This is a genomic window from Mesobaculum littorinae, from assembly GCF_004011175.1.
GTDB lineage: Bacteria > Pseudomonadota > Alphaproteobacteria > Rhodobacterales > Rhodobacteraceae > Tranquillimonas > Tranquillimonas littorinae.
Genome location: NZ_RQXX01000001.1, coordinates 676,776 through 786,133 on the forward strand (window position 1 = coordinate 676,776; position 109,358 = coordinate 786,133).

General features: G+C 67.1%; 116 protein-coding genes and 4 tRNA genes (2 of these 120 cut by a window edge). 38 read left to right on the forward strand and 82 right to left on the reverse strand.

Annotated elements, in window-relative coordinates:
* The 3 genes from EKE94_RS03050 to EKE94_RS03060 form a co-directional block, all read right to left on the reverse strand.
* Positions 1–200: the start of a transglutaminase-like domain-containing protein gene (locus tag EKE94_RS03050; protein ID WP_127905117.1), read on the reverse strand. 526 nt of this gene lie to the left of the window's left edge; only the first 200 of its 726 coding nucleotides appear in the window; it begins with the start codon at positions 198–200; the stop codon falls past the left edge of the window.
* Between the two features lie 543 nt (positions 201–743).
* Entirely contained in the window at positions 744–1,394 is a 651-nt protein-coding gene (locus tag EKE94_RS03055) for a TetR/AcrR family transcriptional regulator (protein ID WP_164870804.1), read from the reverse strand.
* 8 nt (positions 1,395–1,402) lie between these two features.
* Positions 1,403–2,587, reverse strand: a complete 1,185-nt coding sequence (locus tag EKE94_RS03060; RefSeq protein ID WP_127905119.1) for an FAD-dependent monooxygenase — start codon at positions 2,585–2,587, stop codon at positions 1,403–1,405.
* 216 nt (positions 2,588–2,803) lie between these two features.
* Between EKE94_RS03060 and EKE94_RS03065 the strand changes: the two genes are divergently transcribed.
* Positions 2,804–3,964 (forward strand): alpha/beta hydrolase, encoded by a 1,161-nt coding sequence (locus tag EKE94_RS03065; protein WP_127905120.1) that lies wholly within the window; start codon positions 2,804–2,806, stop codon positions 3,962–3,964.
* Positions 3,965–4,229: 265 nt separating this feature from the next.
* On the opposite strand, the gene EKE94_RS03070 is transcribed toward EKE94_RS03065, so the two are convergent.
* From EKE94_RS03070 to EKE94_RS03090, 5 genes are all read right to left on the reverse strand, one after another.
* Positions 4,230–4,574 carry a hypothetical protein gene (locus EKE94_RS03070; protein WP_127905121.1) on the reverse strand — a complete coding sequence of 115 codons (345 nt, stop codon included), beginning with the start codon at positions 4,572–4,574 and terminating at the stop codon, positions 4,230–4,232.
* Positions 4,575–4,659: 85 nt separating this feature from the next.
* Complete coding sequence (locus EKE94_RS03075) at positions 4,660–4,938, reverse strand: hypothetical protein (protein WP_127905122.1); 279 nt, start codon at positions 4,936–4,938, stop codon at positions 4,660–4,662.
* On the reverse strand, positions 4,931–5,116 hold the full coding sequence (locus tag EKE94_RS03080) for a hypothetical protein (protein WP_127905123.1): 186 nt from the start codon (positions 5,114–5,116) through the stop codon (positions 4,931–4,933). Before EKE94_RS03080 ends, EKE94_RS03075 begins: the two co-directional genes overlap by 8 nt.
* A complete protein-coding gene (locus tag EKE94_RS03085) occupies positions 5,109–6,527 on the reverse strand; it encodes a minor capsid protein (RefSeq protein ID WP_206615001.1) in 1,419 nt (472 codons plus the stop codon). The genes EKE94_RS03080 and EKE94_RS03085 overlap by 8 nt, the downstream gene beginning before the upstream one ends.
* 1,068 nt (positions 6,528–7,595) lie before the next feature.
* The gene (locus EKE94_RS03090; protein ID WP_127905124.1) at positions 7,596–7,967 is read right to left on the reverse strand and encodes a hypothetical protein; all 372 of its coding nucleotides are present in this window, start codon (positions 7,965–7,967) and stop codon (positions 7,596–7,598) included.
* A 595-nt stretch (positions 7,968–8,562) separates the two neighbouring features.
* Here EKE94_RS03090 and EKE94_RS03095 point away from each other — a divergent pair.
* The 5 genes from EKE94_RS03095 to EKE94_RS03115 all read left to right on the forward strand — a co-directional run bounded on the left by EKE94_RS03095 (position 8,563) and on the right by EKE94_RS03115 (position 16,409).
* A complete protein-coding gene (locus EKE94_RS03095; RefSeq protein WP_127905125.1) occupies positions 8,563–9,018 on the forward strand; it encodes a tyrosine-type recombinase/integrase in 456 nt (151 codons plus the stop codon).
* A 703-nt stretch (positions 9,019–9,721) separates the two neighbouring features.
* Positions 9,722–11,488: a site-specific DNA-methyltransferase gene (locus EKE94_RS03100; protein ID WP_127905126.1), complete on the forward strand. Its 1,767-nt coding sequence runs from the start codon at positions 9,722–9,724 to the stop codon at positions 11,486–11,488.
* Complete coding sequence (locus EKE94_RS03105) at positions 11,485–14,013, forward strand: DEAD/DEAH box helicase (protein ID WP_127905127.1); 2,529 nt, start codon at positions 11,485–11,487, stop codon at positions 14,011–14,013. The genes EKE94_RS03100 and EKE94_RS03105 overlap by 4 nt, the downstream gene beginning before the upstream one ends.
* A 571-nt stretch (positions 14,014–14,584) precedes the next feature.
* Positions 14,585–15,931 (forward strand): AAA family ATPase, encoded by a 1,347-nt coding sequence (locus tag EKE94_RS03110; RefSeq protein ID WP_127905128.1) that lies wholly within the window; start codon positions 14,585–14,587, stop codon positions 15,929–15,931.
* Positions 15,924–16,409, forward strand: a complete 486-nt coding sequence (locus tag EKE94_RS03115; protein WP_127905129.1) for a type II toxin-antitoxin system VapC family toxin — start codon at positions 15,924–15,926, stop codon at positions 16,407–16,409. Before EKE94_RS03110 ends, EKE94_RS03115 begins: the two co-directional genes overlap by 8 nt.
* Before the next feature lie 439 nt (positions 16,410–16,848).
* Here EKE94_RS03115 and EKE94_RS03120 read toward each other — a convergent pair whose 3' ends face one another.
* From EKE94_RS03120 to EKE94_RS18565, 12 genes are all read right to left on the reverse strand, one after another.
* Positions 16,849–17,661 carry a DNA adenine methylase gene (locus EKE94_RS03120; RefSeq protein ID WP_127905453.1) on the reverse strand — a complete coding sequence of 271 codons (813 nt, stop codon included), beginning with the start codon at positions 17,659–17,661 and terminating at the stop codon, positions 16,849–16,851.
* Positions 17,662–17,882: 221 nt separating this feature from the next.
* Complete coding sequence (locus EKE94_RS03125) at positions 17,883–18,089, reverse strand: hypothetical protein (protein WP_127905130.1); 207 nt, start codon at positions 18,087–18,089, stop codon at positions 17,883–17,885.
* 83 nt (positions 18,090–18,172) lie between these two features.
* Positions 18,173–18,718 (reverse strand): N-acetylmuramoyl-L-alanine amidase, encoded by a 546-nt coding sequence (locus EKE94_RS03130; RefSeq protein WP_127905131.1) that lies wholly within the window; start codon positions 18,716–18,718, stop codon positions 18,173–18,175.
* A gap of 93 nt (positions 18,719–18,811) precedes the next feature.
* Complete coding sequence (locus EKE94_RS03135; protein ID WP_127905132.1) at positions 18,812–19,276, reverse strand: hypothetical protein; 465 nt, start codon at positions 19,274–19,276, stop codon at positions 18,812–18,814.
* Positions 19,273–19,569, reverse strand: coding sequence for a hypothetical protein (locus tag EKE94_RS03140; RefSeq protein ID WP_127905133.1), 297 nt, complete (start codon positions 19,567–19,569; stop codon positions 19,273–19,275). Before EKE94_RS03140 ends, EKE94_RS03135 begins: the two co-directional genes overlap by 4 nt.
* Positions 19,566–19,925: a DUF1353 domain-containing protein gene (locus EKE94_RS03145; RefSeq protein ID WP_127905134.1), complete on the reverse strand. Its 360-nt coding sequence runs from the start codon at positions 19,923–19,925 to the stop codon at positions 19,566–19,568. The genes EKE94_RS03140 and EKE94_RS03145 overlap by 4 nt, the downstream gene beginning before the upstream one ends.
* The gene (locus tag EKE94_RS03150) at positions 19,922–20,389 is read right to left on the reverse strand and encodes a DUF4376 domain-containing protein (protein ID WP_127905135.1); all 468 of its coding nucleotides are present in this window, start codon (positions 20,387–20,389) and stop codon (positions 19,922–19,924) included. Before EKE94_RS03150 ends, EKE94_RS03145 begins: the two co-directional genes overlap by 4 nt.
* Positions 20,386–20,718: a hypothetical protein gene (locus EKE94_RS03155; protein WP_127905136.1), complete on the reverse strand. Its 333-nt coding sequence runs from the start codon at positions 20,716–20,718 to the stop codon at positions 20,386–20,388. Before EKE94_RS03155 ends, EKE94_RS03150 begins: the two co-directional genes overlap by 4 nt.
* Before the next feature lie 11 nt (positions 20,719–20,729).
* On the reverse strand, positions 20,730–21,536 hold the full coding sequence (locus tag EKE94_RS03160) for a hypothetical protein (RefSeq protein ID WP_127905137.1): 807 nt from the start codon (positions 21,534–21,536) through the stop codon (positions 20,730–20,732).
* On the reverse strand, positions 21,536–22,453 hold the full coding sequence (locus EKE94_RS03165; RefSeq protein ID WP_127905138.1) for a hypothetical protein: 918 nt from the start codon (positions 22,451–22,453) through the stop codon (positions 21,536–21,538). Before EKE94_RS03165 ends, EKE94_RS03160 begins: the two co-directional genes overlap by 1 nt.
* A complete protein-coding gene (locus tag EKE94_RS03170) occupies positions 22,450–24,339 on the reverse strand; it encodes a hypothetical protein (RefSeq protein ID WP_127905139.1) in 1,890 nt (629 codons plus the stop codon). The genes EKE94_RS03165 and EKE94_RS03170 overlap by 4 nt, the downstream gene beginning before the upstream one ends.
* Positions 24,340–24,416: 77 nt before the next feature.
* Positions 24,417–27,362, reverse strand: a complete 2,946-nt coding sequence (locus tag EKE94_RS18565) for a hypothetical protein (protein ID WP_164870805.1) — start codon at positions 27,360–27,362, stop codon at positions 24,417–24,419.
* Positions 27,363–27,586: 224 nt separating this feature from the next.
* On the opposite strand from EKE94_RS18565, the gene EKE94_RS03180 reads away from it, so the two are divergent.
* Both EKE94_RS03180 and EKE94_RS03185 read left to right on the forward strand, forming a co-directional pair.
* A complete protein-coding gene (locus tag EKE94_RS03180; RefSeq protein WP_127905140.1) occupies positions 27,587–27,835 on the forward strand; it encodes a BrnT family toxin in 249 nt (82 codons plus the stop codon).
* Positions 27,832–28,122, forward strand: a complete 291-nt coding sequence (locus tag EKE94_RS03185) for a BrnA antitoxin family protein (RefSeq protein ID WP_127905141.1) — start codon at positions 27,832–27,834, stop codon at positions 28,120–28,122. The genes EKE94_RS03180 and EKE94_RS03185 overlap by 4 nt, the downstream gene beginning before the upstream one ends.
* 28 nt (positions 28,123–28,150) lie before the next feature.
* Here EKE94_RS03185 and EKE94_RS03190 read toward each other — a convergent pair whose 3' ends face one another.
* The 24 genes from EKE94_RS03190 to EKE94_RS03305 form a co-directional block, all read right to left on the reverse strand.
* Entirely contained in the window at positions 28,151–28,417 is a 267-nt protein-coding gene (locus EKE94_RS03190) for a hypothetical protein (protein ID WP_127905142.1), read from the reverse strand.
* 59 nt (positions 28,418–28,476) lie between these two features.
* Positions 28,477–28,857, reverse strand: a complete 381-nt coding sequence (locus tag EKE94_RS03195; RefSeq protein WP_127905143.1) for a hypothetical protein — start codon at positions 28,855–28,857, stop codon at positions 28,477–28,479.
* 65 nt (positions 28,858–28,922) lie between these two features.
* On the reverse strand, positions 28,923–29,366 hold the full coding sequence (locus tag EKE94_RS03200; protein ID WP_127905144.1) for a phage tail protein: 444 nt from the start codon (positions 29,364–29,366) through the stop codon (positions 28,923–28,925).
* Positions 29,367–29,381: 15 nt separating this feature from the next.
* Positions 29,382–29,768: a DUF3168 domain-containing protein gene (locus tag EKE94_RS03205; protein WP_127905145.1), complete on the reverse strand. Its 387-nt coding sequence runs from the start codon at positions 29,766–29,768 to the stop codon at positions 29,382–29,384.
* A 1-nt stretch (position 29,769) separates the two neighbouring features.
* Complete coding sequence (locus EKE94_RS03210; RefSeq protein ID WP_127905146.1) at positions 29,770–29,952, reverse strand: hypothetical protein; 183 nt, start codon at positions 29,950–29,952, stop codon at positions 29,770–29,772.
* A gap of 2 nt (positions 29,953–29,954) precedes the next feature.
* Positions 29,955–30,494 carry an HK97-gp10 family putative phage morphogenesis protein gene (locus tag EKE94_RS03215; RefSeq protein ID WP_127905147.1) on the reverse strand — a complete coding sequence of 180 codons (540 nt, stop codon included), beginning with the start codon at positions 30,492–30,494 and terminating at the stop codon, positions 29,955–29,957.
* Positions 30,484–30,837 (reverse strand): phage head closure protein, encoded by a 354-nt coding sequence (locus EKE94_RS03220; protein WP_127905148.1) that lies wholly within the window; start codon positions 30,835–30,837, stop codon positions 30,484–30,486. Before EKE94_RS03220 ends, EKE94_RS03215 begins: the two co-directional genes overlap by 11 nt.
* Entirely contained in the window at positions 30,837–31,061 is a 225-nt protein-coding gene (locus tag EKE94_RS03225; protein ID WP_127905149.1) for a hypothetical protein, read from the reverse strand. The genes EKE94_RS03220 and EKE94_RS03225 overlap by 1 nt, the downstream gene beginning before the upstream one ends.
* 20 nt (positions 31,062–31,081) lie before the next feature.
* On the reverse strand, positions 31,082–31,651 hold the full coding sequence (locus EKE94_RS03230) for a head-tail connector protein (RefSeq protein WP_127905150.1): 570 nt from the start codon (positions 31,649–31,651) through the stop codon (positions 31,082–31,084).
* A 12-nt stretch (positions 31,652–31,663) separates the two neighbouring features.
* Positions 31,664–32,119 carry a hypothetical protein gene (locus tag EKE94_RS03235; protein ID WP_127905151.1) on the reverse strand — a complete coding sequence of 152 codons (456 nt, stop codon included), beginning with the start codon at positions 32,117–32,119 and terminating at the stop codon, positions 31,664–31,666.
* A 60-nt stretch (positions 32,120–32,179) separates the two neighbouring features.
* Positions 32,180–33,487, reverse strand: a complete 1,308-nt coding sequence (locus EKE94_RS03240; protein ID WP_127905152.1) for a phage major capsid protein — start codon at positions 33,485–33,487, stop codon at positions 32,180–32,182.
* 100 nt (positions 33,488–33,587) lie between these two features.
* Positions 33,588–34,484 (reverse strand): S49 family peptidase, encoded by an 897-nt coding sequence (locus tag EKE94_RS03245; protein ID WP_127905153.1) that lies wholly within the window; start codon positions 34,482–34,484, stop codon positions 33,588–33,590.
* Positions 34,481–35,806, reverse strand: coding sequence for a phage portal protein (locus EKE94_RS03250; RefSeq protein ID WP_127905154.1), 1,326 nt, complete (start codon positions 35,804–35,806; stop codon positions 34,481–34,483). The genes EKE94_RS03245 and EKE94_RS03250 overlap by 4 nt, the downstream gene beginning before the upstream one ends.
* The gene (locus tag EKE94_RS03255; RefSeq protein WP_127905155.1) at positions 35,803–37,461 is read right to left on the reverse strand and encodes a terminase large subunit; all 1,659 of its coding nucleotides are present in this window, start codon (positions 37,459–37,461) and stop codon (positions 35,803–35,805) included. Before EKE94_RS03255 ends, EKE94_RS03250 begins: the two co-directional genes overlap by 4 nt.
* A complete protein-coding gene (locus EKE94_RS03260) occupies positions 37,448–37,885 on the reverse strand; it encodes a P27 family phage terminase small subunit (RefSeq protein WP_127905156.1) in 438 nt (145 codons plus the stop codon). The genes EKE94_RS03255 and EKE94_RS03260 overlap by 14 nt, the downstream gene beginning before the upstream one ends.
* Before the next feature lie 114 nt (positions 37,886–37,999).
* Entirely contained in the window at positions 38,000–38,380 is a 381-nt protein-coding gene (locus EKE94_RS03265; protein ID WP_127905157.1) for an HNH endonuclease signature motif containing protein, read from the reverse strand.
* Positions 38,381–38,496: 116 nt separating this feature from the next.
* Positions 38,497–39,291, reverse strand: a complete 795-nt coding sequence (locus tag EKE94_RS03270) for a hypothetical protein (protein WP_235855875.1) — start codon at positions 39,289–39,291, stop codon at positions 38,497–38,499.
* The gene (locus EKE94_RS03275; RefSeq protein WP_127905158.1) at positions 39,288–39,875 is read right to left on the reverse strand and encodes a hypothetical protein; all 588 of its coding nucleotides are present in this window, start codon (positions 39,873–39,875) and stop codon (positions 39,288–39,290) included. The genes EKE94_RS03270 and EKE94_RS03275 overlap by 4 nt, the downstream gene beginning before the upstream one ends.
* Before the next feature lie 239 nt (positions 39,876–40,114).
* Entirely contained in the window at positions 40,115–40,756 is a 642-nt protein-coding gene (locus tag EKE94_RS03280) for a hypothetical protein (protein ID WP_235855876.1), read from the reverse strand.
* The gene (locus tag EKE94_RS03285; protein ID WP_127905457.1) at positions 40,756–41,031 is read right to left on the reverse strand and encodes a DUF2312 domain-containing protein; all 276 of its coding nucleotides are present in this window, start codon (positions 41,029–41,031) and stop codon (positions 40,756–40,758) included. Before EKE94_RS03285 ends, EKE94_RS03280 begins: the two co-directional genes overlap by 1 nt.
* A 41-nt stretch (positions 41,032–41,072) precedes the next feature.
* Positions 41,073–41,600, reverse strand: coding sequence for a DUF1937 family protein (locus EKE94_RS03290; RefSeq protein WP_127905159.1), 528 nt, complete (start codon positions 41,598–41,600; stop codon positions 41,073–41,075).
* Positions 41,597–41,878, reverse strand: coding sequence for a hypothetical protein (locus tag EKE94_RS03295; RefSeq protein WP_127905160.1), 282 nt, complete (start codon positions 41,876–41,878; stop codon positions 41,597–41,599). Before EKE94_RS03295 ends, EKE94_RS03290 begins: the two co-directional genes overlap by 4 nt.
* A complete protein-coding gene (locus EKE94_RS03300; RefSeq protein ID WP_127905161.1) occupies positions 41,875–42,366 on the reverse strand; it encodes a DUF1937 family protein in 492 nt (163 codons plus the stop codon). The genes EKE94_RS03295 and EKE94_RS03300 overlap by 4 nt, the downstream gene beginning before the upstream one ends.
* 469 nt (positions 42,367–42,835) lie before the next feature.
* Positions 42,836–43,267, reverse strand: coding sequence for a hypothetical protein (locus EKE94_RS03305; RefSeq protein ID WP_127905162.1), 432 nt, complete (start codon positions 43,265–43,267; stop codon positions 42,836–42,838).
* 493 nt (positions 43,268–43,760) lie between these two features.
* On the opposite strand from EKE94_RS03305, the gene EKE94_RS03310 reads away from it, so the two are divergent.
* The 5 genes from EKE94_RS03310 (at position 43,761) to EKE94_RS03330 (ending at position 46,413) form a co-directional block, all read left to right on the forward strand.
* Positions 43,761–44,021, forward strand: a complete 261-nt coding sequence (locus EKE94_RS03310; RefSeq protein ID WP_235855877.1) for a helix-turn-helix transcriptional regulator — start codon at positions 43,761–43,763, stop codon at positions 44,019–44,021.
* Positions 44,022–44,525: 504 nt separating this feature from the next.
* Entirely contained in the window at positions 44,526–44,726 is a 201-nt protein-coding gene (locus EKE94_RS03315; protein ID WP_127905164.1) for a hypothetical protein, read from the forward strand.
* Positions 44,727–44,783: 57 nt separating this feature from the next.
* Positions 44,784–45,167: a helix-turn-helix domain-containing protein gene (locus tag EKE94_RS03320; protein ID WP_127905165.1), complete on the forward strand. Its 384-nt coding sequence runs from the start codon at positions 44,784–44,786 to the stop codon at positions 45,165–45,167.
* Positions 45,168–45,169: 2 nt separating this feature from the next.
* Positions 45,170–45,376 (forward strand): helix-turn-helix transcriptional regulator, encoded by a 207-nt coding sequence (locus tag EKE94_RS03325; RefSeq protein WP_127905166.1) that lies wholly within the window; start codon positions 45,170–45,172, stop codon positions 45,374–45,376.
* The gene (locus tag EKE94_RS03330) at positions 45,373–46,413 is read left to right on the forward strand and encodes a tyrosine-type recombinase/integrase (protein ID WP_127905167.1); all 1,041 of its coding nucleotides are present in this window, start codon (positions 45,373–45,375) and stop codon (positions 46,411–46,413) included. Before EKE94_RS03325 ends, EKE94_RS03330 begins: the two co-directional genes overlap by 4 nt.
* 113 nt (positions 46,414–46,526) lie before the next feature.
* On the opposite strand, the gene EKE94_RS03335 is transcribed toward EKE94_RS03330, so the two are convergent.
* A tRNA-Leu gene (locus tag EKE94_RS03335) sits at positions 46,527–46,610 on the reverse strand.
* Between the two features lie 197 nt (positions 46,611–46,807).
* Here EKE94_RS03335 and EKE94_RS03340 point away from each other — a divergent pair.
* Both EKE94_RS03340 and EKE94_RS03345 read left to right on the forward strand, forming a co-directional pair.
* Positions 46,808–47,296: a disulfide bond formation protein B gene (locus EKE94_RS03340; RefSeq protein ID WP_127905168.1), complete on the forward strand. Its 489-nt coding sequence runs from the start codon at positions 46,808–46,810 to the stop codon at positions 47,294–47,296.
* Between the two features lie 525 nt (positions 47,297–47,821).
* The gene (locus tag EKE94_RS03345; protein WP_127905169.1) at positions 47,822–48,517 is read left to right on the forward strand and encodes an invasion associated locus B family protein; all 696 of its coding nucleotides are present in this window, start codon (positions 47,822–47,824) and stop codon (positions 48,515–48,517) included.
* Positions 48,518–48,639: 122 nt separating this feature from the next.
* Here the strand turns inward: EKE94_RS03345 and EKE94_RS03350 are convergent, their stop codons facing one another.
* The 4 genes from EKE94_RS03350 to EKE94_RS03365 are packed head-to-tail and all read right to left on the reverse strand — an operon-like array spanning position 48,640 to position 52,877.
* Positions 48,640–49,848 carry a beta-ketoacyl-[acyl-carrier-protein] synthase family protein gene (locus EKE94_RS03350; protein WP_127905170.1) on the reverse strand — a complete coding sequence of 403 codons (1,209 nt, stop codon included), beginning with the start codon at positions 49,846–49,848 and terminating at the stop codon, positions 48,640–48,642.
* Entirely contained in the window at positions 49,845–50,111 is a 267-nt protein-coding gene (locus EKE94_RS03355) for an acyl carrier protein (RefSeq protein ID WP_127905171.1), read from the reverse strand. The genes EKE94_RS03350 and EKE94_RS03355 overlap by 4 nt, the downstream gene beginning before the upstream one ends.
* 25 nt (positions 50,112–50,136) lie before the next feature.
* Entirely contained in the window at positions 50,137–51,225 is a 1,089-nt protein-coding gene (gene lpxD / locus EKE94_RS03360) for a UDP-3-O-(3-hydroxymyristoyl)glucosamine N-acyltransferase (RefSeq protein WP_127905172.1), read from the reverse strand.
* Positions 51,226–51,257: 32 nt separating this feature from the next.
* On the reverse strand, positions 51,258–52,877 hold the full coding sequence (locus EKE94_RS03365) for a L,D-transpeptidase family protein (RefSeq protein ID WP_206615003.1): 1,620 nt from the start codon (positions 52,875–52,877) through the stop codon (positions 51,258–51,260).
* A 453-nt stretch (positions 52,878–53,330) separates the two neighbouring features.
* Between EKE94_RS03365 and EKE94_RS03370 the strand changes: the two genes are divergently transcribed.
* The gene (locus tag EKE94_RS03370; RefSeq protein WP_127905459.1) at positions 53,331–53,834 is read left to right on the forward strand and encodes a YcbK family protein; all 504 of its coding nucleotides are present in this window, start codon (positions 53,331–53,333) and stop codon (positions 53,832–53,834) included.
* Positions 53,835–54,025: 191 nt separating this feature from the next.
* Positions 54,026–54,102 (forward strand) — tRNA-Arg (locus EKE94_RS03375).
* Between the two features lie 48 nt (positions 54,103–54,150).
* On the opposite strand, the gene EKE94_RS03380 is transcribed toward EKE94_RS03375, so the two are convergent.
* The 3 genes from EKE94_RS03380 to EKE94_RS18570 form a co-directional block, all read right to left on the reverse strand.
* Positions 54,151–55,251: an NAD(P)-dependent alcohol dehydrogenase gene (locus tag EKE94_RS03380; protein ID WP_127905173.1), complete on the reverse strand. Its 1,101-nt coding sequence runs from the start codon at positions 55,249–55,251 to the stop codon at positions 54,151–54,153.
* A gap of 111 nt (positions 55,252–55,362) precedes the next feature.
* The gene (locus EKE94_RS03385; protein ID WP_127905174.1) at positions 55,363–55,983 is read right to left on the reverse strand and encodes a thiamine phosphate synthase; all 621 of its coding nucleotides are present in this window, start codon (positions 55,981–55,983) and stop codon (positions 55,363–55,365) included.
* Positions 55,984–56,039: 56 nt separating this feature from the next.
* A complete protein-coding gene (locus tag EKE94_RS18570; RefSeq protein WP_164870806.1) occupies positions 56,040–56,366 on the reverse strand; it encodes a TfoX/Sxy family protein in 327 nt (108 codons plus the stop codon).
* Between the two features lie 157 nt (positions 56,367–56,523).
* Here EKE94_RS18570 and EKE94_RS03395 point away from each other — a divergent pair, with 157 nt between their 5' ends.
* The 3 genes from EKE94_RS03395 to EKE94_RS03405 are packed head-to-tail and all read left to right on the forward strand — an operon-like array spanning position 56,524 to position 59,917.
* Positions 56,524–57,294 carry an RNA methyltransferase gene (locus tag EKE94_RS03395; protein WP_127905176.1) on the forward strand — a complete coding sequence of 257 codons (771 nt, stop codon included), beginning with the start codon at positions 56,524–56,526 and terminating at the stop codon, positions 57,292–57,294.
* Positions 57,295–57,296: 2 nt separating this feature from the next.
* On the forward strand, positions 57,297–58,442 hold the full coding sequence (ctaA, locus tag EKE94_RS03400) for a heme A synthase (RefSeq protein ID WP_127905177.1): 1,146 nt from the start codon (positions 57,297–57,299) through the stop codon (positions 58,440–58,442).
* Positions 58,439–59,917, forward strand: a complete 1,479-nt coding sequence (locus tag EKE94_RS03405) for a carboxypeptidase M32 (protein ID WP_127905178.1) — start codon at positions 58,439–58,441, stop codon at positions 59,915–59,917. The genes ctaA and EKE94_RS03405 overlap by 4 nt, the downstream gene beginning before the upstream one ends.
* 187 nt (positions 59,918–60,104) lie before the next feature.
* Here EKE94_RS03405 and EKE94_RS03410 read toward each other — a convergent pair whose 3' ends face one another.
* From EKE94_RS03410 to EKE94_RS03425, 4 genes are all read right to left on the reverse strand, one after another.
* Positions 60,105–61,385, reverse strand: a complete 1,281-nt coding sequence (locus tag EKE94_RS03410) for an HlyC/CorC family transporter (protein WP_127905179.1) — start codon at positions 61,383–61,385, stop codon at positions 60,105–60,107.
* A 57-nt stretch (positions 61,386–61,442) separates the two neighbouring features.
* Positions 61,443–62,300, reverse strand: coding sequence for a lysophospholipid acyltransferase family protein (locus tag EKE94_RS03415; RefSeq protein ID WP_127905180.1), 858 nt, complete (start codon positions 62,298–62,300; stop codon positions 61,443–61,445).
* Positions 62,301–62,313: 13 nt separating this feature from the next.
* Positions 62,314–63,090: a GNAT family N-acetyltransferase gene (locus EKE94_RS03420; RefSeq protein WP_127905460.1), complete on the reverse strand. Its 777-nt coding sequence runs from the start codon at positions 63,088–63,090 to the stop codon at positions 62,314–62,316.
* Positions 63,091–63,261: 171 nt separating this feature from the next.
* Positions 63,262–63,444 (reverse strand): DUF3553 domain-containing protein, encoded by a 183-nt coding sequence (locus EKE94_RS03425; protein WP_127905181.1) that lies wholly within the window; start codon positions 63,442–63,444, stop codon positions 63,262–63,264.
* 128 nt (positions 63,445–63,572) lie between these two features.
* Between EKE94_RS03425 and EKE94_RS03430 the strand changes: the two genes are divergently transcribed.
* Positions 63,573–64,079, forward strand: a complete 507-nt coding sequence (locus tag EKE94_RS03430) for a histidine phosphotransferase family protein (RefSeq protein WP_235855880.1) — start codon at positions 63,573–63,575, stop codon at positions 64,077–64,079.
* On the opposite strand, the gene EKE94_RS03435 is transcribed toward EKE94_RS03430, so the two are convergent.
* The 9 genes from EKE94_RS03435 to EKE94_RS03475 form a co-directional block, all read right to left on the reverse strand.
* On the reverse strand, positions 64,069–65,334 hold the full coding sequence (locus tag EKE94_RS03435; protein ID WP_127905183.1) for a glutamate-5-semialdehyde dehydrogenase: 1,266 nt from the start codon (positions 65,332–65,334) through the stop codon (positions 64,069–64,071). The genes EKE94_RS03430 and EKE94_RS03435 overlap by 11 nt on opposite strands.
* A gap of 65 nt (positions 65,335–65,399) precedes the next feature.
* Positions 65,400–66,533, reverse strand: coding sequence for a glutamate 5-kinase (gene proB, locus EKE94_RS03440; protein WP_127905184.1), 1,134 nt, complete (start codon positions 66,531–66,533; stop codon positions 65,400–65,402).
* Complete coding sequence (gene obgE / locus EKE94_RS03445; RefSeq protein ID WP_127905185.1) at positions 66,521–67,573, reverse strand: GTPase ObgE; 1,053 nt, start codon at positions 67,571–67,573, stop codon at positions 66,521–66,523. The genes proB and obgE overlap by 13 nt, the downstream gene beginning before the upstream one ends.
* Positions 67,570–68,613, reverse strand: a complete 1,044-nt coding sequence (locus EKE94_RS03450; protein WP_164870807.1) for a GNAT family N-acetyltransferase — start codon at positions 68,611–68,613, stop codon at positions 67,570–67,572. Before EKE94_RS03450 ends, obgE begins: the two co-directional genes overlap by 4 nt.
* 4 nt (positions 68,614–68,617) lie before the next feature.
* On the reverse strand, positions 68,618–69,157 hold the full coding sequence (locus EKE94_RS03455) for a GNAT family N-acetyltransferase (protein WP_127905187.1): 540 nt from the start codon (positions 69,155–69,157) through the stop codon (positions 68,618–68,620).
* A gap of 543 nt (positions 69,158–69,700) precedes the next feature.
* Entirely contained in the window at positions 69,701–69,970 is a 270-nt protein-coding gene (gene rpmA, locus EKE94_RS03460) for a 50S ribosomal protein L27 (protein ID WP_127905188.1), read from the reverse strand.
* A gap of 27 nt (positions 69,971–69,997) precedes the next feature.
* On the reverse strand, positions 69,998–70,699 hold the full coding sequence (locus tag EKE94_RS03465; RefSeq protein ID WP_127905189.1) for a 50S ribosomal protein L21: 702 nt from the start codon (positions 70,697–70,699) through the stop codon (positions 69,998–70,000).
* A gap of 229 nt (positions 70,700–70,928) precedes the next feature.
* Positions 70,929–72,008 carry a hypothetical protein gene (locus EKE94_RS03470; RefSeq protein WP_127905190.1) on the reverse strand — a complete coding sequence of 360 codons (1,080 nt, stop codon included), beginning with the start codon at positions 72,006–72,008 and terminating at the stop codon, positions 70,929–70,931.
* 49 nt (positions 72,009–72,057) lie between these two features.
* A complete protein-coding gene (locus EKE94_RS03475) occupies positions 72,058–72,906 on the reverse strand; it encodes a DUF2059 domain-containing protein (protein ID WP_127905191.1) in 849 nt (282 codons plus the stop codon).
* A 154-nt stretch (positions 72,907–73,060) separates the two neighbouring features.
* On the opposite strand from EKE94_RS03475, the gene EKE94_RS03480 reads away from it, so the two are divergent.
* Positions 73,061–73,150, forward strand: a tRNA-Ser gene (locus EKE94_RS03480).
* Positions 73,151–73,282: 132 nt separating this feature from the next.
* Here EKE94_RS03480 and EKE94_RS03485 read toward each other — a convergent pair.
* The 7 genes from EKE94_RS03485 to tgt all read right to left on the reverse strand — a co-directional run bounded on the left by EKE94_RS03485 (position 73,283) and on the right by tgt (position 83,786).
* Entirely contained in the window at positions 73,283–75,463 is a 2,181-nt protein-coding gene (locus EKE94_RS03485; protein ID WP_164870808.1) for a sensor histidine kinase, read from the reverse strand.
* A 70-nt stretch (positions 75,464–75,533) separates the two neighbouring features.
* Complete coding sequence (locus EKE94_RS03490) at positions 75,534–77,501, reverse strand: ATP-binding protein (RefSeq protein WP_164870809.1); 1,968 nt, start codon at positions 77,499–77,501, stop codon at positions 75,534–75,536.
* Between the two features lie 450 nt (positions 77,502–77,951).
* Positions 77,952–78,026, reverse strand: a tRNA-Val gene (locus EKE94_RS03495).
* Between the two features lie 15 nt (positions 78,027–78,041).
* The gene (locus tag EKE94_RS03500) at positions 78,042–78,413 is read right to left on the reverse strand and encodes an HU family DNA-binding protein (RefSeq protein ID WP_127905194.1); all 372 of its coding nucleotides are present in this window, start codon (positions 78,411–78,413) and stop codon (positions 78,042–78,044) included.
* Positions 78,414–78,643: 230 nt separating this feature from the next.
* Complete coding sequence (lon, locus tag EKE94_RS03505) at positions 78,644–81,055, reverse strand: endopeptidase La (protein WP_127905195.1); 2,412 nt, start codon at positions 81,053–81,055, stop codon at positions 78,644–78,646.
* A gap of 338 nt (positions 81,056–81,393) precedes the next feature.
* Entirely contained in the window at positions 81,394–82,491 is a 1,098-nt protein-coding gene (locus tag EKE94_RS03510; protein WP_127905196.1) for an alkene reductase, read from the reverse strand.
* Between the two features lie 164 nt (positions 82,492–82,655).
* Positions 82,656–83,786, reverse strand: coding sequence for a tRNA guanosine(34) transglycosylase Tgt (tgt, locus tag EKE94_RS03515; protein ID WP_127905197.1), 1,131 nt, complete (start codon positions 83,784–83,786; stop codon positions 82,656–82,658).
* Between the two features lie 141 nt (positions 83,787–83,927).
* Here tgt and rimK point away from each other — a divergent pair, with 141 nt between their 5' ends.
* The 5 genes from rimK to tpiA all read left to right on the forward strand — a co-directional run bounded on the left by rimK (position 83,928) and on the right by tpiA (position 89,121).
* The gene (gene rimK, locus EKE94_RS03520; RefSeq protein ID WP_127905198.1) at positions 83,928–85,334 is read left to right on the forward strand and encodes a 30S ribosomal protein S6--L-glutamate ligase; all 1,407 of its coding nucleotides are present in this window, start codon (positions 83,928–83,930) and stop codon (positions 85,332–85,334) included.
* Positions 85,335–85,591: 257 nt separating this feature from the next.
* Entirely contained in the window at positions 85,592–87,247 is a 1,656-nt protein-coding gene (locus EKE94_RS03525) for a mechanosensitive ion channel family protein (protein WP_127905199.1), read from the forward strand.
* A gap of 124 nt (positions 87,248–87,371) precedes the next feature.
* Entirely contained in the window at positions 87,372–87,737 is a 366-nt protein-coding gene (locus EKE94_RS03530; protein ID WP_127905200.1) for an SUF system Fe-S cluster assembly protein, read from the forward strand.
* 95 nt (positions 87,738–87,832) lie between these two features.
* Positions 87,833–88,210, forward strand: coding sequence for a HesB/IscA family protein (locus tag EKE94_RS03535; protein ID WP_127905201.1), 378 nt, complete (start codon positions 87,833–87,835; stop codon positions 88,208–88,210).
* Positions 88,211–88,371: 161 nt separating this feature from the next.
* The gene (gene tpiA / locus EKE94_RS03540) at positions 88,372–89,121 is read left to right on the forward strand and encodes a triose-phosphate isomerase (RefSeq protein WP_127905202.1); all 750 of its coding nucleotides are present in this window, start codon (positions 88,372–88,374) and stop codon (positions 89,119–89,121) included.
* Between the two features lies 1 nt (position 89,122).
* Here tpiA and EKE94_RS03545 read toward each other — a convergent pair whose 3' ends face one another.
* Together EKE94_RS03545 and dksA are read right to left on the reverse strand one after the other, a co-directional pair.
* A complete protein-coding gene (locus EKE94_RS03545; RefSeq protein ID WP_127905203.1) occupies positions 89,123–90,316 on the reverse strand; it encodes an FAD-dependent monooxygenase in 1,194 nt (397 codons plus the stop codon).
* 91 nt (positions 90,317–90,407) lie between these two features.
* Positions 90,408–90,881 (reverse strand): RNA polymerase-binding protein DksA, encoded by a 474-nt coding sequence (gene dksA, locus EKE94_RS03550; protein ID WP_164870810.1) that lies wholly within the window; start codon positions 90,879–90,881, stop codon positions 90,408–90,410.
* A gap of 128 nt (positions 90,882–91,009) precedes the next feature.
* Here dksA and EKE94_RS03555 point away from each other — a divergent pair, with 128 nt between their 5' ends.
* The 4 genes from EKE94_RS03555 (at position 91,010) to EKE94_RS03565 (ending at position 94,671) form a co-directional block, all read left to right on the forward strand.
* The gene (locus tag EKE94_RS03555) at positions 91,010–91,849 is read left to right on the forward strand and encodes an AAA family ATPase (protein WP_127905204.1); all 840 of its coding nucleotides are present in this window, start codon (positions 91,010–91,012) and stop codon (positions 91,847–91,849) included.
* Between the two features lie 84 nt (positions 91,850–91,933).
* Positions 91,934–93,310 (forward strand): DUF2927 domain-containing protein, encoded by a 1,377-nt coding sequence (locus tag EKE94_RS03560; RefSeq protein WP_127905205.1) that lies wholly within the window; start codon positions 91,934–91,936, stop codon positions 93,308–93,310.
* Positions 93,307–93,474, forward strand: coding sequence for a hypothetical protein (locus EKE94_RS18575; RefSeq protein WP_164870811.1), 168 nt, complete (start codon positions 93,307–93,309; stop codon positions 93,472–93,474). Before EKE94_RS03560 ends, EKE94_RS18575 begins: the two co-directional genes overlap by 4 nt.
* 3 nt (positions 93,475–93,477) lie before the next feature.
* Positions 93,478–94,671, forward strand: coding sequence for a vWA domain-containing protein (locus EKE94_RS03565; protein WP_127905206.1), 1,194 nt, complete (start codon positions 93,478–93,480; stop codon positions 94,669–94,671).
* 87 nt (positions 94,672–94,758) lie between these two features.
* On the opposite strand, the gene EKE94_RS18580 is transcribed toward EKE94_RS03565, so the two are convergent.
* The gene (locus EKE94_RS18580) at positions 94,759–94,920 is read right to left on the reverse strand and encodes a hypothetical protein (protein ID WP_164870812.1); all 162 of its coding nucleotides are present in this window, start codon (positions 94,918–94,920) and stop codon (positions 94,759–94,761) included.
* A gap of 195 nt (positions 94,921–95,115) precedes the next feature.
* Here EKE94_RS18580 and EKE94_RS03570 point away from each other — a divergent pair, with 195 nt between their 5' ends.
* Complete coding sequence (locus tag EKE94_RS03570; RefSeq protein ID WP_127905207.1) at positions 95,116–95,802, forward strand: M48 family metalloprotease; 687 nt, start codon at positions 95,116–95,118, stop codon at positions 95,800–95,802.
* Here EKE94_RS03570 and EKE94_RS03575 read toward each other — a convergent pair.
* The 3 genes from EKE94_RS03575 to EKE94_RS18585 form a co-directional block, all read right to left on the reverse strand.
* On the reverse strand, positions 95,795–96,334 hold the full coding sequence (locus tag EKE94_RS03575; protein ID WP_127905208.1) for an RSP_2648 family PIN domain-containing protein: 540 nt from the start codon (positions 96,332–96,334) through the stop codon (positions 95,795–95,797). The genes EKE94_RS03570 and EKE94_RS03575 overlap by 8 nt on opposite strands.
* Positions 96,331–97,533 (reverse strand): RSP_2647 family RNA methyltransferase, encoded by a 1,203-nt coding sequence (locus EKE94_RS03580; RefSeq protein WP_127905209.1) that lies wholly within the window; start codon positions 97,531–97,533, stop codon positions 96,331–96,333. The genes EKE94_RS03575 and EKE94_RS03580 overlap by 4 nt, the downstream gene beginning before the upstream one ends.
* Before the next feature lie 224 nt (positions 97,534–97,757).
* Positions 97,758–97,913, reverse strand: a complete 156-nt coding sequence (locus tag EKE94_RS18585; protein WP_164870813.1) for an RSP_7527 family protein — start codon at positions 97,911–97,913, stop codon at positions 97,758–97,760.
* A 257-nt stretch (positions 97,914–98,170) separates the two neighbouring features.
* Here EKE94_RS18585 and edd point away from each other — a divergent pair, with 257 nt between their 5' ends.
* Entirely contained in the window at positions 98,171–99,976 is a 1,806-nt protein-coding gene (gene edd / locus EKE94_RS03585; RefSeq protein ID WP_127905210.1) for a phosphogluconate dehydratase, read from the forward strand.
* Positions 99,977–100,128: 152 nt separating this feature from the next.
* Here the strand turns inward: edd and EKE94_RS03590 are convergent, their stop codons facing one another.
* The gene (locus EKE94_RS03590) at positions 100,129–100,773 is read right to left on the reverse strand and encodes a hypothetical protein (protein WP_127905211.1); all 645 of its coding nucleotides are present in this window, start codon (positions 100,771–100,773) and stop codon (positions 100,129–100,131) included.
* 376 nt (positions 100,774–101,149) lie between these two features.
* On the opposite strand from EKE94_RS03590, the gene eda reads away from it, so the two are divergent.
* On the forward strand, positions 101,150–101,791 hold the full coding sequence (gene eda, locus EKE94_RS03595; RefSeq protein ID WP_127905212.1) for a bifunctional 4-hydroxy-2-oxoglutarate aldolase/2-dehydro-3-deoxy-phosphogluconate aldolase: 642 nt from the start codon (positions 101,150–101,152) through the stop codon (positions 101,789–101,791).
* A gap of 73 nt (positions 101,792–101,864) precedes the next feature.
* Here eda and EKE94_RS03600 read toward each other — a convergent pair whose 3' ends face one another.
* On the reverse strand, positions 101,865–102,143 hold the full coding sequence (locus tag EKE94_RS03600) for a hypothetical protein (RefSeq protein ID WP_127905213.1): 279 nt from the start codon (positions 102,141–102,143) through the stop codon (positions 101,865–101,867).
* Positions 102,140–104,944 (reverse strand): bifunctional [glutamine synthetase] adenylyltransferase/[glutamine synthetase]-adenylyl-L-tyrosine phosphorylase, encoded by a 2,805-nt coding sequence (locus EKE94_RS03605; RefSeq protein WP_127905214.1) that lies wholly within the window; start codon positions 104,942–104,944, stop codon positions 102,140–102,142. Before EKE94_RS03605 ends, EKE94_RS03600 begins: the two co-directional genes overlap by 4 nt.
* 150 nt (positions 104,945–105,094) lie before the next feature.
* On the opposite strand from EKE94_RS03605, the gene EKE94_RS03610 reads away from it, so the two are divergent.
* The 4 genes from EKE94_RS03610 to EKE94_RS03625 all read left to right on the forward strand — a co-directional run bounded on the left by EKE94_RS03610 (position 105,095) and on the right by EKE94_RS03625 (position 107,701).
* Positions 105,095–105,574: a YbaK/EbsC family protein gene (locus EKE94_RS03610; protein ID WP_127905215.1), complete on the forward strand. Its 480-nt coding sequence runs from the start codon at positions 105,095–105,097 to the stop codon at positions 105,572–105,574.
* A 123-nt stretch (positions 105,575–105,697) separates the two neighbouring features.
* Complete coding sequence (locus EKE94_RS03615; RefSeq protein WP_127905462.1) at positions 105,698–106,171, forward strand: DUF2852 domain-containing protein; 474 nt, start codon at positions 105,698–105,700, stop codon at positions 106,169–106,171.
* A 99-nt stretch (positions 106,172–106,270) separates the two neighbouring features.
* Positions 106,271–106,735 carry an RDD family protein gene (locus EKE94_RS03620; protein WP_127905216.1) on the forward strand — a complete coding sequence of 155 codons (465 nt, stop codon included), beginning with the start codon at positions 106,271–106,273 and terminating at the stop codon, positions 106,733–106,735.
* Between the two features lie 132 nt (positions 106,736–106,867).
* Positions 106,868–107,701 (forward strand): arginyltransferase, encoded by an 834-nt coding sequence (locus EKE94_RS03625; RefSeq protein ID WP_127905217.1) that lies wholly within the window; start codon positions 106,868–106,870, stop codon positions 107,699–107,701.
* 266 nt (positions 107,702–107,967) lie between these two features.
* Here the strand turns inward: EKE94_RS03625 and amaB are convergent, their stop codons facing one another.
* A protein-coding gene (gene amaB, locus EKE94_RS03630) for an L-piperidine-6-carboxylate dehydrogenase (RefSeq protein ID WP_127905218.1) crosses the window boundary here: on the reverse strand, positions 107,968–109,358 show its 3' portion. It continues 127 nt past the right edge of the window; 1,391 of the gene's 1,518 nt are visible here — the last part of the coding sequence; its start codon lies beyond the right edge, outside the window — the gene reads right to left on this strand; its stop codon occupies positions 107,968–107,970.

Here is a 109,358-nt window from a genome sequence, read left to right on the forward strand (position 1 = left end):
CCGTCGTGCAGGACCTCCGAGGCCGGGATGGCGTCATCGCGATTGTAGCCGAACACGATCTCGTTCCGCACGTAGTCGTAGACCGCGCCGATGCGCTCGAAGGGCGGAAGGCTCTGCCAGCCCCGCGCGGCGATCAGGCCGCTGATCGCGGGGGCGTCGAAGTTTAGCAGATCGGTGCGGCGAAGATGGCGATCGGTCATGGCGGGCTTTCCCGTTCGTTTCGTCGCTAAGGGAGATACAAGCTACAGCTGCTGTAGCTTCAAGGGGTAATCGCCATACTGGCCGTTTCATCGGCGCGATGACGAAGCGGACGGGCATTGAGAAGACGACGATCCGCAACTACGACCAGCGCAGCCTGCTGTCGAAGCAGTCGTTCGTGCGTCCTGCAGCAACGGTCAAAGTGGGCTCGAACCGGTCATGTGGCGCTGCGGCGTGCCGCGTGACCACTTTGGGGGAGTAATTCGATGCTCACGGCCAACCCCTGCCGTCCGGCACCCTGCCCGGCCGACGTACCTACCTGCCCACACCTGAAGGCCGCGTCTGCCGCTGCGAGTGACCAGTCTCAGTCCAACTGGCGCTTTCGAAAGGTTGTCGCAAACGGCCACTCTCATGCATGAGGCAAAATTGTTTCAGAGTTTTGGAGGCTTTGCCGACCGGTTCTTTCCGAGCCAGATCCCTGATGCATAATGGAGCCCAGAAAGGGCAGAGACCACCCTTCTACTCTTTGCGGGTGACGATCATGATTAAGGCGTTCCACGATCGCTTGGCGCTAGGTGGTAATCCTTCCGATCCTCCGCCGGGGCGATGTCTTCGACGTGAAACTTTGCCATGATCTGTCCGACGATTTCGCGAAGCGGGACGTTCCCCGAATCCAGCCAGAACTCGACAGCAACGTGCATAGCTGCAATCGTCACTGCCGCCGCGAGACGAGGAGTAAAGTGGCTCGTCGGATCATTTCCCGTGCGATGACCGATTTCTGTGGCGATGGTTCGCTCGATTGAACGATCCGCTTTCGCGGCTTCCGCAAAAAGCGACGGCTCGGAGCGGATCAGGCGCGCACGCGCGATCCAGTCGCGATCGGGTTCTTCTGTGAATAGCTCAATGGCCGTGGCGCGAAGCGCGTCATGCAGGGACAATTCGGCAGGCATCTTCTTCAGGATCCCGCAGAAATCCTCGGCCCGGATCGTCGCGCCTCCGACGATTGCGGCTTCTTTGCTGGAAAAGTAATTGTTGAACGTTCTGGGCGAGACATCCGCCTCGGACGCGATATCCTCGATACGGACCTGCGAGACGCCGCGTTCCAGCGCAAGGCGAAGGGCGATATCGCTGAGGCGCGCCCGCATCGCGCGTTTCTTTCGCTCGCGCAACCCGACTGGAGGTGGTTCGGTATTCATGCGGTCCATTATACCTTGCCGGGGGAAAATGTGTACTCGCGCAGGCTCGTCGCGTGGTCGGCTTTCCAGCGCGACAGAACGCCGATGAGCGGCGAAGAGAGGAACAGATTGCGGGCCAGGATCCCCGCCCGGGTCCGCGGAACGGTGATGCCGGTAAACAGCTGCGACTGCTTGAGTTTGACCAAGTCTCGCTGAGCGTCCTCGTACCGGGCCAGCGCCGCCTGCGAGATGCCGCCTTCGGCCAGCGCGCCGGCAAGGCGGTAGGACCCGGTCAGCGCAAGCAGCGCACCCGCGCCGGAGGCCGGCGAGGCGCAATAGGCGGCATCACCGACCAGCACCACGCGCCCTCGGGACCAGCTGGGCATTTTGGTCTGAGCCAGGGCGTCGAAGTATAGGTCATCGGTCTTGTCCATCGCGTCCAGCATCGAGGGGACATGCCACTCCATGCCGACGAAGGCATCGCGCAGCAGTCGCCGCTGTGCGTCGCTGTCGCGGTGGTGATAGCTCAGGGACTGGTCGCTGTGGAACATGAAGTTGACCTGCCCCTTTCCAGGATCTGCCCCGAAGACCGCCGCAGAGCGGCCGGGCTCGTTGTAGAATGTCGTCCAGCCGTGTTCGCCGATGGCCAGATCGGCTGGGAACGCCGCGAAGTAGTGCTGGCGAAACTGCACGAACGTCTCCTCAGGGCCGAAGGCGATCCGACGCACCGCCGAATGGAGCCCATCGGCGCCGACGACAAGATCGAAGCGCCGTTGCGTACCACTCCGCAACGTCACGTCCACCCCTTCGTCATCCTGCTCAAGTTCGGCAATAGCATCGCCAAAAATATACTCAACATCGCCAACGGTCGCGTCGTAGAGCAACGCTGAGAGGTCTCCCCGCGTGACCTCGACGTCTTCCGATCCGACGATTTTCTCAAGACCGGCCGTGGACACCCGGGCACGTTCGCGACCTCGCACATCGACAAAGCGAAGCCCCTGCGTATAAACGGCCCTTTCGCGCACGGCGACGCTTAGACCCATGCGGGAGATCACCGTCAGCGCCTCGGCGCGGATGTCGACGCCGTTACCGGCGTGACGCAGCGCCGCGGATTGCTCGACGATTGTCACGTCAAATCCGCTGCGTACGAGCCAGAATGCAACGGCTGGCCCGGCGATGCTGGCACCTGAAATCAAGATCTTAGGCTTTGGCATGGGTCAACTCCGTGATGCTGCCGATGTCGTTTGGCATTTATTTGCCGAACCAGCAAGATTGCTGAAACCGCAAACTTGCGACTCGAGCAATATTGTGAAGAGTGCGGCAGGAGAGATGAGGCGAGGCACTGCCCTCGGCGCCTCGTGGTCGCGCAAAGAGCGTGCGGTCGGACGTCTCTCCGGGGCGATCCCGGCTATGGAAAAGGAGCAGATACTGTGACCATCGAATTCAGCCACTGGCCTGAGCACTACGGAAAATCGTTCCAGGTGACCAAGCTCCTCGGGCTCGCGTCCCTCGGGTTTGCTGACGTCACCGAGATATTCGAGGCCTGCAAGAGGATTGATCCGGGCAATGACGAGACCTGGGTCAAGGAGTGGCTGGCTACCGCAGAGGCTGTGGAACGGCATGGCCGGCAGGCAGAAGCCGTGGGCAACTGGGTCTCTGCACGGGACGCATATGCGCGCGCCTGCAACTATACGAGAAATGCCGAGTTCATGGTGATGGATGACGAAAATGAAAAGGTCCGTCTCATCCGCAAGTCCGTCGAACTATTCGAGGCAGCCGGCCAGTACTTCGACGTGAAGCCGGAAAAGGTGCAGATTCCCTACGAGGACGCCGTGCTCGAGGGGTACCTTTTCACGCCGCATTGGATCGACGGACCGCGGCCGACGCTGTTTGCCCTGAACGGCGGCGAAGAGCATTCCACCGAGAATTACTTCAACCTCGGCCCGGCCTTCATCGCGGGCGGATACAACTTCTTCGTCTGGGATCAGCCGGGAACCGGGCTGTCGCTCTACGAGAAAGGAAAGACGCGGCGCGCCGACAGCGAAGCGTTTCACTCAAAGGCGATCGATTTCCTGCTCACGCGGCCAGAGGTCGATCCCGACAAGATCATCGTCTTCGGCGAAAGCTTCTCCGGCTATGATTCCCTGCGGTTCGCGTCTTTCGACCAGCGCATCGCGGCGGTCGTCTCGGATGGCGGAACGCATAAATTCGACTGGCCGGCGATGCTGAGGTGGATGCCTCCGAGCCTTGCCGCCCACGGCCTCCGCATCCTTGGCGCAGAAAGCCTGGACGACTTCGCGAATGACCCGCAATTCGCCTATGATCTCGAGGGCGTCCTACACCGGATCGAATGCCCCCTCCTGATCGTTCACGGTGCCGAAGAGGCCCTAGTGCAGCCCCATCCGCTGAGGCAGGCCCTGACGAACTACGAGCAGGCTGGCAGCTCCGACAAAACGTTCTTTCCGATCGAGGACCGGCGCCTTGGAGGGCTGGAACACTGCCAGGTGGACAACAAGCACGTCGCGCGCGAGGTCGTGTTGAACTGGCTTTGCTCGATCGGTCTCGGCCCCTCGGCACCACGCGGCACCTGAACCGGCTGCAAAGTGTAAGAGTTTGGCCGGCCTGATCGCGTTTCAGGCCGGCCAGTTCATGCAGGGCGAGAAAATAGGCTTCCCAGGCAACCGAGCGATATCGACCGCTTGCATCCCACACCGAAAGCCGCGGTTTAGCGAACGACGGCTTACCCCCGCACAGCTGACCTCGACGCAGATCGCAACGAACTAACGCTTCCCGCCCTTCCAGGACAAGGGTGCAAGGTGCAGCGACCGCCTGGTCGCCGCACCTGCCCTGCCCTCCCTACAACAGCCCCGCCCGCTCCTTCCGTTTTGACACGATCAGCTTTCGCGCCTTGCCGCTGCCCGCGGCTGCGCCGGCCACGGTATAGCTCAGCCGCACCTCATCGATATGGAAGCCCGCGAAGATCTCGCGGATCTCCGGCGTTTCGTTGATGGAGAGCACGAAGGCGCCGCGCAGCTGGCGCAGAAGATCCGCCATGCGGACGAAATTGCTAGGGGCGAACATGCCCCTGCCGTAGTCCGCCTCGCCCCCGTGATAGGGCGGATCGAGGTGGAACAGGGCCTTGGGGCTGTCGTAGCGGGGCGATGAGATCGGACCAGCCCGGGCGTTCGCAGGCGGCACCATCCAGCCACTCGTGCTCGGATTCGAGAATCGACTCCAGCCGGGAGAGGCTGAACCGCGGGGCGCGGTGGCGCTCAGGTTGATGGTGTCAGCCTAAAAGGTGCGTGACCTTACCCATCGCGAGGCAGTCGACGCAGATGATGGCGCGTGAGCCGCCCTCGGGCTTGCCATCACGGACCATGCGGCCCTGCTTTACTTCCATCGTCGTGGCGCCGGAAACGCCGGTGTCCAGTTCGCACTGCCAGCAGGTCAGCAACTGGGCGGCCCCGCGCTTGCGGGTGCGGTATGGCTTCGGCTTTGGCTTCTCGTCGCCGGCCGGGCCGCCGGGGATGACGCGAAAGCGTTGAGGGGTGTCGTCCTCAGCCACCCGCGGCCTCGATCTCCCGGCGCAGCTCTTCGGCAATGGCTTCACGATCAGCTTCCGGGTGCAGGCGAAGATATTCGTCGACGGCATCGGACGGGCTCCAGTCCGAAAACCGGCTGCCGGCCGCGAAGAGCCCCGCCACCGTGTAGTCCGACAACCGCTTCGCTTCGGCCTCAGCCATCTTCGACGATCTCCAGATCGATCACCCTGAAGGACCGGCCGTCTAACATCCGGGAGCCCTTCGACTTCACCCTATACCGCAAGCCGGGCTTCAGAAGAACCTCAAACTCGCCGGGGTTCTGGGTGATAGTCTCGACATAAGCACCCGACCGCGGCTCTTCTACTCTGACCAGAACGTCAGACCTCATAGCCCATTGAACGACGAACCTGTCGCTGGTCGAGAAGCTCTGCAACTGGTTCCCCAAGTCGAGATCTTCACCCTCGACTGCAGCGTCCCAGAGACCATCCGCGGCTGCCTTTGTCTTGTGCGGGGCGCGCCATATGGTAGCGCGGTTGGCCGGTAGCTGGTCGATGCCCTGAACGATCAGCGCGCTGACTTTTCTGTCGTCGAGGGTGGAGAGCCCCTCCCGCGCCCTCGCATTCAGTCCGGCGTATGAACTGCCGGTATAGTGGCGGATCCCCAAAAGCGGGTTCACGTCCGCTTTCCATCCCTCCTGCTTGATCGCCTGGGTCACTACCCTGCGGTGGCCGGTTAGATCGCCCATGACCTGCGTCAGAAGCTCAGTCTGCGCGGGCTCGTCCTTGAGAAAGCGTGCGATCGCGTCCTTCGGGCTGCCCGGCGGAGCTTGGATGGCAGCGCCGAGGCCTGAGCGCCGAAAAGCTGCAGGTTCCCGTTCCCGAAGGGCGTCCAGAATATACGCGTCACCCTTTGTGTCGACGAACCGCTCCACCTTCAGGCCACCGGTGCGGAAAAGCGCCCCTTTGCCCCGCCCTAGAACCTCGTCCTGGAACTCGGCCGGCTGCTTCCTCAGCCATTCGCCGTAGGTCTGCGACGCTGGCACCTGGCCATTCATGCTGGCGCGCGTCGCGGGCTCCAGCTCGTCGATGTCGAACCCCAGTTCGCGCCAGCTCTTCGTGACCGGCACCGTCGTGGACCGGCAATTGATGTGCGCGGGCGGGCGCGGGCCGCTGTCCACCGGGAAGGTCTGGCCGTCCCGGCTGGCGCAGATCAGTGTCGTGCGGCCGTCGAGGGTGGCGACCCACTGGACCTTGCCCACGATGTCGCCGTTTGCCTGGTAGGTCTCCTGCCGGGCCACGTTCGCCGTGTGAGTGACCGCGGTGCAAACGATGCTCTCCGCGTTCCGGCGGCTGATCTCCAGCGCCCCGTCCTTGAACTGCCGAGCCTTCGTGCCCCGGACCCGCCGCACGATCTGGTCGATGGTCTCGCCTTCGACAAAGCCGATGCGGATCGCGTCCCGGACCTTCGTGGCGACGCTGTCCTCAAGACCTGCCATCCACTCGCGCAGGAAGCGCCCCTGAAAGGGCCTCGCCATCGTGGCGGCGTAGACCTGCTGCGCCGTCGGCTGCACCACGGACATCTCAATCGGCAGCGCCGACTGGATCGCCCGCACCTGAAACCCGGCCTCGTAGTCGGCCAGCGCAGCCAGTTCTTTCGTCAGTTCCTTGCTGACTATCTCGTAGGCGTCCCGGTTGATGCGCCCTAGCTCGTCCAGCAGGCGTTCCAGCCGCTTCCCGGTCAGGGGTCATCAGGGTCGAGGGCGCGGATCCTGTCTACAAGGTCACGATCAGTTTGGTTCAGGAGGCAGATGATCCGGCGGACGACGCCGTTGCTGTAGCGGCGCAGGTTGACCTCGTGGCGGATCCCGGCGTCGAGGATGGGCATCAGTTAGGGGACGGGACACCCGACCATCATGCCTTGCGAATGACGCCCCCCTGCGCGGCCCGTTGACGCTCGGCGCTGGTCGATGCTGACCGGGGCGGTGCCGGGGTAAAATGCGGTGGAGTGTGGAGTGTACCAATTGGCGCAACTATCATGAGAGCGCCACCAAATAGCGATACAAGAGTGAACACGATGCACCATTTAGTACATAGTATCAATGTGCTGAGGGGGCGAGATGGTCACGCCCCGCGCAAGGGGGACCGCGATGGAGGTTCAACACCGCGCTATCGCCCTTCAGATCATTAGCCTGATGCTACTCGCGGCAAACGTCTGGCATCACTGGTGATCTAAAGGTGGCCGGTCCCGGTTGACGCCGGGGCCGGCTACCCCTCCAAGGTAAGGCACGTGCAATGACGGCTCAAGAGTTTCTCGACTGGATGGGGTCTTGCGGGTTTCGGAAGGCCCGTGAGGTGGAAGAGGCGCTAGGCCTCGGAAGAAATGCAGCGGCTCGTTACGTGGCCGCGGCGAAGAAGGGAGAAGATGTCCCCCTGCCCCGATACACCGCCCCAGCCATGTCCGCCGTTGCACAGGGGCTCAAGCCTTGGGACGAATACAGGAGGTAACAATGACCAACCGGCAAGCCTGGGTCTCGATAGCCCTGTCTCTCGCGATCATCGTCATGATCATCGTCAACTTCGCAGTGCAGTAAAGGAAACGCCCGGCGGCATCTCTGCCCCGGGCGCTTGCGGTAGAGCCGCTTTCGCAGAGAGCGCATTCCTGCGCTACCGATTTCAGCGTTCTATCGACCTGCGTTCACAAACGCTGCCAAGCCCTCCCTGATCTGGTGAAGCGCCGCGGCTTCGTCTGTGACGCAGGCGCGCTTGATTGCCCATAGAACCCCTGCGGTGCAGCTCAGGAGAATGTGCTGGTCGCACATATGCTCTTCCTTGACGGCAATGGCTGCACGGATGCGCTCTAGCCTCGATCCACCCCGGACAACGCCGTAGCTTGGCCCTTGCGGCATCGGGCGAGGTAGGCCGTTGAGCGCGGCATAGGCTGCGTAGCGCTGGCAATAATCCAGCGCGGCGGAGTGCTTCCCGTCGGTGATCTTTCCGTCGGCCCACATCCAGCCAATCACGCTGCGCCGGTGCCGCTGCTTCAGGTCGTGCATCTGCCTCTTGCTGACCGCTTTCGCCTGCGCTTCGTGCCACTTTCCCGGATCTTGAAGGCTCCTTGAAATCACGCCGGTGCGTGTGCCGCGCCCTAAGGACAGTCTGCATCGGCCCCTCTTCGAAATACTGTTGCTCGTGCTCATTGACGACGGCGGCGCTGCGGCTGCCCCCGGCGTCTGGGCGCACTCTATTGGGAATGCCGCGTCGGTCAGCATAGTCCCCGCCAAATACACCCGGCGTGAACTGGCGGTCGCGTGGCGTTCCGATCCAAGGGTCAAAGGTCTCTGGCCGACTGAACAAAGCGCAGCTACCGGCGCCAGATAGACACCCTTTTAGAGAAGAACGCCGGGAAGGACGTTCGAAAGACCACCCGCCAGGGGCTGCGCACGGTTCACGCGTTCCTTGCAGATACGCCGCGCAAAGCCGATTGGCGCATCCAGATCGTGTCTCTCCTCCGGAACTACGGCAAGCTCAATGCGAACTGGCCCCGGGCCGACACCCCGGCCCTCGGGATCGACCTCGAAGAGGTGCGGAGCCCATGCGAGCCCTGGCCGAAATGGATGGTGCCCACGTTGATCGTGACGCCCTGAAACCATGCGCAGCATCGCGGAGCTTATCCTCGGCACCGGCCTGCGCCCCGGCGCCGCGGTCGAAATGTCGTGGGACGACTTCGCAGGCGACCGCATGAAGGTGCTAGATGAGAAAGCCGGCGAGCGCATCACCACGCACCGTCCGCACGATCTACGCACCTACCTGGACGACTTGCCGAAGCGCGGGGCCTACGTGCTGGCGAAGAATTTGACGCAGCCGATCGGTTACAGCGCTTGCGAGAAAGCTTTCCGCGCATGGCGGGCAACTCTGGGCCCGGAGGCCAAGCCCTATTCCCTGCACGGGCTACGCAAGCTCACCATCATTCGGCTGGCCGAAGCCGGCTGTTCAGAAGCCGAGATCCAAGCCGTGACCAAACAGAGCGTCGAGACCGTGGTCTATTACCGGACCCGGGCGAACCGTCTGGCCCTGTTGTGGGCAGCCCCGGGACACCGGAAATGATGGAGTAGAAAGAAGAAGGGGTGAATGGGGAAAGTGGGCTGCGGGTGTGGGCTCGTCAGCGTTCCACCCCTTCACCCCGCCCCGCGGAACTGCGGGGCGCCCAACAATACCAACGTGGTACCCGTGGCCGGACTCGAACCGGCACGCCTTGCGGCGGGGGATTTTGAATCGGCTCGACCTTAAGCCAGATCAACCCCTTGGATGCATTTCGCTCACATGGACATAACAAGAACTTTTCGCGACATGTGAACGGTCGCCAAAAGGGAGCTATGATCGCTCTGACCTGCTCGACTGACGCCGCATGGGCATGGGCACGAAGCGGACTTGCGGCGATGAGGAGAGGCCAACCCGGCAGCTGAACACGTCGCCCGTCGCGCTCCCGGCCCTCAGCCGACCTTCGTGCCAGGCGCAGCGGATGGCCGGCCCCAGCCCTTACCGGTCGGTCGCGACCGCACCGTGCTCGACGTGTCTGGTGGAACCGCCCGCGATAATCGGACTTGCGGCACAGCGGCGAAACCTACGTGGACCATCCTTAAAAGCGGCCATGGTCGGGGTGTAGGCGTTCCAATGCCGGGCAAACGAGCAGGAAGGCGTGGGGCATCTCTATCTGTTTTCCGTTGCCTACCACGAACGCCGCGACTTCCGTTCACCAGTTTGGACCGATAAAGTGACGTAAAACAAGGACAAGGGCAGAGCATCGCACATGGCCGGAAAATATGACGACCTCACCCACGCGCAACTTGTCGAGCTTCTAGAGAAGCGCGACCGGACCAAGAAGCTTGGGCTGGTGTGGGAGCGCGACGAGATCGAGGCTGACGCGGCGGTGGATGCCAACTTCATCGCCTGCCGGATCGACGAGGCGCTGTCGGATAAGCCCGCGCCTTGGGACAATCTGGTGATCGAGGGCGACAACTTCGACGCGCTGCGCTGGCTGCGCATGACCCACGCAGGGCGGGTGAAGTGCATCTACATTGATCCGCCCTACAATACCGGCAACAAGGATTGGGTCTATAACGACAGCTACATGGACAAGGAGGATCGGTTCCGCCAGTCCACATGGCTTGAGTTTCTCTATCGTCGCTTGACGCTGGCCCGCGACTTGCTGGCCGAGGACGGGGTGCTGCTGGTGTCGATCAATGACGAGCAGCGGGCATTTCTCGAAATGATGTTGAGTGAAGTACTTCCAGGGATGCGTTTGGGAACTTTTGTGTGGCGCACTCGCAAGGGCGGTTATGACAGCGGGAACTTCAGCCGAGACCACGACTTTGTTTTGGTGTATGGTAAACCCGCATTCGAGTTTCACGGTACTGACAAGAACCGGAGTGACTACAGCAATCCAGACAATGATCCGAGAGGGCCATGGACGGACGATCCGCTCCAACAACCCAAGACATATCGGCAAAGAAAGAACGCTGTCTATTTCATCACTGATCCCGAGACAGGTATTGACTATCCCCCCAATCCAAACCGCGTGTGGTCAGTGGGGCAACGTGGCGACAGTGGGTTGACCGAAAGTCCTTGGGAGGACCTTCTAGAAGATAACCTTTTGGTATTCAAGAAGCGTGGCCAATATGTGCAATATGATACGCTTGACGAGCTGATGTCAGCTTTCCGTGACAAAACTGCGCACAAGTTTGCACGGGTAGATCTTCCAAACATAGAGGATTGGGTTGGGAGAAAGATTGGTCTTGGAAGTGTTCGCATAAAGAAGTTTCTCAAAGACCGCTGCGACGATGAAGTTAATCCCATTTCCAGCTTGCTAGATGGTATAACCACCGAAGAAAGCCTTTCTGTTGAAGTCGGGAAGACCACAGAAGGAACGCGCGAAGTCCGTGCATTGTTTGGCGAAAGCACATTCGACTACCCAAAGCCTGTTTCGCTGATCCGCGAACTTGTCCGCCAGTCCTCCGGCCCTGGTGATCTGGTTCTGGACTTCTTCGCCGGGTCGGCCACCACGGCTCAAGCGGTTATGGAACTCAATGCCGAAGACGGGGGAAGCCGCCGCTTCATCATGGTGTCGTCCACTGAGGCGACGGATGACGCCCCCGACAAAAACCTGTGCCGGGACGTCACCGCCGAGCGCATCCGCCTGCTCAACGCCAGCGACGATAAGAAATACGCCAACCTTGCCGAGGGATTCGCATATCTGCGCACCCACGAGATCGCCTTTGAAGACCTCGACTATGACCTTCAACCCGCCGACGCCTGGGCCGCCCTGGAAGCTATGCACGACCTGCCGCTGACCCTCTATGACGGCAATGCGCCATGGAACCTGCATGAAGGCGAGACCACCGCGCTGGTGCTGGTGGACCGTTTCGACCCCGGCTTGCTGGAGTGGCTGCAAGGCCGCGACCGGCAGAACCTGTTCGTTTATGCGTGGGCACCGGGCCAGATCGTGGAGCGTCTCGACGGCACCCATGTTGACATTCGACCCGTCCGCGACACGCTGGTGAAGCGGTTCCAGCAATGACCGAGCGCTTGTCCCTTGCCGCCTATCAGACCCGCGCTGTGGATGGCCTTTCGCGGGTGATCCGCAAGGTGGCCGAACTGCACGACCGCGACCCGGCGCACCGGCAGGCCATCGCTCTGAAAAGCGGCGTGACGCTGCTGCAAAGCCCCACGGGATCGGGCAAGACGCTAGTGTTGGGGCGGGTGCTGGAAGAGCTGCGCGGCGCGCTAAGCCGCCCCGTTGTGTGGCTGTGGTTCGCGCCCTATTCCGGGCTGGTGACGCAAACGCGCAAGGCGCTGGTGGCACAATGCGGCGGTCTACGCGTCCGTGATGTGGCCAAGGACCGGGAACCCAAGGGCACCCGCGACGGCGATGTGTTCATCCAGACGTGGGCGACGGTCGCGGCCAGCAACAAGGACGCCCGAAAAGTCCGCCGCACGTCCGAGGCGGCGTTGTCCTTCGATGATCTGATTGCGTCTTGGCGGGATGCAGGGTTCTTCGTTGGCGTCGTGATCGACGAGGCGCATCTGAACTTCGGGGCGTCCGCCAAGGTCGCGGCGGGGTTCTACCTTGACCACATCCAACCGGATTTCACGATCCTCGCCACCGCCACGCCAAGCGACGAGAAGCTGGAAGCCTTCGAGCGCACCGCCGGGATCGAAGTGGCCAGCCGCGTTGTCGTGCCCCGTGCCGAGGTTGTCGAAGCCGGATTGAACAAGGTGGGCCTCAAGCTCGGGGTGATCCGCTTCCGCGAAGGTGACCGCGACCTGATCGACCACGAACAGGCCACACTACAGGCCGGGTGGACGCAGCATTGCCGTGTACGCGAACGGCTTAAGGAACACGGGTTGGCCGTATCGCCCCTGATGCTGGTGCAGGTGGAAGACCAAGCCAAGGGTGGGGAAGACCCGGTTAAGCGGGTGCGGGATAAGTTGGTAGAGATCGGCGTTGATGATGCCGCTATCGCCACGCACACGTCCGGCCAGCCTGACCCAGATTTTCACTCCTTGGCCTATGACCCCGACACCCATGTGTTGATCTTCAAAGTGGCCGTGGCCACGGGCTTCGACGCGCCCCGCGCATGGACGCTGGTGTCCGTGCGCCCGAACCGGGGCCGCGACTTCGGTATGCAGATCGTTGGGCGCATCATGCGCGTGCATCCGTCCGTGCGGCCTATCCACGGGCAAGACGATCTGCTGGACAGCGGCTATGTGCTGCTAACGGATCCGGCTATGCAGGCGGGCCTTCAAGCGGCGGTGGATGAGTTGAAAGCGGTGCGCGAAAGCATCGAACTTATTACGGACAATCTCGACCTGTACGAGTTTGGCAATGCCGAGAGGCAAGCCGTCGCGTCGGATGCACCCAAGCCACCTTTCACTCCGAAGCCGCCCGAAAACGAGACTGAACGTCAAGAGCGCCTGACGCACCTGATCGAGCAAGGCGTGGTGCGGGCCGATGTGCAGAACATGCCCGACACGGAAAAGGACCGCGCCATTGTCGCGGGCGAGACCTGGCAGAGCATGAGCGATACGCCGCTCTTTGGCGATCTGCCGGAAAGCAAGAAGACCGAGACGGGCAAGGCGCCAAGCAAGCTGAACTTCCGCCCCTATCCGCTGCGCAAGGACCTGGATTTGCCCAGAGCACTGGTCCGGGAACTGCCACCGGACCCCATGAAGCTGAACGAGCTGGTGCACGACATCGCCAGAGATTTTTGCCGCTCTGCTGATATGCTAGGTCTGCTGCAACGCAAGCTGACAAAGGCGCATCTCAACTTGCGCGACCTGTTCGCTGCGGAGTTTCAGGAAACGGTGGACCTACGTTTGCGGCTGTCCAATGCGCGGGTGGCTGAGAAGGCGCAACTCGCCTTCAACTTTAATGACGCCATCGACCCGCGTCTCCTGAAGCGCGCGCTGGTGGAGGAGCTGCGCGGCATCGTGGATGACAGAGGCATTGAAGCGGAGGAACATGACCTGCGCCGCGCCATTGAACTTGCCGGGATGACGGAACCCGAGAAGTTGAAAGAAGCGATCAAGACGGTACAGGCCCGCAATGTGCGCACCGATGCCAGCGAACCCGTACCAGAACAGTACTTCGGGCCGGACGGGCTGAGTGAAGCCGGGAAGTCCGCATACGGAGTGTTCCCGCATCGTCTGAACAAGGAAGAACAAGACTTCGCGGCGTTCTTGGACGCCGATAAGACAGGGACGGTGAAGTGGTGGATGCGAAACCCAGAGAATGAAACGTGGGCAACTCGCTTGATACTTCCGTCTGGGCACCGGTTTTTCCCTGACTTCGTTGTAGGGGTCAGCGGGCGTACAACGCCCGACTCTATCGCGCTAATCGAGATCAAGGATGACGGCGAAACGGGACGTCTACAGTCAGACCGGAACGTGGAGAAAATCCGCGTTCAGCATCGCGAGTATCGCAACGTCTTCTGGACCTACCGATCTAACGGCACATGGATACGCGCGCGCTATGCAGAAGGGCTACACAAGATCGTCCCGAATGATCGGTTCGACGTGAAGGAACTCGTCTATCTAGGATAGGCGGCCTGCATCATAGCGGCCGCTTCGTTCGGCATTGCTGCCGTTCGAGATATGCGCAGCGAACGGCCGCTGTCCGCCATTCACGAACTAGGCTGCTCCCGGCCCACACCGGACCTTCGCACCAGGAGCAGCGGATGACCGCTCCCAGCCCGAACTTGACCTTGGCCACGCTGTGCACTGCAGAACGAAGCGAACCTTCGACCCGGGAGCGGGTGCCGGAAAGTGCGCGCAGGGGAGAGAGGGGCGCCGCGTCGCCACGAGCCAAGGCGATGCCAAAATCGGTCGTGTTTCAGCATTCACCTGAAGCAGTGCCCAATAGCTTAGGCCCATGACAAGCGCTAGCGATGTGCCGAAGGTGGGGTGAGCGAGTGCGCACAAACAGGCTGAACGAGCCGCGACAATGCTCAAACTACACAAGCATTTACGTCAACTAACTTCGTAGACTGCCTCCTCATGCGAGCTGCATCGTTGCTAGTGGGTATGGTGCATGATATCAATCAGTTACGTGTTGGCGAGCGTTGCCTAGCAGCAATCTGATCGCTTCACTCAGTAAAAAATACTGGAAACCGATATGCTGCTATCATTCAGCCTAAAATCTTTCAAAAGCTATAGGGAGAGTAATCTTCCTCTAGCACCCCTCACAGTATTAATCGGCGCCAATGCGTCTGGAAAGAGCAATGCCATTGAGGGGCTGAGGCTTATGTCCTGGCTCGCGCAAGGGCAGCGCCTATCAGCCATTCAGTACAGCGTAAACAGCGGCGAGCAAGTCGTCAGGGGTACTGCCAGAAACTTGCCAAATGAAGGCGCGAGCAAATTTGGTTTCGCTTGTTCTTTTTCAGGGGCTCGCTGGGAAGATTGGGATATCGAGATAGAATTGCGAGAGGACGGTCTTCATATCCTATCGGAATCTGTGACTTCCCCGTGGGAGAGCGTCCCGCTTTATACCTTGGATCAACCGTCTACAGGGCGCGGTACCGATGTGGGCGTTGCCTACAACAATTTTGCAAGGGGTGGAAAAAAGCCTCACATCATTTGCATTGATCAAATGCCAATATTTACTCAATTGGTGACACCCGCCTCGATATCAGCAAACCACAAAAAATCTCGAAAAGAGGTTCCTTCGGCGTCTCGAGTTATAGAGGGGCTTCTGTCAAATATTCTATTTCTAGACCCCAACCCACAGCTAATGCGCAATTACTCATTCCCTGCTGGTGAGAAACTGCGAGGTGATGGGGCTAACCTATCAGCGGTGCTCTTTGATTTGTGCGGTCGACCAAAGGACGAAGTTGAGATAAGTGACTTATCCGATCTGCTTGATGGGGTCGAAGCCGCGCCCGAGTTGCTGAGCCTAATACAATCTCTTCCCGAGCAAAATATTGACGGGATCAGCTTTATAAAAGAGCCGCGAGGCGGCGTAATGGTGTCGCTCACTGAAAGCTTTGGCGGCCATTTGAAGAGATATGATGCTTCCCTGCTCTCAGATGGAACTTTGCGTGTTCTGTCAATCGCCGCAGCCCTGCTGTCAGCTCCGATTGGCACGATGGTAGTTATCGAAGAAATCGACAATGGTGTACACCCAAGTCGAGCGAAGCACCTCCTTACAAGCATCCGAAGAATTGCTGAGGAACGACAGCTTCGTGTTCTAATGTCGACTCACAATCCCGCTCTGCTAGACGCACTTCCGGATGAGAGTATTCCGGATGTTCTATTTTGCTACAGGAGCACCGACGACGGTTCGAGTAAGATTATGAGGTTGTCAGATAGTGAGTCATACCCGGAGATCGTCGCGCAGGATTCCCTCGGAGGGCTTTTGACCTCTGGACTGCTTGACAGGTATGCGAAGCTCAAGAAGACAAGTAAAGACCGAAAGGTTTCCGCCCTTGATTGGCTGAACAAAGCGCGTCAAACAGATGAGTGAAGTTGTTCTCATTGATACGTCGATCTTTCTGAATGTCCTCAACGTTCCGGGTTTAAATCAAGATCGAGTGGCCATTCTTGATGAGTTTGAGGGGAGGATCAAACGTGGAGACCATTTCCTCCTGCCGATGGCCACCATATGGGAGACAGGTAATCATATTTCGCGCTTAAGCACTGGAGGGAGGAGGCGCGAATTTGCCGAAACTCTAGCTGAGCAAGTAAGATTGGCATTGAATGGCGAAGTGCCTTTTAAAGCTACCCACTTTCCAGATAGAGAGGAGTTCCTGCGATGGCTTATGGCGTTTCCGGAAGCGGCGATGAGGAACAAGTCCGAGAAAAAAACGAATGAGGGGACGAGCTTGGCGGACCATTCTATTGTTAAGGAGTGGGAAAGAACTGTTGCGCAAAACCCTTCCCGGACTGTCTGCATCTGGTCGTTGGACGTCGATTTGAGCGCGTATCGAAGCACGCCATATTAGAGAATATACCGCGAAGGCCGCGAAATGAAACTGAATGTTCAAATCGAAACACCCTCATCTTGCCGCGCTTATGGTTTTACTCAGCGCTGATAATCAGCAAGGCGTCTAGCTCGGTCCACCGTCTGGAGGACGACCGTTTCGACGGCACTCAGAGTGATAACTTCGACTACGCAATTCCGAACACCGAGTGGGTGGCGCGACAAGGATTGAATTGTGGGGGCGCTTTGCCGCCGCAGCGGACGCACATTTATTCCTCAGCGGATTTCCGCGACCTTTCATCTCTACTGGCCTAGGTGTCATGCTGCACTGATCCGGAAGGTCCGCAAACTGCCCATCTCTGCCGTTCGTCTAGGGCGCAGCGAAGGTCGGCTTTCCGCCCTTCCAGGACAACGATGCAAGGTGCAGCGACTGCCCGGTCGCCACACCTGACCGGCGCCCCCTACAACAGCCCCGCCCTTTTCTCTCGATTTGACACGATCAGCTCGCGCGCCTTGCCGCCGCCCGCCGCCGCGCGGGCCACGGTGTAGCTCAACCGGACCTCATCGATATGGAAGCCCGCGAAGATCTCGCGGATCTCCGGCGTATCGTTGATCGAGAGCACGAAGGCGCCGCGCAGCTGGCGCAGGATGTCCGCCAGGCGGGCGAAGTCGTCACGGTCGAACATGCCCTTGCCGTAGTCCGCCTCGCCCCCGTGATAGGGCGGGTCGAGGTAGAACAGCGCCTCGGAGCTGTCGTAGCGGGGAATGAGGTCGGACCAGTTCAGGCATTCGAAGACGACACCGTCCAACCGCTCGTGCGCGGCTTCGAGGAGGGGCTTCAACTGACCCAAGCGGAAGCGCGGCCCGCTGGTCGGATCCACCCCGAAGGCGCAGCCGATCTTCCCGCCGAAGGCCAGACGCTGGAGGTAGAGGAAGCGGGCGGCGCGCTGCAGGTCGGTCAGTGCGGAGGGGTCCATGTCGCGCAGGCGATCGAACTCGCGACGCGAGGCGATCTGGAAGCGCATCACATCCATCAGCTGCGGCAGGTGCACCTGCAGGATGCGGAAGAGGTTGACGATCTCGCCGTTGAGATCATTCGCCACCTCGAGCCGCGGCCGCTGCCGGCGGCGCAGGAACACGCCGCCCATGCCCACGAAGGGCTCGATATAGGTGCGGTGCGGGATCTGCTCGAGGCGATCGATGATGGTGCGGGCGAGCTTGCTCTTGCCGCCTATCCAGGGGGCGACCGGCGCGGCCGGTCGGACGTGGTGCATTGTCATGTTGGGGGATTCCAGAATAGGAGTCCGCCCGCTCTCGCGAGAGTCGGGCGGCGATTCTGGGATAAGGACGTCGGCGCAGTTGTCTTGACGGTGGCTGCGTGGTTCGTGGTGTTACCGCACCACGGCCCCCGCCCATGGAGGCGGCAGCAGGGTCGGCCGACGCGGGTCCGCGTCCGCCGGTATCTCGGAGGGGAGGCGGCCGCGGCCGCCCTGCCCTACCCGCGTTCCTTCGTGACCCACCCGGCGATGGTCGCACCGGCGGCGGTGAGCCCGGCGGCAATCTCGGGGCCGATGATGTCGCCGGCGCCGGGCACGTAGTGTTCGACGATCGTCACGCAGAGCGCGGTGACGAGGCCGCCGGCGCCGGCCGCGGTGACCTTGCGGGTCGGCCGCCGGGTGGTTTGGGTGATGAGCTTTGGCATGAGAGTGGTCCTTTCGGGGGATGGGGCTGTGCCAGGCGCGCAGCGGCGGGCGGCCGGGGCCGCGGGTGTCGCGATGTCGGGGATCAGGCGCCGGCCAGGGCGCGGTCGGCGGTGTCGCGGATCTCGGCCAGGCGCCAGCGGTAGACCGTCGCCTCGGTCGCCGCGTCGACGGCTTCCGGCGCCGGCGCCGCGGTCGGGCCCTTGTCGAGCCAGCGGGCGACATTGAAGCCCGGGCAGGCCTTGGCCGCATAGTCGTTGTGGCCGGTGATCGGCACCGCGCCGAAGCGGTCCTGCAGATCCGCGAGAAGTGTGCGCAGCGCCGTATCCTGCCGGTCGGTAAAGTGCTCGGCAAAGGCGTCGGTCTCGGCCGAGCCATGCCCGCCGAGGAGCGAGATGCCGATCGTGCCGGTGTTGTGGCCGCGGACATGGGCGCCGGTGCGGTCGATCGGCCGCCCCGTGGCGACGGTGCCGTCGCGGTCGACCAGGTAGTGATAGCCGATGTCGGACCAGCCATTGCCCTCGACATGCCAGCGCCGGATCTCGTCGGCCTTCGTCGCTGTCGTCTGGCCGTCCATGAACTCCGGCCTGGTGGCCGTGCAGTGCAGGATGATGCCGGTGATCTTGCGCATGATGTGATCTCCTTCGCGCATGCAAAAAGCCCCGCGCGATCGGCGGGGCTCGGGGGTGGTGAAGCGGTGTCGGGTGGGGGTCGGCCGTCGGCCCTAGGGTGCGGTGCCGGTCAGGGTCGGTGCGGTCTCGGGGTCGATGGTGAAGCTGTAGGTGACGGGCCGCAGCGGCAGGATGCCGAAGGCCAGCACCCGGCGGGTGTAGCTCACCGTGATCGGCGGCCCGGCCTCGAGGCAGGGCACCGCCCAGTCGCCCACCTCGTAGCGCACCAGGTCGTTGTCCTGCGGCGCATAGGTGCCGGCCGCCCCGGGCGGGCTGATGCAGATCCGCCCGGCCTCGCGCCCGACAACCCGCACCACGCCGTGCCAACGCGCCTCGACCGCGCCGAAGGGCGTCTCGCGCACCACGGTCATGATCCAGGCGCCGGCCTCGTCCCGGGCGATGCTCTGGCTGATCACCTGCAGGAACAGGCTCGAGGGCAGGCAGACCCAAAGCGCAAAGGCGGCGATCGCCAGAAGCCCGGCCCAGTCCCAGCGGCTCCAGCGCGGATCGCGGGTCATCGGACCCACCCCCGGATGGTCAGGATTGCCGCGCCGAGGCCCGCCGTCGTCATGATGATGCGGATGATCCACTTGCCGGCCCAGCCCCCGCGCTCGGCGGTCTCGACCAGCCGCACGATGCGCAGGATCAACCGCTCGCCCCCGCCCTCGGGCTCGTCGAAGAAGGCGCGCTCGATCCGGCCGATGCGGTCTGCGATCTCCGGCAGCACCTCGAGGCACTCGTCGACGCGCGCCCGGGTCCGCTCGAGCTCGCGCAGGCGGATCTCGAGCTTCTGCACGTCATTGCCGTTCATGGGGGGCCCCACCGCCACTTCCAGAGCGAGACCGCGAGCCACATCGCCAGTCGTCGCAGCCCGCCCACGCCGTCGGCGGCCAGCGCCTCGTTGAAGACCGCGCCGGCCGTGACCCGGTGCCAGTTATCATCGAGCAGCCAGTCGTGCAGCGCCGCCGCCTTGAGGTAGCGGGGGTCGTCAGGCCGCACGATCCAGCGCAGCCCGCGCGGGACGCTGACATCGAAGACATAGCCGATCGGCACGGTCACCGCGGGCCCGCCCTCGCGGCCGATCTGCCAGCGCAGCGGGGCGGTCACGCGGAAGCGCAGCCCGCCCACGGGGACATACCAGGCCGCGGCTTCGGTCCAGGCGCTCATGCCGGGGCCTCGGGGTCCGTGGGGGATGCAGACCCCATCGGCCCCGACGGCCAGTGGCGGTCGTCGGCGAAGTCTTCGGGGATCCCGCCCGGGGCATCCTTCAGCGCGCGGGCGGCGAAGATATGCGCCTGCTCATGCGCGGCGGCCGCCTGCCCCAGGGCGAACACCGACGGGGCGTCGAGCTGCGCGATCGCGTTGTCGGCGGTGATCCAAGCGAAGGGCGCCGCGCCTTCATGCCAGTGCAGATCGCCCGCGCCCGCGCCCTGCCCCATGGCGAAGCCCGCCATCGTGGCCGCGCCGACGATGCGCTGCTTCGATTCCTCGTCGGTCTGGAAGACATGCCCGGCGAAGGTAAAGCCGGCGGCCAAGCGGCGGTCGCGCTCGGCATTGACGCCCGCCCGGCGGCGCGCCTGCTCGGCTGCTGCCTTGTCCTCGGCGGTCTCAATCGTGAGCGTGAAGGTCATGGCCCCTCCTCCTCTGTGGTCTTGCGGATCACCCGGTCGGGCACCGGGCCCTCCGTCACCTCGACCCGCCAGTGCGCGGGGTCCGCGGGTTGATCCGCCTCCGCTCTCGCGGCGTCGTAGGTCAGGCGCAGCCCGAGGCGCAGGACGCCGCCCTCGCGCGTGATCGGGCCCACGAAGGGGTGATCCCCCTCCAGGGTGCCGCTGCCGCCCTCGGGCACGGCCGAGAGGTCATAGGCGGTGCCATTGTGCGTGAGGACGTCGCCCGCGACCGAGGCGGTGTCGTCAGGTTGGCCGGGCAGTCCGGCGATGATGTGCAGATCGATGTGCATGGGGTCCCTCCTCAGAACCAGCGGCCGCGGGCCTCGACGTGGATCACGCCGGTCGACGCCGCGGTTCCGGCGGCGAGCAGAACAAGATTTGCCCCGGTCGACGTGTAACCGCCGGAGCTGATCGTCGCGACGTGGCCGTGCGGCCCCTCCACCCGGCGCACGGTTGCCAGGATCGTCGGCGGCGCGACAAAGGCCGCGGGGTAGGTCCAGCTCCACGACGGCGAGCCGAACATGGCGCCGGCCGTGTAGGCGTCCGGCGTCAGCACGGGGCTGACGTGGTGGCAGACCTGGTCCCCGTCGGCTGTCCGTTCGAAGGATCCATTGGAGTTGCTGCCGCTCTGGAACAGCCCGCCGGTCGGAACGCCCCCGAACTGGCTGACGGGCCCCACGACATTGGTGGTCTCGTAGGTCCTGCGCCAGCCGGACCACACCCCGTTATGGAGCGTGTTCTCCCACCGTCCCCCGCCGGGGCGTTGCGCATAGTATTCCCGCCGCGCGAACCCGTCCCCGAACCGCTGCGCGAGGAAATACCCGTTGGAGACCCCGGCCGGTTCGCCGCCCGCGTCGAAGGCATAGTAGATCCCCGAGGGTATATCCGGGTCCAGGACATCGCCGGAGTACTTGTTGGCCTCGAGGCTTCCCCAGCCATGCGCCCCGTTCAGCATCAACCGCCCCGGCGTGGCGTCGGTCGGGCCCTCGGGCAGCGCCTCCCTGATCGCGAGGATGGAGGCCCTGAACCAGTCCGCCTGCGCCTGGTGCTGCGCGTTGAAGTTCGGCCCGAAGCTCGGGACCGCCGACGGGTCAGTGATCATCACCATCAAAGACGCCCTTCCACAGTTACGTTGAGGTCCGACCAGCCATTCGCGTCGGCGGTCTTGATGAGCCGGGTGAGGCGGCCGTAGGTGGCGATGCCCCAGGTGTTCGCGGTGGCCGCGCTGACGTAGTAGAGCCCGCGCCGCGCCCGCAGCCGCGCCAGCGCCCGCTCGGCCCGGCCGCCGTCGTTGTTGGCGATCTTGACCGGGTAGTCGCGGTCGAAGGTATAGCCGCGCTCGACGATGGCCTCGTTGCCGAAGGGGTCGATCGTCGCTTGCGAGTAGTCGACGAGCTCGCTCGACAGCCCCGACACCGCGACGCCGAACTGCGGCACGTCCCCGAAGATGACCTCGCCGCAGGACACCGTCTCGCCGTCCGCGCCGATCCGGATGCGCACCTGGTTGCCCGGGCCGCCCAGAAGGTCGGCGGTGTCGCTGTCGATGATCCCCAGGTCGACGCCGGTCAGCGGCGTGGTGAAGAGCGTCACGTAGTCGACGATCTCGGAGGCATCGATCAGCGGGATGGTCTGGTCATAGGTCACCCGCGTGCCATCGTAGATCGTGACGCGGAACTGCGAGGCGGAGACGTTGATCACCGCCACGCCGCGCAGAAGCGAGGTCAGCGCGCAGCGCACGTCGATCTGGCCGGACCGGGTGACGACCGAGCCGGGCCCGCCATCGAAGAGCCGCCAGGGCGACATCGGGCCCCGCTCGATCCACTGCGTGCCGACCGTCTCGGCCGGCGCATGCCCGAGATTGCCGCCGGCGACGCTCTCGTAAAGCCGCCTGGCCGGGGTGACCTTGACCACGTCGCCTGCGGCATAGGTGGTCCCGGCCTGCCATTCCGGGGTCGGATCGGGGATGTTGTGGCCGACGAGGTTGGCCTCGGTCACGGCCACGGGGTCGATGATCTTGAGCGTCATGGCGTCACCACCTGGTCGTAGTCCTCAAAGTTGCGGCGTTCGTTCGCCTGCCGGTTCTTCGTGGCCTCGACGATCAGGCGCCCGCTCTGGTCACGCTGTTGCGCGGCCAGGTCCCGGACCTGCCGCCGCAGCGCGCGGACCTCCGCGAGGAGCTCGGCATTGCCGCCGCCCAGCATCCGCGCGGTCTCCGCGGCGCTGTGGATCCGGCTGGGGCCGGTCACCTCCAGCTCGGGCCCGCGTTCGCCGACCAGCCGCAGGCCGCCCGGGTGCAACCCGCCCGTGGCATAGGCGGGAATGCCGCCGAGGCCCGTGATCTGCCCGCGCAGCGCCTCGATCCGGCCCATGAGCGCGGTGGGCCGGCCGATCAGCGCCTTCAGCTGATCCTCGAGCCCGCCCGGGCCCCAGAAGGCCGCCCGGAAGGCGCCGATGTCGGCACCCCGGCCGTATTCCACCCCGGTCGCGCGATACTGGATGTAGCCGTCGTCGGTGACGTTCAGCGCCGCATCGCGGGCGCCGTTGCGGATGTCGACGCCGGTCTCGGCCTCAAGCGCCCGGATCTGACCGATGATGCCCGCGGCCTCCCCCGCCACCCGCGCCCGCTCGGTGGTGACGCGGGCCAGATCGCTCTGCAGCCCGGCGATCCGGGCGTCGCGGGCGCGGTCTGCGGCATCGCTGACCAGCTGCCGGCGCAGCGCATCGAGCGTGTCGCGCAGCGTGGCGATGGGCGAGGTGACCTGGATCCGGCTGGTGTCTTCGTACCAACGCTGGAACGACCGCGACGGATCGAACTGGAAGCTGCCGCCCAGCGTCAGCCGCCCGGCCGTGGCGCCGGTGATCGAGTCCAGCAGACCCCGCTGCGCCCGGGACAGGCGACCGATGTCGACCGATCCGATGATGGTCTGCGTCAGTTGGCGGTTCCCGCGCTCCAGCTGGCGCAGCAGGCGGTGGTCGAGGTCGGTGATCCCCTCGGCGGTGACACTGACGCGCACCCGGTTGCTCGTATCCCGCACCCGCCCCAGGGCCAGGCGCAGGGTGTCGCTGTCGATGCCGCTGGCCATCAGCACGTTGACGACCCGCATCAGCTCGGAGGTGCCGGTCAGGGCGATCCGCATCGCGTTGCGGTCGATGCCCGAGGCGATCGAGGCGGTGACGGTGCGGGCAAGGCCCGACGAGGTCGCCAGCGCCAGCCGGGTCATGTCGCGCCCCAGCCGGTTGTCGGCGAGATACTCGACCGTCTTCAGGTGCTCGGAGGCGCCGGTCAGCGCGATCCAGCGCAGGTCCGGCGTCAGGCCCTCGGCCCGGACGATGAAGTCGACGTCGGCGGTGATGCCGCTCGCGGCCTGCCCCAGCGCGTCCTTCATCCAGCCCGGCATGGTGTCGGTGGCGCTCATCACCACGTCGAGGCGGGCGCGGATGTCGGCGTAGCTGATGCTCTCCACCGCCGCGATCGCGGAGCCGAGCGAGCCGAGGCTGGCCTGGAACGCCGCCAGCTGGTTGGCCTCCAGCTGCCCCCCGGCATTGAGGTAGTCGCGCACCTCCTGCAAGAGCGAGACCTGGTCGCCCAGCAGACCCGCCAGCACGTCGTGCCGCGCGCCTTCGAGGTCCGACACGCCCGCGGTCAGCTGCAGGTCCGACAGCACCCGCGCCTCGGCCCGGGCGAGATCCAGGCGGGAGGTCGCGGTGTCGCGCGTGGCCTGCAGCATCGCCTTGGCCGCCCCGGGCAGGTCCGTCGCGGCGGCGTTGTCGCCGGCGATGGCCGAGGCCAGCACCGACTGGTACCGCGCCTCAGTGAAGGCCCGGGCGCTGTCGGCCGAGACCAGGGCGCCGGCCGTGCTGCGCATCTCGGCGATCAGGTCGCGCAGCGTGCCGGCGGTGCGATACCACATCTCCGCGGCCTGGCTGTTGGCGCGCAGTGCCTCGCTGGCCTGCCCCAGCGCCGCGTCGATCTCGGTGGTGGCAACACCTACGAGCCGCGCCTGCGCGGGGTGATGTTTCCGACGACTTCGGCAATAGCACCAGACAAGCCCAACAGTTCTGCGTAAAGCTCGCGCCCGGCCTCGGTCGTGGTGTCGACCGCCTCAACCACGGCGCGGAACTGATCGCGGGTCGCGGGCATCGCCACCCCGAGATCAGCCAGCCGATCCGATAGACGCCGCATCGTCGTGTCGAAGCGCTCTTCCTCGGTGTAGAACGCGCCGAAGTAGGTCGAGACCGCGCCCGACATCGCGTCGAGCCCGCCGAAGGCCTCCGCCATCTGCGCCGCGGCACCGGCGCCTTCGACCGAGACCGCGAAGAGCCGATGCCCCAGCAGGTCCATCGCGTCGTTGGCCGAGGTCAGGCTGTTGGCCAGCCGTTCGAGCGTCGTCGCCGCGCCCTCGCCCTCGGCCGCGAAGGCGGAAAGCCCCGGGATCATCTCGGCCATGTCGTCGGCGATGCCCACGAGGCCCTCGCGCACCGCCTGCAGGGCCTGCTCGTCCGACATGCCGTCGGTCGAGATCCGCACCTGCGTGGCGAAGTCGGCAAAGGCCCCCTCGCCCACCGCCAGCGCCGCGGCGGCCTCAAGCACGCCGCCCTGCATCCTGGCGACGGCGGCGATGACGGGATCGGCCAGATCCGCATCCGCCGCGCGGTAGCTCGTGCCGGTCGACGTGATCAGCCCGAAGAGACGCGAGGTCTGCGTCTTCTCGAAGGCCTCGACCAGCGTGCCCATCTCGTCCACGGTCACCCGGATGCCGCGGTCGAGCTGCTTCGTTTTGCCCGCGAGCAGCGAGATCCCCGCGACCGCCAGCCCGATCACCGGAATCGCGGCGCCGAGCGTCGTGGCGAAGGTGGCCGTTCCGGCCCCGGCCAGCGCGGCGTTCGAGCCGATCGAGAAGATCCCGCCAAGCCCGCCCGACAGCGACGCGCCGAGGCCCCCCAGCAGACCCGTGCCCGCCGCCGCGGTACCGGCCGCGCCGCCCCAGCCGCCGAGGAAGCCCGAGGCGTTGGCGCCTAGCCCACCGAGGACACCGGCCCCGGCCGCCCCCGACGCGCCTTGCGCTGCTGCCGCCGTGCCCGCCCCGCCAGCGGTGATCCCGGCGATCGAGGGCGCGATCCGCGCCCGCAGCGCCGCGCTGGCGACGTTCGAGATCCAGCCCTGGAACGCCCGCCACGCCCCGTCGAGCGCGCCTGTCCAGTCGGTGAAGAACGTCCCCGCGAGATCGCCCAGCACGGTCGACAGATCGCCGACCAGCGGCACGCTCTCGACCAGCCGGTTGTTCAGCCCCGCAACCGCCTTGGCATAGGCCCGATCGCTGAGCCCCGCGACCTTCAGCTTGCCGAGCTTCGCCAGTTCCGCGCGGTAGTCCTTCGCCGGGTCCGCGTCGAACTCCAGCCGCTGGATCTCGCCCTGCATCTCCTTCAGCGCGCGCCCGGCGGCCTTTGCAGCCCCGGCGGTGCCGCCCGATCCGTCGCCGCCCGCCCCGCCGAGCGCGTCGTTGTAGTGATCCAGCGCATCCGTGCCGTCGCCGGCGGCGCCCTCGACCTCCCCCAGTCCGGCGACGAGCTCGCGGATCTCCGCGATCGCCGGCGCGGCCGCCTCAAAACCGGCGGTCGAGGCCTTGAACCGTGCCCCGCTCTCGGTGTCGAGATCGGCCTTCAGCGACTTCAGCGTGGCGGCCGCGTCCGAGCCCTCCTTGCGGAAGGTGAAGAGCCAGCGCGGCACGCCCTTGGCGGTGAAGTGCCCGATCACGTCGTCCCAGGCGCCGAGGATCCTGGCGAAGGCCCCCACGAAGTGCGAGGCGATCGATGCGGCGGTGCCCGCCAGCGCATCGACCAGCGCCTGGGAGAAGGTGTCGATGTTCTGGAAGGACTGCAGGGCCACGTCCTGCAAGAGCCCGAGCGCCGCGCCGATCCCGCCCGCGGCCCGGGTCAGCCTGCCGAACTGGTAGACCAGCTCGCCCGCGCCCACGACGATCGCCCCGAACCCGGTGCGCATGATCGCGCCGCGCAGCACACCCAGGGACCCCGCCAGCAAGGTCGTCGCGCCCCGCGCGGTGATCAGCGCCTTGGCATAGCGCGCGCCCATCAGCCCGGTCAGGGTCACGGCATAGGTCGACAGCCGCTCGAGGTTCCCGATCAGCGCATCCGTCGCGGCCCGCAGCGTGCCGCCCTGCATCATGGCCGTGGTGAAGGCGTCGGCAAGCGCGGTCATCGCCGGGGCAAGCTCCACCGCCACCCGGTTGCGCAGGCCGGCGAAGGCGCTGCCGATCCCGATGGTGGCGAGGCGCAGGTCGGCCATCGCCGCCCGCGTGCGCTCGTCCATCACCGTGCCGAGGCTTTGGGCCCGGGCCCCGAGGCGTTCCATCTCCACCCCGCCATTGGCCAGGAGCGGCAGCAGGGCCGTGGCCTCGTCGGCCAGCGACTCCATGTAGAAGGTCATCTCCTGCTGGTTCACCCCGGCCTTCTCGAGGCTGGAGACGTAAAGCTGCAGGGCCTCGGGGCCGGAGAGGCGCGAGAACTGGTCGGCCGTGACGCCGACCCGCGGGGCGATCTTCTCGAAGAAGTCCGCCATCTCCCCGCCGCCCGTCTGCAGGAAGTCCCCGATCCGGTCGTTGGTGTCCTTCAGGATGTCGCTGAGCTTGTCCTGCTCGATGCCGACCGTCTTCGCCCCGGCCGCCATCCGCTGGAACGCCTGCGGCGTGGCGTTCGACAGCTGCGCGAGCTTCGTCACCTCGTTCGCAGTCCGCGCCGTGGCCAGCGTCACGCCGCCGAGCGCGGTCGCCACCACCGAGCCCAGCCCCGCCAGCTGCTTGAACTGCCGCCCCAGCCGATCGGTCGCTCCCTGCGCCTGGCGCACCCCGCGCGAGAACTGCGCGCTGTCGAGACCAAGATTGACGCGCAGCGCGCCGATGACGGACGATCCGGCCATGGGTGCCTCTCAAGTGATGACGCGCGAAGGCTGCCCTGCCCCGGGGTTAGGGAGGACGAGCGACGCGGGTCGGGGCGGGTGTCGGGTGGACGACGCCAGGCTTGGCGACGATTGAGGCGGCTTAGACGGGGCCGGGCTGTCGAAGCTCAGTATTTCCTAACCAAGCTCGTTTTTGTATATACAGTCATATTGACCGGCATGAGGTTTATGCATATACATAAACTATGCTGATGATCGTTTGGGACGAACCGAAGCGGAAGGCCAACCTTGCCAAGCATGGTTTGGACTTTGCCGATCTCACCGAAGACTTCTTCCTTTCGGCGCTCGTCATCCCGGCAAAAGATCAACGGCAGATGGCTATCGGGGCGATGGCGGACGGAACCATCGCTGTCGTGTTCGTCACCCTCGGTGAAGAGGGTGTCTCAGTGATTTCGATGCGCCACGCCAGCAGGAAAGAAAGGAATATCCTTTGACCCGAGAACACCTGACCGAAGAAGAAATCCAGCGCCGGATCGCCAGCGACCCGGACGCCCCGGAAGCCACAGACGCGCAGCTGGCCCAAGCCAAGCCGTTTTCCGAAGCCTTCCCCGATCTTGCCGATAGGATGCGCAAGAACGTTGGTGGCCGCCCCAGATCCGACAACCCCAAGGTGGCGGTGTCCATCCGTCTCGATCGTGAGGTGGTCGAGAAATTCAAAGCGGATGGGCCAGGCTGGCAGACCCGGGTGAACGAGGCCTTGCGGAAGGCCGTGGGCGCATAAGATCCGCGGGCTGCCCCCACGACCCGCCCTATCCGCCCTCGCCCCCCTGCATTGCCATGGCCATGAAGAACCCCCGCACCTGCTCGATCTCGGCCTCGGTGGACATCGCTGGCGCTTCGGGCGCCGGTGACGCCGCCGGAGTGCTGAGCGGCGTGTACTCCGGCATGTCGCCCGGCTGGTGGAAGGCGTAGGCGACGAGCCCGGCGAGGTCGTGGTTCAGCGCCCGGGCCTCCTCGTGGCGCGTGCGCCGCGCCCGGCCGTAGCCGTCGAGGATCGCCAGGATCTCGCGCGGCACCAGATCCCAGAACGGGGCATAGGCCTGCCCCGCTCCAAGCCAGTGCTCGAGCAGGTGCCCTACGTAGTCGCCGGGGTCTTCCGGCTCTTGCCGTTTCCCGAGGCGGCCTGCCCCGCAGTGTCCCCCTCGGCCTCCGCCTGCGGAAAGGCCGCCCGGATCGCCTCGCCCAAAAGCCGGCTGGCCTCGGGCAGGCCCAGCTCGTCGACGATGTCGCCGGCCTCGGCCGTCGTCAGCTCAGGCTCGGACGAGGCGACGCCGGCATGGAAGAGGTTGAGGAAGCGGCGCAGGTCGTCGGGGTGATCGTCGAGGGCGCGCAGACCCTCGGTCAGCGTCTCGCCGGTCGTGTCCTGGTAATGCACCATCGCGTTGGTGGTGAAGCGCAGCTGATGGGCGACGCCCGCCGCGGTGAATGCGATGGCGCCACGCTTGGAATTGCTCATGTCGGTCTCTCTTGATGGGGGGAAGGAAGGGTGCCGCGCGCCGCCCCGGGGCAGCGCACGCGGGATCAGGCGCCAGCGGTGCCCTTGGTCCAGGTCACGTCGCCGCTCGTGCGGATCGACACCGACATGGCGACGATGTCGCCGACGCCGTTCTGCTCGAGCTGCGGCGTCGGGAAGCCGCGGAACTCGAAGGTGTCGCCTGCGGTCTGGCCGCGGTACTTGGGCAGCGTGGTGCGGTAGTAGATCGGATCGTCCTGCGCCTGGTCGTTCAGCTGCTGCTCGTAGGCCGCGGGCGTGTAGTTGCAGGGGATCGAGATCGTGCCCGCGTCCTTCAGGCCCTTTACGTATTCCTTGAACCCGTTCGGGCTGTCGAGCGAGGTCGCCTCCTGGTAGTCGGTCTCGACCGTGGGCACCGCGATGCCCTTGGCCTCGGGAACCTTCTCCCAGGTCGTGCCGTCGAGCGACCGCTCCACGGTCGCGCCGTAGGCGATGCGAGATTTGGTGGCCATGGGGCCCTCCTTTGTTCAGAGTTCTTCGTAGTGGACCATGAAGTCCAGGGAGACGCGGAAGGGCCGGTCCGCTTCGTTGGTGCCGCCCTCACGCCCATCCCGCGCACCCGCGAGAAAGACGCCCTGCAGGATCCCGCCGCTATGCCCGTCGAGGCATGCGCGCACCGCGCGGGAGAGCTGCTTCGCTGCGCCGTAGGTCCCGGCGTAGCAGTCGATCTGAACCCGCGCGGCGAAGACGCCCGTGGGCCCGTCGAGGGTGTGGCCGCCGAGGTCCGAGACGCCGGTCAGCACGCAGCCGGGCCACGGCGCCCCCTGCGGATGCGCCCCCCAGTTCACCCGCCCCCCGGCACGACCAGAGACCCCGCCGTCGGCGAGGAGAACCGCGCGCAGCTCCTCTTCCATGTCAGTCGGCGGCCTCGATGCGCAGGCCACGGCACACCCAGGCCGCGCCCCGCTCGCAGAGGGGATCGATCCAGCGGGCGGGCAGGATCCCGAGCCGGAACGCGGGCGCTGCAAGGCGCAGGGCCAGGCGCAGGACAAAGAGACGCCGGCGGGGAAACACGGCGCGAAGCTGCAAACGGGCCATCGTCAGTCCCCCTGCCGGGCTGCAGCCGCAGCCTTCGCCGCTTTCCGCGCCGCGCGCTTTGCGGCCTTTTCGACCTCCGACCAGAGGATCGGCTTCAGCCGGTCGATCGTGGGCCCGGCTTCCGCGTCATAGGCCGGCCGCATGAAGGGCTGCGGCGCAGTCCCCGGGTGCCGGGTGCCCGCGAACTGGCCCTTGTTGTCGTGGGGCGCGGTCCCGAACTCGACGAGGTGGCCATGCCGCCCGCCGGCGCCCAGCAGGTAGGACGGCCCGACGAAGAGCTCGACCGCGTCGCGCTGTTCGGGGGCCAGGCGCCGCTGGCCGTTCTGCTCTTTCTTGTTGAGCTTGCGGCCGATCTTGATGCTGTCGCGCAGCTCCCCGTCATCGACGGGGGCGAGGTCGCGGGCGAGATCCGCCATCGGCTTGGCCGCCTTGTCGAGCGAGCGCCGCAGCACGCTCTTGCCAACGCCCTTCGACAGGTTCGACAGGCTCTTTTCCAGATCCGCGAGACCCGACACGCTGAACCGGACCGAGTTATTGCTCATCGGACGCCCTTTCATCGCTGCGCGCCGCACAGGTGATTTCCAGCCAGCGCCGCCGCCCCGAGCCTTCCTTGATCCCGGTGATCTCGTAGGTGACGCCGTCGCAGATCAGACGGTCGCGGGGCGTGATGCCCCGGGCAAAACCCGACCAGCGGACCGTGAACCGGGTGGTGACGCTGGCCGCGACCTGGTCGGCGCGCCAGCGCTCGGTGTCGTTCACGTCCCGCTTCGCCGCCCAGACCGGAACCCCGAAGGTGGCATAGCGCCCGGCCGTCGAGCTGAAGCCGTCATCGCCGCCGGTCTCGCGCAGGACCTGGACGCGGCGATCGAGCGCGCCTGCGGCCATTACTGCGGCGCCTTCGCCTTGCGGGTGACCGGGCGCTTCGCGGCCGGCTTCGTCGCCGCTGGCTTCGCAGCTGCAGGCTTCGTCGGCGCGGTCCGTTGCGCCTTCGCCACCAACGTCCCGGCATGCACCTGGGCGTTCACGTCATCCGGATCGGCGGGGCGCGTCTGGCCCTCGTTCCAGAACCGGCCGGCGGCGAAGTGGCGGCGTTTCACGGTGTAGTCCATCGGGGTCTCCTTCGTGTTGCTCATGCCGCCGCGGTGACCAGCGGGCGGCGGTAGATGTTCTGGCGAATGAGGCGTTCTTCGCCGAAGCTGAGTTTCGGGGGCTCGGCAGGCTCGATCGCGATCCCGGCCTCGTGCCAACCCTTCACCATCAGGATGATCGCCTGCGTCAGTCGCCGGGGCGCCGGACCGCCCGCCTGCACCGTGGCGCGCACGACCCCCGGGGCCCCGCCCAACCGGTCGGCCGGGTGGGCCAGCACCAGCTGCGGCTCGTCATGGCCCAGCTCTAAGCGCCAGGCGTTCGCATCAAGCGCCACCCAGGCATCACCCTGCGCGACCTCGACCATCTCGATCGCGGTCACCGGGGCGACGGGAAGCCACCACCGGCGCCACGGGCCGCCGCGCTCGACAAAGCGCAGACGGCAGGGGGCGAGCGGGCGGCGTGTCGCGGTCTCGACCACGTCCTGCGCGGCCAGCAGATACCCCGTCAGCGCCGCGTCATCCCCGAGCTCGTCCTCGGGCAGATGCACGGCGCGCTTGAACGCCTGCACGCTGACCACGAGGTCGGGCACCTGATCGTCGAGACGTTCCACGCCGCCGGCCCCTTACGCCTTGCCGCCGGCAGGCTTGCCCTGCGCCGGGGGCTTGCCGGCGTCATCATCCTTGCCGCCGTCCTTCGCGGTGGGTTTCTCAGTGGGTTTCGGGTCGGCTTTGGGCTCCGGCGCTTTCGCCGGGCCGGTGTTGCCGACCGGGTCGGTCAGCATGCCGGGGTCCGTGTTCGGCGCGGGCGCCGTGGGCGCGGGCGAGGCCATCGCGGCCTCGCGCCGGTCGAGATCGGCTTCGCGCGCCGCGATCGCCGCCTCGCGCTCGATCAGCCGCTTTTCCTCGGCCTCGGCATTGCGCGCCTCGATCAGCGCTGCATCGGTGGCCTCGTCCGGCTCGTGGACCTTCGCCACCTTGCCGATCAGCTGGCGGGCGCGGCCCGGGTCGAACCCGGCGATCTCGCCGACATTGTATTTGCTCCACGCCTTGGTGAAGCGCAGGATCACGCGATCAGGCATCTCTGCCTCCTTGTCATGTCAGGGAAGATTGGATGGCGGGGCCCCGGCCGGGGCCGGCGGTCAGAGCGACCAGCCGACCGCCTGGATGCCCGAGAGGGCCACGTCGTGCCGCGGCGCGAGGTCATGCTCGGAGATCGCGCGCATCAGCGTCAGGTCGTTCTGAAAGGCCGAGACCATGTCGCCATTGGCGTCGATGTAGGCGGCGTCGGTCGAGTTCGAGATCGTGATCGCCATGCTGTCGCCGATCATCACCTCGTCGAAGTCGCCGAAGTAGATCTCGGTCTCGTCACCGCCGTCGCCCAGGTTGTCGGGCAGCTGCGAGGTAGTCCGGATCGGGTAGCCCCGCAGCGTCCCCGACTGGTCGATCGAGGGGAAGATCAGCGCGCCCGAGTTCGGGTCGCGCAGGCTGGCCAGCCAGTTCTTGGCGCTGGCGCGCATGATCCAGCCCGGGGTGACCATGGCGACGTCGCTGTCCTCGACCGCGTTCACGGCCCGGCGCACCGCGGCCTCGGCGGCCGCGACCGTCTTGGCGACCCCGGTCTGCCAGTGCCCGGCCAGCATCCAGTTGCGCAGGCCCACGGGGGTGTTCTGGGTGCCGTCGCCGCGCAGGAAAGCCAGATCCTCGCGCAGTGCCATCACCCGCAGCATGTCGTCGCGCACCATGCGGCCCAGCTGCGGCGTGGCGTGACGCAGCAGCGAGTTGCCGATCGGTACGAGGCTCGTCAGCTTCTTGAAGGTCTGGTCGATCTTGCCGAAGGTGGGTTCGCTTTCAGGGATAGCCGCATTCTCGGCGGTGTAGCTTGCCCGCGCGCTGCCGGTCTGCTGGGCGTGGCGCAGCTCGCCCGCCGGCATGTCGATCGTCCGGGCGCCCGAGGCGCGCACCGCCACGCGGGGGCGCAGCAGCTCGATGATCTCGCTCGACACCGGGCGCGGGATCGTCACGCCGCCGCCACTGTCGGTCGCGCCGGTCAGCGCGGCCGAGACGCTGGAATGCCCGTCCTCGTCGAGATAGCGGCAGGCCCGGTCGCGGTCACCGCCGGCCCGCGCCAGCGCCTGCACCATCAGGCCCGCCGTCACGCCCTGGTCGGCCTCGGACCGCGCCGTGGCGGCGCGCGCGGGCGTGCCGGGATTGGCTTCGTCGCCGGTGTCGATCGAGGCGGCAACAGCGGCCTCGACGGTTTCGGCGCGCTGCACCGCCGCCGCGGCCGTGTTGAACGCCGCCTCGGCCGCGTCGAACTCGGCCGAGGCCGTGGCCAGCGCGTCGGTGTCCGGCGTCTCGGCCGCCTCCAGCGTGGCGATCTGGTCCGCCGCCGTCTGCATGCGCGTTGCGGCCGCCGATCGGGCGCGGCGCAGGTCGTTGATGTCCATCGGGAACGTCTCCTTGGATGAAGGCCGCGCAAGCGCGCAGCCGTTTGGCCCCGCCGCGAAGGCCGGGGGATCACGAGGCGCGAAGGGCGCAGGTGTCAGGTCAGGTGGTGGCCAATGCCCGGGCCGCGGCGGCGCGGGCGCGGTAGGCCCGCGGGGCGGTCTGGCGCCGTGGCGCATGGGCGGCAAAGAGCGCGGAGTAGAAGTCACTGCGCCGGCTCTGCCGGTCGGCGAGCCCCCGGGCGATCGCCTCGGCGGGATGGAAGACGCCCCCGCCATCGGCAGGATCGTCGGTGAGACTCAGACGCGCGGGCAGATCCTCGAGCGGGATCCCGCGGCCCGCGGCAACAGCGGCGTGGAACGTCGCCTCCAGCCGGTCGAGATCGGCGCGGATCACCGCGATCCCCTCGGGCGTGCCGGGATCGGGGCGCTTGGCCCGGGCATGGCGCGAGGTGAACTCGAACCAGCGCTCCCCGCCCATGTCCGGCGCCTCGGGCCGGTGGGCCATCACCGCGACGCCGATCGAGCCCACCTCGCTGCCCGCGGTCATCACGATCTCGGTCGCATGCGCCGCCAGCCGGTAGCCCGCGCTGGCCGCCAGCGGCGAGACCAGGGCATGCACCGGTTTCACCGCCGCGGCGGCGGCCACCGCCTCGGCCGCGGCATCGAGGTTGCGCACGAGGCCGCCGGGCGTGTCGAGTTCCAGCGCGATCGCCGCCACGTCCTCGCGTTCGGTGAGCTCGGTCATCGCCTCTTCGATGCCGCGATAGGTCGCCCAGCCGAGATAGCGTTCCAGAAGCTCGGAGTTCGGCGTCATCAGGCCGCGGATCGGCATGACGGCCACCCCGCCCGAGACCGCGAAGCGTTCGCCCCGCTCGATCGCGACGGGCCCGCCCGCCGCGGCCTCGGGCAGCTCGGTGGCGAGGTATTCCCCCGCGGCCGGATGGCAAAGCGCCACGGTGCTGCCGGCAAGCATGCTGGCGACGGTGCGTCTGGTCATTCCTCGGTCTCCTTGTGGCCGGGCGCGGCAGTGTCGTCCCGCGTCATGTTCGGCGGCGGATACATCCGGTCGCCGCCCTCGATCGGCTCCATCCCCTCCATGACGCGGCCCTCGTTCATCGTCGTCCAGGGGCCCCCGATCGCCTTGGCGAGCGCGTCGTAGCGCTCCTTCGTCGTCGCCTGCAGAAGTGCGTCGTAGTCGTGGCGCAGGAAGAAGCCCGCGCGGCGTTCGGCCTCGGTCAGCGCGCTCAGCATCAGCTGCGCCTCGGTCAGGCGCCCCCAGTGCAGAAGACAATCCGCCTTGTAGTCGATCGCCTGCTGTTCGCCGTTGGCCTTCACCCCGTGCTCCAGCATCTGCAGCTTCGAGGGCGGCACCCGGTAGATCTGCGCGATCTGCTCGCGGTCGAACTTGCGGCTTTCCAGCAGCTGCTGATCGGCCGCGCTCAGGTCCAGCGCCTTGATGTCCTCGTCGGGCGAGATGATCGGCCAGCCGTTCGAATCCGGGTCCGACAGCGCCGCCTTCACCCGCCGCGCGTTGCGCTGGTAGGCCTCGTCGTCGCCATAGACGCTGTCGAGCTTCACCACGCCGCGCGTCGCCCCGCCGGCCGCCGCCCGTGCCGCGGCCTCCTGACCGGCGAGCGCCAGCCCCATGCTTTCCGCGGCGACCTCGATCGGGCTGCGCCCGGTCCAGCCGTCGTCGGCCATGTAGCGCAGGTGGACCATCGCCCGCGACGGCACCCGCCGCATGATCCCGGCGCCGTCCTCGAAGTCGTAGAATCGCGCCCGGCCCGCCCGCAGCATGGCGACCATGTCGGGCCGGATCGCCTCCATCAGCGTCAGCTCCCCCGCCCCGTCGCGCGGCGCGTAGGAATAGGACCGCCCGCGCAGGCAGAAGGCATAGACCAGCGCATAGCGCATCGTCGCGGCGGCCACCTGCGGCGAGGCCTCGACGTTCAGAAGATAGGCCAGCGGATGCGTCCGCACCCGCTCTTCCCGACCGTCGTCGCGGCGGCGGTAGAGCTTCAGCGGCACCTTCGCGAGATCCCCCGCGATGACGTTGCAACAGGCAAAGACCGTCGCGTGCCGCTGCGCCGCGATGGCGCTGACCCGCGGCAGGCTGCGCACCCGGCCCTGCCCGCCCCAGCCGATATCGGTCAGCCAAGCCGCCGGCGCAGCCGTGGCCGAGCTGGCCGGACCCGCGTCCGCCGAGGCCGCCGGATCCGTGGCCGTGGACGAGACCGACGCGGCCGAGACCGGCGGTTCGGCGCGCCGCGCGGCCGCGGCCGGGTCAGACCGATCGAAGAGGCGTGCCAGCGTGCTCATAGCAACTCGATCTCCCGATCCCGTTTCTTGCCCTGGGCGGCTTCGGCCCGGCCGAGCGCCATGATCGCCGCGACCGCCGGATCGATCCGGCCCGTCGACTTCTGCTTGTTGGGCTTGATGTTCTCGCTCGCATCCTCGTCGCGATGCGTGTTGCCCACCGCCCAGGCCAGCACCGGGTTGCCCGCGTGCCGGATCCGGGTCTCCATCACCCGCGCCTCGAAGGCCTTCATCGGCGCCGACATGCCCGCGTAGCCCTGCCCGTGGTCGACCAGCGGGAAGTTCCGTCGATTGAGCTGCCGCTTCATCGACGCCATGCCCCAGCGGTCGAAGGCCAGTTCGCGCAGGTTGAAGAACCGCCGGATCCATTCCAGCCGCTGCAGGATCTGGTCCTCGTCGATCGACCCGCCCTTGTGCACCTCGAGCCAGCCCTGGTCGCGCCAGGCGATGAACTCGCGGTTTTCCGACTGGGCGCGGGCGATGAAGCCCCGCGGCCCTTCGGGCATGAAGGTGTAGGCCACCAGATACGTCCGCCCCTCGACCGGCACCGCGATGACGATCGCCGAGAGGTCCGTCGTGCTCGACAGGTCGAGCGCCGCCCAGGCATCGCGCCCGCGCAGCATCTCGATATCGAACGGCTCGGCCCCCCGGTCCCACACATCGCGCGAGATCCAGCCCTGCGCCCCCTCGGTCCAGAGATTCAGGTGCAGGCGCCGGAAGTTCGGCATCTTGCCACTGATCGCCTGCGCCTCGCGGTAAAGCCGCCCGAAGTCCTCCTCCTGGAACGACACCCCGAGGTTCGGATTGCCCATCCGCCAGGCCAGCGGATCGGCCGGGTCCGCATCCTCGGGCGGCTCGGCCACGTAGGCGAAGAAGGCGTCGTCCTCGACATCGCCGCGCAGCACCTGTTCCGAGTAGCGCCGCATTTCGCCGCAGATGCTGGCCCGGCTCGCCCCCGCGGTGGTGATCGCCCAGTCGATCGGTTGCGATCGGGCCAGCATCGAGTTCACCACGATCTCGGCCAGCTCCCGGTCGGTCCAGCGGTGCACCTCGTCGCGCGCGGCGAAGTGCGGGTTGATCCCGTCGGCCGAGTTACCGTCGCGGCTGAGCGCGCTGATCGTCCCGTTCGTCCCCGGCGTCTCGATCTCGGTCTTGTAGACCGTCATCAGTTGCACGAGCGCCGGCGAGGCGCGGATCATCCGCTTCAGCTCCTTGAAGAGCAGCCCCGCCTGGTCCCGCGTCGTCGCCGCGCAATACCCCTGCGGCGCCGCCTCGCCGTCGAAGAGTTGCGTGTAGAGCGCCGGCACCGCGGTGTCCGTCGTCTTGCCGTTCTTCTTGCCGACCTGGTGATAGGTCGCCTTGAAGCGCCTGAGCCCGTCCGCCCGCTTCCACCCGAAGACAGAGCCATGCCGGAACATCTGCCAGGGCTCCAGCGTCAGCGGCTTGCCCGCCGACGGGCCCGTCGTGTGCTTGATCAGGCCCGCGAAGTTCAGGATCCGGCTCGCCGCCTTCGTGTCGAACCACAGGCCGCGGTCGGCCCCGCGTTCGAGATCCACCAGGTGCCGCTCGCAGGCCATGCGCACCAGTTCGCCCGCCACCGTGTCGCCCGCGACCACGCTCAGGGCGTAGCGCGAGACCGGGTGATCAATGGCTTCCATTCAACTGCGCCTCGAGCATCGACAAAAGATCGCCCTGCCCGTCCGACGCCATCCGCCGCTCGTCGACCGGCGACATCCCGAAGAGCGCCGAGACCTGCCGCATCGTCGACAGCGCATCCTGCCGCTGGCCCCAGGCGGCGCGCTTCTTCTCCTGCTGCCCGTTGCGGGTCGTGACCGTGTAGTTGAAGCCGTAGTCCAGAAGCTCGATCGTGAAGCGCATCACGTCCGCCGCCGCCTCGCAGTAGACCGCGAACATCTCGACATGGTGCTCTTCCAGCCGGTCCTTGCGCGCCATGATCGGCGCCAGCCGGTCCCAGACCCGGCGGCCCTCCTCGCTCATGATCTCGGGCGCCTCGGGGACAGGCTTCGGCGCATCGCCCTTCATCGGGATGACGTTGCCGAGGTCCGGTTTCCGTCCCTTCATCGCTCCCTCCTTCCCTGCCCAGATGGGCTTTTTTCCTCAAATTCCCGCGTGCGGAAAAAGACCTCCCCACGCCGGTCCGGCGTAGGGGCGGAGATTTTCAGATACCCCCCGGGGTCAGGCGCCATGGAACACCTCGCGCGCCGTCTTCCGGCTGTGGCACCGGCGGCAGAGCGGCTGCCAGTTCGACCGGTCCCAGAACTTCGCCGGATCGCCGCGGTGCCGCTCGATGTGATCGACCTCGACCGCCGGCTCGACACCGCCAAGCTGGCCGCAGTCGACGCAGAGCGGGTTCCACGCCAGGTACGCCTTCGCCGCCTTGCGCCAGGCGGAGGTGCGGTAAAGCGCGTGGCCCTTGCGCGCCGCATCCGAGGTCTTGGCCTGCGCCCGCCGGGCGGCAAGGCGGTTCGCCTTCTCGGCGGCATGCACCGCGCAATGGGAGCCGCCCGGCACCGCGAGCTCGTCGCAGCCCCGGATCGCGCAAAGCTTGCGGATCATCAGCGCCTCGCAATGTCAGGGGTCAGAACGCAAAGCGCCCGGTCGGGTCATTCCCGCCGGGCGCACTGCTTGATGTTGCATATATATCCGCCACAGACGGAGGTAAGCGTCAAACCCTAATTGTCATCCGGGCGCATTTTTCCCCAGAAGTCCCTAGCAGACGCGCCTCCCGCCACCATGATATTGCCCCGTCGAACCGGGCCGACCATGCGATCGAGCGCCTTGCAAAGCGCGGTGCGCACCGCCGCGCGGGTATCGCCGTAGACCTTCCACCCAAAGCTATCGAGCACGTCGCTGATCGTCCGCCCTTCAAGGCAGACCGCATCGATCAGTTGCCGATCGGTGAAGCTGCGGCGCGGCCGATCCGTGGCCGAGGTCCGGCTGGGTCGCTGGCGCCGAACCTCCATGGCAATGCCCGTGCCGATCCGGCGGTGCAGGGCCGCCAGCCGTTCGGCCTCGATCAGGCGGCGGTCGGTCACATCGCCGCCTTGCCCGCTTCCACCGGCGCGGCCCTCGACCGAACTGAGTTTCACACCAGCCGCGGCCAGCTTCTCCGTCAGCGCTGCATAGCTGCGGCCCATCGCAACCTGCGTTGGCGTAAAGGGTTGGTCCCGCTTCGACCGTGCGGCGGCGCGCGCCATCAGGTCGAAGGCGTCGGCCACCGCCAGCGCCTTGCGGCCCTCGTACCCCGCGGGCTTGCTTTCCCAATCCGCCGCACCCTTGGGATAGAACGCCTTCGGTTCGAATGCGCGCACCGGCCCGCGGGCCGGTGCCTCGGGCATCGCCGGTCCGCAGCCGTCCGGCACCCGTCCCGCCGCGCGCACGAGATCGATCCGCTCGGCTTCGGTCAGCGGTCGCCCGGAGGCATCGCGTCCCGTGCCCAGAATCTGGAATAGCCTGTCGTGTTTCATGCTGCGTCCCTCCTTGCCTTGCCCTCTTCGATGATCTGCCGCGCCTCGGTCGCGTCGCGCTGGTAGGCTTCGCACCAGGCGCGTTCTTGCGCGCTGATTTTCCCGGCCGCAGCCCGCTCGCGGTAGCGCTGCAGAGCTCGGGCGTTTTCGTCGGCAACTTTGCGTATCTGCCTCATGTCATAGGGCAGGACCGGACGCTGATGCTTCCGAACGAACCGAAAGAGCTCGACCAGGTAGCCGCCGGCCTCTGCCTGCGGTCCCTCTTTCGAGGCGAGCCAGCTGGTTATGATCCGCGCCTGCCGCAGCGGGCGTTGTTGCAGCCCGAGGCCGTAGTTACGGATAGTCAGGTACTTCGGGGACCGGTCGCGTTTCGGCCCGGTCGCGGCGTCGAGGACGTTCTGCACGAGCGTATCGAGATTTTCTGAATCGAGATGCGCAAGCTCGGCTGTCAACTTTCGCCGGGTGGCGGCCCAGGTCTCGCCCGTCACCCGCGGCGGCGGCTTCAGCCCCGCGGCGTCGAGCCTGTCCCACAAGAGCGCCAGCACCCGGGCGCGCCCTTCGGCCTCTGTCGCGTTCGTGTCCATCCTCGCCCCCTTCTCGGCCGATCCGCCCTCTGCCACCCCACGCCGCCGGCCGGTTCGGCGCGATGTGTCGGTTTCCTTCTTCTTTCCTGTCCCTGTCCCTATCGTGGGGGACACTTTTCGGATGTGTCCGGGGACAGATCGCTTTGTGTCCCGGGACACATCCATTTCTGTCCCGGGACACTTTGGGTCTGTCCCGGGGACACTTTCCTCTCGTGTCCCCGGGACCGATCGTGAGGGGGTCAGCCGACCTGCCGCGCCCGGGCCGGGTCGAACTGCTGGTTCGCCCAGGCCGCCATCGCGCGCTGGTACCACTCCGCCGTGCGGTAGCCGTCGCAGTGCTGCTGCAGCCAGTCGTCGATCCAGAGGACCGCCGCGTCGTTTTTCGCGAGATCCGCGTGGAAGCCCGCGATCGTGCTGCGCAGCCGCTGCCGCCGCTTCTTGGCGTTCGCCGCCTCGTTCGAGGCGCGGTTGTTCTCGCGCCGCGACAGCGCCTCCTGCACCATCTCCAGAACCATCGGGTGCCAGAGCCGGATCTCGTCGTCGCAGCGGCACCGCGTCCACTTGTGCAGCGGGCCGAAGCGCATGTCGCTCAGTCGCTCCAGCCGCGCCTGGTCGACGTGCAGAAGCTTCGCGATCAGCTCCATGTCGTCGGGCAGCGTGCCGATCGGCGTCTGGTCCTGCGACAGGCAGATCAGGTCGAAGAACAGCGCCCGCGCCTCCTCGGTCGCCTTCAGGCGCATGTCCGAGTTCAGCCAGCGTCGGTGGTGCCAGACCAGGAAGTAGTGGCTGTCGAGCCGGTCGTGTTCGCCCAAGGGGTATTCGGGCAGATCCTCGACATCGACGGGGCGCAGGTGGTGCGGGGCGTCAGCGAGCGGGCCCATCAGTTCATCCCCAGCGCTTGCTTGTACATGTCGAGCACCGCCTCTTCCTCGGCGATGTCATCCCGGTCGCGCTTGCGCAGGGCGATGATCTTGCGGATCACCTTGGTGTCGTAGCCCCGGCCCTTGGCCTCGGCCATCACCTCCTTCTGCTGGTCGGCGATGTCCTTCTTCTCCTGGTCGAGCCGTTCGAAGCGTTCGACGAAGGACCGCAGCTCATCGGCAGTCACGCGGTAGGCGCCGTCACGCACCGCGCGGTCGGCCTCGGTCTCCTTCATGCGCGGGGCGTCGCCCCCCGCCGGGTCTGCGTCGAGCATCGTCATCCTCCGGGTTGCGAGGGGGCCCGACCGGGGAACACCGCGGCGCGGTCGGCGGGCGAGATCAGGTAGACGCGGCGGTTGCGCGAGACGGCGTCGAGCGCCTCCGCCCAGACCCCGGTCGAGACGTCGGCGCCCGGGATCGGCGGCACCACCACCGCGCGGCAAGCGCGCAGAAGCGGGCGGCACCAGTCGGCCCAGAAGCCCTGGTCGAGCGGATCGAGGTCGCCGTGAAAGGGGTCGGCGTGCACCATCTCGCCCGCCATCACGATCGGCGAGACCGCGGTCACGCCTTCGGCCGCGAACATCGCCGACCACCGCGCGGCGGTGGTGACCGCCGCATAGCTGGCGTTGAGGTCGAAGGTGCCGTCGTCGCCGGTGACCGGCTTGGTGTAGGGCGTGGCGAGGTAGACCAGCTGCCCGCGCAGGTCCGCGACCGCGCGGAAGAGCGGGCAGTGATAGAGCGCCAGCTCGCCCTGCGCGTGGGCAAGGCCGGGCCAGTCGGGGGCGGAGGGGGAAAGCGCGGTCATGCGCCGGGCACTCCCCTGCGGCGAAGGCTCGTCAGAACCTCCTCGCCATCAAGGCCCGCCAACGCGCACACGGTGTGGAAGTCGCGGGTGCCGATCCACGCCTGCGCGTGATAGGTTTCGAGGTCACTGGCGAGCGCCCCGGCCCCTTCTGCCGTGGCGATCAGTTCCGCCAGGGCCGAGCGCCAGAGCTTGAGATACGGCCGCGCCGTCTCGGTCGGCGGCACGGGAACCGCTTCGGCAGTGAGGCCCTGCCGGATATGGCTGGGATGTACCGTCATGGCTGCACCATCAGGACAACCGGGCGTTGGTGGCGCGCCGCGTAGCAGCACGCGCGCCAGACACCCCGGCTTTCCGACCACCCCTCGACCATCGGCACCGCCACGGCGGAACTGACCGCAAGAAGCGGCTGGCACCAACGCGCCCAGAACACCTGATCGAACGGATCGACGGTCTCGGGCCCCATGGCATGCACCATGCTGGCCGACAGGACGACGGGCGAAGCCGCCATGACGCCGTCCATCGCAAACCAGGCGGACCAGCAGGCGGCAAGATCCACCGCCCCGTCCGACGCATTACGGTTCCAGCTGCCTGCCCCATCCCGGGCGAGCTGCGAATAGGGCGTGGCCAGATAGGCCAGTCCACCGCGCAAACGCTGCGCGGCGTCCTCGATCGACTGGCCCGGCCAGAAAAGTCCGGTGTCGCGGAAGGTCGCGGCGAGCCACGGCCAGTCCGGGGCCCGAGGAATGCGGAAATCGACCCCCATCATGCGCCGGTCCCGTCATCGACTTGACCACAATCACAATGCTCGCGCAGGTTGCATGAGCAACGTGGAGGACAGGATGGAGAACACGGATCTGGAACTGTTGCGGCGTCGATTGGCTCAGCTCGAGGCGGAGAACCAGGATCTTCGTTGGGCGTTGTCGATCGGGCGCACTCTTGCTGAAAGAGCGCTGTCTCACGAACCTCCCCAAGAAGTTCGACGATTTCGGCGGAGGGCGGCGCAAGTTGAAGAGCCTCGTCGACGACACCTGATGCGATTTCTGATCGGTGACGAGGCCAGTCTGGATCAGCTTCCTCTGGATTTGCCAAGGACTGATGAATGAGATCGCTGAATTCTATCAACATATCAGCGCCCTGACGCCGCTGGCGCAGTGCGTCCGCGAAGCGCACAGCCCACGTCGCGAACTCCAGCGAGAACTGGGCGTGCCGATGCCATGTATTGCCATTATCAGACGTCATGCCGCCCCCTTTCCGATCGCGGGGGCGTGGCCGTCGATGATCGCCTGCATCAACTGGTCGAGCGCGCTGCCCGCCTCGGGCCCCTCCTTGCGCAGCTTCGTGGGGTCGCCGGTGGCGATGTAGTCCAGCACGGCAGGGCCGAGGTCGCCGGTCTCTTTCAGCGCGATCATCGCAAGGCGCTGCACATCGCTTTGCCCGGACATGCGGTCGCGCCGACCATCCATCAGGTCGGTGATCGGGAAGCGTTCGAGCTCGTCCTCGAGCGGGCCATAGTGCTCGCAGCCGATCGTGGCCTCGCCCTTCGTCTGTTTCGAGACGGTGCCCTGCGAGATGCCGAGGAACGCACCTACGGCTACCGGGCCGCCGAAGTCCTTCACGAGTTGTCCGTAGAGCGCGCGGACCGCGGCCCCCTCATAGACCCTGGTCATCGGAAACCTCATTTCCTTGTGGCGCCACGACGCCCCGCGCATCCTCGCGCCATGGGGATTGGAAGCGGATATGAAGGGCGGGGCGCGGCATCCGCATCGATTGGCGACACCTCGTCATGCTGCACCCCGTGGCTTAGGCAGCTTCGAGCATTCGGAGGGAGGCGAGTACGCAGCGCGCGTAGTATCGGTCCGGTGCTGGCGATACGATCTACGGAAAAGATGCTCAGGCACCGGCTGTCCAATTCTCTCACACCAGTCGCGGCAGTCGAAAAACCAGTGCGCTGGCATCTTGTTGTTCGCGACCGCTCGACTGACCACTTGCGGCTTGTGGCCAAGAGCCTCTTCGAAGCGAGCCCGTCCTACACAGGACAAAAAGTCGGCAACGGTCATTGGAGGTGTCTGCGTCATGCGTCACAAACTATGCATTGTGCGTAGCGTGTAAATACGCAATATGCTCAGTGCAGCGAACCGAGACGCGCCTATGATGCCGTCTATGCTCGAAGAACTCGAAGACCAAAGAGAAGCTGTAGCAGCGCGCCTCAAGCGCGTGCGTGAAGTGCTGGCCTTGGAAAAAAAGGAGTTCGCCGAGCGGGCCGGCATGGGCATGCAGACCTACGGTCCATTCGAGAACGGTACGCGCGACCTGTCGCTGCAAAGTGCGAAGAAACTTCGCAAGACCTATGGCCTTACTTTAGAGTTCCTATACTTCGGCAAGATCGACGATCTGCCGACCAGGATCTCAAGAGCGCTCTGATCCAGGCCCTCGGTGAGTTCATCCCAGAAGTCTAGCGGCATGCCCGACTGGGCACGCGCTTCCTTCAGCAGCTGCAATCGCTTCGAATCGTCCACCGCTCCAGAGCCCCCCTTACTGGTTGCTGCCTAACGGATGTTCACTCCGCGTTCTACCCCGCGGGGAATGCCCTCAACAGCCGCAATACGCAAGATGCGTATTTCTACTCTTGTGTTACGCAAACTGCGTAGTTACCGTTCAGCCTGTCGGGATCGCTGAACGAACTTCTACTCAGGCACTCTCGACCCAATCGAAGCACCTGATCGAGAGAGGGCAGAGGATGTTATTTCAAACCGTCCAACACAATGAGCGCATGGAGGCCCGCATGACCCAGTGGGCCCGCCGCACGGTCCTACGGCTTGACGCCACTCCCGCCCAGCTTGCGACCGCCTGGTGCATCCTGCGCAATCGTCCGATGCCCGGCTATCTGGACCGGTCCCGCTTCAACCAAGCCGCGGGAGCCGCAGCATGACCACAACCACCCACACCGCCCCTTCCTCCCTCCAGGAACACGCCGAAGCCGTCCGAGAGGCCGTCCGCCTGCTGAACGACGCCGCACATAGCGCCGCTATCGCTGGCCTGCGGGTCGAGATCACCAACCACGAGACGGGCGGGCTTGGCCTCGGCCCGATCCCACGGCTCGAGGCGCATGTGCTGCTTGAGCTCTAGGCCAGTTTGCACACCCACCAGCCCCAAGCCGACCCGCAGGATAGAAGGAGCCGGACAATGAACCAGATCACCCCCCTGCCTACAGCCCGCACCGGTGCCCCGCATGCGATCGACGTGCACGTCGGGGACCGCCTGCGCCAGATACGCCGCTTGCGCGGCATGACGCAGGCCGAGCTCGGCACGACCGTGGGCTGCAAGTTCCAGCAGATCCAGAAGTACGAGACCGGCGCCAACCGGATCAGCGCGTCCCGGCTTTGGGACATCGCCGCGGCGCTGAACACGCCGGTGGCCGAGTTATTCGCGACCGCGGGCGAGGGCAGCACGCCCGAGATCCGTGATCCGGCCGAGGCCGAGCTGCTGCGCGCGTTCCGCAAGACACCCGAGGCGAGCCGCGGTGCCATCCTGAACATCACGCGCGCCTGCGCGACGAAGGAAGGCTGATCATGGGCGCAGCGCAGCGCATCGCAGTGCGGGAAACTACGGCCGCGGCAATGCTCGACATGCCTGCGACAGAATTCCGCCGCCTGGTCTCTGTCGGCGCCCTGCCCCAGCCATGTCGTATTGGCCGACACGAGCGGTGGCGGGTCGATCAGATCGAAGCCATCCTGTCCGGGGGCGCGGCACTGCCTGACGAGGACTTCGAACTGTGAGACCGCCGAAGCCACGCATCTCGCGACCGCGTCTGAACTGGCGATGGGTGCGCGGTAAGTGGGAACCCTATCACCGCGTCACCTGGTCGGAGGGCGGCAAGCAACGCTGTCGAGAGATCAAGCTCGACTGGCGTGGTGACGCGCAGGAACTCGATCGCCTCTACTGGTTGGCGCAAGCCGGTCAGCACCAGGCGCAGGCCCGGCCATCCCGCTACACATGGCGCGAGTGCATCGAGGCCTGGCGGCGCGACAAGGTTCGCGGCGCGGGCAAGGTCAAGGCGACCACCCGGGCCAGCTACCAGCGCCCCATGGACGCTATCATGGAAAAGAACGGCGCAAAGGACATGCGCAAGACGACCCGCCAGGCCGTTCGCGGCGCCGTAGGCAAACTGTCTGACACGCCGCGCAAGGCCAGCCGCTATGCGCAAACGGTCTCGCTGTTGTGGACCTACGCAAGGCGCGAACTCGACTGGCCCCTTGGGGAGAACCCGGCTTCCGGGCTGGCATATTACAAGCCCGCGCGCGCCTTCGAGCCTTGGCCGGAATGGATGGTCGAAAAGTTGGAGGAAGCTCCGGCATCGGTCCGAATCGCGGCGCAGCTGATCCTGGGCACCGGCCAGCGTCCGAGTGCCGCGATCACTATGCGGCGCGACCAATTTTCTGGCGAATGGATGAGCGTGCACGACGAAAAGGGCGACCAGTGGCTTGAGGTCTACTGCCCACCGCGTCTGCGCGCATTTATCCAGGATCAACCGGTCCGAGGCAGCCACATGCTGGCGAAGAACCTGACCGAGCCGCTTGGATATCACGCCATCGAGAAGGCATTCCGTTCGTGGCGATCGACGCTTGGCGAGCGTGCCGCGCCCTACAGTCTTCATGGCCTACGCAAACTTGCGATTGTCGAGCTTGCCGAAGCTGGGGCGTCCGATGCGGAGATCCAGGCGGTGACCGGCCAAAGCGCTGAGATGGTGGCCTACTACCGCTCTCGTGCGAGTCGCCGCAGGCTGTCCAAGGCTGCGCAGGAGCGCCGCAAGTGACGTGGAACGGATAGGGTATGAATAAAGAAACTGTGAACGCGATTTGTGAACGCGTCATGTCTACCTTGACTAGCGGGATCGCCCTTAAAGCAAAAATCCCTTTACTATCAAGGTGGTACCCGTGGCCGGACTCGAACCGGCACGCCTTGCGGCGGGGGATTTTGAATCCCCTGCGTCTACCATTCCGCCACACGGGCCCGTGGGCGCTGGATAATACACCAGCGCGCCGGTGGAAAGATGTCATCTTGCCCGCTTTGGAAGAGACGGGGCGCCGTTGCGGATGGCCGGCGCTTGACCCCGGGGACGCGGCGTGGTGGATGCCGCGCAACAGCGCCACCCTTGGCTTGGCCCGATCCTGCCGGGGCCGCGCGTTATCTGAAAGGTGCGTTGCCCCATGATCTCTTCGCTCTCTCCCCGTCGCCTGATGCTGATCGCCGCTTTGGGCTCCGCCCTGCTTCTGGGCGGTGCATTTGTCTTTCAGGCCTTCGGCTATGCGCCTTGCAAGCTTTGCTTGTGGCAACGTTGGCCGCATGCCGCAGCGATCCTGCTGGGCGTCATCGCCGTCTTCCGCCCGCTCCGCGCGGTGGCGTGGCTGGGGGCTGGGGCTGCGCTGCTGACGGCGGGTTTCGGGATCTATCACACCGGCGTCGAACGCGGCTGGTGGGAGGGGCCGTCCTCTTGCACCGGCAATGGCGCGGGCGTGGGCGGCCTCAGCGGTGCCGACCTGCTGTCGACCGACGGTCCCTCGAACATCGTGATGTGCGATGAGGTCGCCTGGGCCTTTGCGGGCTTGTCGATGGCAAGCTGGAATGCCGTGCTGTCGCTGGTGCTGGCGCTGATCTGGGTGCGCGCGGCCACCCGCCCGGCACGGCGCCCGGGGTGATCGCCCGAAGGTTGATCATCTCTCGCCCAACTCTATTGACGATATTTTAGGGTCTGTCCCGGATAGTGAGTCTTGTCCGGCGTGGTGGCCGGGCGTTTCCTCCCTATCGGACTGGCCGCGCGCATCGTCGCGCGGCCTTTTTTCATGCCGAGGCACGCCGCTGGACAGGCCGGATACCCGATGCGCGTCCCATGCGCGCCATTCGGGGTCAAAGACTTTCGTTATGCGTGCGTCAGGCACCTAAAAAGGCCCGGTATTCGCGGTTGACGGGTGCTGGCAAACTTCGTAGCGTCCTGATCAATAACTAAGTCGGCCAGTCCGGCAGGGAGAATGAACGCGGGTAAAACGCGGGAAAAGGGTCCGGATCGACGGGCCCTTTTTTCTGTTCCGCCTTCTGCCGCGTTGCCCTTCCCTGCCCTTTCGGATCATCGGCGGGTCGCCGCGTGCGGGCCCCGGATTCCCGCCTGACAGCGCTGCGGCGCCATGCTAGAGGCCAAGGAATTAGTATTGAAAAATGGACCGAACATGTCTGACCTTCTGAAGACTCTGTCCCTGATCGCCCTCGTCGCCGGCGTCAGCCCCGCTTTCGCCCAGGACGACACGGCGGCGCCGTCCGCCGATGCCAGCTCTGACACTGCCACCGAAACCGACGCCGACGCCGACACGGAAGACGGCGCCAACGCGGCGGTCGAAATGCCCGAGTCCGACCTGTCGATGGGCGAGCCCGCGCAAGGCGCGCAGGGACAAGAGCCGCAGGACGGCCCCGGCTCGACCTACGTCGCCGAGGACTTCAATGACTGGCAGATGCGCTGCGTGCGCACCGAGGACGGCAAAGATCCCTGCCAGCTCTACCAGCTGCTCCGCGATGACGAGGGCAACTCGGTCGCCGAGATGTCCGTCTTCCCCCTGCCGCAGGCCCAGGGCCAGGCTGTGGCCGGCGCCACCATCATCACGCCGCTCGAAACGCTGCTGACGCAGCAGCTGACGATCGCCGTGGATGGCGGCGAGCCGCGCCGCTACCCCTATACCTTCTGCAACCCCATCGGCTGCTTCGCCCGCGTCGGCTTTACCGAGGCCGAGCTGAACGGTTTCCGTCGCGGTGCCTCGGCCAACATGTCGCTGGTCCCCGCCGCCGCCCCCGATCAGCGCGTGACGTTGAACGTGTCGCTGTCGGGCTTTACCGCGGGCTATGATGCCGTGGGCGAGGCCAACGCCGAGTGACCGGGCAGCACCGCCGGTAACCTGCAAAAGGCGCGCCCAGGGCGCGCCTTTTGCATATCGGGGCGTCTGAAATGGCTGGCGCGGGCCGTCGGACGCGAAAGCCGGCGGGAAAACCCCTGGTGTCAGGCCCGGCGCAGCGCCAGCACGGCGTTGAGCCCGCCGAAGGCGAAGGCGTTCGACAGGACTGCATCGACCTTCGCCTCGCGCGCCTCGTTCGGCACGACGTCGAGCGCGCATTCCGGGTCGGGTTCTTCATACCCGATGGTCGGCGCGATGACGCCGTCGCGCAGCGCCATGATGCAGGCCAGAAGCTCGACAGCGCCGGTGCCGCCGATGACATGGCCGTGCATCGACTTGGTCGACGAGATCATCAAATCGTCCGCATGGTGGCCAAAGACGTCGGCCACGGCGGCGCACTCGGTCTTGTCGTTCGCGGCGGTGCCGGTGCCGTGCGCGTTGACATAGCCCACGTCCTCGGGGTTCAGCCGCGCGTCGGCCATTGCGGCGCCGATCGCACGCGCCGCGCCCTGCTTTGACGGCATGACGATATCAGAGGCGTCCGAGGTCATGGCAAAGCCCACGACCTCGGCCAGGATCTCGGCGCCACGGGCGCGGGCATGGTCGTATTCCTCGAAGACGAAGATCCCCGCGCCTTCGCCCTGCACCATGCCATTGCGGCCCAGGCTGAAGGGGCGGCAGGCGTCCTTGGACATCACCCGCAGGCCTTCCCACGCCTTGACGCCGCCGAAGCAGAGCATCGATTCCGATCCGCCGGTGACCATCGCCCGGGTCATCCCCGACCGGATCATGTGAAAGGCCTGGCCCATCGCGTGGTTCGACGACGAACAGGCGGTGGCCACGGTAAAGGTGGGACCCTTGAGGTTGTACTCCATCGACAGGTGACTGGCCGAGGCGTTGTTCATCAGCTTCGGCACGACGAAGGGGTGAACGCGGTTCTTCCCCTCCTCGTAGACGGCGCGATAGTTGTCGTCCCACGTGGTGACGCCGCCGCCGGCCGTGCCCAGCACGACCCCGGCATGCGCGGCCAGATCACCTTCGAACACCAGCCCCGACTGGGCGATCGCCTCTTTCGCGGCCAGCAGGGTGAACTGCGTGAACCTGTCGTAAAGCACGATCTGCTGCCGGTTGAAGTGATCCTCGGGGTCGTAGTCCAGGACCTGTCCGCCGATGCGGACAGACAGCCGATCGACGTCGCGGATGTCCAGCGGGCCGATGCCGCACCGCCCTTCGCGCATCGCCTCCAAGGTCGCGGGCACGGATTTCCCGAGGGCGTTGATCGTGCCCGCCCCGGTAATGACGACGCGCTTCATGCCTTCTGATCGGCGACCAGCCCCTCGACCGCTCCGATGATGGCGGCGACCGACGAGATGTCGAAATCGCTGGCCGAGGGATCGTTGGCGTTGAAGGGGACCTGGATGTCGAAGGCCTCTTCGATGGCAAAGATCGATTCCACCAGTCCCAGACTGTCGATGCCCAGATCGTCCAGCGTCTGGTCCATGCGCACGTCTTCGGGTTCGACCACCGCCTGCTCGGCGATGATGCGGATTACCTGGGTCTTGATCGTGTCCGGCATGCCGCTCGTCCCTCCTGCGCGGTGATTAGTCGGATTTGGAAGCGGGTGAAACCGGTTTCTTCCCGCCCCTCAGATCGGCCAGGATCCGGGGCAGACGGCGCAGCGCCTTGTACATGTCGACATGTTGCTCCATCTTCACGGCCGGATAGCCCATCAGCACCCGCCCTGCCGGCACGTTCGACAGGATCTTGGTTCCGCCCGACGCGATCACGTCGTCGCCGACAAAGATGTTGTCGACCACGCCCACCTGACCGCCAAACACGCAGCGGTCGCCGATCTTCGTCGATCCGGCGACGCCGACCAGGGCCGCCATCAGGCAGTGTCGGCCGATTTCCACGTTGTGGGCGATGTGCACGAGGTTGTCGATCTTGGTGCCCGTGTCGATCCGGGTGGGCCGGATCGTGCCGGCGTCGACGCAGGCATTGGCGCCAATCTCGACGTCGTCACCGATGACCACGCCGCCCAGCGAATGGATGCGGGTCCAGCTTTGCGCCCGGATCTCGCCCTGGTCGCCCATGCTTTCGCGGGCGGCTTCGACCCCGGATTTCTCGGGCGTGACAAAGGACAGGCCGTCACCGCCGATTGCAGCGCCCGATTGCGCGATGAACCGGTCGCCGATCGTCACGTTGCGGCCGATGCGCACCCCGGGGTGCAGCAGCGCGTCGGCGCCGATGGAGACGTTCGCGCCAATGCTGACATGGGCCCCGATCCGGGCCCCGGACCCGATCCGCACCGCCGATCCGATGACGGCAAAGGGGCCGATGGCGACCCCCTCGCCCAGCTGGGCCGCGGGATCGATCACCGCCGTGGGGTGGACGCCGGTGCCGATCACCGGGCCGGGGTCCAGCATCCGGGTCAGCCCGGCCAGCGCCAGACGCGGCCGCGTGACGAAAAGGGCGGCCTCCAGCCCCAGGGCGCGCCAGTCCGCGCCCTCCCACAGGATCGCAGCGCGCGCGTCCCCCTCGCCCAGACGGTCGGCATAGGCCGGCGCCATGGCGAGGGCGAGGTCCTCGGGCCCCGCGTCGGCGGGTTCCGCGGCGCCCGAGATGGTGATGTCGCCATCGCCATGCAGATGCGAGCCAAGCGCCTCGGCAATATCAGCCAGTTTCAGCATGTGCGGCCCCTTCCTGTCGCTGGGGCCGAGATTTAGCTTTCGGCGCCGGGCAGCGAAACCCCTGCCGCCCTCAGCGCATCCAGAATCTTGGCGTCACGTCCATAGACGTCGCGGCGATACTCCAGGCCGCCGCGCGGCTTGGTATAGGCCGTGCGATAGACGAGGTGCACAGGAACCGGGGTTTCAAGGTTCACCCGCCGCTCGACGCCTGTGTTGAGAACGGACTGGAAGAACCCCTGCGGGTCGTCCTCCTGAAGCGCGAGAAGCGCATAGGCGAACTCGAAGGGGTCGCTCAGCCTCACGCAGCCGTGGCTGAACGCGCGCTCTTCCCGGTCGAACAGGGATTTCGACGGAGTATCATGCAGATAAATGTTGTACTTATTGGGGAACATGAACTTGACCAACCCCAGCGCGTTGCGCGGGCTGGGCGGCTGACGCATCGAGAACGGAAAGCTCGAGGCGGTGTATTGCGAGAATCCGCGGCCGCGGTTCACGACGCGCCCTCGGCTGTCGATGATCTCCATGTATCCCAGCGCGTGCGGGTTCTGCCGCAGCACGGGGAGGTATTCGTTCACGATTATCGACCGCGGGACGTACCAGCTGGGGTTGATCACCATGTGCTCAATCACGTCGGAGAACTCCGGCGTGCGGTGGCTGATCTCGGACTTGCCGATCACCGAGCGTGTCTCGAAGGTGACCTCGCCCTCGTCGACGATGCGCGCGCGGAAATCGGTGAGGTTCACCCAGACGTGACGCTTGCCCAGATCGTCGGGGAACCAGCGTTCACGCTCCATCGCGACGATCACCGCGCCCAGGCGGTCGACCGCGGGGCGGTTGATCTCGGCGATCGTGGTCTCGCCCGCGACGCCATCGACGGTCAGTCCGAAATCGGATTGGGCTGCGCGGACCGCGGCCTCGATCTCGGCATCGTAGAGGCCCGTCGCGGTACGTCCCAAATAGCCCATCTCTCGCAGGCGATCCCGCAGGGCGAGAACGGCCTGCCCGCTGTCGCCGCGTTCGAGGCGCGTGGCAGGCACCGTGGGGCCCCAGCCGCCGCCGGCGATCACCGCTTCAAGCGCCAGCTTTTCCTTCACCAGTCGTCCGTATTCGGCCGTGCGCGGCGTAAGCTCGCGCAGGAAGCGGACCGGTTCTGCGGCAAGGAAGGCGTCCAGCATCTCGCGCCGGTCGCGCACGGGGATGTCGCGCACGATGGTCGAATCGATCTTGCGCGGCTCGACCACACCGGTGTCGAGGTCATGGGCAAATTGCAGGAAGATGCGCGTCAGCTCGACATCCAGCCGTCCGCGGGCCCGGTCGGTGGTGGCCGCCGCCATCCGCGACTTCAGTTCCTCGACGTCGTAGCGGGCGGTCGGCAGGCCATGGACGGGGGCCAGGGCTACCGCGCTCAGCAGCGCCTCGCGGCGGTGGCGCGCCGCGCCGTCGGCCCCGACCCATAGCGGGCGATACCCGGTTTCGCGATAGAACGCAGCGAGCATGTCGTCGCTTGCCGCTGTCTCTGCCACGGCCATCTTGAACGCGGTCACCTGCGCCACGGCGGCGGGCGCCGCGGTGAAGGCCCAGCAGGCCATGGCAACCCCGGCAAGCCCCGACACAAGGGGCCGACGTGTCCGGGCGGTGGCAGCGATCGACATATATTTCTTCCTTCCAGATAGTGCTGACCACGGGCCGGCGGCGCCCGCCGCCGGTCTGCGGTCGGCGTTCACCGGCACCTCGCGCCGGCTCACACCCCCGTGAAGCACCTTTCGAGCGTCAGGCGAAAACTGTCCATTCACAATGACGCCAGAACGCGGCAGCGCGGCATCGGCGCCACGCTTTCAGGAACTTCGCGTTTGGTTCCCTGAAAAGTTCCACCGTTAAGCAATTTTTTGCCTAGACCGGCCAGATTGCGGCCATGCCACCGGATCGACGCTTGGTCCTTGCCCGCCCCTTGTGTCATAGAGGGGGTGCACCTGGGGATGAGGTGGCAGAAAGCCGGGACCAACCTGGCTCCTAACAGGTAAAAAGACGGGACGCAGATTTTGGCACAATCAAAAACGACGGGCCTGACCCGGCGCGGCCTTCTCGGCGCGTTCGCGGCCGGCACAATGGTGGCCGCTCCGACCTACGCTAACGCCTTCGGGCTGCTGCGCGGAGCTGGCGACATCCGGCGGATCAAGATGTACAACGGCCGGACCGGCGAAAACATCGACATGATCTACTGGATCGACGGCGACTACATCAAAGAGGCGCTGGACGAGATCAATTTCTTCATGCGCGACTGGCGTAACAACCAGATCAAGCAGATCGACAGCCGCACCGTCGACATCATGACCGCCGCGCACAACCTGATGGACGTCAACGAACCCTACATGCTGATCTCGGGCTACCGGTCGCCCGCGACGAACGCCATGCTGCGGTCGCGCTCGGGCGGTGTCGCCAAGAATTCGCTGCACCTGCAGGGACAGGCCGCGGATCTTCGGCTGGCCTCTCGTTCGGTCGACCAGATGGCGCGCGCGGCCTCGGCCTGCCACGCCGGCGGCGTCGGGCGCTACACCAGCTCGAACTTCGTGCACATGGACTGCGGCAACGTGCGGAGCTGGGGCAGCTGATCCCGAACCGGACGGCGGAATCAGCCGCGACATGATGATGGATGAGGGGGAGGCCGCCGCGCCTCCCCTTTTCCGTTCCGGGTCACGTGGTTCAGACGCCGCCCGGCGGGCGCTACCGGTGGAAATTTGTCGCGATCTCCATCGGCTTTTGCGTTGCGGCGCCCGGCGCGGCCCGGTATAGCAGCGCCAACGCACCCGTAGCTCAGCTGGATAGAGCGCTGCCCTCCGAAGGCAGAGGCCATAGGTTCGAATCCTATCGGGTGCGCCAAGTTCTCCCCCCTATTCCCTTCGGACGTTCGGCCCGGTTTCGGGCGGCTCAGGCCATGCGCAGGATCGGCTTGATCGCGGTGCCGTTCTCGGACGCGGCGATTGCCTCGTTGATCTGGTCGAAGGAGAAGAAGCTGACCAGTTTGTCGAACGGGAATCGCCCCTGCTGCCACAGCGCGATCAGGGTCGGGATGAACAGGTCGGGCGTCGATTCGCCCTCGACCACACCGATCAGCCGGCGGCCGCCGGACATGAAGTGGGTTTCGTTCAGCTCGATCATCGCCTCGGGGCCCGAGGCGCCGACGATCGCACAGGTCCCCTTGGGCGCCAGCGATTCCACGGCTTGCCGGATGACCTTCGGCGCGCCGGTCGTGTCAAAGGCATAGGCCAGCCCGTAGCCCGTGATCTCCATGATCTTCTCGACAGCATCCCCCTCGTCCGCCTTGATCGTATGGGTCGCGCCCAGCTCGCGCGCCATGTCGAGGCGGGATTGCACCATGTCGACGGCGATGATCGTCGTGGCGCCCTGCACCACCGCGCCCATGACGCCCGAAAGCCCGACCGAGCCTGCGCCGAAGACCGCGATCGAACTGCCGGGCGTCACTGCCAGCGCATTCATCACCGTGCCTGCGCCGGTCTGGATGCCGCAGCCCAAAGGCCCCAGAAGCGACAGGTCCACGTCTTTCGTCACCTTCACAGCGTTGCGTTCGTGGCAGATCGCCTGGGTGGCAAAGGACGACTGACCGAAGAACATCGAACTGAGCGGTCCGCTGTCGGCGCGGATGGCCTGGCTACCGTCGGGACGGTGCGCTTCGAAGTTCAGGGCGAACTGGTTGTGGCAATAGGTGACGTCGTTGTGAAGACAGGCCGGACACTGACCGCAGCTGTCGATCGTCATCACGACATGGTCGCCCGGCTGCACCTTGGTGACCTGGGCGCCGACCTTTTCCACCACGCCCGCGCCTTCGTGCCCCAACACGACGGGAAGCGGCGTGGGAAGCTGGCCGGCGATCACCGCCATGTCGGTGTGGCAGACGCCGGTCGCGACGACCCGCACGAGGATCTCGTTATCGCGCGGCTCGTCCAGTTCGACCTCTTCCAAAGACAGAGGGGCGTCGTGGTTACGGGCGACGGCTGCCTGGATCTTCATAGTCTCTCTCCCTTGACTTGCGCCGCGCCGCAGATCGCTGCGGCGCTTGCCTGATCAAGAGATGGGCCCGGGGCGGAGTTCCCGTTCCTGCCGGATACAGTCGTGCGGCTGCTAGCCCGCGGCCCCCAGCAGGGCGTCGAGCGCGGCCAGCGGGTCGTCGTGGCGCCAGATCTCTTCTCCCACGGCCCAAAAGTCGGTGACACCCGCAAGCGCCGCGACGGTCGCGGCGTCAAGCGCGCCCTCGGCCACGACGGGGATCTCGATCATCTCGGACCACCAGGCGAACAGATCATGGGTCGCGACCTCTTCGCCGCCCAGCCCGGTGTCCGCGACCGGGCCGAAGGCCACGTAGTCCGCCCCGGCCTCGCCCGCTGTCATGCCGTCGTGCCGCAGCGCGCCGCAGAAGCTGCCGACGATCGCGTCGGGGCCCAGCGTCTCGCGTGCCTTGCGAACCCGGCGCGCGCCGTCGGTCAGGTGCACGCCGTCCAACCCCAGGCGTTCGGCCAGCCCGGTGTGGTCGGACACCACGATGGCCACGTCGCGGGCATGCGCAACCTCGCGCAGCGCGTCGGCGGCGCGGGCGACGCGATCCTCGTCGCGGGTGGCCATCGCAAGGCGCAGGCAGGCGGTGGGCCGGGCGTCCAGCACGCGGGCCAGTCTCTCGGGAAAGCTCGACAATTCGAACTCCGGCGGCGTGACGAGATAGAGTTGCGGTCCCTCGGGTTCGGCCATGCGGCGACTCCTCATGCTGATCGAAGCGCCCCTATAGCGCCGCCCTGCCCGCTTGGCTACGCCGCGCGCAGATCGCGAAGGCAGGCCAGCGACATCTCGAGCAGTTGCGCGCGCAGCGCGTCGTCGGCCATGGCGTCTTCGCCCGCCACCACGTACCCGCCCATGCGCCGTCCGCCCATCTCCATCGCGGCCACGTCGGGCAGCGCCAGCGCGGCGGCCTGCGCGGCCTTGCCCGGACGGTAAAGTCCGCCGGCCCGCATCAGCCCGCACAGCATCGCGCCATCCAGCATGAAGCAAAGGCCGCCGAACATCCGTTTGTCGCGGATGTCGAGCCCTTCCAGATCCCAGCGCATCAGCGCCTCGTGCCCTCTGTCCCAAGCCATCGTCACCCTCCCCATCCCCGCGCCGCCTTGCGGCAGCCGGGTGCGCCGCGCGTCGCGGGCCCCAAGGCGACCCGCGCCCGGGCCCATCTCGCGGGCGCCTGCCTTGCACGCCCGTGCCGTGCAGCGTATCACGCCCCCCGTGCAACGCGAGAGCCCGATGACCCAGCCCGCCTTCGTCCTCGTCCGCCCGCAGATGGGCGAAAACATCGGCGCCGCGGCGCGGGCGATGTGGAATTTCGGGCTGGACCGGATGTGCGTCGTGGGTCCCCGCGACGGCTGGCCCAATTCGCGCGCCGTGGCCATGGCCTCGGGCGCGGGACGGCTGCTGGACGAGGCGCGGCTGGCCCCCGACCTGCCCGCTGGCATCGGCGAGGCCGATTTCGTCTACGCCACAACCGCCCGCCCGCGCGGTCTGACCAAGCCGGTCTTCACCCCCGAGGCCGCGATGACCGATGCCCGCGCCCGACTGGCGCGCGGTGAAAAGGTCGCGGTGCTCTTCGGCCCGGAACGCGCGGGGCTGGAGAACGACGACATCATTCGCGCCAATGCCATCATCTCGGTGCCTGTGAACCCGGCCTTCGCGTCGCTCAACCTTGCGCAGTGCGTGCTGCTTCTTGCCTACGAATGGGGTCGCCAGACCACCGAGGTCGCGCCCGAACGGCTGGAGCTGGGCGGAACCGAACCCGCGCCCCAGCATGAGGTCGAGCGGCTCGCCGGCCACTGGGAGGGGCGGTTGGACACCGCGGGCTTCTTCTTTCCCGAAGCGAAGGCCGCGGGGATGAAACAGAATTTTCGCAATCTCTGGAGCCGGATGCCGCTGACCCGCGCCGACGTGCAGATGCTGCACGGCGCGCTGCGGCAGATGGTCCGCTGGAAAGAGCGCGGCACCCCGGACGCCGAGCAGGCGACCGACGCGCCGGAAAGGTAGCCATGGCCGGAAAACGTTCGATCTTTGAAGAGGTCTCGGAAAAGGCGCCGAAAGACGCCACGCCCAAGGGCGGCCTGATCGACGCGCGGCCGCGCGGGGCGCGCCGTGCGATCCGGGTGTGGCTGATGGTGCTCTTCGCCCTCGTCGTCGCGATGATCGCGGTGGGCGGGCTGACCCGGCTGACCGACAGCGGGCTGTCGATCACCGAATGGCGCCCCGTGACGGGCGCGCTGCCGCCGATGTCCGAGGCAGACTGGCAGTCGGAATTCGCCAAGTACCGCGAGATCCCCGAATACCAGCTGCAGAACCGGGGCATGGAGTTGTCCGAGTTCAAGTCGATCTACTGGTGGGAATGGGGTCACCGCCAGCTGGGCCGGGTGATCGGGCTGGTCTGGGCGCTGGGGTTCTTCGGTTTTCTTCTGTCCCGCAAGATCCCGCGGGGCTGGACCGGACGGCTGGTCTGGATCGGCGCGCTCGGCGGTCTGCAGGGGGCGATCGGCTGGTGGATGGTCTCCTCGGGCCTGGGCGGCGCGGCTCTGGACGTGGCATCCTATCGGTTGGCGATGCATCTGGGGCTGGCCTTCATCATCCTGGGCTTCATCGCCTGGTATGTCTTTTCGCTTGGCCGGACCGAGGCCGAGCTGATGCAGGCCCGCCGGACCCGCGAGCCGAAGCTGTTCTCGATGGGCACCGGTCTTTTGCACTTTGCCTTCCTGCAGATCCTGCTGGGCGCGCTGGTCGCGGGCATCGACGCGGGGCGCAACTATACCGACTGGCCGCTGATGGCGGGGGGCATCCTGCCCCCCGATCCGATGCAGATCGTGCCCTGGTGGCGCAACTTCTTCGAAAACGACGGGCTGGTGCAATTCATGCACCGGGTGTCGGGCTACCTGCTGTTCATCTTCGGGATCATTGTCTGGCGCCGCGCGGGCCGCTCGCCGCATCCGCGCACGCGTGTCGCCTATAACGCGGTCTTCGCCATGCTGGCGGTTCAGATGGTGCTGGGCATCGTCACCGTGCTTTACGGCGCGCCCTGGCCGCTGGCGATCCTGCACCAGGTGGGCGCCGTGGTGCTGTGGGTCCTGATCCTGCGGGGCCGGCACCTTGCCCAGTATCCCAAGACGCAATCGATCCGGGGGACCGCATGACCGCCTATACCGACCTCATGACCTTTCAGCGCGAGACCGAGGCGCTGGCCCAGGTCTCCGGGCGGCTGGAATGGGACCAGGAAACCGTGATGCCCCGGGGCGCCGCCCCGCAGCGGGCCGAGGAGATCGGCGCGCTCGAAGCAGTGCTGCATGCCCGCCGCACGGACCCGCGCATCGGCGACTGGCTCGACGCCGCCGAGGGGGCCGAGACGGACGAAGTCGCCCGGGCGAACCTGCGCCGCATCCGGCACGCCTATACCCGCACCCAGCGCGTGCCCGCCCGCCTGGCGGCCGAGCTGGCGCGCGTCACCTCGGTCAGCCAGGGGATCTGGGCCGAGGCCCGGGCCGCCGAGGATTTCGCCGCCTTCGCACCGACGCTTGAACAAATCGTTGCGCTCACCCGCGACAAGGCCGCGGCGCTGGCCGATGGCGGTGCACCCTACGACGCGCTTCTCGACGATTATGAACCCGGGGCGACAGCGGACAGCCTGACCGCGATGTTCGGCGCCCTGCGGCCCCGGCTGGTCGCCCTGCGCGACCGTATCATGGGGGCCGAGCGTCGTTCGCCCGCGCTGTCAGGTGATTTCCCCGAAGCCGCGCAGATGGCCCTGACACGGGAGATGGCGCAGGCCTTCGGCTACGACATGACGCGCGGACGTATCGACAAGGCGGTGCACCCGTTTTCGTCGGGCGGCGGCGCGGATGTGCGGATCACCACGCGAACCAGCGCGACCGACCCGTTCAACTGCCTCTATTCCACGATTCACGAGGTCGGCCACGCCGCCTACGAACAGGGAATCGACCCCGTCCATGCGCTGACCCCGCTGGGCCAGGGCGTGTCGATGGGTGTCCACGAAAGCCAAAGCCGGATCTACGAAAACCAGCTGGGCCGCTCGCGCGCCTTCACCTCGCACATCTTCGCACGCATGACCGACACGTTCGGCCCCCTCTCCGTCGACAGCCCCGAGGCATTCTATGCCGCCGTAAACCGGGTGCATCCCGGCTTCATCCGTACCGAGTCCGACGAGGTTCAGTATAACCTGCACGTGCTCCTGCGCTTCGATCTGGAACGCCGGCTGATCGACGGCAGCCTGCCCGTCGCGGATCTGCCCGAGGCCTGGAACACACGGTTCGAGGCCGATTTCGGCGTGGCCGTCGACCGCCCCTCGAACGGCTGCCTGCAGGACGTGCACTGGTCGGTGGGGCTGTTCGGGTACTTCCCGACCTACACGCTGGGCAACGTCTACGCGGGCTGCCTGCACGCCGCGCTGCGCCGCGATCTGCCTGACCTGGACACGCGTCTTGCCGCAGGAGATCCCGGCCCCGCCACGGGCTGGCTGCGCGATAAGCTGCAGCGCCACGGCGCCCTGCGGCCGCCGCGGGCGACCATCGCCCACGCGACCGGAGAAGAGCCCAGCGAAGGCCCGCTGCTCGACTACCTCGAAGCGAAGTTCGGCGAAATCTACGGGGTTTGACGGGCGCGCGTGCTGGTAAGGCCGAGGTCGGTGGATCTGGCCCGGGCTCACGCCGACACTCCGGCACCGATCTGCCGGAGCGGCGCACTCCGCGCCGCGTGATCCACGGTGGCCGCGACGCGGAGGCATGACCACCTCCGCGCCCGACCGTCCTTTGAATGGAGAACGACCGATCCGCGGCCGCCCGTCAGAGCGGGCGGATCTTCAGGCGGGCTATGCGGTTGTCCTTGCGGCTGAGCACCTCGAACCGGAAGCCGTGAAACGAAAAGACCTGCCCCTGCAGCGGGATCGTCTGGGCTTCGTGGATCACCAGCCCGGCCACGGTATTCGCTTCGTCATCGGGCAGGTTCCAATCGGTCGCACGGTTAAAATCGCGGATCGTCATGCCGCCGTCGACCACATAGTCGCCGGTGTCCGACCGGCGCAGCGGGCGGCCGCCGTCGACGTCGAACTCGTCGGTGATCTCGCCCACGATCTCTTCCAAGATGTCTTCGAGCGTGATCAGCCCCTGCAGCGCGCCGTACTCGTCCACGACCATCGCGAAATGTGTGTGGCGCCGCAGGAACTGGCGCATCTGGTCGTCCAGCGTTGTCGTCTCGGGCACGAAATAGGGCTTCATCGCCACGGCGAGGATGTCGAAGGCCTTGGCCGGAGCCTCATCGCCCGACTTCTTGAACATCGCGCGCAGGAGATCCTTGGCGTGGATCACGCCGATAATGTTCTCGTGGCGCTCGCGGTAGACCGGCAGGCGCGTGTGCGGCGAGCGCAGGCACTGCTCCAGCACTTCTTCGGCAGGCATGTCGGCGTCGATCATCTCGATCTGGCTGCGGTGGAGCATGATCTCTTCGACCGTCCGGTCGCCCAGGTCCAGCGCGCCCAGGATGCGGTCGCGATCCTCCTTCTCGACCACGCCCTCGGAATGGCCCAGGTGCAGGGCGCCCGCGATCTCGTCCCGAACGGCAAGGATCTGGGTGTCAGGATCGGTGCGCACACCGAAAAGGCGCAGCACCCCCCGGACCAGCGCCCGCACGGCGCTGACGATGGGCGAAAACACCGTGATGATGACCCGGATCGGACCTGAGACGCCCGCCGCCGCGGTTTCTGCGTTGGTGATGGCATAGGTCTTGGGCAGCACCTCGGCGAAGATCAGCACCAGCAGGGTCATCACCAGCGTCGCCAGCGCCACGCCGGAATCGCCGAACACCCGGGTGAAGAGCGCGGTGGCGAGCGATGTGGCCAGGATGTTGACCAGGTTGTTGCCCAGCAGGACCGAGCCGATCAAGCGTTCGTTGTCCTCGGTGATGTCGAGGGCGCGCTGCGCGCCCTTCGACCCCTTGTCGGCCTGGGCGCGCAGCTTGCCGCGGGAGGCGGCGGTCAGCGCGGTCTCGGATCCCGAGAAGAAGGCCGACAGGACCAAAAGGACGATGATCGCGCCGGCGGTCAGCCAGAAGGCTATGTCTAGGGGCAAGGTATGGGTCCGTTCGAGAGCATGAAGTTCGGGAAAGTTATGGGGCGCGACGTTGGGTTAGGCAAGGCGCCCGGTGTCGGGCCCCGGCGCGGGGTCGGCTGCGGCAAAGCCCCGGGCCACGGCCTGCCCCGTCGCCCGCGCCAGCGCCTTGCGGTCGGGCATGCGGGCCACGGCGACCGGGGGGTGGTAGGTCAGCACGACCCGCCCCTGACGCGGCGCGGCCAGAAGTTTCAGCATGTGGGAGCCGAAATCCATGTCGCCCCACCAGGCATAGAACCGCGGCGGCGCGGCATCGGGGGCGATGTAGCGCAGGCTGACGGGCTGGATATCGAGGACCGGCGCCAGATCCTCGGTCACGAAGGCGGCGAAGAGCGTGGATTTGAAGGGCAGCACCCGCTGCCCGTCGGTCGAGGTACCCTCGGGGAAGAACATCAGCCGGTGCCCGGCCCGCAGCCGATCCTCGAAGAGGCGGCGCTGCGCCTGCGCCTCGCGCGGGTCGCGGCGGATGAAGACGGTGCCCGTGGCGCGCGCCAGCCAGCCGATCCCGGGCCAGTCGCGGACCTCGGCCTTCGACACGAAATACACCCGGTCCGCGGCGTTCAGCACGAAGATGTCCAGCCACGAGCCATGGTTGGCCACCGCCGCGCCGCGCCCGGCAAGCCGGTGCCCGTGCCGCACCACGCGCAGGCCCAGGATGGCGAGTGCGCCGCGGCAGACGCCCTGGGTTATATAGGGCGTCACCGGGCGGCGCAGGCCGAAGATCGGCCGTTCGACCACCCGCAGCACAAGAAGCAGGACCAGGCCGCACAGGATCAGCAGGACCATGGCGCCGCCGCGCGCCACGATGCGCGCCCAGCCGGCCACGCCCGGGGCGGGGACGGGGTCTGGTGGCGTGTCGGAATGCCATGTCTGCATCGGTCGTCCGGCCTTAGCCCCGGCCGCGCAGATAGAGGTCGCGCTGCCGCAGGTTCACGGTGCGGGTGTCCATCACCAGGCAGATGTCGGTGGTGTTGAAGGCGTGGTCGATATAGGCGCCCTCGCCCACCACGCCCCCCAGTCGCAGGTATCCCTTGATCAGCGCCGGCACCGCGCGCGCGGCGGCGACCCTGTCGAGCGTCGCCTCGGGCTGCAGGTCCATCGGCTGGAACGCGCGCGACCGCACACGCAGGTCTGGCGGCGCAAGATGGCGGTGGTGAAGGTAGCTGAGCGATGGCGCCAGCGCGGCGATATCGGTCCCGTGGAAAGACGCCACGCCGAAAAGTACTTCGATCTCGTGCCGGGCCACGTAGTCCGCGAGCGCGTTCCAAAGATGCATCATCGCCGTCCCGCCGCGATAATCGGCATGCAGGCAGGAGCGTCCCAGTTCCAGCAGCCGCCGCCCCCCGGCGCGCAGGGGCGCGAGGTCGTATTCCGCCTCGGAGTAGAAGCCCCCCGTCTCGGCCGCCCGGTCACTCGGCAGCAGGCGGTAGACGCCCACCACATGGTCGCCCGGGGCGCGGTTCTCGTCGATCAGCAGAAGGTGGTCGAAGACGGGATCGAAGCGGTCGCGTTCGCGCCGGGCCTCGTGGTCGACAAGCGGACCATCGCCCCCCAGCTCGGTGACGAAGACATCGTAGCGCAGCCGTTCCGCCGCTGCGAGATCGGGCCCGGAACGGACGATGCGCAGGCTGAAACGAGGCTCGGTAGGGTTCGGGCGGGACCGCATCCGGTTCATGACGGGCCCAGCTTGTAGGCAGCCACGCCTGCGTTGGCAAGCGACCCGCGCAAACTTCCGCCGGTTCGCGACGCGTCCCCGGGCATCGCCGCCACGGCATCCCGGCATTGACAGAATTTTAATAATTTCGCGAGAATTGGTTAACCCGCGATACGCGAAAACTCAGGAGTCGAAGACCGGCATGAGAGCAACCCTGTTTCCATCGATCACGACCTTGCCGGCGTGTTCGAACATCACGGTGACCTTGCCGCCGATGTTCGATTGCACCTGTCCCAGGCCCCAGTCGGCCTCTTGCGGGTGGCGGACCAGCATTCCGGGTTCCAGCATCGCATTCAGATCGGTCATCGGGTCCGGTCTTTCCAAGTCCTGGGGGCGCAATGGCCAATGATTTTCCCGCGTTGATCGGATCGCGCATCTGTCACGACTTGATCAGCCCCCTCGGGGCGATAAGCAACGGCCTGGAACTGCTCGAGATGAGCGGTATTGCCATGACGCCCGAGATGTCGCTGATCACGGATTCCGTCAAGGATGCGAATGCGCGGATCCGGTTCTTTCGCGTCGCCTTCGGCTCGGCCGGGGCGGGGCAGATGATCGCGCTGCGCGAAATCCGATCGATCCTCGACGATGTTCATGGCCGGACCAAGGTGGACTGGCAGGCCGATGCCGACATGACGCGCGCCGAGGCAAAGCTGGCTTTCCTGCTGATACTGTGTCTCGAATCCTCGATGCCCCGCGGAGGCACCATCACCTTGCGTCGGGACGAAACCACCTGGCGGTTCTACGCCAAGGGAGACCGGATGGCGCCGAAACCCTCGCTCTGGGCCCTGGCGGCGGCGATCCAGCCTTCCCCCCAGGGCGATCCCGAGGACGAGGTCAGCCCGGGCGATGTGCACTTCGCCCTGGCCGGTCACGCGGCCGAGGCCGCGGGCGCGCGTCCCGCGGCATTGCTGGGCGATGCGCTGATCGAGGTCAGCTTCTGACCGCGCCCTCGCCGCGCACGACGTATTTGAAACTGGTCAGCTGCTCGGCCCCCACGGGGCCGCGCGCGTGCATCTTTCCCGTCGCAATGCCGATCTCGGCGCCCATCCCGAACTCGCCGCCATCGGCGAACTGGGTCGAGGCGTTGACCATCAGGATGGCGCTGTCGAGTTCGCGCGTGAAACGGTCCGCGGCGGCGGTATCCTCGGTCACGATAGCCTCGGTATGGGACGAGCCGTAGCGGCGGATATGGTCTATCGCGGCGTCGAGATCGTCGACCACGCGGGCCGCCACGATCATTTCGAGGTATTCGCGGCCCCAGTCATCCTCCTGCGCGGGAATGACGCCGTCGATCCCGGCCAGCGTGTCGTCGCCGCGCACCTCGACACCCGCATCGATCAGCGCGCGAATTACGCCCTGCCCGATGGTATCGGCGATGTCGCGGTGGATCAGCAGGCATTCGACCGCGCCGCAGACGCCCGTGCGCCGCGTCTTGGCATTCATCACCACGCGCAGCGCCTTTTCCGGGTCGGCGGCGGCGTCGAGGTAGATGTGCACGATGCCTTCGAGATGGGCGAAGACCGGCACCCGCGCGTCGGCCTGCACCCGGCCGACCAGCCCCTTGCCGCCGCGGGGCACGATCACGTCGATATGCTGCGTCATCGTCAGCATCTCGCCCACCGCGGCGCGGTCGGTCACGGGGACCAGCTGGATTGCATCCTCGGGCAGGCCCGCGGCTGCGAGCCCCTGGATCAGGCAGGCGTGGATCGCGCGGGATGAGTGAAAGCTCTCCGACCCGCCGCGCAGGATCACCGCGTTGCCCGCCTTGACGCAAAGCGCGCCCGCGTCGGCGGTGACGTTGGGGCGGGATTCGTAGATCACGCCGATGACGCCCAGGGGCGTGCGCACCCGCTGGATATGCAGGCCGCTGGGCTGATCCCACTCGGTCAGAACCGCCCCCACCGGATCGGCCTGGGCCGCGATGTTGCGCAGACCGGCGGCCATGGCCGCCACGCGCTGCCGGTCCAGCCGCAGCCGGTCCAGCATCGCGGGCGTCAGGCCCTTGTCCTCGGCGGCGGCGACATCGCGGGCATTGGCATCGAGGATCGCCGGCACCTCGGCCTCGATCGCGCCGGCAGCGGCGGTCAGCGCCGCCTGCTTGTCGGCCGGGCTCGCCGTGGCAAGCCGCTGGGCCGCGGCACGGGCGCGGCGGCCGATCTGCTCCATCAGGGCGGGGATATCGTCGAGGTCGGTCATGGCAATGCCCTTTCCGGGGGCTCTGGGAGGTGTGACATGTCAGGTGGGGCGGGCCCCGGCGTAAATCAAACCGCCATGTCGTCGCGGTGGATCAGCGCAGCGCGGCCCGGATAGCCCAGCGTCGGCTCGATGTCGCGGCTATGGCGGCCCTGGATCGCGCGGGTTTCATCGGCCGTGTACCGCACGAGGCCCTTGCCCAGCGTGACGCCTGCCAGATCGATGATGCTGACCGGGTCGCCGCGCCCGAAATCGCCGCGCACGCGCGAGATGCCGGCGGGCAGCAGGGATTTTCCGTGGCGCAAGGCCTCGGCCGCGCCGTCGTCGACGACCAGTTCGCCGCGCGGTTTCATCGCCGCGATCCAGCGCTTGCGCGCGGCCTGCGGATCCTCCTTGGCCAGGAACCATGTCGCAGGCGCGCCCTGCCCCATCGCAGCGAGCGGCCGCAGCGCCGACCCTTCGGTGATCGCCAGGGCGCAGCCCGCGCCGGTCGCCGTCTTGGCGGCCAGGAGCTTCGTCTTCATCCCGCCCTTCGACAGGCCCGATGTCGCCTCACCGGCCATCGCCTCGATCTCGGGCGTGATGTCCGACACCACGTCGTAGCGCCGGGCGCCGGGGTCCGAGCGGGGATCGGCCGAGTAGAAGCCATCGACATCCGACAGCAGCACCAGCTGATCGGCGCCCACTGTCACCGCCACCTGTGCCGCCAGCCGGTCATTGTCGCCGAAGCGAATCTCGTCGGTGGCCACGGTGTCGTTTTCGTTGACGATGGGAATCACGCCCATCCGCAGAAGCTGGCTGAGCGTCGCGCGGGAATTGAGGTAGCGGCGGCGATCGGCGCTGTCCTCAAGCGTCACCAGGACCTGTCCGGTCACGAGGCCATGGGGTTCCAGCGCCTCTTCGTAGGCGCGGGCCAGCCGGATCTGTCCCACCGCCGCGGCGGCCTGGCTCTGTTCCAGCGCCAGGGGCCCGGGCGCGAGGCCCAGGACACCGCGCCCCAGCGCGATCGACCCCGAGGACACCAGAACGACATCGGTGCCGCGCGCGCGGATCTCGGCCACGTCCTGAGCGAGGGCCCTCAGCCAGTCGCGGCGCAGATCCCCCGTCGCACGGTCGACCAGCAGCGCCGAGCCGATCTTGACAACCAGGCGCTGCGCCGCCTCGAGGCGCGGCCGCGTTTCGGCTGCGGTCAGGGTGTCCATCCGGTCTCTCCCGCCTCCCCGAGCTCGGCCTCCTCTTCGGCCTTGCGGCGCACCCGGTCGTCGCCGATCTGCGCGCGCAGGGCCCGCAGCACCTCGGCCACGCCTTCGCCCGACACGCCGGACATGCACATGACGGGGCCCGCAACCTCGGCCAGCTCGGCGGCCAGCGCCTCGCGCATCTCTTCGTCCATCGCGTCGACCTTGTTCAGGACCGTCACCCGCGGCTTGTCGGCCAGGGCGCCGCCATAGGCGTCGAGCTCGTCGATGATGGTCTGCCAGTCGGCAACGATATCCTGCGCCGTGCCGTCGACAAGATGCAGCAGCACGGCGCAGCGTTCGACATGGCCCAGGAACTGGTCGCCCAGGCCACGCCCCTCGCTCGCACCCTCGATCAGGCCGGGGATGTCGGCGATGACGAACTCCGCATCATCCACGCCCACGACACCAAGGTTGGGGTGCAGGGTGGTGAAGGGGTAATCGGCAATCTTGGGCCGCGCATTCGACGTGGCGGCGAGGAACGTCGACTTGCCCGCGTTGGGCAGACCCAGAAGACCCGCGTCGGCGATCAGCTTCAGCCGTAGCCACAACGTCCGTTCCACACCCGGCTGGCCGGGATTGGCTCGCCGCGGCGCCTGGTTGGTCGAGGACTTGAACCGCAGGTTGCCCCAGCCGCCATTGCCGCCCTCGGCCAGTAGGATCCGGTCGCCTGGCGTGGCGAGGTCGGCGATCACGGTCTCTTCGTCCTCGTCCAGGATCTCGGTCCCCGCGGGGACCCGCAGCACGATGTCCGAGCCCTGGGCCCCGGTGCGCTGCTTGCCCATTCCGGGGGTGCCGTTCTTGGCGAAGAAATGCTGCTGGTAGCGGAAATCGATGAGCGTGTTCAGCCCCTCGACCGCTTCGGCCCAGACGTCGCCGCCGCTGCCGCCGTCGCCGCCGTCAGGCCCGCCGTATTCGATGTATTTTTCACGCCGAAAGCTGGTGCAGCCTGCGCCGCCCGAGCCCGAGCGGATGTAGACCTTGGCGAGATCGAGAAATTTCATGGCACCTGCCTCAGGGAATTCCGGTCCAGCCGATAAAGAAGATTGCGCGCCGGCTCAAGCCGCGCGGCCGACAGGGCCATCTCTTCGCCCGTGCGAACGAAGCCCAGCTTGCCCAGCACCCGGCCCGATCCGGGATTGTCGGCGAAATGTCCGGCCGTCACCGCGGGCAGGTCGAAGCGGTCCATCACGTCGGCGACGAAGGCTCCGACCGCCTCGGTCGCGAAACCGCGCCCCCAGTGACGGGGCCCCAGGAAATAGGCCAGATCCGGCGCCGCGCCGGCACGCAGGGGCCCGAGGCCCAGCGACCCGATCACCTGTCCGCGACGGCAGATTGCCAGCCGGAACCCGGGGCGGCCGCGGTAGGGCGCGGCACGGATCCAGTCGCGCACCTCGGCGGCGGGCCAGGGCGTGCGCAGCGAGGCCATCATCGGGGCAACGCGGGGATCGGCACCCAGGCGTTGCAGGGCCCGCCAGTCGCGCAGCCGAAGACTGCGCAACGTCAGCCGCGGCGTCTCCAGCCGGTAGCTGCGGCGCGATTGCCAGCGCGCCCGGGTCAGCACCATCTGCGGCGCGTCCAGGCGCTGCGCCAGCGGGCGCGAGGTCGTGGGCGCGACGCCCGACTGTACGAATCCAAGCTTGGTCAGCACGTGGGCCGAACGGTCGTTGCCCGGCAGGTAGCCAGCCACGAGCGGCGCGGCCCCGCGGCGCGCGAACCACGCATCCACGAGGTGATCGCCCGCCTCGGTCAGGTAGCCCATGCCCCAGGCGTCGCGCGCCAGCCAATAGCCCAGCTCGCCGTTCAGCGAAATGACGCCGCGCAGCCCGGTCGCATCGCAGATGGCCCAGGCCCGGCCGGGCGCCGCGATCGGGCTGGCCAGGTAGTCCCGCGCGAGGCCGGGGTCATAGGGATAGGGCACGGAGGACAGCCACCGCGCGACGTCGTAGTTTCCAATCCCGTGTACGATCGCCTCGGCGTCGTCCGGTCCAAGCGGCCGCAGCGTCAGGCGCGGGGTCGAAATGAAGGAGGCGACCCCGGTCATCACGTCAATCCAGTTTAAGCGAGTAGGTCCAGGTCGCGACCCGGCCGCCGCGCGCGACCGAATAGGCCTCGGCATCGCCGATATAGTCGAAGCCCGCGTTGGTCAGAACCCGGGCGGGCACCGGATTGTCCTGGAACACCTCGGCAAAGAGCGTGCGCGCGCCATGCGGGTTGGCTGCGATCAGCGCCCGCACCGCGTCCGATGCCAGCCCGGTATTCCAGAACACCGGAGCGACCCAGTAGCTGATCTGAGACTGCTCGCGCTCCATCCGCTCCAGCCCGACGACGCCCAGAACCTCGGAGAGGCCCGCGGCGCTGCCGTCCATGACCCAGACATCCTCGGACCGGTCGGGGCTTTGGGCGCGGGCGATGAAATGCTCGGTCGCGCCGGGGGGCAACGGGTGCGGGATCGACCGCGATCCGCGCGCCACGCGTTCGTCGCTGGTGTAAAGCTTCAGCAGACCGGCATCCGACCGGCGGACCGGGCGCAGCACGAACCGTTCGCTTTCGATCTCGGGCTGGTTCGTGATCGTGTCGATCTTCATGGCGTCTTTCCTCCTCCAAAGCGCCCAAGGACCGGTGCGGTGTCCGGCCCCCCTGCCCCCGCCGGCGCCTTCGCCACGGAGACGTGCGGACCCCTCCCGGATCCGCTGTGACCCGCCAACAAGGTGCAGACGGCCAGAGTGACCGCCGCGGGCAGCGTCACGGCGGAAACAGACGCACCCAGAAGCCCGAGGATCTCGGGCTGCGACAGCGACACCGCCGCTGCGCCCGGCGCCTGCGGCCAAAGCCCGTCAGGGCACCGCAGGGACGGCAGCCGCCCGGCGAAGCGCCCCGCAAGGGGGCCTGTCGCGCGCTGCCGCAACCGCGCAGCCGAGGCCCGAATCCGCGCACCCGCGTCGCGCCCGGCCCCCAAGGGCCGGCCAGCGGGGCCAGGATGCGTGTCGAAGATGACGGACGCATGTGCGGCGTCGCTTCGATCTGCATGTCGGGTCATCTCTGCCCTTTCGCGATTGCGACCGCGTAAACGAGAAAGGGGACCGGCAGCCTGCCGATCCCCTCACGATCTGAAACCTTCGAGGTTCGGCTTACTCAGCGGCCTCCGCCACCGGGAGAACCGAAATGAAGGTGCGGCCCTTGAGGCCCTTGCGGAAGGTCACGTGGCCTTCCGAGGTGGCGAAGATGGTGTGATCCTTGCCCAGACCGACGCCTTCGCCCGGCCACCACTTGGTGCCGCGCTGACGCACGATGATGTTGCCGGGGATGACGGATTCGCCACCGAATTTCTTGACGCCGAGACGGCGGCCTGCAGAGTCGCGCCCGTTGCGCGAGGAACCGCCAGCTTTCTTGTGTGCCATGTCGTTTCTCCTTGCTTCGCGGTGCGGTTATTCCGAGCCGAGCGTCTTGGCTTGCTCGGCCCAGCCTGCGACCTTGCCGCGGGCGGGAAGTGTTTCTTCCATATAGGCGATTTCCGCCTCGGACCAAGCAGCGATCTGGTCGAAATGATAGACGCCGGCCTCGTTCAGCGTGGTGACCATCTTCGGCCCGACGCCCGACAGCTTTTTCAGATCGTCGGCCGATCCGTCGCGCGGCTCGCTCAGCAGGTTGCCGGGCTTGGCGCCGGTGGGGGCGTCTTCGGCCTTGGCCTTGGCTTCACCGGTGGTGACGCGCTTCGACATCTCCGCCTGGTCGGCCTTATTCTTGGCATAACGCGCAGGCTCGCCAGCGCCGCCGGGGACGGAGCCGGCGCCAAGCGCGGCCTTCACGCCGCTGTCGGCGGCACCCTTTTCCAGGATGTCGGTCACGCGCAGAAGCGTCAGCTGCTGGCGGTGGCCCTTGGTGCGCTGCGACGAATGCTTCCGGCGACGCTTGACGTAGTGGATGACCTTTTCGCCCTTGATCTGCTCAATCACCTCGGCCTGCACGCCCGCGCCGTCGACGAGGGGGGTGCCGATCGTGGAGCCGACCATGAGCACGTCATTGAACTGGACTGTTTCGCCAGCGGCGGCCGCGAGTTTCTCGACGCGGAGGATATCCCCCGACTGAACCCGGTATTGCTTGCCGCCGGTCTTGAGGACCGCAAACATGTCGTCTTCCTTTTTATCTTCGCGTCGCTGTGGCCCCCGACCTGAGCGGGCGTTTCGGGCCGGGTCACCGGCCGCCTCGGACTGCGCGCCCTTCCTGGGGCGGAATCAAAATAGCTACCTGTTCCGGTCGCCCGGAAAGGTCCGGGGCTTATCGGGGGTCTGCGGCCCGCTGTCAAGCCTTGTGGCGCAGGGTGACACTCATCTGCCACGCCCGCTGCGGGGGTCCCGCTTAGCTGGCGCCCAGCCTTTCTTCGATCACCTCGGCCGCGCGGTCGAGGTTAACGTCCACCGCGCCGAACCGGTCCTTGAGCGCCGTCGCCGCGGCCGACCCTGCCTCGGGCCGTGCCAGAAGCTCGGTGAAGGCCGCGACACCGTCTACCTGCGGCAGGTCGGCCAGAAGATCCTGCGTATTGTCGAGGATGGCTGTCGGGCGGTCGGCATAGATCGCGTCCAGCACCGCGGTCGAGGGCGTGGTCACCACCAGATCGGACAGCGCGATCAGGTCGTCGAAGGTGGCGCCGCGAAACGGGCCGGAATCAAAGCTCGCGACGTGCACGTTGGGGTATTCCGCGGCCAGAACCTCGTCTCCGCTGGCGACGTCGGCGCGCGTACGCCCGCGCTTGGGGCGCAACAGGAACGTGGTGTCGGGGTGGGCGGCCGCGACGCGGGCCAGCATGCCGTGCGGGGCGGTGTCGCCCACGTCCGCCAGCCGCAGCCCGTCGGCCCGCCATTTATGCGCCACCAGCACGATCGGGCCACCGCCCAGATCGGCGCGGCCGGGCAGGCCCGGATGCGGGGCCAGCACCGGATGCTTGGGAAACCCGATGCGCCGGGCATGGGTGCGGGTCTCGGGCAGCAGGGCCGAACGCGGGCCGTCGGGATCGTCCCAGACAAGCAGCCGGTCGGCGTAGTACGGGCGCGGCGTTTTGCCATCGCGCGTCACGACGCCGGGCTGGAAAAGGCCGTGCTGCAGGAAGATACCGGGCCGCCCTGCCCTGACCATCGCCTGTTCGCGGATCCGCGTGGCCTTTGGCAGCGCGACGGGGTCGGTATGCGACATCACCGCCGTGGCGCGCAGGACGTCCAGCGCGCACCCGACCTTGTGCCGCAACGTGCCGTCGCGGCGCAGGATCACCCCGGTACCGGACAGCGCCTGTGCCACACGCGGCACCGTCTGACGCAGGCGCGGACCGAGGCTCGCCTCGACCCGGACCCGTCCACGCTGGCCCAGCCGCCCCAGGATCGGGGCGGCAACTTCCCAGAAGACGAGATCCGAGATCGAGACGTACAGAAGCGGCGTATGTGTCATGGCCCGACTTTTGCCATCCCCGGCGGACGAGCGGAAGGCCGTCCGGCCCTCAGATGTCCTGGCCGGCCATGAACTCGGCGGCACTTTGGCCGAGATTGCGCGAGATATCCGCGTACATCACGTCGAACGCCGCAAAGAGCGCATGGTTCAGCGCAGTGCCCGGGTCGGTCTGCGACAGCTCGGTGTAGCGCTCCAGCTCTTCGTCGCTGAGCGGTTCGTAGGCAAGGCCAAGATAGGCATAGAGCCATTCTATGGTCTCGGCGCGGATCTCGGGCTCCTGCGTCCAGACATCGCGCAGCATGTCGTCCTCGGTCATCTCGCCGGGCAGCGCCTGCCCCTGCGCGAGACCGTCGTAGAACGCGTAGTTGGAATTCAGCGCGCCGACGACATTGAGCTCGATCAGGTCATTGGCCTCGATGAACCGGTCAAGCTGTTCGACACGGGGCGCGGTCTGGTCGCGCAGGTCGCGCGCGGCCTCCTCCGCCGCGGCCTCGACATCGTCGTCCAGCATGGCGCGGCGGGCGTCCAGTTCCAGACCGACCACGCGGCCGCCGAACTCTGATTCGTAGAATTCCAGCAGTTCGGGCGCCGCGACGCTCTCCATCTCTTCGGCGAAGGCGGCGCGCATCACCTCCTCCATCCGGTCGGGGGCGTAGACGGCGCTTACGACATCCTCCCACGCGGCGGGATCGCGCGAGGGGAACAGATCTTCGCGCAGCGTCTCGGCATAGTTCCGGCCCTCATCCGACATCAGCTGGATCACCTGCGGCATGTCGAGCGCCTGATAAAGGCGGTCGATTTCCGCAGGCGACGCGGCCAGCGCGGCGCCGGGCAGAGACGTGCTGGCCAAGGCGAGGGCGAGGACGGCGAGGGAGGGGCCGGTGGGGGCGCGGCGCATGGGAAAGGCTCCGTGGCAATGGGGGCTGACTGACGGCAACCTATGCTGTCGCACGCTGCTGCCAAGGCCCCGTAACGTAAACCGGCGAGATGCCGCAGGAAAAGTGGTTGCGCCCGTCGCGCCGGTTATTTATGTCCCCCGCCAGACCCTTCGCGGAGAGGTGCCGGAGTGGTCGAACGGGGCGGTTTCGAAAACCGTTGATCCTGCAAGGGATCCCAGGGTTCGAATCCCTGTCTCTCCGCCACTTACCGCTATGGCGGCAAGGGGGCTTGGGCCAGCCCGGTCAGCGCAAGATGCGCCGGGCACGCCCATGGAATTATCGTGACATTCCTATTGAACAACCTGTCGAGGGTCTCGCCCCCCCCGGGGCGGTGGTTCAAGCTGCCGGGTTCTGCTCAGCCGGCTCGCGCTTGGCCATGCCCCGCGCGGCGGGCAAAGACACTTCGAATGTCGACCCCTCGCCGAGCGTCGAGCGCAGGTCGAGGCTGCCGTCCATCGCCTCGGCCAGCGCGTGCGAGATGGCGAGCCCCAGGCCGGTGCCCTTGGACGCGCGGGTATAGGACGAATCCACCTGGTGGAAGGCCTTGAAGACCGAGGCAAGCTCGGTCTCGGCAATCCCGGGGCCGGTGTCGGTGACGGCGATGCGCACCCGGCCTCCATCGACGCGACTGGTCACCGTGACCGAACCGTCCTCGGTGAATTTCAGCGCGTTGCCGATCAGGTTGAAGATGATCTGCGTCAGCCGCACCCGGTCGGCCACCACGACCTCGTCCCCGGCATGGATGCGCAGGGCGATATTCTTCGCTTGGGCCAGCGGGCGCATCTGTTCCTCGATCTCCAGCAGCAGCGGCCGCACCGGGCAGAGGGTCAGCGTGATCGGGACCGTGCCGGATTCGATCTTGGCGAAATCCAGCATTTCGTTGATCAGGCCCAGCAGGTGCTGCCCCGACCGCTCCAGTGTCTTCATGCTGGTCTCGAGATGGCGGAACAGGGCGTCCGTGGCCTCGCGCACGTTCGGGGGCGTGCTCTCGTCCTCGACGGCGCTGCACAAGGCCTGTCCGGGACCGAAGCGGCGCAGGTTCAGTGTCAGCCCGACATTGCCCAGGATCACGGTCAGCGGGGTGCGCAACTCGTGGCTGAGCACGTTGATGAACCGCGTCTTGGCGGTGTTTGCGGCCTCGGCCTCTTCGGTCGCGCGCTCAAGCTCGGTCACGTCGGTACGCAGGGAAACCATTCCTCCATCGCTCATCCGGTGGTCCTTGGCGCGGATCCTGCGGCCATTGGCCAGCCGCTGGACCGAGGTATGCCCCCCTTCACGAAACCGGGCGGCGCGTCCGGCAACATAGGTCCGCGCCTCGGGCCCGGTGCCCGCCTCGGGGAACTGGCCGCGGCGGACGCCTTCGCGCAGGACGGTCTCAAAATCGACTCCGGGACGGATCAGGTCTTCCATGCGGTCGTAGATTTCGCCGAACCGACTATTGGCCATGATCAACCGCCCCTCGCGGTCGAACATGCTGAACCCGTCGTCCAGGGATTCCAGCGCGTCGGACAGGCGCAGCTGGGCCCGGCGGCGCATCTCGCTCAGATATATCATGTAGATGAGGCCGCCGAAGATCGTTGTGAAGACCAGCGCCATCAGCCCGTAATCCCGCAGGTAGTGCGGTGCATTGCCGGGCCATCCGCCAGTCGGCACACTCAGCAGGCGCCAGGCATCATAGGGGAAATCGAAGATCAGCGCGACCGGATCCTGGGTCAGGACCGCCGGGTCGCCATAGATCGGCGGGCCCGCCGGATCCGTCTCATCGAGGATCAGAAGGTCGTAATCCTCGGCGTGTTCATTGAATTCGTTGGTCAGCACGAAGTACGACAGGTTGCGCGCGACCGCGGCCATCCCCCAGATCCCGCCATCGACAAAGATCGGGCGCCGCGCGACGACATAGCGCGGCCCACTCTCGCCCCGCTCGACATCGACGCGGACCAGATCGTTCATCGGCAGGCTCGCGTCTTCCGCTAGATAGCCCTCGGACGTGCCGGTGATCGCCGACCGGGTATCGACCGGCTGCCCATAGCTGGAGGTCGGCCCGTCCGTGGGCGTGACGTAAAGACTGATCGGCCCGGGCACGCGGTTGTCGATGCTTCCGGCGATCGTCGCGAAATCCTCGACGTTCTCGGGGGCGATCTCGCTCATGCGGCCGGAAAGCTCGTGCAGGGCCAAGAGCGTCGAAAAGACCTCGGATTCGATCGCCTCGCGCACCTCGGTCAGCTCGACCGTCGCCCGCAGGCGAAGGGACTGCAGGTAGCTTTCGTAGGAAAGCTGGCCGATCACCCCGGTGATGACGACCGCCAGGGCACAATATCCCGCGAGCACGAGGACCTGAGGAAGGGTAAGCCAGCCGCGGGTGTCGTCGTGGTGGCCGAATGCCAGGTTGCGCGGCGTCGCTGCCGGGGCTTCGGACGGCTGCGATCCCCGTCCGGCCGCCCGCCCTGTCGCGTCGCCCCTGCCCCATGGCCAACGGAGGCGCGGCAACAGCTGGCGCCTGCGCAGCCTCTCGATCATCTCGGGCAATCCAGTTCTCCGCTCACTCTATGTGCTCCTCCCGCGCCGCATGGGTCTAGCACAACTTTCGTCAGGCACAGAGCCTTGCCGTTCGCCGTGCGGTCGAGCGTAGCGGCAGCGACACGGTGAAGGTGCTGCCCGACCCTTCGCGCCCGGCCTGCCCGACATGGCGGGAGGTCAGCGTCAGATGGCCGCCCTGCCGTTCGACCAGCTCCCGGGTGATCGACAGACCCAGCCCGGTGCCCTTCTGCTGCACGCCGTCCTCGTGCGCGGGCTTGGCGAAGCGGTCGAAGATCCGTTCGCGCGCGTGTTCGGGGATGCCGGGACCGTCGTCGCGCACCCAGAAAAGCGCCTCCGAACCCTCGATCCGGGCGCCCACCTCGACCGAGCCGCCCGTCGGCGAGTACTTCACCGCGTTCGACACGAGGTTCGAGAAGACCTGCTGCAGCCGCACCGGATCGGCATCGATCATCGCGTCCGTCTCGGGCGACACCGGGACGAGGGTGACGTCATGCGAGAGGCCATAGCCCTCGTTCTGCTCGATGACGCTTTGCAGCACGGTGACGACGCGCAACTGTTCGGGCTCGATCGAGAGCTGCCCCTGGTCGATGGCCTGCACCGTCAGGATGTCGTTGACCAGCCGCAGCAGCCGTTCCGAGTTCCGCACCCCCATCGTCACCAGCTTGCCCGCCGCCTGCGGCAGTTGCGGGGCGAACCGGTTCTCCAGAAGGTTCAGCGATCCCATGAGCGAGGTCAGGGGCGTGCGCAGTTCGTGGTTGATCGAGGTGATGAAGCTTTGCCGGGCGGCTGCCAGCCGCGTCTGGGCGGTGACATCCTGGATAACACAGAACCATGACGACCCCCCGATCGCATCCAGCCGGGACACGCGCACCGACAGCATCCGTGCCTTCGCGGGATCGTCTCCGGGGGCCGGCATGTCGAACTCCATCTGGTCGTCGCCGGTGAACTCCCGCTCGGCGATCTCGCTACGCAGGGTCCCGATCGCGGGCCCGACATCGAGTCCCAGAAGCTGAAGCGCGGCGGGATTCGCCTTCTCAAAGCCCTCCCTGTCGTGGAACACGACGATCCCGTCGGCCACGTTGTCGAACACCGTCTTCAGCTCCTGGCTCGACCGGACAGCCGCCGCCCGGTCGATCTCGGACGACCGCAGGCTGCGCCGCGCCGCCACGGCCCGCCGCTGTGCCACGACCGCCGAGCCAAGCGCGACGGCAAAGACCAGAACGAACAGCGGCAGGGTCCGCTGCGTACGTCTGTAGAAACTGGACAACGCCGCGTCCCTGGGGATGGACAGCTGGACCCGCAGAGCGCCGCTGGCCGCCGTCCGGACCGACGTGAGAACCGGGCCTTCCAGCGGCCGGTCCGCGCCCTGCAATTCGAATACCCTATGGTCGCCGCGGGTGAACACCTCGACGCGGGCCTCGGGAAGGAAGTTCAGCGACCTGATCAACGTTCTGAAGTGGTCCTCGCCAAGCGATCCAACGATCGCGCCGCGGAACGCGCCATCCGCACCGATTATCGGCCATGCCACCGGGTTGATCCGCTTTCCAAGGGCATTCGCCAGAACCGGATCACCCAGTACGTATCCTTGTCTGCGGGTCGCGACCTCCCTGAAATACTCGCGTTGCGAGATGTCGAGATTGCTGGCGCTGTCGTTGAAGCTCCAGACCACACGCCCCGTTGCATCTGCCACGACCAGGAAGCCGATATGCTGACTGCTCAACAGCGTGTCCGAGATCTGCTCCCCCATCCGGGTGGAGACAGTCTCGGGCGTCAGAGCGGGCAGCGCCGTCATATCGCTGAGCAGGGTGCCAATCTCGGCGGTGGCGATGCTCAGGCTACGTTCGAGCCAGGTGGTCAGCAGGGTGGCATTGAAATCCAGCCGCCTTTGCTGTTCCTGGACCGTGCGTCGATAATCGGTCACGACGGCCATGGTCGCGACCCCGATCAGCGTCGCGACGATGGCCGCCATCATCAGGGGAAACCCCCCGCCTCCGTAGCGACGGAGAATCAGACGCAACAGCGACCTTATCCGCAAAACGGGCGATGACGCACGCCCGGACGAGCTACTCATACCGCACTCCAAAACAATCTCGTACAAAGCCCCCTGCCCGGCACCGTGCAGCGGAGGGGGTCTGGGGCTGTCGCGCTTCCGGCGACCGCGACCGTGCCGGGGCGCGGAAAGACCCCCGGGGCAGCACCGAGATCGCGAGGTCAAGCCGCGGCAAGACCGCGCCCTCCCTGGACCTGCTGCACCGACGCGCCTGTCGTGGCCGTCATACGGGGCCGCAAGCCTTTTGAATGCCCTGCCGGACGCGTCACCACGAAAAAACCCCTGACGAATTGACCTGCCATTAACTTCCGTCAAAATCCGACGAAACTAAGGCTTGGTGCGTACAAATCGGGGGACGTCATCCGCATGGTTAACGCGGGGCACCGAAGCGCTGGACAACCTGAATAAGGGGGGGCGTGGTGGGTGATAGAGGATTTGAACCTCTGACATCTTCGATGTGAACGAAGCGCTCTACCACTGAGCTAATCACCCATCGCGGGGGTGTCTTTAGCCGCCCTTTTCATCCTCTGCAAGGGGGTCCGTCTCTTCAATCGACTGTGTCGAGCGGCGGATCTTGACCGTCAGGGCCTGGCCATTGGCCATGTCCTTGACCCGCTGGATCTTGAGCTTGCCAAAGGGTTGCAACGTCAACTCCTTGCCGTCGCTCAGCGCCTGTCCCATGGTGGCCAGCGTCGCCTCGACCATCGGCTTGACCTTGTTGCGCGGCAGGCCGGTGGCGGCGGCAACCTCGTCCAGCAGATCGCCCTTCCGAAGCGTCTGCGTCGGCTGCGGGGCGGCCTGGTCCTGAACGACCTTGAGCTCGGGCGTTTCGGGAAGGGACGCGGTGTCGGTGGTCGGGGCTTTGTCGTCGTCGGTCATCTGCTGGAAAATCCTCGCGGGGGTACGCCGACGAGCATAGCAGTTTTCGCGTGTCTGTCAGGGGGGGCAGGTCCGGCTGAAGTCAGTGATTTTTTCTTTGACGCCTTGGTGCCCGCCCTGCCCCACGGGCCTGGCCACGTGGATATGACGCCCCGCCGTATCGCCAATGCAATAAGGCGCGCCCGAAATGCGGGCGCGCCTTGTGCAGTGTCGTCGGTGGCCGGCAGACCTTAGTGCGCGGTAGCCGCCGGGCCCTCATTCTGCTGCGCCAGGGCGCGCTTGGCTGCAGCGGCCTCTTCCGCGGCCTCGTCCCATTCGATGGGCTCGGGCTCGTGGACCAGGGCGCGGGCCAGAACGTCCCGGACGTGGGTGACAGGGATGATCTCAAGCCCCTCCTTCACGTTGTCGGGGATGTCGGCCAGATCCTTCTCGTTCTCTTCGGGGATCAACACCGTCTTGATGCCGCCACGCAGGGCCGCCAGAAGCTTTTCCTTCAGCCCGCCGATGGCCATCGCATTGCCGCGCAGGCTGACCTCGCCCGTCATCGCGATGTCCTTGCGGACCGGGATCTGGGTCAGGACAGACACGATCGAGGTCACCATCGCCAGACCGGCCGAGGGCCCGTCTTTCGGTGTCGCCCCGTCGGGCACGTGGACGTGGATGTCCATCGTGTCGAAGCGCGGCGGCTTCACCCCGATCGCCGGCGCGATCGAGCGAACGTAGCTTGATGCCGCGTCGATCGATTCCTTCATCACGTCGCCCAGCTTGCCGGTGGTCTTCATCCGTCCCTTGCCCGGCAGGCGCAGCGCCTCGATCTGCAGAAGATCGCCGCCGACCTGCGTCCAGGCGAGGCCGGTCACGACGCCGATCTGGTCCTCCTTCTCGGCCAACCCGTAGCGGTGCTTCTTCACACCCAGGTAGTCCGCCAGATTGTCGGTCGTGATCCGCACTTCCGAAACTTCCTTGCGCACCAGCTGCGTCACCGCCTTGCGGGCCAGTTTCGCCAGCTCGCGCTCAAGGTTCCGCACGCCCGCCTCGCGGGTATAGGTGCGGATCATCTCCATCAGCGCGTCATCGTCGATGGAGAATTCACCCTTCTTAAGGCCGTGATTGTCAATCTGCTTGCCGATCAGGTGCCGCTTGGCGATTTCGAGCTTCTCGTCCTCCGTGTAGCCCGACAGCGAAATGATCTCCATCCGGTCCAGAAGCGGACCGGGCATGTTGTAGGAGTTCGCCGTCGTGATGAACATCACGTTCGACAGGTCGTATTCCACCTCGAGATAGTGGTCGACGAAGGTGGCGTTCTGCTCGGGATCCAGCACCTCGAGCATGGCCGACGACGGATCGCCGCGGAAATCCTGGCCCATCTTGTCGATCTCATCGAGCAGGATCAGCGGGTTCGTCGTCTTGGCCTTCTTCAGCGCCTGGATGATCTTGCCGGGCATCGAGCCGATATAGGTCCGGCGGTGGCCGCGGATCTCGGATTCATCGCGCACGCCGCCCAGGCTGATGCGGATGAATTCCCGGCCGGTCGCCTTGGCAACCGACTTGCCCAGCGACGTCTTGCCGACGCCCGGAGGGCCGACGAGGCACATGATTGGGCCCTTCAGCTTCTTGGACCGCTGCTGCACGGCCAGATACTCGACGATCCGCTCCTTCACCTTTTCGAGGCTGTAGTGATCGTCGTCGAGCACCTTCTGCGCGGCGCCAAGATCCTTCTTGACCCGGCTCTTGGTGTTCCACGGGATCGACAGCATCCAGTCGAGGTAGTTGCGCACCACAGTCGCCTCGGCCGACATCGGGCTCATGTTCTTGAGCTTCTTGATCTCGGCATCGGCCTTTTCGCGCGCCTCCTTCGACAGCTTCGTCTCCGAGACGCGTTTCTCCAGCTCGGCGACCTCATTCTGGCCGTCCTCGCCGTCGCCCAGCTCTTTCTGAATGGCCTTCATCTGCTCATTCAGGTAGTATTCGCGCTGGGTGCGCTCCATCTGGCTTTTGACGCGGGTCTTGATCTTCTTCTCGACCTGCAGGACGCTCATCTCGCCCTGCATCAGGCCATAGACCTTCTCCAGCCGCTCCGAGATCGACAGCGTTTCAAGAAGTTCCTGCTTCTGCGCCACCTCGACGCCCAAGTGACCGGCCACGAGATCGGCGAGCTTGGCACTTTCATGCGTGTCCGACACGGCGGCCAGCGCCTCTTCGGGGATGTTCTTCTTGATCTTCGCGTAGCGCTCGAACTCGGCCGCGACCGAGCGGACGAGCGCGGTCACCGTCGCCTCGTCGCCATCCTCTTCCTCAAGCACCTCGGCCTCGGCTTCGAAGAACAGCTCGTTCTCGACGAAGTCGGTGATGCGCACGCGGCTCTTGCCCTCGACCAGCACCTTTACAGTGCCGTCGGGCAGCTTCAGCAGTTGCAGCACGCTGGCCAGGACGCCGGCGCGATAGATGCCATCCTGATCCGGATCGTCGACAGAGGGGTCGATCTGCGACGACAGCAGGATCTGCTTGTCGTCGTTCATCACCTCTTCGAGCGCCCGCACCGATTTCTCGCGCCCCACGAAGAGCGGCACGATCATGTGGGGGAACACCACGATGTCGCGCAACGGCAGGACGGGATAGGAAGGGCTCATGTGCTCGGTCATGCTTTTATCCTTATGTGGCAGGAAGGCGCCGGCCCCGGTCGGCGGCCACAGGCCTTCCCCGTCATCCACCAGATGTGGGGGCGCCGGGGGGTGTCTTCAACCACAAACTCCGGTCAGGTTCGGGGCCCGAGTGTGACCGGGGCGGGCCCGGTTCACAAGCGCAGATCGACGGTAAGGTAGACGGCGGCGCCCGTCTCTGGCGCCCTGCCCCGCCGCTTCGTCACTGCGATAGAGGTGGCGGACGCGGCGGAAGATGACGTTCAGTGTGATCCGTCGGGCCCAGGGGACATTCCCGGAGGGGCTGGCCCCCGGGAATGTCCTGTGCTCGGTTCGCGCGCTTAAGCGGCGCTGTCCTTCAGGAAGGGATAATCCGTGTATCCCTCGGCCCCGCCGCCGTAGAAGGTTTCGGGGTTGGGCTCGTTCAGCGGCGCATCCTGTTCCAGGCGCTCTGCCAGGTCGGGGTTGGCGATATAGGCCCGGCCGAAGGCCACGGCATCCACGTCGCCATTCTCCACCGCCTCGATGGCCAGCGCGCGGTCGTAGCTGTTGTTGCCGATCCAGACGCCGTCGAACTCGGTCCGCAGGGCGGCCAGGGACATGCCTTCGGGCAGATCGCGGGATCCGCCGGTCGCACCCTCGATCGCGTGCAGATAGGCCAGGCTGTAGCCGTTCAGCCGCTGCACGACGTAGGAATAGGTCGCCTGCGCATCGCCCAGCTCCATCCCGTTGGCGGGCGAGAACGGGCTGAGCCGGATACCCACGCGGTCCGCGCCCCAGACATCGACCACGGCGTCGAGCACCTCGAACAACAGTCGCGCGCGGTTTTCCACCGGGCCGCCATAGTCGTCGTCGCGCTTGTTCGAGGTCTCGCGCAGGAACTGCTCGATCAGGTAGCCGTTCGCGGCATGCACCTCGACCCCGTCGAAGCCCGCCTGCAGCGCGACCTGCGCGGCGTGGCGGAAATCGGCGACGAGACGCGGGATCTCCGAGGTCTCCAGCGCCCGCGCCTCGGACGTGTCGACCATCTTCTCGCCGTCGAAGGTCTGTACCCCGGCTGAGGAGGCCGAGGCCGACACCGGCTTGGCGCCTGCGGGCTGAAGCGAAGTGTGGCTGACGCGGCCGACGTGCCAGAGCTGGGCGACGATCTTGCCGCCGGCCTCGTGCACGGCGGTCACGACGTTGGCCCAGCCTTCGCGCTGCGCGTCCGAGTAGATGCCGGGGGTAAAGGCATAGCCCTTTCCTTCGGGGCTGATCTGCGTCGCCTCCGAGATGATCAGCCCGCCGCTCGCGCGCTGCGCGTAGTATTCCGCGTTCAGCGCATGCGGCGCATCATCTTCGTGACGGGCGCGGTTGCGCGTCAGCGGCGCCATCACGATGCGGTTCTTCATCTCGATCCCGCCGGCGGTCAGCGGGGTGAAAAGCTTGTCTTCGGCCATTTCGGAAATCCGACTTCTGTTTGAGGGGTCGTACGTCAGCTATGCTGCCCGCCCCGTCCCGCAAGAGCCGGTGACGCAGCGGCCGCACGCACCGCCCCCCTGCGCAGGCGCACCGATGGGGCCGGATTGCCCCCGCCCGATTGCACCCCCCGTCCATGCGGCGATCAAATCGGGTCGATGTCTCCCTGCGCCTGACCGCGGTCGAAGTCGGCCTGCCAGTCGGCAAAACGGCCTTCGGCGATCGCGGCGCGCATGCCGGCCATGATCTGCTGGAAATAGTGCAGGTTGTGCCAGGTCAGCAGCATGCCCGAGATCATCTCGCCCGCGCGGAAGACGTGGTGCAGGTAGGCCCGCGAATAGCTGCGGCAGGCCGGGCAGGTGCAGGCCTCGTCCAGCGGGCGCGCATCGTCGGCGTGCCGCGCGTTCTTGATGTTGACCACGCCGCGGCGGGTAAAGGCCTGCCCGGTGCGGCCCGACCGCGAGGGCAGGACGCAATCCATCATGTCGACGCCGCGCGCCACGGCGCCGACGATGTCGGCGGGCTTGCCGACGCCCATCAGGTAGCGCGGCTTGTCCACCGGCAGCATCCCCGGGGCGTAGTCCAGCACGCCGAACATCGCCTCCTGCCCCTCGCCCACGGCCAGGCCGCCGATCGCGTAGCCGTCGAACCCGATCTCGGTCAACGCCCTGGCGCTCTCCTCGCGCAGCGCGGGCGTCACGCCGCCCTGCTGGATCCCGAACAGCGCGTGGCCCGGACGGTCGCCGAAGGCGTCGCGCGATCGCTGCGCCCATCGCATCGACATCCGCATCGACGCGGCGACCTGCTCTTCGGTGGCGGGCAGCGCGGGGCATTCGTCGAAGCACATCACGATGTCCGATCCCAGAAGGCGCTGGATCTCCATCGAGGTTTCGGGGCTCAGGTGGTGCTTCGACCCGTCGACATGGCTGCGAAATGTCACGCCCTCTTCGGTCAGCTTGCGCAGGTCCGACAGGCTCATCACCTGGAACCCGCCCGAGTCGGTCAGGATCGGACGGTCCCAGTTCATGAAGCGGTGCAGACCGCCCAGCCGGGCGACACGCTCGGCTCCGGGCCGCAGCATCAGGTGATAGGTATTTCCCAGCAGGATGTCGGCGCCGGTCTCGCGCACGCTTTCGGGCATCATCGCCTTGACGGTGCCGGCGGTGCCCACCGGCATGAAGGCCGGCGTGCGGATATCGCCCCGCGGCGTGCGGATCACGCCCGTCCGCGCCTTGCCATCGGTGGCGTGAAGCTCGTATGAGAAGCCGTCCGACATTGCAGACCCCCTTCGATCCCGCGGTCCCGTCCCGCACACCGGCGCGGGCGACCCGAGGCGCCTTCTGGGCGATCACCCATAAGACCGCAAGACCCGCGCCCCAACTCCCCCAGCCCCCAGACGAACAACGGAGCCGACGGCATGGCCGAAGACGCATCTCAGAGCCCCGATTTCCGCCTTGGATGGGAGGAATGGGTTTCCTTCAAAGACCTCGGCCTTCCCGCGCTGAAGGCCAAGGTCGACACCGGCGCGCGCACCTCGGCGCTGCATGCCGCCGAGATCGAGCCCTTTGGTCCCGCAGCCCGGCCCAAGGTGCGGTTCCTTGTCTACCCCGTGCCGGGGCGCAACGATCTGGCGATCCCCTGCTCGGCCGAGGTCATCGACCGGCGCGACGTGACCTCGTCGAACGGCGAGACCGAGCTGCGCTACGTCATCCAGAGCGACATCACCATGGGCGGACGCAGCTGGCCGATCGAGCTGACGCTGACCGACCGGGGCAGCATGGCCTACCGGATGCTGCTGGGCCGGCAGGCGCTGGGCGACGACATGGTGGTGAGCCCCTCGGAAAGCTTCTGCCAGCCGATGCTGGACTACGACGTCTATCATTCGACCCGGGTGCGCGAGGCGGCGCCCGACCGCACGCTGCGCATCGCCGTGCTGTCGCGCGAGCCCTCGAATTATTCGACCAGCCGCATTGTCGCCGAGGGGGAATCGCGCGGCCACGTGGTCGAGGTGATCGACACCCAGCGCTGCTACATGGCGATCAATACCATGGCGCCCGATGTCTATTACGACGGCCAGCGCCTGCCCCGCTACGATGCGGTGATCCCACGGATCGGCGCGACGGTGACATCCTACGGCACGGCGGTGATCCGGCAGTTCGAAACCATCGGCACCTATTGCGTGAACGGCTCGGACGGGATCATGGCCAGCCGCGACAAGCTTCAGGCGCACCAGGTCCTGGCGCGCCACCGGATCGGAATGCCGACGACGGCCTTCGCGGCCTCGCCCAAGGACACCGATAACCTGATCGGCCTCGTGGGCCGGGCGCCGCTGATCGTGAAGCTTCTGGAATCGACGCAAGGCAAGGGTGTGGTGCTGGCCGAAACCCAGAAGGCCGCGCAGTCGGTGATCGACGCCTTCCGGGGGCTGCGCGCCAATTTCCTGGTCCAGCAGTTCGTGAAGGAAGCCGCGGGCGAAGATATCCGGTGTCTGGTGATGAACGGCCGTGTCGTCGCCTCGATGCGGCGGACGGCGCAGGCGGGCGAGTTCCGGTCGAACCTGCACCGCGGCGGCGTGGCCGAGGCGGTGAAGATCACCAAGGAGGAACGCGAAACGGCCGTGCGCGCGGCCAAGGCGTTTCGCCTCGGGCTGGCCGGCGTGGACCTGCTGCGCGCCTCGGACGGTCCCAAGGTGCTCGAGGTCAACTCCTCGCCCGGGCTCGAGGGGATCGAGAACGCGACCGGCAAGAACCTCTGCGCCGCGCTTTACGAAGAAATCGAGCGGCGCGTGCGCCCTGCCCCCGCCCGCCGGCGCAGCAAGGGCTGAAAGCCGGGCGACGCCGCGGCCCGCTTTTTCGCGCGCGAAGGCTGGAAATTCCGCGGCTCCGGGACATCTCCCCCGGTTATTGACGCAAGGACCGGTGCGGTGTCGGCCGACGTCGCCGCGCCCCCGGGCGGCGCATGCCCCGCCCGGGGGCTGCCGTGCGGTACAAATGACGTCGTAAAGGAGGCGCCGATGCACGCCATGACGGACCTGACCGCCGTGCCCCGGCGCTGGCTTTGCCCGCATCTTCGGGGCGCCGCATGAGCCTGCGCGTGCCGCCCGTCATCGCCGCGCTTTTCGCCCTTCTCTTCTGTCTCGTCGCCGCGCCGCCCCTCGCCGCGCAGGATGCCTTTTACGAGGTCGACGCGCTTAACGCGGGCTTGCCACCCGTTCCCGAGGATTTTTACCGCGACAACCCGCAGGAAGCGGTCGAAAGCTTTCTGGACGCGGCCGAGGACGAGGACTGGGCCCGGGCCGTCCACGCGCTGAACCTCAACCGCGTTGACGAGGCTGATCAGGCCGAGCGCGGGCCGCCCCTTGCCCGACAGCTGGCCCGGGTGCTGGATCGCCGGGTCGTGATCTCGTGGCGTCGTCTGCTTGAACGGCCGGATGCGCTGGACGCTCAGGCCTCGTCCAGCGCCGCGACGGCGGGCCAGCCGCGCCGCTCGCTGCTTCTGGCTGTTCTCGACCGGGGCCCGCGCGAAGGCGCCATCCGACTGGAACGGATCAAGGCGGGCGATGACGATCCGGTCTGGGTCTTCTCCGACCGCACGGTCGAGCTGGTGCCCGAGCTCTATCGCCTCTACGGTCCGTCGTCGCTGGAAAGCTCCCTGCCAGACTGGCTGCGCAAGCAGACCTTCTGGGGCATCCACGTGTGGGAGCTGATCGGGCTGCCGGTGGTGCTGATCACCGCCTATCTGGCGGGGCGGCTGCTGCACCGGCTTTTCGGCTGGTTGTCGCGCAAGGCCACCCATTACTGGACCACCGTGACGCTGCGCGCGCTGCGCTGGCCCTCGATCATCGTCGTGGTCACGACGATCCTGCTTTACTCGACGCTGAGGATCTTCGTGTTCTCCGGCCCGGTTTCGACCATCATCGTGCCGCTGACGGTCATCGGCTACGTCACCGCGATCCTGATCTTCGCGCTCAACGTCATCGACACCGTGCTGGACCGTCTGGTGACCTTCGACAGTGACAAGCTGTCGGACCCCGACAACCAGGCGCTGCGGTCCTTCGCGACCTCGATGTCGGCGGGACGGCGGGCGCTGATCGTTCTGGCCCTGCTGATCGCGGCGGGCACCGCGCTCGCCTCGGCCAACCTCTTCCGCACCTTGGGCTTTTCCCTTCTGGCCTCGGCCGGCGCCCTGACCCTGATCCTGGGTTTCGCGGCGCGCCAGATCCTGGGCAACATCCTCGCCTCGATGCAGATCGCGATGAACCGGTCGGCCCGCATCGGCGATTTCGTCGTGTTCAAGGACCACTGGTGCACCGTCGAGCGGATCCATTTCACCTTCGTCCAGCTGCGCACCTGGACCGGCAACCGGCTGGTCGTGCCGGTGTCGGATTTCGTGTCCGACAGTTTCGAGAACTGGTCGCTGATCGATTCAGGCATGATCCGGGTCATCGATCTGACGCTGGCCCAGACCGCGGACGTCGGCGCCTTGCGCGAGCGGTTTCATGCCATCGTCGACGATCACGACCAAATCGAGCGGGACGACAACACCATGGCGATGGTGCTGTCACAGGACGGGTTCGGCCAGGTCGTGCGCTTCACGGTTTACTGCAGGAATCAGATGCAGGCCTGGGCCATCGAGTGCGATATCCGCGAAAAACTGATGGTCGCCGCGCGCGAGCTTGAGGAAAACCTTCCGCAGCCGGTGCTGCCGCAGGCCCGGATGGACGACATGGCCGGCTGACCGCACGCGTGTTTACGGGGTGCGCGCTTGCCGGAAGGCACGCCGCTCCACGGCTACACCGCCTTTACGCGCCCGCCCATAAATCTTATGTTTTCGCTCTGACACCGCGAAGGCAGGACCGAGCATGACCGCTGAGAACACCGCACCGACCGAGGGCACGCCGCTGATCCGCCCGTCGAGCACCGATCACCCGTTGCACGAAGCGGTGGTGGAAGCCTGCCGCTCGGTCTACGACCCCGAGATCCCGGTCAACATCTACGACCTGGGCCTGATCTACACGATCGACATTACTGCCGAGAACGATGTCGGCATCACCATGACCCTGACCGCACCGGGCTGTCCCGTGGCCGGCGACATGCCGGGCTGGGTCGCGGATGCGGTCGAGCCGCTGGCCGGGGTCAAGACCGTCAACGTCGAACTGACGTGGGAACCGCCCTGGGGCATGGACATGATGTCCGACGAGGCGCGGCTGGAACTGGGCTTCATGTAGGCCCGCCTTACACCTGCGCCGGTTCGCACCTGCCCCGGTCTTGCGACCGTTTGGGTGCGGCCCTACCTTTGACGTCAGACAGAACGGAGGCCCCGATGTTCGGCATTCCCGGCAAGCAAGCCGTCACCATGACCCCGGCGGCCATGTCCCAGATCACCAAGCTGATGCAGCGCGCCGGCCACAAGGGCCTGCGCATCGGCATCAAGAAGGGCGGTTGCGCGGGCATGGAGTACACCATGGACTACGTCGACGAGATCGACGCCAACGACGAAGTCGTCGAAGAGGGCGGCGCCCGCGTGATGATCGCGCCGATGGCGCAAATGTTCCTGTTCGGCACCGAGATCGACTACGAGACCTCGCTGCTGGAATCGGGGTTCAAGTTCCGCAACCCCAACGTCTCTGAGGCCTGCGGCTGCGGCGAATCGATCAAGTTCCGCGATGTCGAGGATCTGGCCGCCGAACGCGAGGGCTGAGCGCCCGGCCTTCGCTCCCCATGCGAACGGGCCCGGCGGCGACAAAACGGATGTTGATCTGACAGCGTGTTCCTTGGCGGGCGCGCCGTTTTCGCATGTGCCGTTTGACGGAGAGCCGCAGGCGGTTAAGTCTCACGCGACCCAATCACGAGGAGATGCAGATGACCGCCCCGAAGAAGCTTGCCGCCGGTAACTGGAAGATGAACGGATCTCAGGAGGCGCTTTCTGAGGTCGATCAGCTGTCCTCGGCCTACCCCGCGCCGGGCTGCGGCATCGTGATCTGTCCGCCCGCCACCCTGATCCCGGCCCTGTCCGAACGGGCGCGCGGCACCGCCATCAAGGTCGGCGCGCAGGATTGCCATGCCGAGGTTTCGGGCGCCCATACCGGCGATATCTCGGCCAAGATGCTGGCCGAAGCCGGGGCCGATTTCGTGATCCTCGGCCATTCCGAGCGGCGCGGCGACCATGGCGAGACCGACGACCAGGTGCGGGCAAAGCTCATGGCCGCGGTGGATGCCGGCCTGACGGTCATCATCTGCGTGGGCGAGACGCTGGAGCAGCGCGACGGCGGCTCGACCCTCGACGTGGTGCGCGGGCAGCTCAGCGGGTCGATCCCCGACGGGCTGACCGCGGCGAACCTTGTCGTCGCCTACGAACCCGTCTGGGCCATCGGGACCGGCAAGGTTCCCACCACCGAGCAGATTGCCGAGGTCCACGACCTGATCCGCAGCGAAATGACCCGCCGCTTTGCCGACGGCGCGGCGATGACGTTGCTTTACGGCGGATCGGTCAAGGCGGCGAACGCCGAAGAGATCTTTGCAGTCGCCAATGTCGATGGTGCCCTTGTCGGCGGCGCGTCGCTGCGGGCCGACGATTTCACCGGCATCATCCGCGCGCTCGAGGCAAGCTGACCTAGGCGCCGCGCGACGTGGCCGCGGCGCCCTGCGTGACGTCGTGGCCATAAAGCCAGTCGAACCGCCCGACCAACAGCCCCGGCGCCGCCGACGACAGCGCGCCGAGGCCCAGATGCGCCCCGCGCCGCAGCAGCGGATTGCGCAGGTGGTAGTTCCGCGCATTGCCGTTTGCCGTGGCGATCGCCCGCGCCACCCGCGGGCGGCGGGCGCTCTGGTAGGCCTCGAGCGCACCGGCGCGCGGCAGGCTGTCCATCGCCTGGGCAAGGACCCACGCATCTTCCAGCGCCAGGTTCGCGCCCTGCGCCAGGAACGGAAGTGTCGGGTGCGCCGCGTCCCCCAGAAGCGCGATCTGCCCCCCGTGCCAGTTGCGGGCGACCGGGTGCCGGAAAAGCCCCCAGATCCGAACCTCTGGAACCTGCGCGAGCTGGGCGCGCACATCCCCGCCAAACCCTGCGAAGGCGCGTTGCAGCACCGCCGGATCGTCGGGGTGATGCCAGCCTTCCTCGGCCCATGTGCTTCGCTCTTCGACCGCGACGATGTTGGTCAGCGTGCCGCCGCGCAGCGGATAGCGCACAAGGTGCCGCCCCGGCCCCATGTGGACCTCGGCCCGCGCGGGCATGTCGCCGCCCGGCACCAGCGCGCGCCAAGCCACCTGCCCCGTGAAGAAGGGCGCATCGTCGCCGTTCAGGACGGGCCGCACGCGGGATTTGACGCCATCGGCCCCGATCAGGAAGTCCACGATCTCTCGCCCGTCGGACAAATCGAGCGTCACCCCCGCGGGACCCTCGGACACGGCCTCGACCCTTGTGCCCAGCCGGATCTGGCAGCCGGCGTCGCGCGCGGCCCGGGCCAGGATTTCCAGCAGGTCGGCGCGATGCATCAGCAGGTAGGGCCGCCCGCCGGCGCGTGCGGGGTCGAGCGGCAGGTGCGCCACGCCGCGCCCGCTGGGCCCATCGATCAGCGCGATGTCACCCGCTTCGATCCCCGACTGTCGCATCGCCGGCCCCAGTCCCAGCGCGTCCAGAACCGCCATCCCGTTGGGTGAGATCTGCAGGCCGGCGCCGACCTCGGACAGCTCGGGCGCGGCCTCGATCACGCTGACCCGGGCCCCGCGCCGGGCAAACGCCGTCGCGGCGGCCAGCCCGCCGATACCGGCGCCGAGGATGGTGACGGGACGATCTTGCAGGTTCATCTGTGCGCTTTCTACCCGGGGCATACGAAAACACCGGGGCGTGACGGCCCCGGTGTGATGGTGATCTGGTCTGCAAAGGTCACGGCGGGGCTCAGTCGTCCCGGTGGACCTTTTCGCGACGCTCGTGCTTCTCCTGCGCCTCGAGGCTGAAGGTCGCGATCGGGCGCGCATCCAGGCGCTTCAGCGAAATCGGCTCGCCGGTGGCTTCGCAGTAGCCGTATTCGCCCTCGCCGATGCGGCGCAGGGCCGAGTCGATCTTGGAAACGAGCTTGCGCTGGCGGTCGCGGGTCCGCAGTTCCAGCGCACGGTCGGTTTCCTCGCTGGCGCGGTCGGCGGCGTCGGGGATGTTGCGGCTGGACCCCTGCAGCCCTTCGATCGTGGATTTGCTGTCGTCCAGAAGATCGGCTTTCCACGCCAGCAGCTTGCGCCGGAAATATTCAAGCTGACGGTCGTTCATGAACGGTTCGTCTTCGGCCGGACGATAATCGTCGGGCAGGAAAACCTCGGCTTTCATCTTGCTCCCCTCATCGTGTCCGGTGACGGTGTCGGACATGCGTTTTTTCATGCGCCTCTCCTCGGCGCAGGCAATAGACCAACGTTTACGTGTTGTCACGTCCGATTCCCGCCGCTTGATGCAATGTGATCGCAGGACTACGCTCGCCTGAACATGTGACGGCAGAGGATTGAATTGCCATGAATTTCAGCGGAACCGAAAGCTATGTCGCGACCGAGGACCTGACCGTCGCCGTCAATGCCGCCGTCGCGCTGGAACGTCCGCTGCTGATCAAGGGCGAGCCGGGCACCGGCAAGACCGAGCTGGCCCGCCATGTCGCCGCCGCACTGGATCTGCCGATGATCGAGTGGCACATCAAGTCGACGACCCGGGCGCAACAGGGGCTTTACGAATACGATGCCGTCAGCCGTCTGCGCGACAGTCAGCTGGGCGATGCGCGGGTGCACGACGTCGGCAACTACATCCGCCGCGGCAAGCTGTGGCAGGCCTTCGCCTCGGACCGGCGGGCGCTGCTCTTGATCGACGAGATCGACAAGGCGGATATCGAGTTTCCGAACGACCTGCTGCAAGAGCTCGACCGGATGGAGTTCCACGTCTACGAGACGGGCGAGACCATCCGGGCCATTCACCGTCCCGTGGTCATCATCACCTCGAACAACGAAAAGGAGCTGCCGGATGCCTTTCTGCGGCGCTGCTTCTTCCACTTCATCCGGTTCCCCGACATGGAGACCCTGCGCCGCATCGTCGATGTGCACCACCCCGGCCTGAAGCCCGCGCTGCTGACCGCTGCGCTGACCCGCTTCTTCGAGATCCGCGACACCCCGGGGCTGAAAAAGAAGCCTTCGACCTCCGAGGTGCTGGATTGGCTGAAACTCCTGCTGGCCGAGGATCTTGGGCCGCAGGACCTTGCCCGCGACGGCGCCACCGCGCTGCCCCGGTTGCATGGTGCGCTGCTGAAGAACGAACAGGACGTACAGCTTTTCGAACGCCTGGCCTTTCTGGCGCGGCGCGACAGATGAGCGTTGGCGCGGCGCGACAACACTTCGGACAATCCGTCGCGCCCCGCTTGGCAAGTGGCGGCGATTGGTGAAGTATCGCCGACAATGACAGCCCGCATCGTCGCCTTTCTCATCCTTGCCCTGACGCTCGCGGCCTGTGCCCCGACGCGGGACGTGCCTACGCGCCGGCTGGTCTTCACCGGAGAGCTGCCGCCGATGCGCACCTTCGCGGGCAGCCGGGACGACCGGCCCACACGGTCGAACGCGGCGATCGCGCGCGACTTCCTCGACCTGTCGTTTTCGCTGGAAAGCGGCCGCGCCCTGCCCGTTCTGACCCGGTTCGAAGAGCCGATCACCATCCGGTCGACCGGGCGGAACATCCCGCCGTCGCTTTCGGGCGACCTGGACCGGCTGATCGGACGGCTGCGGCAGGAGGCCAAGCTCGACATCACCCGCGTGGGCCCGGGGACAGAGGCATCGATCACCGTCGAATCCGTACCCCGCGCCGACCTGCAGCGCGCAGTGCCGCAGGCCGCATGCTTCGTCGTCCCGCGCCTGTCGTCGTGGGAGGAGTTCCGCAAGAACCGCCATACCGCCGTGCTGGACTGGACGACGCTGACCACGCGCACCCGGATGGCGGTCTTCATCCCCTCAGACGTGTCCCCGCAAGAGGTGCGCGACTGCCTGCACGAAGAGATCGCGCAGGCGCTGGGGCCGCTCAACGACCTCTACCGGCTGGACGACAGCGTCTTCAACGACGACAACTTCAACGCGGTCCTGACCGGCTTCGACATGACGGTCCTGCGCACCTACTACGCCCCCGAACTGGCCAGCGGCATGACCCGCGAAGAAGTCGCCGCGCAGCTTCCCGGGATCCTCGCCCGGGTGAACCCCGCCGGCCGCGGCCTGCCCGACCCGGGGCCCGCCGACGTGTCGCGCGACTGGATCGACGCGGTCGAGCTGTCGCTGGGCCCCGCCACCGCGCCGTCGCGGCGGCTGGCGGCGGCGAAAACGGCCGTGCGGATCGCCACCGAACGCGGCTGGCACGATTCCCGCCTTGCCTTCAGCCTTTACGTTCAGGGGCGCCTGTCGCTGGGGATCGAACCCGACCTCGCGCTTGCCTCCTTCCTGCAATCGGGGGCCATCTACGCGGCCAACCCCGCTACTCAGGTGCACAAGGCGCATGTCGCCATGCAGATCGCGGCGTTCGCGCTGTCCACGGGCCAGGCCGACGCCGCGATCGAGATGGTCGACGACAATACCGACGCGGTGGCGCGCAGCCAGAATGCCGCGCTTCTGGCCTCTCTTCTGATGGTGAAGGTCGAGGCGCTTGAACTTCAGGGCCGCCTGCGCGAAGCCGAGGCGGTGCGCCAGACGGCGCTCGGCTGGGCCCGCTATGGCTTTGGCTCGGATGACGAGGTGCGCGTGCGCGTGGGCGAGATCGCATCGCTCAGCCCGCGCCGCCGTGAGGAGGCTTCATGATCGTTTTCGTCTGCGCCGTGATCGGTGCGATCTGGGGGGCCGTCCTGGCCCGCAGGCGGCAGGGCCGCGCGCTGGACATGGCGCAATACGCAGCCGGGTGCGCCATCCTCGGCGCGCTGATCGGGCTTTTCGCGACCATCGCGGTGCACCGGGTGCTGATCTAGGGCATGTTCCTGCCCTTCTTCGAGACGCTGTGCCGCCATCACGTCCCCGTCACGCTGCGCGAGTTCCTGAGCTTTCTCGAAGCGTTGCGCCGCGGTCTGGTGATCTACGATATCGATCGCTTCTACCTTCTGGCGCGGACCATCCTCGTCAAGGACGAACGCCATATCGACCGCTTCGACCGGGCCTTTGGCGAAACCTTCTCCGGCCTTTCCGCGATCCCGGCGCAGGAGGTCATAGAGGCGCTGGACCTGCCCGAGGATTGGCTGCGCCGGATGGCCGAGCGAGACCTGACCGAGGCTGAGAAGGCCGAGATCGACGCCACCGGCGGGTTCGACGCCCTGATGCAACGCCTGCGCGACCGACTGGCCGAGCAGACCGAACGGCACCAGGGCGGGTCGAAATGGATCGGCACTGCGGGCACCTCGCCCTTCGGGGCCTACGGCTACAACCCCGAAGGCGTGCGGATCGGGCAGGACCGCAGCCGTCACCGCCGCGCGGCCAAGGTCTGGGACCGGCGCGAGTTTCGGGATTTCGACGATGCGCGCGAACTGGGCACCCGGACCATCAAGGTCGCCCTGAAGCGTCTGCGGCAATGGGCCCGCGACGGTGCGCAGGACGAGCTGGACCTGTCCGGCACCATCCGCGCCACGGCCGAACGTGGGTGGTTGGACGTCCGCACAAGACCCGAGCGGCGCAATGCCGCCAAGGTGCTTCTGTTCCTCGATGTCGGCGGCTCGATGGACCCGCATGTGCAGGTGGTTGAGGAGCTGTTCTCGGCCGCCCGCAGCGAATTCCGGCACCTGGAGCACTTCTATTTCCACAACTGCCTGTACGAAGGTGTCTGGTCCGACAACCGCCGCCGCTGGGACGGGCAGACGCCCACCCGCGATATCCTCAACACCTATGGGCCTGACTGGACCTGCATCTTTCTAGGCGACGCCAGCATGTCGCCCTACGAGATCGCGATGCCCGGAGGCGCAAACGAGCACTGGAACGAGGAGGCCGGCGCCGTCTGGCTGACCCGCGCCGCCGAGACGTGGCCGCGCCATCTCTGGATCAACCCGGTGCCGCAGGACCACTGGGCCTACACGCGGTCCATATCGATGGTTCAGGAGATTTTCGGCACGGAGCGCATGGTGCCCATGACGCTGAACGGGCTTACTGCCGGCATGTCCATGCTGTCGCGTCGGGGCTGACGTGCAAACGACTAATGGGGAATGTCTAGGGGCCCGGTAATGCGAGGCCTGTCGCGATCAGTGAATCCTGCGATCCGACGTCGTGAGCTAATCCGGGTTCGCCGATCCGGATCGGTCCTGGTCGGCGATCCGCGCCAGAAGATCATCGAACACGTCACGTTCACGATCATCGCGGGGGGCGTCCTGCCGTGCGAAAGCACGCTGCAAGACGTTGTGGATGAGCTGACTGTTGTCGTGATCTTGATACATACCGGCGCTTCCTTGTTCGAGACCTGAACGCGCTTCAAGAGAGTCGGTTTCAGAAACTCTTCGTCATCTCCGGGCTTGCGGTAAATCGGCAACGTTCCGCCCAGGGGAACCTTGGCGAGCCTGCCTTCCCTCGTCACGTCGCCGCGGCGGGATGTTGCACTTTCCCAACCGCCGCGCACGACCCATATTGAGTGGATGCTGAAGTTTCTCCCGATCCTTCTGGCGGTGCTCTACGGCGTCGCGATGTATCACTTCTCGGCGCGGCGCACGCGGCGGGATCTCGATGCGCGCTCGACCGAACTGGCCGATCCCGGGCTGCGTCGCCTGACCGACCGGCTGGCGCAGGCGCTGGACCTGCCCCGCATTCGCGTGAATGTCTACGAGGTCGACGCCGTCAACGGCCTGGCCGCGCCGGACGGGCGGATCTTCATCACCCGCGGGTTCTACCAGAAATACCGCGCGGGCGAGGTTTCGGGCGAAGAGTTGATCAGCGTCATCGCGCACGAGCTGGGGCACGTGGCCCTGGGGCATTCGCGGCGCCGGATGATCGACTTTTCTGGACAGAACGCGCTGCGCACCGCGCTTGGCATGGTTCTGGGGCGGATCATCCCCGGGATCGGGTATTACCTTGCAGGGCTTCTGACCTCGCTGCTGGCGGCGCGGCTCAGCCGGGGCGACGAATACGAGGCCGACGCCTATGCCGCGGCGCTGCTGACCAAGGCGGGCATCGGCACGGCGCCGCAGAAATCGCTGTTCGCCAAGCTTGAAAGCTGGACCGCCGGGCGCGGCGGCACGACGCCAGCCTGGCTTTTAAGCCATCCCAAGACCGACGAACGTGTGGCGGCGATCGAGGCGCTGGAATCCAGGTGGAAACTTAGCTGAGCGCCTTGGCCAGCCGCGGCAGGCGCGCGCGTTTCAGCAGGCCGCGAAGGTCCAGATCCTCGCCCGACAGGCGGCAGGCCTCGGCATGGGTGGCCACGACAGCCGGCGCCACGAGATCGGCGTCCTCCTGCCAGAGCCGCATCAGGAGGGCATCGGGATCGACCCGCTCGATATCCCACTCGGCCAGCAGGTGACGCGGGAAATCGCGGGCATTCATCGTGAGGATCGCGTCGACCGATCCCGCGATCGCCGCGGCAAGCACATGCACGTCGGCGGGATCGGGCAGCCACAGGCGGGCCATGTCGCCGTCGCGCGGACGCATCTCGGCCCCCGGCCACGCCGCGCGCAGCAGCGCCACCTCGCCCCGCGCCTGAACCTCGGCCCCCGGGCCCAGCCGATCCGCGGCGCGGGCCCATTCCTCGAGGATCCGGGCCGACCAGAGCGGGGTGAACCCGCCGCGAGAGGCAACGCCCAGCACGATTTCGCGCAGCACCGTGGGGAACAGCACGTTGGCGTCGATCAGAACCTTCACGGCTGCAGGCGGAAGGTCAGCGTCTTCAGATACCCCGACTCGGCCAGGTGCGGGTGTTGCGGATGATCCGGCCCCGCAAATCCCGTCCGCAAAAGCTGCGCGCTGCGGCCGCCGCGACCGATGCCCCGGATGCTGGCGCTTCGGAACTTGGCCAGGTCGGCGGCGTGCGAGCACGAGCAGAGCACAAGGTAACCGCCCGGCGCCACCAGCGGCGCGGCCAGGCGCGCGACACGCTCGTAGGCGCGCAATCCCGCCTCCAGCGCCTGTTTCGAGGGGGCGAAGGCCGGCGGATCGCAGACCACGACGTCGAACTGCGCGCCCTCCTGCCCCAACCGGGTCAGCGCGTCGAAGGCATCCGCCTTCTCGGCGGTAAAGCGGTCGCCCTGCCCCATCGCCTCGGCCCCGCGCCGGGCGAGATCCAGCGCCGGGTCCGATCCATCGACGGCATGGGCGCTTTCCGCCCCCGCCGCGAGTCCCGCCAGGGCGAAGCCGCCGACATGGCTGAACACGTCCAGCATCCGCCCGCCACGCGCCAGCCGCGCGGCAAAGGCATGGTTCGGGCGCTGGTCGTAGAAAAGGCCGGTCTTCTGCCCACCCAGAAGGTCGGCCATGTAGATTGCGCCGTTCATCGGCACCTCGACCGGTCCCGCCAGGGCGCCCGCGATCAGACCCGACGCTTCGTCCAGACCTTCCAGGCTGCGCGCCCGGCCGCTGGCGTTCTTGACGATGGCGGTGACACCCGCCACCTCGGTCAGCGCGGCGGTCAGCTCGTCAATCAGCCGCTCGGCCCAGGCAGCGTTGGGCTGGATCACGGCCGCGTCGCCGAAACGGTCGATCACCACCCCCGGCAGGCCGTCGGCTTCGGCATGGACGAGACGGTAGAAGGGCGCGTCGTAAAGCGTCTCGCGCAGGGTCAGCGCGGCACGGAGGCGGGCGCGCAGCCACTCGGCGTCGATCCTTGCGTCGGGGTCGCGGTCCAGCATCCGCGCCATGATCTTCGAGACCGGGTTCACCGCGACGATGCCCAGCGGCTGCCGGTCGGCATCTTCGAGCCGGGCAATGCTGCCGGGCGCCAGCGCCTTGGTGCGGCGGTCGGTGACAAGCTGGTCCGCGTAAACCCACGGCGCGCCAAAGCGCAGCGGACGCGGGTCGATCTTGGGACGCAGGCGGATGACGGGAAGGTCTGGGGTATCGCTCATGCGCCGCTTCCTACCCCGTCGCGCGGCGGCCGGGAAGCGTCTTCGACAGCTAGCGGTCCGGCGCCCCATTGGCACGGGGGCCCAAATTGGGCGATCACCGACCAGACCCAAGTCGTCAGACATGAAAAAGCCCCCGTAGGCGAACCTGCGAGGGCTTTTGGCATCGTGCTGTTCCGTCGTGCGGCCCAGCCGGACCCCGCAAAGGGCCCGAAACGGATGCGATCTCAGGCGTGCTTGCCGGCGTGGGGGACGTGCAGGCGGGCACGGACCCACTTGACCAGATCTCCGGCAGCTTCGCCGATGACGCGGGCGCGCATGGCGCGGGCTTCACGTTCGATGCGGGCGATGTCTTGGAAGTGGGGGGCTTGGAACTCGGTCATCTGTCTGACGTCCTCTGTATGCAGGTCTTCTATGCGGTTGTCTGTGTGGGCGGGGCCTGATGTGTCGTCCCCGTCGCTTGATCCGAGATATAGCCAATGCTGCGACGCAGCACCACGCACACAACCGAAACCCCGCCATGCACTCAGCGAAGACCGCCGCATTGCAGCATGCCGCACGGCGGGTGGACCGTTAACGCTAACGTGGGTATTATCGCGGGTGACTCACCCAGCATGCATACAGACTGCGAAGGCCAGCCATGACGCTTCACGCCACCATCGCCGATGTCACCGCCCGGATCGTTGCGCGCAGCGCAGACAGCCGGGCCGCCTATCTGGACCGCATGGGCCGCGCCGCCGAGGCCGGCGTCGCCCGCGCCCACCTCACCTGCGGCAACCAGGCCCATGCCTATGCCGCCATGTCGCAGGACAAGACGGCGCTGGCCGAAGGCCGCGTGCCGAACCTCGGGATCGTCACCGCCTACAACGACATGCTCTCGGCGCATCAGCCGTTCGAAACCTTCCCGGAGCGGATTCGCGCAGCGGCGCGGGCCGCGGGCGCGACGGCGCAGGTCGCAGGTGGTGTGCCGGCGATGTGCGACGGTGTCACACAGGGGCAGCCGGGGATGGAGCTGTCGCTGTTCTCGCGCGACGTCATCGCGCTGGCCGCGGGGGTCGCGCTGTCGCACAACTGCTTCGATGCCTCGGTCTACCTGGGCGTCTGCGACAAGATCGTGCCGGGCCTCGTGATCGCGGCGGCGACGTTCAGCCATATCCCGGCGGTGTTCCTGCCCGCGGGACCGATGACCAGCGGCCTGCCCAACGACGAGAAATCGCGCATCCGCCAGCAATACGCCGCAGGCGAAATCGGGCGGGACGAGCTGATGGCGGCCGAGATGGCCAGCTATCACGGTCCGGGCACCTGCACCTTCTACGGCACGGCGAACTCGAACCAGATGCTGATGGAGTTCATGGGCCTGCACCTGCCCGGCGCGTCCTTCGTCAACCCCAACACGCCGCTGCGCGACGCGTTGACCGATGCGGGCGCGAAACGCGCGCTCGAGATCACGGCGCTGGGGAACGACTATCGTCCGGCGGGGCAGATCCTGGACGAAAAGGCCTTCGTCAACGGCATCGTCGGGCTGATGGCCACCGGCGGGTCGACCAACCTCGTCCTGCACCTGCCCGCCATGGCGCGGGCCGCGGGGGTGATCCTCGACACCCAGGACTTTGCCGACATCTCTTCCGCCGTGCCGCTGATGGCCAAGGTCTATCCCAACGGGTTGGCCGACGTGAACCATTTCCACGCCGCGGGCGGGCTGTCCTACATGATCGGCGAGCTGTTGGAGGGCGGTCTGCTGCATCCCGACACCAAGACGGTCGCGGGCGACGGCATGGCGCACTACACGCGCGAGCCCAAGCTGCAGGACGGTCGCCTGATCTGGGACGACGGTGCGGCCGAGACGCTGAACGACAAGATCCTGCGCCCCGTCTCGGACCCGTTCCAGAAGACCGGGGGTCTGGCCGACCTGCAGGGCAACCTGGGCCGCGCGGTCATGAAGGTCTCGGCCGTGGCGCCAGAACGTCACGTGATCGAGGCCCGCGCCCGTATCTTCGCCGATCAGGCCGAGGTGAAGGAGGCGTTCCGCCGCAACGAAATCACCGAGGATACGGTCGTCGTCGTCCGCTTCCAGGGGCCCAAGGCCAACGGCATGCCGGAGCTGCATTCCCTGACGCCCACGTTGGCGGTGCTGCAGGACCGGGGACTCAAGGTCGCGCTGGTGACCGACGGGCGGATGTCGGGGGCGTCGGGCAAGGTCCCGGCGGCGATCCATCTCGCGCCCGAGGCGGCGGATGGCGGCCCCATCGCCAAGCTGCGCGACGGCGACATCGTCCGTGTCGACGCGGTGGCGGGCACGATCAGCGTGCTGGCCGAGGATTTCGAGACACGCGCGCCGGTGACGGCAGACCTTTCGGCCAACGGCCACGGCATCGGCCGGGAAATGTTCGAGGTGTTCCGCCAGAACGTCGGGCTATCCAGCCGCGGCGCCGCCGTGGTGGTCTGAACCCCGAAACGGGCCTCAGAGGGGGCCGGGCACAGGGCACTCACCATGCCCTGTGCCGGACCAGTCCGTGCCGCTGCTTTACGCAGGCCATCCGGCGCCCCCTCGGGGCGCATGAGGCCGGGCTTCGGCGCCCCTCAGCGGGCGCCGAAATCTCATTCGCGGTCGAGGTAGAAGGCGCCTTCGCCGCTGTAAAGCTCGTTGCCCTCGTCATCGGCGACATACACCAACGTGTCGCCCGCAACGCCCGAGGCGCCTTCGCCCGCGAAGACCCCGCCGAAGACGGCGGCGGTTCGGGCGGATCGACCATCGATCTCAAGCTCGCCCACGGTGGCCACGGCGATCCCGCCGCTTGTCAATGCGACCGGGCCGTCGGGCCCATCAACCACCTCGGTTTCGCGGATGAGTTCGCTTTGCACGACATCGGGGTCGGAGCGCAGGGTGCCCGCGATCCTCTCGGTCCCCGCGGGCGTCACCGAGCGGATGTTCGACACCTCGGCCGAAATCGGGTCCGACACGGCGGGATCGAAGTTGATGCTCATGTCGACATCGGCGAGGATTTCGCCGGCCGGACGATCGGCGGCATCCGACATCGCGACGCGCGTGCCCCCCGCGAAATCCGCCCGCCCCGAGGCGGGCAGATCCAGCGTCGGGCCCCGATCCACGACCCGTTCGAAACTCTCGTCGAAATCCCGCTGCGTGACATCGCGCGGTCCGCTATCGCCGCCGCCACCACTGCACCCGGCAAGACCGGCAAAGGCCGCCAGCGCCAAGGCCGACGCACCAATCCTGATCAACATCCCCAAATCCTCCAACGACATCGCCGGACCCGGTCCGCGCGATGTCAGCCCACTCGAACGCCCGGATCATCCCGACACGGGCGTGGTTCGAACCCTGACGGCGGCGCGGCAGGTCCGACCTTGCCGTCCGCCGCGTTTCCCGGGCCGTGTCGGATCTAATGGGCCTGCGCGCGTAGCGGTCAACGGAAATGTGAGACGCTCCATCACTTATAGTGACACCGCGTCAGGAACCGCCTGCCCGCGCAGTGCGCAGGGCCAATGGGCACGCCCTATACGCCCCGCTCAGGCGGGAACCCGCGTGGGGGGCGCGGGCCGGTGGACAGTTCCGGGCCCCGGGGGCTAGATGCAGCCGTAACAGATGATAACGGAGCCCGGAATGACCCCCGAAGACGCCTCTGCCCAAGCTGCCGAACTTTGCCGCCTCGCCCCGGTGATCCCGGTTCTGGTGATCGAGGATGCCGCCAAGGCGCGCCTGCTGGGCGAGGCTCTGGTCGCGGGCGGTCTGCCCGCGCTCGAGGTCACGCTGCGCACCCCTGCCGCGCTGGACGCAATCCGCGAGATGGCCGCCATTCAGGGCGCCCGCGTCGGCGCCGGCACCCTGCTGACCCCGGCGGATGTCGAGGCGGCCAAGGCCGCCGGCGCGACCTTCGGGGTTTCACCCGGGGCCACCCAGCGCATCGTCGATGCCTGCGAGGCCAACGACCTGCCCCTGCTGCCGGGTGCTGCGACGGCGACCGAAGCCATGTCGCTCCTGGAACGCGGATACACGGTGCAGAAGTTCTTTCCCGCCGAGGCGTCGGGCGGGGCACCGGCGCTCAAGGCAATCGGTGCGCCGCTGCCGCAGATCTCGTTTTGCCCCACGGGCGGCGTGTCGCTGAAAAACGCCACGAGCTACCTGTCGCTGCCCAACGTCCTGTGTGTCGGCGGCAGCTGGGTGGCGCCCGCGCAGATGGTCGAGGCCGGGGACCGCGCCGGGATCGAGGCGCTGGCCAGGGAAGCCGCGTCGCTGCCGCGCTGACCCGTCAGAAAAACCGGATCCCCCCGCCGCCGGCGTGGCAGCGCCGAGGGTGAGGGGCCCGCTGTCCCGGCCGCTAGTGCCGGGACAGCCGCGCCGCGCGGCCGCCGCGCCGCTGGGTGCCGGGCGCATCTTCCAGCCCCGCGCGCAGCACCGTCGTCATCGGGTGTGCCTCTGGCGCGCCATGCCGATCGAGCAGGCGCGGGATGGCGTCCTGTGCCGTGGTCCCGGGCGCAAGCGACAGCGCCCAGTCGAGGAAGATGCCCCGGCAATCCTCGGCAGTGATGCCCTCGATCACGTAGCTTTCGCGGATCAGGCCCTTGGGATCGATGGGATCGATGGATTTCTCGGTCATGCAGGCCTCTCCGTCGGGACGTGCAGCGCGCGTCCTATGATGTCGTCGCTTTGCGCCGCCACCCGGTCGAGCGCCGCGGGCAGCTCGGCGATGGCGGTGCCGGTGGCGCGTTCCATGAACGTCTCGGCCCCCTGCCCCGGCGGCGGGCCGTCCGCGCCGGACCATCCGCCGTCCGTCCCCATGAGCCCCAGCGCCGCCCGCACCCGGCGGAAGAGGCTATGCGCCTGCGTCAGGCAATCGGCGTCGGTCTTGTCGATCAGCCCGGCCTCGGCCCCGCCGGCGATCTGCGCCTGCGGGCTCTGCTCGACGCTGCCCGACAGGAGGGCGAGCGCCGAGGCCATAAGCTCGATATCCTGCAACCGGCCCGGGCCGGACTTGGGCTGAAGACCGCCGGTCGCGGGGGCCGCGGCGGCCAGTCTTTCGCGCATCGCGGCGGTGTCGGTGCGCACCTGATCCGCGTCGTGAGGGCGTGTCAGAAGCTTCTGCCGGAACCCCTCGATATCGCGGGCCAGATCCCGGTCGCCCGCGACAGGGCGCCCACGGGTCAGGGCCAGGTGTTCCCACGTCCAGGCCTCTTCGCACTGGTAGCGGCGAAAGGCTGGGAGCGCGGTGGCGACGGGCCCCTGCTTGCCCGAGGGGCGCAGGCGCATGTCGACCTCGTAAAGCCGTCCGCCCGCCATCGGCGCCGTCAGCGCGGTGACCAGCGCCTGGGTCAGGCGGGCGTAATAGGTCCGCGACGGCAGCGGGCGCCGCCCCTCGGACGCCTCGACACCCGCATCGTCGTAGATCGCGATCATGTCGAGATCGCTTTGCGCGGTCAGCGATCGAGCGCCCAGCGACCCCATGCCCATGATCACCGCGCCCCGCCCCGGCGCCGGACCATGGCGGCTGGCGAAATCCTCGGCCACGCGGGGAAACAGGGCCGACAAGACGGCGCCCGCTAGGTCGGCGTAGTGCGTGCCCGCCTCGTCGGCTCCGATCAGCCCGCGCAGGTGATGCACGCCGACGCGGAAATGCCAGTCCCGCATCCAGTGCCGCGCGGTGTCGAGCGCGCCTTCATAGTCGCCCGCCTGGTCGATCCGTCCGGCCAGCTCGGCGCGCAGCGCGGCCTCACCCGGCCATGGTTCGAAGAAGGTGCCGCCGATCACCGCGTCGAAGACGCCCGAGTTGCGGGACAGGTAGCGCGCGAGGTCGGGCGCCGTGTCGGCAATGTCGATCAGCAGGTCGACCAGATGCGGATTGGCCTCGAACAGCGAAAAGAGCTGCACGCCCGCCGGCAGCCCGGCCAGGAACCCGTCTAGATGCACGAGCGTGCGGTCGGGCGCCCCGGTGCGCTGCACCTTGTCCACGAGCATCGGCTGCAACCGGTGAAAGATCGCCTGTGCACGCTCGGACCGCAGCGCGGGATAGCTGCTCCAGCGTTCGATGATACGGGCCTGATCCTCGGTCGGCTCGGCCACGTCGCCGGAGTGGTGGCCCGTCCCGGGGGCAAAGAAATCCTCGGTCAGTTCTGCCACGCGGGTCAGGCGCTCGGTCAGCTCGGCGCGCAGGCCGGGGGTGTCGCGCCCCATCAGCGCGGCGATCCGGTCCAGCCCCTGGTCCGAGCCGGGCAGCTGGTGGGTCTGCGCGTCGCCCACCATCTGCAGCCGGTGTTCGACCTCGCGGTGCGCGCGGTAGTCCTGCGCCAGCTGGTCGGTCACATCGCCCGGCACCCATCCCGCGGCGGCCAGCCGGGCCAGCCCCTCGACCGTGCCGCGCACCCGCAGCGACGCGTCGCGGCCGCCCGCGATGATCTGCCGGGTCTGGGTGAAGAACTCGATTTCGCGAATGCCGCCACGGCCCAGTTTCATGTCGTGGTCGGGCAGCGTGATCGGGCCGCCCAGCCCCTTGTGGCTGCGGATCCGCAGGCGCATGTCGTGCGCGTCCTGGATCGCGGCGAAATCCAGGTGGCGCCGCCAGATGAAGGGGTGCAGACGATCAAGATACGCCGTGCCCGCGTCGATGTCGCCGGCACAGGGGCGGGCCTTGATATGCGCGGCCCTTTCCCACGTGCGGCCCACGCTTTCATAGTAGCGTTCGGCCGCCTCGGTCGACATGCAGACCGGTGTGACCGCCGGATCGGGCCGCAACCGCAAATCGGTGCGGAAGACATAGCCGCCGGCGTCGGTCTCGGACAGGATCCCCGCCATGCTGCGCGTCGCCTTGATGAAGGTTGTGCGCGCGGCAAGATAGGCGTCCGCCTCGAACCGGCTTTCGTCGAAAAGGCAGATCAGGTCGATGTCGGAGGAATAGTTCAGCTCGCCCGCCCCCATCTTCCCCATCGCCAGGACCAGCATTCCGGCGCGGGCGGGATCGGTGTCGGGCGCGATCCCGGGCAGCTTGTTGCGCGCGATCAGGGGGGTCAGCGCGGCAGCGAGGGCCCCCTGCACGGCCATGTCGGCAAGGTCGGTCAGCGTGCCGGTGACCTGCTCCAGCGACCACAGGCCGCCCAGATCCGCCAGCGCGGTCAGCAGCGCGATCCGCCGCTTGGCCTGCCGCAGGCCGCCGCGCATCTCGTCTGGCGGCAGCTTGCGCAGGGTCGCGAACGTGGCGTCCCGGGCGGCGTCCGGTCCGGCCTCCAGCGCCTCGGCCAGCCAGTCGGTCTCGCGCTCGATCAGGCCGCGCAGGTAGGGCGAACTGCCCGCGGTGCCACGGATCAGGTCGGCGACCTCGGGCGGCTGCGGCGGCAACAGCGCCAGCGCCTCGTCGCCGCGGTCGGGCTCGTAGGCATGCGGGCTGCGGGTGAGGGATGCAAAGCTCATGACTGCGGGTTTGGCGGGCGGCGCCCCGCGGGTCAAGCATCCTGCGCGTGCGGGGCTCAGGTCGGGGCTATGGTGGGGGCGTGGGGGGGCTTGCAGACCCCGCGGCATCGCGGCACGAGGGTCGAACCAAGCAGGGGGAGATGCCGCGCCATGTCGAAAAGTCTCAAACGCGTCGCCCGGGCGCTTGCCGATGCCGGGATCGACACCGAGATCGTCGAGATGTCCGAGGGCACGCGCAGCGCCGCCGATGCCGCCCGCGCGGTGGGATGCGAGATCGACCAGATCGCCAAGTCGATCATCTTTCGCGGGCAGGACAGCGGCACCGCGCTGCTGTTCCTGACCGCAGGCGGCAACCGGGTGTCGTCCGAGGCGGCCGAAGTCTGCGCGGGCGAACCGCTTGGAAAGGCGGATGCCGCGCTGATCCGGGCGCAGACCGGCTTTGCCATTGGCGGTGTCGCGCCGCTGGGCCACCTGTCGCCGATCCGCGCCTTCTGCGACCCGCGCCTGACCGAGTTCGACAGCGTCTGGGCGGCCGGCGGCACGCCGCGCCACGTGTTCCGGATTGCCCCTGCCGAGCTTCTGCGCGTCACCGAAGCACAGCTCGCTGAGTTTACCGGGAAACCGGCGTAGCGCGCTCCGCAGGGCGCATGTGAAAAAGATTTACATTGCCCCTTGCAGAACCGCCCCTCCCTTCCGATCTAGAGTAATGTGAAAGGCATTTACATCAACCGAGACATGGGAGACCCGACCGAGATGAGCACCTTTACCGATTACCAGCCGCTGCGTCGCATGGGCTGGCCCGCCCGGGCCGAGGCCTGGATGGACGCCCGTGGCAAGGGCGCGTGGATCGCCGCGATGGTCGTGGGCTTCATCGCCTTCTGGCCTCTGGGCCTGGCGCTGTTGGCCTACATGTTCTGGGGCAAGCAGATGTTCCGGGGCGATGGCTGCGGCCGTGGCGCCCGGCGGATGCGGCACACGGGCGCGGTCCGGCGTAGCTCGGGCAACACCGCCTTCGACGCCTACAAGGCCGAGACCCTCCGCCGGCTGGAAGACGAGCAGGACGCGTTCGAGGCCTTCCTGGACCGCCTGCGCGCCGCCAAGGACAAGTCCGAGTTCGACCAGTTCATGGACGACCGCGCCCGCAAGACCGACGCCGATGGCCGCGACCATGAGGACGGCACCGATGAAGACGCCGGCGCACGACAGCCCGGGTCTGCCCCGGCTTGAATCGCGGGGCCTCCAAGCACACATCCGGGGTGTCCGCGCGTTGCGGGCGGCCCGGATGCCACCTCGCCCCCGCCGTATCTCCGAAGGAGACCCGAGTTCATGACCACGATCGAAAGCACCCCCGTCTGGGACGGCCTTCCCGATCCCGAAACCGAAGCCGAATTCTATGAGGGCGTGCCCACCAAGCGTGCGATTGCCTGGTGTCTGGACGTGACGCTGATCGGCATCGTGTCGGTCGTGCTGGTGCCCTTCACCCTCTTCACGGCGCTGTTCTACTTTCCCGTCCTGATGGCGGTCGTGGGGTTCCTTTATCGCTGGGTCTGCCTGACGCGCGGCTCGGCGACGCTGGGGATGCGGCTGACCGGGATCGAGATCCGCGACCACAGCGGCGCGCGGCTGGACCCGACCGGCGCCTTCCTGCACACGGCGGGCTATGCCGCATCGCTGGCTATCTTTCCGCTGCAGCTTGTGTCGATCGCGCTGATGCTGATCTCTCCCCGCGCGCAGGGCCTGACCGACCATGGACTTGGCACTGCCGCGATTAACCGTCCCGCCGAGGGGTAAGCCCCTCGCCACCCCCCCTGCCCCCGCGCCTTAAGCCTGGCGCGGGATTTTGCCTGTTTCGCGTGCATTGAAGGCTATGCAGAGCGGACGAGGCTTGCTAACGTCGCCCCCGGAATTCCGGACCTCCCCCACATGCGCCACACCCTTCCCATAGCCCCCCAGTTCTACGTGACCGCGCCCCAGCCGTGCCCCTATCTCGAGGGTCGGATGGAGCGGAAGCTGTTTACTGCGCTTCAGGGCGACACCGCCGAGCCGTTGAACGACGCGCTGTCGAAGCAGGGGTTCCGCCGCAGCCAGAACGTCCTCTACCGGCCCTCCTGCGCCGAATGCGCGGCGTGCCTGTCGGCACGAATCCGCGTGGCCGACTTCAAGCCGTCCAAGACCCAGCGCCGGATCCTCAAGCGCAACGCCGCCCTACGGCGGCAGGCCAACGCCCCCTGGGCGACCGAGGATCAATACGCGCTGTTCCGGCACTACCTTGACCAACGGCACGCCGATGGCGGAATGGCCGACATGGACATCTTCGAATTCGCGGCGATGATCGAAGAGACCCCGATCCGCAGCCGCGTCGTCGAATACATGCGCCCCGACGAGGACGGCGGCGCGCCCGATCTGGCGGCGGTGTGCCTGACCGACGTGCTGGATGACGGCCTGTCGATGGTCTACTCCTTCTACGACCCCGACGCGCAGGCGGATTCACTCGGCACCCATATCATCCTCGATCATATCGAGATCGCGCGCGAGGCCGGCCTGCCCTATGTCTACCTGGGCTACTGGGTGCCCGGCAGCCCCAAGATGGGGTACAAGGCACGCTTCAACTCGGTCGAGGTCTATGTCCACGGCGCATGGCAGGACCTTGGCGACCCCGAGGGCTATTCCTCGGAAACCCACCCTCTGTCGACCGATCCGATCGCCGAACAGGTTGCCCAGATCAACCTCCCCGACACCCGCGGCACCCGGCGCTAGCCTCCGAAAAAGACGCGCGGCCCGGCTTGCCGGGTCTGGCAGCGGGCTGCGGTCGCGATGTGCCATCCCACCATACCGCCGCGCGTGGGGGAACCCACGCCCTTCTCACGCCGCCGGACCATCCTTTTATCCCCCACTCTTAACGTGCCTCCCGGGCCCGGGAGGTGGGGCTTGCGCCCCGGCACACTGCCGCGACACGACGGAAAGGTGACGTCCCCGCCCCCGTGCCGCGACGGCCGGGCACGCAGTTGCCCGGACCTGCAGGGTCAGCCGATGTCGAAGGTCACGCCCTGCGCCAGGGGCAGATCGCGTGAGTAGTTGATTGTATTGGTGGCCCGGCGCATGTAGGCGCGCCACGCGTCCGATCCGCTTTCGCGGCCGCCGCCGGTCTCCTTCTCGCCCCCGAAGGCGCCGCCGATCTCGGCGCCCGAGGTGCCGATATTGACGTTGGCGATGCCGCAGTCCGACCCGCGGGCCGACAGGAACACCTCCATCTCGCGCAGGTCGGTGGTGAAGATCGACGACGACAGGCCGCCGCCCACCGCGTTGTGATCCTCGATCGCGGCGTCCAGATCGCTGTAGCGCATGACGTAGAGGATCGGGGCGAAGGTCTCCTCCATCACCGGGCCGGTCTGCGCCGGCATCTCGACCAGCGCGGGGCGAACGTAGATCGCCGTCTCTGGGCCCACCTCGACCCGCTCGCCGCCATGCACGGTTCCGCCCGCCTCCTGCGCTGTCCGAAGCGCGACGCCCATGGCGTCGAACGCCGCGGCGTCGATCAGCGGGCCGACCAGCGCGTCGGTTTCCAGCGGGTTGCCGATGCTGACCGAGGCATAGGCCCGTTTGAGCGCGGGAACGAGCTCGTCATAAACGCTGTCATGCACGAAAAGCCGCCGCATGGTGGTGCAGCGCTGTCCGGCGGTGCCCATGGCGCCGAAGGCGATGGCCCGCAGCGCCATGTCCAGGTCGGCCGAGGGGCAGACGATCCCGGCGTTGTTGCCGCCGAGTTCCAGGATCGAGCGGCCGAACCGCGCCGCGACCCGGGGCCCCACGATGCGGCCCATCCGGGTGGACCCGGTGGCCGAGACCAGCGCGACCTTCGGGCTGTCGGTAATGACCTCGCCCACCTCGGGTCCGCCGATCAGGATCTGGCTCAGCCCCTCCGGCGCGTCGCCGAAGCGGGCCAGCGCCCGGTCGAACACCGCCTGGCAGCCGATCGCGGTCAGCGGCGTCTTCTCCGACGGCTTCCAGACCACTGGATCGCCGCAGACCAGCGCCAGCGCCGCGTTCCAGCACCACGGCGCCAGCGGAAAGTTGAAGGCCGTGATGATGCCGACGACGCCCAGCGGATGCCAGGTTTCCATCATCCGATGCCCGGGGCGTTCGGTGGCGATGGTCAGGCCGTAAAGCTGGCGCGACAGGCCCACGGCAAAGTCGCAGATGTCGATCATCTCCTGCACTTCGCCTGCGCCCTCGGACGGGCTCTTGCCCGCCTCTATCGACACCAGCCGGCCCAGCTCCTCCTTCGAGGCGCGCAGTTCCTCGGCGAAAAGCCGGACCAGTTCGCCGCGCTTCGGGGCGGGCACCAGCCGCCAGTCGCGGAAGGCCGCCGCGGCACGGTCGATCGCGGAGGCGGCCGAGGCGGCATCGTCGGTGG

Coding starts and splice junctions, on each gene's coding strand:
- EKE94_RS03055 (WP_164870804.1), bottom strand. CDS start 1,394: ATGAATACCGAACCACCTCCAGTCGGGTTGCGCGAGCGAAAGAAACGC.
- EKE94_RS03060 (WP_127905119.1), bottom strand. CDS start 2,587: ATGCCAAAGCCTAAGATCTTGATTTCAGGTGCCAGCATCGCCGGGCCA.
- EKE94_RS03070 (WP_127905121.1), bottom strand. CDS start 4,574: ATGGTGCCGCCTGCGAACGCCCGGGCTGGTCCGATCTCATCGCCCCGC.
- EKE94_RS03080 (WP_127905123.1), bottom strand. CDS start 5,116: ATGGCTGAGGCCGAAGCGAAGCGGTTGTCGGACTACACGGTGGCGGGG.
- EKE94_RS03090 (WP_127905124.1), bottom strand. CDS start 7,967: ATGCACGACCTGAAGCAGCGGCACCGGCGCAGCGTGATTGGCTGGATG.
- EKE94_RS03095 (WP_127905125.1), top strand. CDS start 8,563: ATGCGCAGCATCGCGGAGCTTATCCTCGGCACCGGCCTGCGCCCCGGC.
- EKE94_RS03100 (WP_127905126.1), top strand. CDS start 9,722: ATGGCCGGAAAATATGACGACCTCACCCACGCGCAACTTGTCGAGCTT.
- EKE94_RS03105 (WP_127905127.1), top strand. CDS start 11,485: ATGACCGAGCGCTTGTCCCTTGCCGCCTATCAGACCCGCGCTGTGGAT.
- EKE94_RS03110 (WP_127905128.1), top strand. CDS start 14,585: ATGCTGCTATCATTCAGCCTAAAATCTTTCAAAAGCTATAGGGAGAGT.
- EKE94_RS03115 (WP_127905129.1), top strand. CDS start 15,924: ATGAGTGAAGTTGTTCTCATTGATACGTCGATCTTTCTGAATGTCCTC.
- EKE94_RS03120 (WP_127905453.1), bottom strand. CDS start 17,661: ATGCACCACGTCCGACCGGCCGCGCCGGTCGCCCCCTGGATAGGCGGC.
- EKE94_RS03125 (WP_127905130.1), bottom strand. CDS start 18,089: ATGCCAAAGCTCATCACCCAAACCACCCGGCGGCCGACCCGCAAGGTC.
- EKE94_RS03130 (WP_127905131.1), bottom strand. CDS start 18,718: ATGCGCAAGATCACCGGCATCATCCTGCACTGCACGGCCACCAGGCCG.
- EKE94_RS03135 (WP_127905132.1), bottom strand. CDS start 19,276: ATGACCCGCGATCCGCGCTGGAGCCGCTGGGACTGGGCCGGGCTTCTG.
- EKE94_RS03140 (WP_127905133.1), bottom strand. CDS start 19,569: ATGAACGGCAATGACGTGCAGAAGCTCGAGATCCGCCTGCGCGAGCTC.
- EKE94_RS03145 (WP_127905134.1), bottom strand. CDS start 19,925: ATGAGCGCCTGGACCGAAGCCGCGGCCTGGTATGTCCCCGTGGGCGGG.
- EKE94_RS03150 (WP_127905135.1), bottom strand. CDS start 20,389: ATGACCTTCACGCTCACGATTGAGACCGCCGAGGACAAGGCAGCAGCC.
- EKE94_RS03155 (WP_127905136.1), bottom strand. CDS start 20,718: ATGCACATCGATCTGCACATCATCGCCGGACTGCCCGGCCAACCTGAC.
- EKE94_RS03160 (WP_127905137.1), bottom strand. CDS start 21,536: ATGGTGATGATCACTGACCCGTCGGCGGTCCCGAGCTTCGGGCCGAAC.
- EKE94_RS03165 (WP_127905138.1), bottom strand. CDS start 22,453: ATGACGCTCAAGATCATCGACCCCGTGGCCGTGACCGAGGCCAACCTC.
- EKE94_RS03170 (WP_127905139.1), bottom strand. CDS start 24,339: ATGTGGTATCGCACCGCCGGCACGCTGCGCGACCTGATCGCCGAGATG.
- EKE94_RS18565 (WP_164870805.1), bottom strand. CDS start 27,362: ATGGCCGGATCGTCCGTCATCGGCGCGCTGCGCGTCAATCTTGGTCTC.
- EKE94_RS03180 (WP_127905140.1), top strand. CDS start 27,587: ATGCTGATGATCGTTTGGGACGAACCGAAGCGGAAGGCCAACCTTGCC.
- EKE94_RS03195 (WP_127905143.1), bottom strand. CDS start 28,857: ATGAGCAATTCCAAGCGTGGCGCCATCGCATTCACCGCGGCGGGCGTC.
- EKE94_RS03200 (WP_127905144.1), bottom strand. CDS start 29,366: ATGGCCACCAAATCTCGCATCGCCTACGGCGCGACCGTGGAGCGGTCG.
- EKE94_RS03205 (WP_127905145.1), bottom strand. CDS start 29,768: ATGGAAGAGGAGCTGCGCGCGGTTCTCCTCGCCGACGGCGGGGTCTCT.
- EKE94_RS03210 (WP_127905146.1), bottom strand. CDS start 29,952: ATGGCCCGTTTGCAGCTTCGCGCCGTGTTTCCCCGCCGGCGTCTCTTT.
- EKE94_RS03215 (WP_127905147.1), bottom strand. CDS start 30,494: ATGAGCAATAACTCGGTCCGGTTCAGCGTGTCGGGTCTCGCGGATCTG.
- EKE94_RS03220 (WP_127905148.1), bottom strand. CDS start 30,837: ATGGCCGCAGGCGCGCTCGATCGCCGCGTCCAGGTCCTGCGCGAGACC.
- EKE94_RS03225 (WP_127905149.1), bottom strand. CDS start 31,061: ATGGACTACACCGTGAAACGCCGCCACTTCGCCGCCGGCCGGTTCTGG.
- EKE94_RS03235 (WP_127905151.1), bottom strand. CDS start 32,119: ATGCCTGATCGCGTGATCCTGCGCTTCACCAAGGCGTGGAGCAAATAC.
- EKE94_RS03240 (WP_127905152.1), bottom strand. CDS start 33,487: ATGGACATCAACGACCTGCGCCGCGCCCGATCGGCGGCCGCAACGCGC.
- EKE94_RS03245 (WP_127905153.1), bottom strand. CDS start 34,484: ATGACCAGACGCACCGTCGCCAGCATGCTTGCCGGCAGCACCGTGGCG.
- EKE94_RS03250 (WP_127905154.1), bottom strand. CDS start 35,806: ATGAGCACGCTGGCACGCCTCTTCGATCGGTCTGACCCGGCCGCGGCC.
- EKE94_RS03255 (WP_127905155.1), bottom strand. CDS start 37,461: ATGGAAGCCATTGATCACCCGGTCTCGCGCTACGCCCTGAGCGTGGTC.
- EKE94_RS03260 (WP_127905156.1), bottom strand. CDS start 37,885: ATGAAGGGACGGAAACCGGACCTCGGCAACGTCATCCCGATGAAGGGC.
- EKE94_RS03265 (WP_127905157.1), bottom strand. CDS start 38,380: ATGATCCGCAAGCTTTGCGCGATCCGGGGCTGCGACGAGCTCGCGGTG.
- EKE94_RS03270 (WP_235855875.1), bottom strand. CDS start 39,291: ATGAAACACGACAGGCTATTCCAGATTCTGGGCACGGGACGCGATGCC.
- EKE94_RS03275 (WP_127905158.1), bottom strand. CDS start 39,875: ATGGACACGAACGCGACAGAGGCCGAAGGGCGCGCCCGGGTGCTGGCG.
- EKE94_RS03280 (WP_235855876.1), bottom strand. CDS start 40,756: ATGGGCCCGCTCGCTGACGCCCCGCACCACCTGCGCCCCGTCGATGTC.
- EKE94_RS03285 (WP_127905457.1), bottom strand. CDS start 41,031: ATGAAGGAGACCGAGGCCGACCGCGCGGTGCGTGACGGCGCCTACCGC.
- EKE94_RS03290 (WP_127905159.1), bottom strand. CDS start 41,600: ATGACCGCGCTTTCCCCCTCCGCCCCCGACTGGCCCGGCCTTGCCCAC.
- EKE94_RS03295 (WP_127905160.1), bottom strand. CDS start 41,878: ATGACGGTACATCCCAGCCATATCCGGCAGGGCCTCACTGCCGAAGCG.
- EKE94_RS03300 (WP_127905161.1), bottom strand. CDS start 42,366: ATGATGGGGGTCGATTTCCGCATTCCTCGGGCCCCGGACTGGCCGTGG.
- EKE94_RS03305 (WP_127905162.1), bottom strand. CDS start 43,267: ATGACCAGGGTCTATGAGGGGGCCGCGGTCCGCGCGCTCTACGGACAA.
- EKE94_RS03310 (WP_235855877.1), top strand. CDS start 43,761: ATGCTCGAAGAACTCGAAGACCAAAGAGAAGCTGTAGCAGCGCGCCTC.
- EKE94_RS03315 (WP_127905164.1), top strand. CDS start 44,526: ATGACCACAACCACCCACACCGCCCCTTCCTCCCTCCAGGAACACGCC.
- EKE94_RS03320 (WP_127905165.1), top strand. CDS start 44,784: ATGAACCAGATCACCCCCCTGCCTACAGCCCGCACCGGTGCCCCGCAT.
- EKE94_RS03325 (WP_127905166.1), top strand. CDS start 45,170: ATGGGCGCAGCGCAGCGCATCGCAGTGCGGGAAACTACGGCCGCGGCA.
- EKE94_RS03340 (WP_127905168.1), top strand. CDS start 46,808: ATGATCTCTTCGCTCTCTCCCCGTCGCCTGATGCTGATCGCCGCTTTG.
- EKE94_RS03345 (WP_127905169.1), top strand. CDS start 47,822: ATGTCTGACCTTCTGAAGACTCTGTCCCTGATCGCCCTCGTCGCCGGC.
- EKE94_RS03350 (WP_127905170.1), bottom strand. CDS start 49,848: ATGAAGCGCGTCGTCATTACCGGGGCGGGCACGATCAACGCCCTCGGG.
- EKE94_RS03355 (WP_127905171.1), bottom strand. CDS start 50,111: ATGCCGGACACGATCAAGACCCAGGTAATCCGCATCATCGCCGAGCAG.
- lpxD (WP_127905172.1), bottom strand. CDS start 51,225: ATGCTGAAACTGGCTGATATTGCCGAGGCGCTTGGCTCGCATCTGCAT.
- EKE94_RS03365 (WP_206615003.1), bottom strand. CDS start 52,877: ATGTCGATCGCTGCCACCGCCCGGACACGTCGGCCCCTTGTGTCGGGG.
- EKE94_RS03370 (WP_127905459.1), top strand. CDS start 53,331: ATGGTGGCCGCTCCGACCTACGCTAACGCCTTCGGGCTGCTGCGCGGA.
- EKE94_RS03380 (WP_127905173.1), bottom strand. CDS start 55,251: ATGAAGATCCAGGCAGCCGTCGCCCGTAACCACGACGCCCCTCTGTCT.
- EKE94_RS03385 (WP_127905174.1), bottom strand. CDS start 55,983: ATGGCCGAACCCGAGGGACCGCAACTCTATCTCGTCACGCCGCCGGAG.
- EKE94_RS18570 (WP_164870806.1), bottom strand. CDS start 56,366: ATGGCTTGGGACAGAGGGCACGAGGCGCTGATGCGCTGGGATCTGGAA.
- EKE94_RS03395 (WP_127905176.1), top strand. CDS start 56,524: ATGACCCAGCCCGCCTTCGTCCTCGTCCGCCCGCAGATGGGCGAAAAC.
- ctaA (WP_127905177.1), top strand. CDS start 57,297: ATGGCCGGAAAACGTTCGATCTTTGAAGAGGTCTCGGAAAAGGCGCCG.
- EKE94_RS03405 (WP_127905178.1), top strand. CDS start 58,439: ATGACCGCCTATACCGACCTCATGACCTTTCAGCGCGAGACCGAGGCG.
- EKE94_RS03415 (WP_127905180.1), bottom strand. CDS start 62,300: ATGCAGACATGGCATTCCGACACGCCACCAGACCCCGTCCCCGCCCCG.
- EKE94_RS03420 (WP_127905460.1), bottom strand. CDS start 63,090: ATGCGGTCCCGCCCGAACCCTACCGAGCCTCGTTTCAGCCTGCGCATC.
- EKE94_RS03425 (WP_127905181.1), bottom strand. CDS start 63,444: ATGACCGATCTGAATGCGATGCTGGAACCCGGAATGCTGGTCCGCCAC.
- EKE94_RS03430 (WP_235855880.1), top strand. CDS start 63,573: ATGAGCGGTATTGCCATGACGCCCGAGATGTCGCTGATCACGGATTCC.
- EKE94_RS03435 (WP_127905183.1), bottom strand. CDS start 65,334: ATGACCGACCTCGACGATATCCCCGCCCTGATGGAGCAGATCGGCCGC.
- proB (WP_127905184.1), bottom strand. CDS start 66,533: ATGGACACCCTGACCGCAGCCGAAACGCGGCCGCGCCTCGAGGCGGCG.
- obgE (WP_127905185.1), bottom strand. CDS start 67,573: ATGAAATTTCTCGATCTCGCCAAGGTCTACATCCGCTCGGGCTCGGGC.
- EKE94_RS03450 (WP_164870807.1), bottom strand. CDS start 68,613: ATGACCGGGGTCGCCTCCTTCATTTCGACCCCGCGCCTGACGCTGCGG.
- EKE94_RS03455 (WP_127905187.1), bottom strand. CDS start 69,157: ATGAAGATCGACACGATCACGAACCAGCCCGAGATCGAAAGCGAACGG.
- rpmA (WP_127905188.1), bottom strand. CDS start 69,970: ATGGCACACAAGAAAGCTGGCGGTTCCTCGCGCAACGGGCGCGACTCT.
- EKE94_RS03465 (WP_127905189.1), bottom strand. CDS start 70,699: ATGTTTGCGGTCCTCAAGACCGGCGGCAAGCAATACCGGGTTCAGTCG.
- EKE94_RS03470 (WP_127905190.1), bottom strand. CDS start 72,008: ATGACACATACGCCGCTTCTGTACGTCTCGATCTCGGATCTCGTCTTC.
- EKE94_RS03475 (WP_127905191.1), bottom strand. CDS start 72,906: ATGCGCCGCGCCCCCACCGGCCCCTCCCTCGCCGTCCTCGCCCTCGCC.
- EKE94_RS03485 (WP_164870808.1), bottom strand. CDS start 75,463: ATGATCGAGAGGCTGCGCAGGCGCCAGCTGTTGCCGCGCCTCCGTTGG.
- EKE94_RS03500 (WP_127905194.1), bottom strand. CDS start 78,413: ATGACCGACGACGACAAAGCCCCGACCACCGACACCGCGTCCCTTCCC.
- lon (WP_127905195.1), bottom strand. CDS start 81,055: ATGACCGAGCACATGAGCCCTTCCTATCCCGTCCTGCCGTTGCGCGAC.
- EKE94_RS03510 (WP_127905196.1), bottom strand. CDS start 82,491: ATGGCCGAAGACAAGCTTTTCACCCCGCTGACCGCCGGCGGGATCGAG.
- tgt (WP_127905197.1), bottom strand. CDS start 83,786: ATGTCGGACGGCTTCTCATACGAGCTTCACGCCACCGATGGCAAGGCG.
- rimK (WP_127905198.1), top strand. CDS start 83,928: ATGGCCGAAGACGCATCTCAGAGCCCCGATTTCCGCCTTGGATGGGAG.
- EKE94_RS03525 (WP_127905199.1), top strand. CDS start 85,592: ATGAGCCTGCGCGTGCCGCCCGTCATCGCCGCGCTTTTCGCCCTTCTC.
- EKE94_RS03530 (WP_127905200.1), top strand. CDS start 87,372: ATGACCGCTGAGAACACCGCACCGACCGAGGGCACGCCGCTGATCCGC.
- EKE94_RS03535 (WP_127905201.1), top strand. CDS start 87,833: ATGTTCGGCATTCCCGGCAAGCAAGCCGTCACCATGACCCCGGCGGCC.
- tpiA (WP_127905202.1), top strand. CDS start 88,372: ATGACCGCCCCGAAGAAGCTTGCCGCCGGTAACTGGAAGATGAACGGA.
- EKE94_RS03545 (WP_127905203.1), bottom strand. CDS start 90,316: ATGAACCTGCAAGATCGTCCCGTCACCATCCTCGGCGCCGGTATCGGC.
- dksA (WP_164870810.1), bottom strand. CDS start 90,881: ATGAAAAAACGCATGTCCGACACCGTCACCGGACACGATGAGGGGAGC.
- EKE94_RS03555 (WP_127905204.1), top strand. CDS start 91,010: ATGAATTTCAGCGGAACCGAAAGCTATGTCGCGACCGAGGACCTGACC.
- EKE94_RS03560 (WP_127905205.1), top strand. CDS start 91,934: ATGACAGCCCGCATCGTCGCCTTTCTCATCCTTGCCCTGACGCTCGCG.
- EKE94_RS18575 (WP_164870811.1), top strand. CDS start 93,307: ATGATCGTTTTCGTCTGCGCCGTGATCGGTGCGATCTGGGGGGCCGTC.
- EKE94_RS03565 (WP_127905206.1), top strand. CDS start 93,478: ATGTTCCTGCCCTTCTTCGAGACGCTGTGCCGCCATCACGTCCCCGTC.
- EKE94_RS18580 (WP_164870812.1), bottom strand. CDS start 94,920: ATGTATCAAGATCACGACAACAGTCAGCTCATCCACAACGTCTTGCAG.
- EKE94_RS03570 (WP_127905207.1), top strand. CDS start 95,116: ATGCTGAAGTTTCTCCCGATCCTTCTGGCGGTGCTCTACGGCGTCGCG.
- EKE94_RS03580 (WP_127905209.1), bottom strand. CDS start 97,533: ATGAGCGATACCCCAGACCTTCCCGTCATCCGCCTGCGTCCCAAGATC.
- EKE94_RS18585 (WP_164870813.1), bottom strand. CDS start 97,913: ATGACCGAGTTCCAAGCCCCCCACTTCCAAGACATCGCCCGCATCGAA.
- edd (WP_127905210.1), top strand. CDS start 98,171: ATGACGCTTCACGCCACCATCGCCGATGTCACCGCCCGGATCGTTGCG.
- EKE94_RS03590 (WP_127905211.1), bottom strand. CDS start 100,773: ATGTTGATCAGGATTGGTGCGTCGGCCTTGGCGCTGGCGGCCTTTGCC.
- eda (WP_127905212.1), top strand. CDS start 101,150: ATGACCCCCGAAGACGCCTCTGCCCAAGCTGCCGAACTTTGCCGCCTC.
- EKE94_RS03600 (WP_127905213.1), bottom strand. CDS start 102,143: ATGACCGAGAAATCCATCGATCCCATCGATCCCAAGGGCCTGATCCGC.
- EKE94_RS03605 (WP_127905214.1), bottom strand. CDS start 104,944: ATGAGCTTTGCATCCCTCACCCGCAGCCCGCATGCCTACGAGCCCGAC.
- EKE94_RS03610 (WP_127905215.1), top strand. CDS start 105,095: ATGTCGAAAAGTCTCAAACGCGTCGCCCGGGCGCTTGCCGATGCCGGG.
- EKE94_RS03615 (WP_127905462.1), top strand. CDS start 105,698: ATGAGCACCTTTACCGATTACCAGCCGCTGCGTCGCATGGGCTGGCCC.
- EKE94_RS03620 (WP_127905216.1), top strand. CDS start 106,271: ATGACCACGATCGAAAGCACCCCCGTCTGGGACGGCCTTCCCGATCCC.
- EKE94_RS03625 (WP_127905217.1), top strand. CDS start 106,868: ATGCGCCACACCCTTCCCATAGCCCCCCAGTTCTACGTGACCGCGCCC.